95 protein-coding genes, 4 tRNA genes and 2 pseudogenes (2 of these 101 running past the window's edge) are annotated in these 115,343 nt (G+C 40.5%); 58 read left to right on the top strand and 43 right to left on the bottom strand.

The window, feature by feature from the left end:
- Positions 1-364, top strand: the 3' portion of a protein-coding gene (locus QK890_RS01550; protein WP_367627130.1) for a phosphatase PAP2 family protein. Its footprint begins 230 nt before the window's first position; only the last 364 of its 594 coding nucleotides appear in the window; the start codon falls outside the window, past its left edge; its stop codon occupies positions 362-364.
- Between the two features lie 82 nt (positions 365-446).
- Here the strand turns inward: QK890_RS01550 and QK890_RS01545 are convergent, their stop codons facing one another.
- The 6 genes from QK890_RS01545 to thiD form a co-directional block, all read right to left on the bottom strand.
- Positions 447-656, bottom strand: coding sequence for a winged helix-turn-helix domain-containing protein (locus tag QK890_RS01545; protein ID WP_005777689.1), 210 nt, complete (start codon positions 654-656; stop codon positions 447-449).
- A gap of 724 nt (positions 657-1,380) precedes the next feature.
- Positions 1,381-1,551, bottom strand: a complete 171-nt coding sequence (locus QK890_RS01540; RefSeq protein ID WP_005806034.1) for a hypothetical protein — start codon at positions 1,549-1,551, stop codon at positions 1,381-1,383.
- Between the two features lie 40 nt (positions 1,552-1,591).
- Positions 1,592-2,461, bottom strand: coding sequence for a succinate--CoA ligase subunit alpha (gene sucD, locus QK890_RS01535; RefSeq protein ID WP_367627129.1), 870 nt, complete (start codon positions 2,459-2,461; stop codon positions 1,592-1,594).
- Positions 2,458-3,606, bottom strand: coding sequence for an ADP-forming succinate--CoA ligase subunit beta (gene sucC / locus QK890_RS01530; protein ID WP_367627128.1), 1,149 nt, complete (start codon positions 3,604-3,606; stop codon positions 2,458-2,460). The genes sucD and sucC overlap by 4 nt, the downstream gene beginning before the upstream one ends.
- A gap of 255 nt (positions 3,607-3,861) precedes the next feature.
- Positions 3,862-4,749 carry an ACP S-malonyltransferase gene (gene fabD, locus QK890_RS01525; RefSeq protein WP_367627127.1) on the bottom strand — a complete coding sequence of 296 codons (888 nt, stop codon included), beginning with the start codon at positions 4,747-4,749 and terminating at the stop codon, positions 3,862-3,864.
- Between the two features lie 102 nt (positions 4,750-4,851).
- Positions 4,852-5,685: a bifunctional hydroxymethylpyrimidine kinase/phosphomethylpyrimidine kinase gene (gene thiD, locus QK890_RS01520; RefSeq protein ID WP_250719490.1), complete on the bottom strand. Its 834-nt coding sequence runs from the start codon at positions 5,683-5,685 to the stop codon at positions 4,852-4,854.
- Between the two features lie 342 nt (positions 5,686-6,027).
- Between thiD and QK890_RS01515 the strand changes: the two genes are divergently transcribed.
- The 4 genes from QK890_RS01515 to xylE all read left to right on the top strand — a co-directional run bounded on the left by QK890_RS01515 (position 6,028) and on the right by xylE (position 11,240).
- Positions 6,028-6,759, top strand: a complete 732-nt coding sequence (locus QK890_RS01515; RefSeq protein WP_005806044.1) for an NUDIX domain-containing protein — start codon at positions 6,028-6,030, stop codon at positions 6,757-6,759.
- Between the two features lie 50 nt (positions 6,760-6,809).
- A complete protein-coding gene (locus QK890_RS01510; RefSeq protein ID WP_367627126.1) occupies positions 6,810-8,315 on the top strand; it encodes a xylulokinase in 1,506 nt (501 codons plus the stop codon).
- Between the two features lie 92 nt (positions 8,316-8,407).
- The gene (gene xylA, locus QK890_RS01505; RefSeq protein WP_367627125.1) at positions 8,408-9,727 is read left to right on the top strand and encodes a xylose isomerase; all 1,320 of its coding nucleotides are present in this window, start codon (positions 8,408-8,410) and stop codon (positions 9,725-9,727) included.
- Positions 9,728-9,791: 64 nt separating this feature from the next.
- Positions 9,792-11,240, top strand: coding sequence for a D-xylose transporter XylE (xylE, locus tag QK890_RS01500; RefSeq protein ID WP_022012729.1), 1,449 nt, complete (start codon positions 9,792-9,794; stop codon positions 11,238-11,240).
- A 555-nt stretch (positions 11,241-11,795) separates the two neighbouring features.
- Here the strand turns inward: xylE and QK890_RS01495 are convergent.
- Entirely contained in the window at positions 11,796-13,004 is a 1,209-nt protein-coding gene (locus QK890_RS01495) for a nucleotide pyrophosphatase/phosphodiesterase family protein (RefSeq protein ID WP_005806053.1), read from the bottom strand.
- A 105-nt stretch (positions 13,005-13,109) separates the two neighbouring features.
- Between QK890_RS01495 and QK890_RS01490 the strand changes: the two genes are divergently transcribed.
- The 3 genes from QK890_RS01490 (at position 13,110) to QK890_RS01480 (ending at position 15,855) form a co-directional block, all read left to right on the top strand.
- Complete coding sequence (locus tag QK890_RS01490) at positions 13,110-14,651, top strand: carbon-nitrogen hydrolase family protein (protein ID WP_005777718.1); 1,542 nt, start codon at positions 13,110-13,112, stop codon at positions 14,649-14,651.
- A gap of 115 nt (positions 14,652-14,766) precedes the next feature.
- On the top strand, positions 14,767-15,399 hold the full coding sequence (locus QK890_RS01485) for a peroxiredoxin (protein WP_044300869.1): 633 nt from the start codon (positions 14,767-14,769) through the stop codon (positions 15,397-15,399).
- 210 nt (positions 15,400-15,609) lie between these two features.
- Complete coding sequence (locus QK890_RS01480; RefSeq protein WP_005777722.1) at positions 15,610-15,855, top strand: RNA-binding protein; 246 nt, start codon at positions 15,610-15,612, stop codon at positions 15,853-15,855.
- A 72-nt stretch (positions 15,856-15,927) separates the two neighbouring features.
- On the opposite strand, the gene QK890_RS01475 is transcribed toward QK890_RS01480, so the two are convergent.
- From QK890_RS01475 to QK890_RS01465, 3 genes are read right to left on the bottom strand one after another with little or no spacing between them, the layout of a single operon-like run.
- The gene (locus QK890_RS01475; RefSeq protein WP_005777723.1) at positions 15,928-17,319 is read right to left on the bottom strand and encodes a cytochrome-c peroxidase; all 1,392 of its coding nucleotides are present in this window, start codon (positions 17,317-17,319) and stop codon (positions 15,928-15,930) included.
- Between the two features lie 15 nt (positions 17,320-17,334).
- Positions 17,335-18,120 carry a cytochrome c biogenesis protein CcsA gene (gene ccsA / locus QK890_RS01470; protein ID WP_005806056.1) on the bottom strand — a complete coding sequence of 262 codons (786 nt, stop codon included), beginning with the start codon at positions 18,118-18,120 and terminating at the stop codon, positions 17,335-17,337.
- On the bottom strand, positions 18,117-18,992 hold the full coding sequence (locus QK890_RS01465) for a cytochrome c biogenesis protein ResB (protein ID WP_250721035.1): 876 nt from the start codon (positions 18,990-18,992) through the stop codon (positions 18,117-18,119). The genes ccsA and QK890_RS01465 overlap by 4 nt, the downstream gene beginning before the upstream one ends.
- A gap of 270 nt (positions 18,993-19,262) precedes the next feature.
- On the opposite strand from QK890_RS01465, the gene QK890_RS01460 reads away from it, so the two are divergent.
- Positions 19,263-20,528, top strand: a complete 1,266-nt coding sequence (locus tag QK890_RS01460) for a S41 family peptidase (RefSeq protein WP_186992616.1) — start codon at positions 19,263-19,265, stop codon at positions 20,526-20,528.
- Positions 20,529-20,594: 66 nt separating this feature from the next.
- Here QK890_RS01460 and QK890_RS01455 read toward each other — a convergent pair whose 3' ends face one another.
- Positions 20,595-21,644, bottom strand: coding sequence for a DUF2776 domain-containing protein (locus tag QK890_RS01455; protein ID WP_032530018.1), 1,050 nt, complete (start codon positions 21,642-21,644; stop codon positions 20,595-20,597).
- Positions 21,645-21,868: 224 nt separating this feature from the next.
- Here QK890_RS01455 and ileS point away from each other — a divergent pair, with 224 nt between their 5' ends.
- The 5 genes from ileS to QK890_RS01430 all read left to right on the top strand — a co-directional run bounded on the left by ileS (position 21,869) and on the right by QK890_RS01430 (position 27,855).
- A complete protein-coding gene (gene ileS, locus QK890_RS01450) occupies positions 21,869-25,294 on the top strand; it encodes an isoleucine--tRNA ligase (RefSeq protein WP_367627124.1) in 3,426 nt (1,141 codons plus the stop codon).
- A 35-nt stretch (positions 25,295-25,329) separates the two neighbouring features.
- Positions 25,330-25,710 carry a TraR/DksA C4-type zinc finger protein gene (locus QK890_RS01445; protein WP_005777736.1) on the top strand — a complete coding sequence of 127 codons (381 nt, stop codon included), beginning with the start codon at positions 25,330-25,332 and terminating at the stop codon, positions 25,708-25,710.
- Between the two features lie 114 nt (positions 25,711-25,824).
- The gene (locus QK890_RS01440; RefSeq protein ID WP_005777738.1) at positions 25,825-26,457 is read left to right on the top strand and encodes a lipoprotein signal peptidase; all 633 of its coding nucleotides are present in this window, start codon (positions 25,825-25,827) and stop codon (positions 26,455-26,457) included.
- Between the two features lie 10 nt (positions 26,458-26,467).
- Entirely contained in the window at positions 26,468-27,514 is a 1,047-nt protein-coding gene (locus tag QK890_RS01435; RefSeq protein ID WP_032539297.1) for a DUF4296 domain-containing protein, read from the top strand.
- Positions 27,515-27,522: 8 nt separating this feature from the next.
- On the top strand, positions 27,523-27,855 hold the full coding sequence (locus QK890_RS01430) for a hypothetical protein (RefSeq protein WP_005777742.1): 333 nt from the start codon (positions 27,523-27,525) through the stop codon (positions 27,853-27,855).
- Here the strand turns inward: QK890_RS01430 and QK890_RS01425 are convergent.
- Positions 27,809-28,570, bottom strand: coding sequence for an RNA methyltransferase (locus QK890_RS01425; RefSeq protein WP_005777744.1), 762 nt, complete (start codon positions 28,568-28,570; stop codon positions 27,809-27,811). The two genes, QK890_RS01430 and QK890_RS01425, sit on opposite strands and share 47 nt — an antisense overlap.
- 340 nt (positions 28,571-28,910) lie before the next feature.
- On the opposite strand from QK890_RS01425, the gene QK890_RS01420 reads away from it, so the two are divergent.
- Both QK890_RS01420 and QK890_RS01415 read left to right on the top strand, forming a co-directional pair.
- A complete protein-coding gene (locus tag QK890_RS01420) occupies positions 28,911-29,399 on the top strand; it encodes an energy transducer TonB (protein ID WP_227560225.1) in 489 nt (162 codons plus the stop codon).
- Positions 29,400-29,519: 120 nt separating this feature from the next.
- The gene (locus QK890_RS01415) at positions 29,520-31,832 is read left to right on the top strand and encodes a BamA/TamA family outer membrane protein (RefSeq protein WP_005777747.1); all 2,313 of its coding nucleotides are present in this window, start codon (positions 29,520-29,522) and stop codon (positions 31,830-31,832) included.
- An 82-nt stretch (positions 31,833-31,914) separates the two neighbouring features.
- Here the strand turns inward: QK890_RS01415 and QK890_RS01410 are convergent, their stop codons facing one another.
- The 3 genes from QK890_RS01410 to QK890_RS01400 all read right to left on the bottom strand — a co-directional run bounded on the left by QK890_RS01410 (position 31,915) and on the right by QK890_RS01400 (position 34,125).
- Positions 31,915-32,469, bottom strand: coding sequence for a DUF3332 domain-containing protein (locus tag QK890_RS01410; RefSeq protein ID WP_005806068.1), 555 nt, complete (start codon positions 32,467-32,469; stop codon positions 31,915-31,917).
- A 121-nt stretch (positions 32,470-32,590) separates the two neighbouring features.
- The gene (locus QK890_RS01405) at positions 32,591-33,028 is read right to left on the bottom strand and encodes a DoxX family protein (protein WP_005806070.1); all 438 of its coding nucleotides are present in this window, start codon (positions 33,026-33,028) and stop codon (positions 32,591-32,593) included.
- Between the two features lie 569 nt (positions 33,029-33,597).
- Positions 33,598-34,125: a hypothetical protein gene (locus QK890_RS01400; RefSeq protein WP_005806074.1), complete on the bottom strand. Its 528-nt coding sequence runs from the start codon at positions 34,123-34,125 to the stop codon at positions 33,598-33,600.
- 957 nt (positions 34,126-35,082) lie between these two features.
- On the opposite strand from QK890_RS01400, the gene QK890_RS01395 reads away from it, so the two are divergent.
- From QK890_RS01395 to QK890_RS01375, 5 genes are all read left to right on the top strand, one after another.
- Entirely contained in the window at positions 35,083-36,366 is a 1,284-nt protein-coding gene (locus QK890_RS01395) for a site-specific integrase (protein WP_137570022.1), read from the top strand.
- 277 nt (positions 36,367-36,643) lie between these two features.
- The gene (locus QK890_RS01390; protein WP_032539376.1) at positions 36,644-36,949 is read left to right on the top strand and encodes a DUF3853 family protein; all 306 of its coding nucleotides are present in this window, start codon (positions 36,644-36,646) and stop codon (positions 36,947-36,949) included.
- Between the two features lie 532 nt (positions 36,950-37,481).
- The gene (locus tag QK890_RS01385) at positions 37,482-37,964 is read left to right on the top strand and encodes a hypothetical protein (protein ID WP_367627123.1); all 483 of its coding nucleotides are present in this window, start codon (positions 37,482-37,484) and stop codon (positions 37,962-37,964) included.
- A gap of 101 nt (positions 37,965-38,065) precedes the next feature.
- Entirely contained in the window at positions 38,066-38,458 is a 393-nt protein-coding gene (locus QK890_RS01380) for a hypothetical protein (protein ID WP_032539295.1), read from the top strand.
- Between the two features lie 648 nt (positions 38,459-39,106).
- Positions 39,107-40,138 (top strand): DUF3871 family protein, encoded by a 1,032-nt coding sequence (locus QK890_RS01375; RefSeq protein ID WP_032539294.1) that lies wholly within the window; start codon positions 39,107-39,109, stop codon positions 40,136-40,138.
- 257 nt (positions 40,139-40,395) lie between these two features.
- Here QK890_RS01375 and QK890_RS01370 read toward each other — a convergent pair whose 3' ends face one another.
- Both QK890_RS01370 and QK890_RS01365 read right to left on the bottom strand, forming a co-directional pair.
- Positions 40,396-41,391: a phage/plasmid replication protein gene (locus tag QK890_RS01370; RefSeq protein WP_050550176.1), complete on the bottom strand. Its 996-nt coding sequence runs from the start codon at positions 41,389-41,391 to the stop codon at positions 40,396-40,398.
- A gap of 315 nt (positions 41,392-41,706) precedes the next feature.
- Positions 41,707-41,779: transfer RNA gene (locus tag QK890_RS01365), tRNA-Lys, on the bottom strand.
- Between the two features lie 519 nt (positions 41,780-42,298).
- On the opposite strand from QK890_RS01365, the gene QK890_RS01360 reads away from it, so the two are divergent.
- Complete coding sequence (locus tag QK890_RS01360; RefSeq protein WP_032539293.1) at positions 42,299-43,441, top strand: OprO/OprP family phosphate-selective porin; 1,143 nt, start codon at positions 42,299-42,301, stop codon at positions 43,439-43,441.
- Positions 43,442-43,563: 122 nt separating this feature from the next.
- Here QK890_RS01360 and QK890_RS01355 read toward each other — a convergent pair whose 3' ends face one another.
- From QK890_RS01355 to QK890_RS01325, 7 genes are all read right to left on the bottom strand, one after another.
- A complete protein-coding gene (locus QK890_RS01355; protein ID WP_032530007.1) occupies positions 43,564-44,775 on the bottom strand; it encodes an MFS transporter in 1,212 nt (403 codons plus the stop codon).
- Between the two features lie 261 nt (positions 44,776-45,036).
- Positions 45,037-45,109: transfer RNA gene (locus QK890_RS01350), tRNA-Lys, on the bottom strand.
- A gap of 89 nt (positions 45,110-45,198) precedes the next feature.
- Positions 45,199-46,002 carry an MBL fold metallo-hydrolase gene (locus QK890_RS01345; RefSeq protein WP_005777763.1) on the bottom strand — a complete coding sequence of 268 codons (804 nt, stop codon included), beginning with the start codon at positions 46,000-46,002 and terminating at the stop codon, positions 45,199-45,201.
- Positions 46,003-46,083: 81 nt separating this feature from the next.
- On the bottom strand, positions 46,084-47,472 hold the full coding sequence (locus QK890_RS01340; RefSeq protein WP_032539292.1) for an MFS transporter: 1,389 nt from the start codon (positions 47,470-47,472) through the stop codon (positions 46,084-46,086).
- 148 nt (positions 47,473-47,620) lie between these two features.
- The gene (uxaC, locus tag QK890_RS01335; protein WP_032539291.1) at positions 47,621-49,027 is read right to left on the bottom strand and encodes a glucuronate isomerase; all 1,407 of its coding nucleotides are present in this window, start codon (positions 49,025-49,027) and stop codon (positions 47,621-47,623) included.
- A gap of 363 nt (positions 49,028-49,390) precedes the next feature.
- Positions 49,391-49,927 carry an FHA domain-containing protein gene (locus QK890_RS01330; protein WP_032539290.1) on the bottom strand — a complete coding sequence of 179 codons (537 nt, stop codon included), beginning with the start codon at positions 49,925-49,927 and terminating at the stop codon, positions 49,391-49,393.
- A gap of 11 nt (positions 49,928-49,938) precedes the next feature.
- Positions 49,939-51,000 carry an SPOR domain-containing protein gene (locus QK890_RS01325; protein WP_032539289.1) on the bottom strand — a complete coding sequence of 354 codons (1,062 nt, stop codon included), beginning with the start codon at positions 50,998-51,000 and terminating at the stop codon, positions 49,939-49,941.
- A gap of 158 nt (positions 51,001-51,158) precedes the next feature.
- Here QK890_RS01325 and rfbC point away from each other — a divergent pair, with 158 nt between their 5' ends.
- From rfbC to QK890_RS01310, 3 genes are all read left to right on the top strand, one after another.
- Positions 51,159-51,707, top strand: coding sequence for a dTDP-4-dehydrorhamnose 3,5-epimerase (rfbC, locus tag QK890_RS01320; RefSeq protein WP_022011013.1), 549 nt, complete (start codon positions 51,159-51,161; stop codon positions 51,705-51,707).
- Positions 51,708-51,730: 23 nt separating this feature from the next.
- Entirely contained in the window at positions 51,731-53,044 is a 1,314-nt protein-coding gene (locus QK890_RS01315) for a UDP-glucose/GDP-mannose dehydrogenase family protein (protein ID WP_022011012.1), read from the top strand.
- 138 nt (positions 53,045-53,182) lie between these two features.
- Positions 53,183-53,986 (top strand): DUF4738 domain-containing protein, encoded by an 804-nt coding sequence (locus QK890_RS01310; protein ID WP_220575603.1) that lies wholly within the window; start codon positions 53,183-53,185, stop codon positions 53,984-53,986.
- Positions 53,987-54,056: 70 nt separating this feature from the next.
- Here QK890_RS01310 and QK890_RS01305 read toward each other — a convergent pair whose 3' ends face one another.
- Positions 54,057-55,313: a DEAD/DEAH box helicase gene (locus tag QK890_RS01305; RefSeq protein ID WP_032539288.1), complete on the bottom strand. Its 1,257-nt coding sequence runs from the start codon at positions 55,311-55,313 to the stop codon at positions 54,057-54,059.
- 80 nt (positions 55,314-55,393) lie between these two features.
- Positions 55,394-56,617, bottom strand: a complete 1,224-nt coding sequence (gene serB / locus QK890_RS01300) for a phosphoserine phosphatase SerB (RefSeq protein WP_005777787.1) — start codon at positions 56,615-56,617, stop codon at positions 55,394-55,396.
- 270 nt (positions 56,618-56,887) lie between these two features.
- On the opposite strand from serB, the gene QK890_RS01295 reads away from it, so the two are divergent.
- Positions 56,888-57,397, top strand: coding sequence for a thioredoxin family protein (locus tag QK890_RS01295; protein WP_005777789.1), 510 nt, complete (start codon positions 56,888-56,890; stop codon positions 57,395-57,397).
- A gap of 164 nt (positions 57,398-57,561) precedes the next feature.
- Here QK890_RS01295 and QK890_RS01290 read toward each other — a convergent pair whose 3' ends face one another.
- Genes QK890_RS01290 through lon form a run of 3 tightly spaced genes read right to left on the bottom strand, consistent with a single transcriptional unit; the run spans position 57,562 to position 62,259 of the window.
- On the bottom strand, positions 57,562-58,659 hold the full coding sequence (locus QK890_RS01290; protein WP_022011008.1) for an LptF/LptG family permease: 1,098 nt from the start codon (positions 58,657-58,659) through the stop codon (positions 57,562-57,564).
- Positions 58,660-58,663: 4 nt separating this feature from the next.
- Complete coding sequence (gene tgt / locus QK890_RS01285; protein WP_005806101.1) at positions 58,664-59,794, bottom strand: tRNA guanosine(34) transglycosylase Tgt; 1,131 nt, start codon at positions 59,792-59,794, stop codon at positions 58,664-58,666.
- A complete protein-coding gene (gene lon, locus QK890_RS01280) occupies positions 59,791-62,259 on the bottom strand; it encodes an endopeptidase La (protein WP_032530004.1) in 2,469 nt (822 codons plus the stop codon). The genes tgt and lon overlap by 4 nt, the downstream gene beginning before the upstream one ends.
- A 184-nt stretch (positions 62,260-62,443) precedes the next feature.
- Here lon and QK890_RS01275 point away from each other — a divergent pair, with 184 nt between their 5' ends.
- Complete coding sequence (locus QK890_RS01275) at positions 62,444-63,157, top strand: tRNA1(Val) (adenine(37)-N6)-methyltransferase (RefSeq protein WP_032539287.1); 714 nt, start codon at positions 62,444-62,446, stop codon at positions 63,155-63,157.
- A 102-nt stretch (positions 63,158-63,259) separates the two neighbouring features.
- On the opposite strand, the pseudogene QK890_RS01270 reads toward QK890_RS01275, so the two are convergent.
- From QK890_RS01270 to QK890_RS01250, 5 genes and pseudogenes are all read right to left on the bottom strand, one after another.
- Positions 63,260-63,526 (bottom strand): annotated as a pseudogene (locus QK890_RS01270) (DnaB-like helicase C-terminal domain-containing protein); the annotation flags it as partial.
- Between the two features lie 258 nt (positions 63,527-63,784).
- A complete protein-coding gene (locus QK890_RS01265; protein ID WP_032530019.1) occupies positions 63,785-64,015 on the bottom strand; it encodes a hypothetical protein in 231 nt (76 codons plus the stop codon).
- 328 nt (positions 64,016-64,343) lie between these two features.
- Positions 64,344-64,418 (bottom strand) — tRNA-Pro (locus tag QK890_RS01260).
- Between the two features lie 33 nt (positions 64,419-64,451).
- A tRNA-Pro gene (locus QK890_RS01255) sits at positions 64,452-64,526 on the bottom strand.
- Between the two features lie 210 nt (positions 64,527-64,736).
- A complete protein-coding gene (locus QK890_RS01250) occupies positions 64,737-64,955 on the bottom strand; it encodes a hypothetical protein (protein WP_005777804.1) in 219 nt (72 codons plus the stop codon).
- A gap of 184 nt (positions 64,956-65,139) precedes the next feature.
- On the opposite strand from QK890_RS01250, the pseudogene QK890_RS01245 reads away from it, so the two are divergent.
- From QK890_RS01245 to QK890_RS01235, 3 genes and pseudogenes are all read left to right on the top strand, one after another.
- Positions 65,140-66,080, top strand: a pseudogene (locus QK890_RS01245) (fimbrillin family protein).
- A gap of 8 nt (positions 66,081-66,088) precedes the next feature.
- Positions 66,089-66,430 (top strand): DUF1622 domain-containing protein, encoded by a 342-nt coding sequence (locus QK890_RS01240; protein WP_005777808.1) that lies wholly within the window; start codon positions 66,089-66,091, stop codon positions 66,428-66,430.
- 68 nt (positions 66,431-66,498) lie between these two features.
- A complete protein-coding gene (locus tag QK890_RS01235) occupies positions 66,499-66,672 on the top strand; it encodes a hypothetical protein (RefSeq protein WP_005777810.1) in 174 nt (57 codons plus the stop codon).
- Between the two features lie 6 nt (positions 66,673-66,678).
- On the opposite strand, the gene QK890_RS01230 is transcribed toward QK890_RS01235, so the two are convergent.
- Both QK890_RS01230 and QK890_RS01225 read right to left on the bottom strand, forming a co-directional pair.
- Positions 66,679-67,956: a PAS domain-containing sensor histidine kinase gene (locus QK890_RS01230; RefSeq protein ID WP_005777812.1), complete on the bottom strand. Its 1,278-nt coding sequence runs from the start codon at positions 67,954-67,956 to the stop codon at positions 66,679-66,681.
- Positions 67,953-69,317 carry a sigma-54 dependent transcriptional regulator gene (locus QK890_RS01225; RefSeq protein ID WP_005820276.1) on the bottom strand — a complete coding sequence of 455 codons (1,365 nt, stop codon included), beginning with the start codon at positions 69,315-69,317 and terminating at the stop codon, positions 67,953-67,955. The genes QK890_RS01230 and QK890_RS01225 overlap by 4 nt, the downstream gene beginning before the upstream one ends.
- 317 nt (positions 69,318-69,634) lie before the next feature.
- On the opposite strand from QK890_RS01225, the gene QK890_RS01220 reads away from it, so the two are divergent.
- The 10 genes from QK890_RS01220 (at position 69,635) to QK890_RS01175 (ending at position 89,999) form a co-directional block, all read left to right on the top strand.
- On the top strand, positions 69,635-71,107 hold the full coding sequence (locus QK890_RS01220) for a TolC family protein (protein ID WP_005777816.1): 1,473 nt from the start codon (positions 69,635-69,637) through the stop codon (positions 71,105-71,107).
- Positions 71,108-71,147: 40 nt separating this feature from the next.
- The gene (locus QK890_RS01215; RefSeq protein ID WP_005806207.1) at positions 71,148-72,398 is read left to right on the top strand and encodes an efflux RND transporter periplasmic adaptor subunit; all 1,251 of its coding nucleotides are present in this window, start codon (positions 71,148-71,150) and stop codon (positions 72,396-72,398) included.
- A 125-nt stretch (positions 72,399-72,523) separates the two neighbouring features.
- Positions 72,524-74,956: an ABC transporter permease gene (locus QK890_RS01210; protein ID WP_223129474.1), complete on the top strand. Its 2,433-nt coding sequence runs from the start codon at positions 72,524-72,526 to the stop codon at positions 74,954-74,956.
- Between the two features lie 148 nt (positions 74,957-75,104).
- Entirely contained in the window at positions 75,105-77,453 is a 2,349-nt protein-coding gene (locus QK890_RS01205; protein WP_367627122.1) for an ABC transporter permease, read from the top strand.
- Between the two features lie 12 nt (positions 77,454-77,465).
- The gene (locus QK890_RS01200) at positions 77,466-79,796 is read left to right on the top strand and encodes an ABC transporter permease (RefSeq protein WP_032539283.1); all 2,331 of its coding nucleotides are present in this window, start codon (positions 77,466-77,468) and stop codon (positions 79,794-79,796) included.
- A gap of 9 nt (positions 79,797-79,805) precedes the next feature.
- On the top strand, positions 79,806-82,196 hold the full coding sequence (locus tag QK890_RS01195; protein WP_032539282.1) for an ABC transporter permease: 2,391 nt from the start codon (positions 79,806-79,808) through the stop codon (positions 82,194-82,196).
- 165 nt (positions 82,197-82,361) lie between these two features.
- Positions 82,362-84,590: an ABC transporter permease gene (locus QK890_RS01190; protein WP_367627121.1), complete on the top strand. Its 2,229-nt coding sequence runs from the start codon at positions 82,362-82,364 to the stop codon at positions 84,588-84,590.
- 24 nt (positions 84,591-84,614) lie between these two features.
- The gene (locus QK890_RS01185; RefSeq protein ID WP_032539280.1) at positions 84,615-86,945 is read left to right on the top strand and encodes an ABC transporter permease; all 2,331 of its coding nucleotides are present in this window, start codon (positions 84,615-84,617) and stop codon (positions 86,943-86,945) included.
- A 25-nt stretch (positions 86,946-86,970) separates the two neighbouring features.
- Positions 86,971-87,645 carry an ABC transporter ATP-binding protein gene (locus QK890_RS01180; RefSeq protein WP_005777825.1) on the top strand — a complete coding sequence of 225 codons (675 nt, stop codon included), beginning with the start codon at positions 86,971-86,973 and terminating at the stop codon, positions 87,643-87,645.
- Positions 87,646-87,656: 11 nt separating this feature from the next.
- Positions 87,657-89,999 carry an ABC transporter permease gene (locus QK890_RS01175; RefSeq protein WP_032539279.1) on the top strand — a complete coding sequence of 781 codons (2,343 nt, stop codon included), beginning with the start codon at positions 87,657-87,659 and terminating at the stop codon, positions 89,997-89,999.
- A gap of 143 nt (positions 90,000-90,142) precedes the next feature.
- Here QK890_RS01175 and QK890_RS01170 read toward each other — a convergent pair whose 3' ends face one another.
- The gene (locus QK890_RS01170; RefSeq protein WP_005777827.1) at positions 90,143-91,327 is read right to left on the bottom strand and encodes an aminotransferase class I/II-fold pyridoxal phosphate-dependent enzyme; all 1,185 of its coding nucleotides are present in this window, start codon (positions 91,325-91,327) and stop codon (positions 90,143-90,145) included.
- A 220-nt stretch (positions 91,328-91,547) separates the two neighbouring features.
- Here QK890_RS01170 and QK890_RS01165 point away from each other — a divergent pair, with 220 nt between their 5' ends.
- From QK890_RS01165 to QK890_RS01155, 3 genes are all read left to right on the top strand, one after another.
- Positions 91,548-92,606 (top strand): diacylglycerol kinase family protein, encoded by a 1,059-nt coding sequence (locus QK890_RS01165; protein ID WP_005806223.1) that lies wholly within the window; start codon positions 91,548-91,550, stop codon positions 92,604-92,606.
- A gap of 83 nt (positions 92,607-92,689) precedes the next feature.
- Entirely contained in the window at positions 92,690-94,447 is a 1,758-nt protein-coding gene (aspS, locus tag QK890_RS01160) for an aspartate--tRNA ligase (protein WP_032539278.1), read from the top strand.
- Positions 94,448-94,831 (top strand): GtrA family protein, encoded by a 384-nt coding sequence (locus tag QK890_RS01155; protein WP_005777830.1) that lies wholly within the window; start codon positions 94,448-94,450, stop codon positions 94,829-94,831.
- 82 nt (positions 94,832-94,913) lie between these two features.
- On the opposite strand, the gene QK890_RS01150 is transcribed toward QK890_RS01155, so the two are convergent.
- The 3 genes from QK890_RS01150 to QK890_RS01140 form a co-directional block, all read right to left on the bottom strand.
- Positions 94,914-95,798, bottom strand: a complete 885-nt coding sequence (locus QK890_RS01150) for a carbon-nitrogen hydrolase (RefSeq protein ID WP_032537067.1) — start codon at positions 95,796-95,798, stop codon at positions 94,914-94,916.
- 12 nt (positions 95,799-95,810) lie between these two features.
- Complete coding sequence (locus QK890_RS01145; RefSeq protein WP_032539277.1) at positions 95,811-96,926, bottom strand: agmatine deiminase family protein; 1,116 nt, start codon at positions 96,924-96,926, stop codon at positions 95,811-95,813.
- A gap of 74 nt (positions 96,927-97,000) precedes the next feature.
- On the bottom strand, positions 97,001-97,531 hold the full coding sequence (locus QK890_RS01140; RefSeq protein ID WP_032539374.1) for a ferredoxin domain-containing protein: 531 nt from the start codon (positions 97,529-97,531) through the stop codon (positions 97,001-97,003).
- A 94-nt stretch (positions 97,532-97,625) separates the two neighbouring features.
- Between QK890_RS01140 and QK890_RS01135 the strand changes: the two genes are divergently transcribed.
- From QK890_RS01135 to QK890_RS01120, 4 genes are all read left to right on the top strand, one after another.
- Entirely contained in the window at positions 97,626-98,246 is a 621-nt protein-coding gene (locus QK890_RS01135) for an ATP-binding cassette domain-containing protein (protein ID WP_005777834.1), read from the top strand.
- 4 nt (positions 98,247-98,250) lie between these two features.
- On the top strand, positions 98,251-99,045 hold the full coding sequence (locus tag QK890_RS01130) for an ABC transporter permease (RefSeq protein WP_005777835.1): 795 nt from the start codon (positions 98,251-98,253) through the stop codon (positions 99,043-99,045).
- A gap of 6 nt (positions 99,046-99,051) precedes the next feature.
- On the top strand, positions 99,052-99,333 hold the full coding sequence (locus tag QK890_RS01125; protein WP_005777836.1) for a hypothetical protein: 282 nt from the start codon (positions 99,052-99,054) through the stop codon (positions 99,331-99,333).
- Between the two features lie 74 nt (positions 99,334-99,407).
- Positions 99,408-99,791, top strand: a complete 384-nt coding sequence (locus tag QK890_RS01120; protein WP_005777837.1) for a VOC family protein — start codon at positions 99,408-99,410, stop codon at positions 99,789-99,791.
- Here QK890_RS01120 and QK890_RS01115 read toward each other — a convergent pair.
- Positions 99,784-100,197, bottom strand: coding sequence for a DUF4891 domain-containing protein (locus QK890_RS01115; RefSeq protein ID WP_005806231.1), 414 nt, complete (start codon positions 100,195-100,197; stop codon positions 99,784-99,786). The two genes, QK890_RS01120 and QK890_RS01115, sit on opposite strands and share 8 nt — an antisense overlap.
- A 105-nt stretch (positions 100,198-100,302) precedes the next feature.
- On the opposite strand from QK890_RS01115, the gene QK890_RS01110 reads away from it, so the two are divergent.
- The 5 genes from QK890_RS01110 (at position 100,303) to QK890_RS01090 (ending at position 108,156) form a co-directional block, all read left to right on the top strand.
- Positions 100,303-101,397 carry a Nif3-like dinuclear metal center hexameric protein gene (locus tag QK890_RS01110; RefSeq protein ID WP_005777839.1) on the top strand — a complete coding sequence of 365 codons (1,095 nt, stop codon included), beginning with the start codon at positions 100,303-100,305 and terminating at the stop codon, positions 101,395-101,397.
- A gap of 5 nt (positions 101,398-101,402) precedes the next feature.
- The gene (locus QK890_RS01105) at positions 101,403-102,227 is read left to right on the top strand and encodes a zinc ribbon domain-containing protein (RefSeq protein ID WP_005777840.1); all 825 of its coding nucleotides are present in this window, start codon (positions 101,403-101,405) and stop codon (positions 102,225-102,227) included.
- A 237-nt stretch (positions 102,228-102,464) separates the two neighbouring features.
- Positions 102,465-103,871: an efflux transporter outer membrane subunit gene (locus tag QK890_RS01100; RefSeq protein ID WP_005806235.1), complete on the top strand. Its 1,407-nt coding sequence runs from the start codon at positions 102,465-102,467 to the stop codon at positions 103,869-103,871.
- Between the two features lie 18 nt (positions 103,872-103,889).
- Entirely contained in the window at positions 103,890-105,029 is a 1,140-nt protein-coding gene (locus QK890_RS01095) for an efflux RND transporter periplasmic adaptor subunit (protein WP_005820339.1), read from the top strand.
- Positions 105,030-105,033: 4 nt separating this feature from the next.
- A complete protein-coding gene (locus QK890_RS01090; protein WP_005777843.1) occupies positions 105,034-108,156 on the top strand; it encodes an efflux RND transporter permease subunit in 3,123 nt (1,040 codons plus the stop codon).
- Between the two features lie 345 nt (positions 108,157-108,501).
- Here the strand turns inward: QK890_RS01090 and QK890_RS01085 are convergent, their stop codons facing one another.
- Entirely contained in the window at positions 108,502-108,951 is a 450-nt protein-coding gene (locus QK890_RS01085) for a type I restriction enzyme HsdR N-terminal domain-containing protein (RefSeq protein WP_005777844.1), read from the bottom strand.
- A gap of 64 nt (positions 108,952-109,015) precedes the next feature.
- Here QK890_RS01085 and QK890_RS01080 point away from each other — a divergent pair, with 64 nt between their 5' ends.
- The 5 genes from QK890_RS01080 to QK890_RS01060 all read left to right on the top strand — a co-directional run bounded on the left by QK890_RS01080 (position 109,016) and on the right by QK890_RS01060 (position 114,212).
- Positions 109,016-109,792, top strand: coding sequence for an AMP nucleosidase (locus QK890_RS01080; RefSeq protein WP_005777845.1), 777 nt, complete (start codon positions 109,016-109,018; stop codon positions 109,790-109,792).
- 18 nt (positions 109,793-109,810) lie between these two features.
- Positions 109,811-110,830, top strand: coding sequence for a DNA polymerase III subunit delta (gene holA, locus QK890_RS01075; protein ID WP_005777846.1), 1,020 nt, complete (start codon positions 109,811-109,813; stop codon positions 110,828-110,830).
- A 1,181-nt stretch (positions 110,831-112,011) separates the two neighbouring features.
- Complete coding sequence (locus QK890_RS01070; RefSeq protein WP_005806250.1) at positions 112,012-112,467, top strand: helix-turn-helix transcriptional regulator; 456 nt, start codon at positions 112,012-112,014, stop codon at positions 112,465-112,467.
- Between the two features lie 69 nt (positions 112,468-112,536).
- A complete protein-coding gene (locus tag QK890_RS01065; RefSeq protein WP_005806253.1) occupies positions 112,537-113,313 on the top strand; it encodes a dihydroorotate dehydrogenase electron transfer subunit in 777 nt (258 codons plus the stop codon).
- Positions 113,301-114,212 (top strand): dihydroorotate dehydrogenase, encoded by a 912-nt coding sequence (locus QK890_RS01060; RefSeq protein ID WP_032539276.1) that lies wholly within the window; start codon positions 113,301-113,303, stop codon positions 114,210-114,212. Before QK890_RS01065 ends, QK890_RS01060 begins: the two co-directional genes overlap by 13 nt.
- A gap of 216 nt (positions 114,213-114,428) precedes the next feature.
- On the opposite strand, the gene trmD is transcribed toward QK890_RS01060, so the two are convergent.
- The gene (gene trmD / locus QK890_RS01055) at positions 114,429-115,106 is read right to left on the bottom strand and encodes a tRNA (guanosine(37)-N1)-methyltransferase TrmD (RefSeq protein WP_005777857.1); all 678 of its coding nucleotides are present in this window, start codon (positions 115,104-115,106) and stop codon (positions 114,429-114,431) included.
- Positions 115,107-115,182: 76 nt separating this feature from the next.
- Here trmD and ligA point away from each other — a divergent pair, with 76 nt between their 5' ends.
- Positions 115,183-115,343 carry the 5' end (the start) of an NAD-dependent DNA ligase LigA gene (gene ligA / locus QK890_RS01050; protein ID WP_005777859.1) on the top strand. The gene runs 1,837 nt beyond the window's last position, so 161 of the gene's 1,998 nt are visible here — the first part of the coding sequence; it begins with the start codon at positions 115,183-115,185; the stop codon falls past the right edge of the window.

Genomic DNA, 115,343 nt, shown 5'->3' with positions numbered 1-115,343 from the left:
CGTTTCAACTGCATTTGCGTATGTCTTGATGGGAGCAGTAGTCATCTCCATGAAATCATTGGCGGGTGTTCTCCGTCCAGACGGTTCGGATTTTCTTTCCTTCCCTTCAGGCCATACGGCTACTGCTTTTACGGCTGCTACTCTTTTATATAAAGAATATGGCTTCAAGACTCCTTTAGCCACCATTGCCACTTTCCTGCCGGCTGTTGTTACCGGCTTCACACGACAATTAAACAATCGTCATTGGCTAAGTGACGTATTGGCCGGTGTTACCATTGGCATCATGATGGTAGAGTTAGCTTATTTTCTGACAAATTTAATTTTTAGGAAGGAGAGTGACACGCATACTTGTCCTAAATCGTAAGAAATATAATAGGGATTATCCGGTGACGAATAATCCCTATTATATTTCTTAGACTCTGACAGTCAATTCTCTTAAAGTAAAATCAGAAAGCATCATGACTGACATATAGCAGATAGTTGTGTCTCTGAATAAAAATATTATTTTCTCTGGCTAACCAACCTACTGCAAGTGCAACATCTTCAGCGCTGAGGTTAATTTTCCGACTAAGTTCCTGAATAGATATTTTTCCCCTCATTTCATTCAGGGTGCGCCATACTTTGCCGGCGTTTTCTCCAATTGTTTCTAATTCCATTTTACATTATTTGGTTATGTTCCTAATATACAGAAAAACATTCAAATACAGAATTTTTAAGTCATGTTTTTATTCTGGTTTTGCATTTTTTAGTGTAAATCTCAAGTACTCTTTACCGGATAATCCGGCTTTGGAACAAGAAGAGTAAAATAAACCATATTTGTGCAAATAATAAGGGGGATTAACTAAAAAAGGAGTCCGCGATAATCCCGGCCTCCTTTTTCAAACGTTTTTTTCAATCAAACTCTGTTTTATAATCCTTTATTCATGGAGCATTACATAGCCCCAAATCATAGAATCGGAATTACCGATTCTATCAAACAATCTTTTTACCCATTTCATAATCTCAAATTTTTATGTTATACCTTGAAAACATTACAAATGTAAGGGAGAAATATGACGATTGAATTGACGTAGGATAAAAAGGCTGTTTTAAACTGTTTGTTTTTGATGTATGTCAATGATTGCAGGATAATCCTGTTGCATCTTATCAAAGAATAACCCGACAAAGAGTAAATGTGAAAATAAATAGTTAAAAGATGGATGAAAACGGAACAAAGTAGATAAAATACCGTCTTATTATAAATGTTATACAACTGATAAAGTGAGGGAGCCGTACACCCTTTATGCGTAGCCATTCCCGAAGGTAGCCGGGAGTATTCTATTTCCTTTGAAAAAGCCCGTACAATTTTTGTACGGGCCTTTTATTATACAGAAAAGTGATTCAATCGTTATTATCTTCCTCGTCGTCGACCAAATTATTAAGTTCCACTTCCAGATCAACCAACTCTTGCTCCCATATCTTCAGTATCTCTCTGGGGGTATCTTTGGGAGCTTTCTTAATTCTTTCCTGAGCAAGAGATACCTCATGCTCTAATTCCTTGCGCCTGCTCATATCGTTAAGTCTATAAGTTTGATGAATTAAAATGATTTGTTCAAAAACGACCCTTTAACAGGTCCGGTATTTCCGAAGGTTCGCCAGCGACCCTGATTCCTGCAATCTCCAATGCTGAAATTTTTTCGGCAGCAGAACCGGAACTTCCGGATATAATGGCTCCGGCATGTCCCATCTGTTTGCCCGGCGGGGCAGATTGCCCTGCAATAAATGCTACTACAGGTTTAGTTACATGTTCACGAATATATGCTGCGGCCAGTTCTTCAGCATTTCCTCCGATCTCACCAATCATAACAATAGCATCTGTTTGAGGGTCATTCTGTAACATTGCCAATAATTCGCGGAAATAAAGTCCGACAACAGGATCTCCTCCCATGCCGATAGCGGTGGATTGCCCCATACCTTCGGCTGTGAGATGTGACACGATTTCGTAAGTCAGTGTTCCGCTTCGGCTTATCACTCCTATATTGCCCGGACTGAATACCTGTCCGGGAAGAATACCTACCAGACTTTTCCCCGGAGAGATAAGCCCCGGACAGTTTGGTCCAATCAGTTTTGCCCCTTTCTGTTCAGCAAACCGATAGGCTTTTATCACGTCCAGTGTCGGAATTCCTTCTGTAATGCAAATAATCAATTGGATACCTGCGTCGGCAGCCTCCATAATAGCATCAGCAGCAAAACAGGCCGGTACAAAAATAATAGATGTATTGGCCTGTGTGCGACGGACAGCTTCATACATGGTATTGAATACCGGAAAGGTATCATCTACCATTGTGCCTCCTTTTCCGGGCGATGTGCCACCCACTACATTAGTTCCATATTCAGCCATCTTTTTTGCATGAAAGAGTCCGTCCCTGCCTGTAATTCCCTGTACCAGGAGTCGGGTGGATTTATCAATAAGTATGCTCATATCGATTCTTTTTTTGATGATTCTACAGCCATCCGAGTAGCTTCTTCCATTGTTTGTGCTACCTGAAAACGACTATTTTTACTCAATAATTCACGTCCCATACGTTCGTTCGTACCCGTTAGTCGTACAATAATAGGGATATCCGTATGTATCTGGTCAAATGCCTGCAATAGTCCGACAGCCACGTCATCACCTCGGGTGATGCCACCGAAAATGTTGATAAAGACAACCTTTACCTTTTTATCATCCAGCAATAATTTCATTGCTTCTATTACTTTGATAGGATTCGAGCTACCGCCAATATCAAGAAAATTTGCCGGATTACCTCCATAAAGTTTAATCATATCCATGGTTGCCATAGCTAAACCGGCTCCGTTAACCATACAGCCAATTTCGCCATCCATACGGACATAACTGAATCCCCTCTCTTTGGCAATAGCTTCAAGCTTTTCATCTTCTGTAGGTTCTGATAGTTTCTGCAAATCCGAATGACGGTAAAGTGCGTTATCATCAAACACCACTTTCGCATCAATTGCCAGTAATGTACCCGTAGGGGTAAGTACCAATGGATTAATCTCAGCCAGTGAGGCATCCTTTTCAATAAATGCTTTGTAAAGGTTTTGAATAATGGTTGTCATCCGATTGGCCTGCTCTGCTTGTTCGAATAGAGAGAAAGCAAATTTACGTGCCAGATAATCGGGAATCCCGACCAGAGGATCAATGTTGTAACGCATTATTTTTTCGGGATATTGACGAGCCACTTCCTCAATGTCCATGCCACCGGCTGCACTCATGATCAGTACAACAGAACGTGTATTACGATCTATCGTAAAACTGATATAATATTCTGCGGCGATATTGATGGCTTCACTAAGAAGGACTTTGGTTACGGGATATCCTTTAATGGTCATCCCCAAAATCGTTTGAGCATATTGATAGACATCTCTGTCGTTATCGGCAAGTTTTACCCCACCGGCTTTTCCACGGCCCCCGGTCAATACTTGTGCCTTAATTGCGACCCGGTTTACACCCATACGGTGGTAAGCGGCTACAGCGCCGTCTGCAGTATGGCACAAAGCATGTTTTTCGACAGGTATTCCGTAAGAGGAGAAAATCTCTTTTGCCTGATATTCGTGTACTTTCATTGGACAAATAGGTTTGTTTCTAATTATAACAAAAGCATAGGCAAAAAGGTTGCAAAGCACTCAGGACACGCCAGATATGTCCACCCATCGGATTCACATGTGCAAAATGGATATAAAGGCAACTGGATATCTCCTTAAAACCAGAAGAAAGATTGTAAAATCAAGATATCGGATATGTTATTTTAAAAAAGTAACACCGAAACCCTATAGAAAGAGTTTCGGTGTTGTATTTAGAAAAAGTCTTCAAAAAGACTTTTATGCAATTCCGTGAGCAGATACTGTAGAGTCGATCTTCTTGATCAGCCCTTGTAATACGGCGCCCGGCCCACATTCTGTGAAGTCGGTAGCACCGTCGGCAACCATATTCTTTACGGTTTGAGTCCAGCGTACAGAAGCTGTCAATTGAGCAACCAAATTCTTTTTGATTTCTTGCGGATCTGTATGAGGCAGAGCATCCACATTCTGGTAAACCGGACATTTCGGAGTGTGGACTTCGGTTGCGTTGATAGCAGCTTCCAGTTCTACTTTGGCAGGATCCATCAGAGGAGAGTGGAACGCTCCACCTACCTTCAGCGGAAGTGCACGTTTTGCTCCGGCTGCCTTCATCAGTTCGCAAGCTTTCTCGATTCCCGGTACAGATCCGGAAATTACAATCTGTCCCGGACAGTTGTAGTTAGCCGGTACACAAACTTCGCTTTCGGCGGCAACAGCCGCACAGATTTCTTCTACTTTCTCATCAGGCAGAGCGATAATGGCAGCCATTGTAGAAGGAGTAGCTTCACAAGCCTTCTGCATTGCCATGGCACGTGCATAAACCAGTTTCAAACCGTCCTCAAAAGAAAGAGCACCGGCAGCAACCAATGCAGAAAACTCACCCAAAGAGTGTCCGGCAGTCATTTCCGGTTTGAAATCTTCCCCCATGCAAAGCGCAGAGATAACAGAATGAAGGAATACAGCAGGTTGGGTAACCTTGGTCTGGCGGAGGTCTTCGTCAGTACCGTTGAACATAATATCTGTAATGCGATATCCCAGGATATCATTTGCTTTTTCAAACAATTCTTTTGCTAAAGCTGAAGTTTCATACAGGTCTTTGCCCATACCTACGAACTGGGCGCCTTGACCGGGGAATACAAATGCTTTCATATTTTTGTTTTTTAATTTAATTTGCGGGTGCAAAGTTATATATTTTTGCAATATGATAGCACAGAATTGACAAAATTGTGCAATAGAGAAGTGTTTTTCGGTTTATTCCTCTTCTTTATCTTCCCATATACTGGCTTTTTCCGGTCCCCAGAAATGACACAACGGGCCGTTGCCATGACCGACAATTATTTCTTTTCCGGCATCAATGGCCCTGCTGACATATGTTTTAGCTTTGCCTACTGCCTGATCCATTGGAAGTCCTGATGCCAGATAGGTGGCGATTGAAGAAGAGAGAGTACATCCAGTACCATGTAAATTCCGGCTTTCTATTTTTCTCTCCTTATATATATAGGTGTTTCCGCCCGCAAACAATACATCCTGCATTTCGTTTCCCTGCAAGTGTCCTCCTTTCACCAATACCGCAGTATGATACATCGTGGAGAGCGTCCGGGCCGCATCTATCATCTCTTCCACTGTGGTTATTTTCATTCCTGTCAGCACTTCCGTTTCATCCAGATTGGGAGTTATCAGGGTTGTTTGCGGGATAAGTTCTTCTTTAATCGACTGTATTGCATCGTCAGTCATTAATTTCCGCCCACTGGTAGACACCATAACGGGGTCATAAACCACCGGGCGGTGAGGGTATTTTCGTAAGCAATCCGCAATCACTTTTACGAGGAGCGGTTCACTTACCATACCTATTTTCAGAGTATCTGGACATAAGTCGTCCATTACCGCTTCAATCTGTCCCTGCACAATCCCAGCGGGAACCGTGTGTACAGCCTTCACTCCCCTTGTATCTTGTACGGTGACTGCGGTAATCACCGATGCCGCGTATGCGCCCAGAGCAGAAATCGTTTTAATATCTGCCTGTATACCCGCCCCTCCCGAACAATCGGAACCGGCAATAGAAAGAACAACCGGATAACGTTTCATCTTAGTTTTTTTTAATAATTCTACAACAAAGATAGGATAAAAACAAAGAAGATACAAAATGACACACCTTATAAAATACAATAAGTCCGCCGTAAAACCAATGGTCTGCCATCAATCGAAAGAGCTGATTATAAAGTATCCCCGTCTTTTTGTACTTTCTACAATTACTATCTTTCCTGGAAGGTAGAAATACATATTGTTGTCTATACAATAAGATGAATACTCCTTAGTGTAAAACATACGATATGTATATATATGAAAAACAATGCTTTATAGCATATAATTTAATTGCTTACCAGATGAAAATATCTCTATATTTGCAATGTTCAAAGACTAAATATTATGCATGACATACCGAAACAAACCCCATTGGCAAACAATCATATCTCAGTAGACTGTGTAGTGATTGGTTTTGACGGAGAGCAACTCAAAGTCCTGTTGATTAAGCGGGTAGGAGAGGAAAACGGAGAAGTTTACCATGATATGAAGCTTCCCGGGAGCCTGATCTACATGGATGAAGACCTGGACGAAGCAGCACAACGTGTTTTATTTGAACTGACAGGTATCCGGAGCGTCAACCTGATGCAATTTAAAGCATTTGGTTCTAAGAACCGGACGAGCAATCCTAAAGATGTGCGTTGGTTGGAACGGGCAATGCAATCGAAAGTAGAGCGCATTGTCACCATAGCGTATCTATCGATGGTAAAGATAGACCGGGCGTTGGACAAAAACCTGGATGAGTTCCAGGCCTGTTGGGTGGCACTGAAAGACATAAAGACGTTGGCTTTTGACCATAATCTGATTATCAGAGAAGCGCTGATTTATATCCGGCAATTTGTGGAGTTCAATCCTTCGATGCTGTTTGATCTGCTGCCGCGCAAGTTTACCGCTTCCCAACTTCGGATCTTGTTCGAACTGGTATACGACAAAGCAGTGGATGTACGCAACTTCCATAAAAAGATAGCCTTGATGGAGTACGTCGTACCATTGGAAGAAAAACAAACCGGAGTGGCCCACCGGGCAGCCCGCTATTATAAATTCGACAAAAAGATATATAATAAGGTAAGACGGTAAGTCTTATGGAGATTTTATTTTAAATCACAAATTAATTAATAAACAAGATCATGTTTTTATTAGGGTATGACATAGGCAGCTCGTCCGTCAAAGCGAGCTTAGTAGATGCCGGGACAGGCAAATGTGTCGCTTCCGCATTCTTTCCGAAAACGGAGGCAGGCATTATTGCCGTACGCTCCGGATGGGCAGAACAGGAACCGGAAGACTGGTGGGAGAATCTGAAACTCTCCACACAGTCCGTCCTTTCAGAATCGGGGATAGCTGCCGGAGACATCAAGGCCATCGGCATCTCTTATCAGATGCACGGCCTGGTATGTGTAGACAGACAGCAGCGCGTGCTGCGCCCGGCTATAATCTGGTGCGATTCGCGTGCGGTCCCCTATGGACAAAAGGCGTTCGAAACAATCGGAGAGGAGTTTTGCCTTGCGCACTTGCTCAATTCTCCCGGCAATTTTACCGCTTCTAAACTGGCATGGATAAAGGAAAACGAGCCGCACATTTACGCACAGATTGATAAAATTATGTTGCCGGGTGATTATATTGCCATGAAACTGAGCGGAGAAATCTGTACGACAGTCGAAGGGCTTTCCGAAGGTATGCTTTGGGATTTCCGGAATGACCGTACGGCAGATTTCCTAATGCAATATTATGGGTTCGATTCCTCTCTGATAGCCGACATCCGGCCAACTTTCGCCGAACAGGGACTATTAACCGGGAGTGCTGCCCGGGAACTTGGATTGCAGGAAGGTACACCGATCACTTACCGTGCTGGCGACCAACCTAACAACGCTCTTTCATTGAATGTATTTAATCCGGGTGAAATAGCTTCCACTGCCGGAACGTCGGGAGTCGTATACGGAGTAAACGGGGAAATCAGCTATGATCCGCAGTCGCGTGTCAACACCTTTGCGCATGTCAATCATACTGCCGCGAATCCACGTCTGGGTGTATTGCTTTGCATCAACGGAACAGGAATTCTCAATTCGTGGATAAAACGCAATGTCGCTCCGGAAGGCATTTCATATACAGAGATGAACCGCCTTGCTTCACAGGTTCCGGTTGGCAGTGCAGGCATCAGCATTCTGCCTTTTGGTAACGGGGCGGAACGCATGCTGAACAACCGGACGACCGGTTGCAGTTTTCACGGAATTGACTTCAACATGCATGACAAGGCGCATTTGATCCGTGCGGCACAGGAAGGCATCGTCTTTTCCTTTAAATATGGTATCGATATTATGGAAGGAATGGGTATCCCTGTCGAAAAGATCCATGCCGGACATGCCAATATGTTTCTCAGCTCCATTTTTCGTGAGACATTGGCCGGCACGACGGGAGCTACCATCGAACTTTATAACACAGATGGTGCTGTCGGCGCAGCCAAGGGTGCCGGGATGGGAGCGGGCATCTACAAAAATCATCAAGAGGCTTTCGCGTCACTCGACAAGCTGGAAGTCGTTGAACCCGATCCGGCCCGGCAACAGGAATATGCCGATGCATATGGACGTTGGAAACAATGCCTGGCCCGATCTATGCAGATGAATAAAGAAAACGAATAATCATAAGATAAAAAAATGAATCATCAAAGCTGTCTCCTGTGCCTTCTCCAAATGAAGAAGGAGTGGGCGAAGCTCCTAAAACTTTAAATAATATGGCAACAAAAGAGTACTTCCCGGGTATAGGGAAAATTAAGTTCGAAGGTAAAGATAGTAAGAACCCGATGGCATTTCGTTATTACGATGCCGAGAAAGTGATTAACGGCCGCAAGATGAAAGACTGGCTGAAGTTTGCAATGGCGTGGTGGCATACACTTTGTGCCGAGGGCGGTGACCAGTTTGGAGGCGGAACCAAACAATTTTCATGGAACGGTGACCCTGATCCCTTACAGGCAGCCAAGAACAAGATGGATGCAGGTTTTGAGTTTATGCAGAAGATGGGTATTGGATATTATTGTTTCCACGATGTAGACTTGGTTGCAGAAGCTGATACCATCGAGGCCTATGAAGTCAACCTGAAAGAGATGGTTGCCTACGCAAAGCAGAAGCAGGCCGAAACCGGTATCAAACTATTGTGGGGAACAGCCAATGTATTCAGCCATGCCCGTTACATGAACGGTGCGGCTACCAATCCCGATTTCGATGTTGTGGCCCGTGCTGCTGTTCAGATTAAGAATGCGATTGACGCCACTATAGAACTGGGGGGGACAAACTATGTCTTTTGGGGCGGACGCGAAGGATATATGTCGCTGCTGAATACCGACCAGAAACGAGAAAAAGAACATCTGGCACAAATGCTCACCATTGCCCGTGACTATGGCCGCGCACAAGGTTTCAAAGGCACCTTCCTGATTGAGCCGAAACCCATGGAGCCGACCAAGCACCAGTATGATGTCGACACCGAAACCGTCATCGGTTTCCTGAAAGCTCACGGGCTGGAACGCGACTTCAAAGTGAACATTGAAGTGAACCATGCCACCCTTGCGGGACATACATTTGAACACGAACTGGCAGTGGCTGTAGATAACGGTATGTTAGGATCTATCGATGCAAACCGCGGCGACTATCAGAATGGATGGGATACCGACCAGTTCCCGATTGATAACTTCGAACTGACACAAGCCATGATGCAGATTATCCGTAATGACGGATTGGGCAACGGCGGAACAAACTTCGACGCCAAGACCCGCCGGAACTCTACCGATCCGGAGGATATTTTCATTGCCCACATTGCCGGAATGGACGCGATGGCACGTGCTTTGGAAAGCGCAGCCAATCTGCTCAATGAATCTCCTTACCGGAAGATGCTGTCCGAACGCTATGCCTCGTTCGATACAGGTAAAGGGAAAGAGTTTGAAGAAGGTAAAATGTCTCTGGATGAACTTGTTGCTTATGCAAAATCCAATGGTGAGCCGAAACAAATCAGTGGTAAACAAGAGTTGTATGAAGCGCTCGTTAACATATACTCACTATAAGTCCGTACAATGCGGTTTGCAGACAGTTTCCGTCTGCAAACCGTAATTCAAAAAAGCTAATGCCATGAATCATACCAACGAAGGTAGCAAGCTCTACCTGTATTCCATCACATCGGTAGCCATCCTGGGCGGACTGTTGTTCGGCTATGACACCGCTGTGATTTCGGGAGCTGAGAAAGGGCTCGAAGCCTTCTTCCTCACAGCCACAGATTTTCAATACGACAAAGTGATGCACGGCATCACCTCTTCAAGTGCACTGATTGGTTGCGTACTGGGTGGTGCATTGTCCGGCATCTTTGCATCACGGTTGGGTCGCCGCAACTCGCTGCGACTGGCTGCCGTTCTCTTTTTCCTTTCGGCACTGGGGTCATATTACCCCGAGTTCCTGTTCTTTGAATATGGAAAAGCTGATATGAACCTGCTTATAGCCTTTAACCTTTACCGCATCGTAGGTGGTATCGGTGTGGGGCTGGCATCTGCCGTCTGTCCGATGTATATTGCCGAAATAGCACCATCCAATATCCGGGGTACACTGGTGTCCTGCAATCAGTTTGCCATTATTTTCGGCATGCTGGTAGTCTACTTTGTAAACTTCTTGATTTTGGGTGACCACCAAAATCCGATCATCCTGAAAGATGCCGCCGGTACACTTTCCGTCAGCAGCGAATCGGATATGTGGACCGTAACCGAAGGATGGCGATACATGTTTGGTTCCGAAGCTTTTCCGGCTGCCTTCTTCGGCATGCTGCTCTTCTTTGTACCCAAAACTCCCCGCTATCTGGTGATGATCGATCAGGATCAGAAAGCATATTCCATTCTAAAGAAAGTGAACGGAGCCGCCAAGGCACAAGAAATCTTGGCGGATATAAAGGCTACTTCGCAGGAAAAGGCAGAAAAGCTGTTCACTTATGGCGCAACAGTGATTGTCATCGGTATTCTGCTTTCCGTCTTCCAGCAGGCCATCGGCATCAATGCCGTGCTTTATTACGCACCTCGAATATTCGAAAATGCCGGCGCCGAAGGGGGAGGAATGATGCAAACCGTCATTATGGGGATTGTCAACATTATCTTCACACTGGTAGCCATCTTTACCGTTGACCGTTTCGGTCGTAAGCCCTTACTCATCATCGGGTCCATCGGTATGGCGGCCGGGGCATTCGCCGTTGCCTTGTGCGACAGCATGGGCGTTAAGGGGATACTTCCCGTGCTGTCGGTAATTGTATACGCAGCCTTTTTCATGATGTCGTGGGGACCTATTTGCTGGGTACTGATATCCGAAATCTTCCCCAACACCATCCGTGGCAAAGCCGTAGCCATTGCCGTAGCATTTCAATGGATATTCAATTACATTGTTTCGTCCACCTTCCCTGCCCTCTATGATTTCAGTCCGATGTTTGCTTACAGCCTTTATGGGGTCATTTGTGTGATTGCCGCACTGTTTGTATGGCGTTGGGTGCCCGAAACCAAAGGAAAGACATTGGAAGATATGAGTAAACTTTGGAAAAAACATTGATGGGAGAGGATTCTTGCCCCATTCCACTTTGAAAGCAGAATGGTCTGAATACTGACCGAATGTAGCATATACTTATCTATTGCTGACATGCACTTTTTATGAATCCGGCGAACCGGAAGCGTAATAACACGAAGCCTATAGTCCTACCCCTTTCAGAAGTAACGTGAGAGGGGTAGAACAATAGGCTTTCGGACAAATTACAGTAAGCAAAGAGAGAAAATGGTTACTGCATTTGCTCATTATGCCGTAACCATCCCGTCCGGATGATTACTACATTTGCCCCATATGGTATAATGATATTATAAAATGGTAAGAACGCAGACCTTTTTTCTCTATTTGAGCGCAAAAGATCAACAAGCGAAAAATAGAAAAAAGATCACTGTTTAGAGTCAACTTCGATCATAAAGATTAAAATAACGCAAGCCTGTTGTGCATATTGTAATAAATACGCGCAATAGGCTTGCATTCTTAAATAGACTGATTCAAATTCCGGGCGTTTTTTTTGTCCGCCTTGCCCGTTGGACAGAAATATGCTATTCTACACGCAGTAGATTATCAAAAAGACAGATCTTTCAGAATGTCTTTTATCCTTTCAAACTGTCCGTCCGTTTTCTCCGGAGTGATCTTCATCAAATACGCCAGTAACGGATAAATATCTACATTGACAAAACCTTTCGATTCATATCCTTCCTTAAAATCGGGACCGCAGGCACGAAACATTACTTGCATATCCGGACTTTGCGGAAAATAACCATGAGCACCTTTCAGCGCACGCGGCACGTCGGTAAATTGCCATCCCAATTCGGGAGCCACTACAATATCTCCAACACGGTCACTGCTTCCGTAATTCAGCTCAGCAGGAATCTCTTCTTTTTTCCAAACATGGATGTGGGCTACATTCTTTAAAGCATTGTATACCGAGTCACGATATTCCGGCTTGGTAAAGATAGAAGTCGGTGTCCGCCCGTCTACCGCTTCGCACCATTCCGGACGCAGATATTTATTCATATCTACCACCCGGTCGTCACTGATTTCCGTCATCCCATGATCGGCAGTAACAATCAGGTTGACATCTTTTCCGAAGGGGAGAGCAGCGATTCCCTGTCGCAACATTCCTATCAGACTATCCATACGATGTACGATAGCGGCAGCTTCCGCGCTGTGAGGACCATGATGATGCGTCACTCCATCCGGCTCCTCAAAGTAAAGCATAACAAAACGGGGACGTTCCGCTTCCGGCTTTCTCAGCAGAGCGATGGTCGAATCTACCCGTTGCTCAAAAGTAAGACGGGGCTTTTCTGCATATTCCCGGTAATAAGTGGGGTAGCAACCTTTAATGGCAATATCCGAACCTACCCAATAGATGTTTCCTGTTTTTACACCTTGCTTCTGGGCTGTTATCCAAATCGGTTCACCCAGATAATAGTCGGGATTGTTTCGTGTGGCAGGATCTCCCATGGAGTATTGCCGATGCCGTTTTACATCCCAGAAAGTGTTGTTGATAATACCGTTATGGTCAGGTACCAGCCCCGTAGCCAATGTATAATGGTTGGGGAAAGTAGATGCCGGATAGGAGGGGAGCATAGTTGCCTTAACCCCTTCGCGGGCCATCTGGTTCAGGTTAGGGGTATCATACATCTCCGGGTAATCCCAGCGGAAGGCATCCAACGAAACAATTACGGTGTAGTGCGGAGCCTTGTCCTGCGCTGCCAAAGTAAAAATAAAGAAAACATAGCAGCAGAAAGAAATAATAAATTTACGCATACTCTTGATAGTTGTTATGAAGTGCAAAGGTATAAAATTATATGAAAGCTGTCCGGTTATAAAGATAAAGCTTACCTTTGCAACGTTTTTTTAATACAAGTTACTATGGATTATCCTCATAAAATTAATAAGGTACAGATCCGTAACCTCCAGATTGAAGATTACGCTCAATTATCCCAATCGTTTACACGTGTATATTCGGACGGAAGTGATGTCTTCTGGACACACGGACAGATTGAGAAACTAATCAAGATTTTCCCCGAAGGGCAGATTGTAACCGTAGTCGACGAGAAGATCGTTGGCTGTGCACTCTCTATCATTGTAGATTATGATAAAGTGAAGAACGACCACACTTATGCCCAAGTCACAGGGAAGGAGACTTTCAATACCCACACAGCCCAAGGAAATATCCTATATGGCATCGAGGTCTTTATTCATCCCGAATATCGCGGATTACGGTTGGCACGGCGCATGTACGAATATCGCAAAGAACTTTGCGAAACGCTTAACCTGAAAGCGATCATGTTTGGCGGACGTATTCCGAATTACCATAAATATGCTGACAAGATGCGTCCCAAAGAGTATATTGACCGCGTACGCCAGCGGGAAATCTACGACCCGGTGCTCACTTTTCAACTTTCCAATGATTTCCACGTTCGGAAGGTGATGACCAATTATCTGCCGAATGATGAAGAATCCAAACATTATGCTTGCCTGTTGCAATGGGATAACATTTACTATCAGCCCCCTACACAGGAATACCTCGCTCCCAAAACGACGGTTCGCGTAGGATTGGTGCAATGGCAGATGCGCAGTTACAAAACTTTGGACGACCTTTTCGAACAAGTAGAATTTTTCGTTGATGCCGTATCCGACTATAAAAGCGACTTTGTGCTTTTCCCCGAATACTTTAATGCGCCACTGATGTCAAAGTACAATGATAAAGGCGAATCACAAGCTATCCGCGGACTGGCCCAATATACCGAGGAAATCCGTGACCGCTTTATCAATCTGGCAATCAGCTACAATATCAATATCATTACGGGCAGCATGCCGCTAATAAAAGAGGACGGACTGTTGTACAACGCCGGTTTCCTCTGCCGGCGTGACGGAACTTACGAAATGTATGAAAAGCTTCATGTCACTCCGGACGAGATAAAGAGCTGGGGACTGAGCGGGGGCAAACAGTTGAAAACATTCGAAACAGACTGTGCCAAGATCGGCATATTGATTTGTTATGATGTAGAGTTTCCCGAACTTTCCCGGCTGATGGCCGACCAGGGAATGCAGATTCTGTTTGTGCCGTTCCTCACCGATACTCAAAATGCTTATTCACGTGTACGGGTCTGTGCACAGGCACGTGCCATTGAGAACGAATGTTTTGTTGTAATAGCCGGCAGCGTAGGCAATCTTCCCCGTGTACATAACATGGACATTCAGTATGCCCAGTCTGGGGTATTTACACCTTGCGACTTTGCCTTCCCGACGGACGGAAAGCGCGCCGAAGCCACTCCAAATACGGAAATGATCCTGGTTTCGGACGTAGATCTCGATTTGCTGAACGAGTTGCATACTTATGGCAGTGTACGTAACCTGAAAGATCGCCGGAACGATGTATATGAAGTGAGATTTAAGAAGCCGCAATAGATTTTGTCTATTATCCGATAGATATTATAAATCGTTAAACTTTGGTAGCAAACAAAGATTCTGATAGCTTTGTTTCCGAAATGAATCGTTTAATAACTTCTAAAACAAGAAAATTATGAGATCATTAATTGGAAAACAAGCGCCGAAATTTGATGCCACGGCCGTAATCAATGGGCATGAAATCGTTCAGGACTTCTCGTTGGATCAGTATAAAGGGAAAAAGTATGTAGTATTCTTCTTCTATCCGATGGATTTTACTTTTGTATGCCCCACCGAACTGCACGCATTTCAGGAAAGGCTCGACGAGTTTGAAAAACGGAACGTAGCTGTGGTAGGTTGCTCGGTCGACTCTGAATATTCTCATTTCTCCTGGTTGCAGATGCCCAAGAGCGAGGGAGGTATCCAAGGCGTGAAGTATCCTATTGTGTCCGACTTTTCTAAATCAATCTCTGAAAGTTACGGAGTACTGGCCGGAAGCTATGCTCCCGATGAAAATGGCAATTGGGTATGCGAAGGGGCACCGGTGGCTTTCCGCGGTCTGTTCCTGATTGACAAAGAAGGTGTAGTGAGACATTGTGTCATCAACGACTTACCATTGGGACGTAACGTAGACGAAGTACTGCGTATGGTGGATGCCTTGCAACATTTTGAAGAGTATGGCGAGGTTTGTCCGGCCAATTGGTCGAAAGGTAAAGATGCCATGAAAGCAACCGAAGACGGAGTGGCCAGCTATCTGAGTAAACATTAATAGAGACACATCTGTAAGAAAAAAGGGCGTTTATTGAAAAATAAATGCCCTTTTATAGTTGATAATCCAAATATTATGGCGTTCTTTGCTGCCGAAAACAATTGATCGTTTTATTTTACTCTATTTTCTACTGAATCAGTCGAATCCGGATCTAATCTCAAACTTCTGTTGTTTCTAAATTTATTTATCAATTTTTATTTTTTTTATTTTATGAACATGTACATTGGAAACCTTAGCTATCGTGTTAAGGAAGCAGATTTGAGACAAGTAATGGAAGAGTACGGAACAGTTGATTCAGTAAAACTGATCACCGACCGCGAGACTCGCAAATCTAAAGGATTCGCATTCGTTGAAATGCCGAACGACGACGAAGCCAAAAATGTTATCGCTGAGTTGAACGGTGCTGAATACGAAGGCCGTCAGATGGTTGTTAAAGAAGCCCTGCCTCGTAACTAATCCATTCATAGCATAAAACTAAAAAGGATACTCTTTGCAGAGTATCCTTTTCTTGTTTTTATCCGGCAGACATTACAATGCCTTGCTCTGATTATCATTGGTCAGTGGTTTACCTTTATACTCTCCGGTCAGTGTTTCCAGGAAAGCTACTATTTTATTCAGTTCATCTTCCGGCAGATTCTTATCTACCTGATATTTGGCCATATAATCCACAGCCTCCTTCATTGTTTTCATGCTACCGTCATGAAAGTAAGGAGCTGTCAGGGCAATGTTTCTTAAACCGGGAACTTTGAAACGATGTTTATCACGATCATTTTGGGTCTGTTTGAAGCGTCCGTTATCTTCTTCTGTCAATTCAATGCCACGATCTGCAAAATAATCTCTCTTCACACCCATTAACTCGTAAGACTGACCACCCAAAGTTTCACCTACATGGCAAGTAGCGCAATCGTATTTCTTAAACAATTCGTATCCGGCAAGTTCCATATCGTTAATAGCAGTCTTTTCACCTTTCAGATAAAGGTCGAAACGAGAATTGGGAGTGAGCAATGTCTTTTCGAACTCTTCGATAGCGTCAGTGATATTCTTTTCCGAATATCCGTCGGGATATACAGCTAAAAAGGCTTTGGTAAAATTAGCGTCCTGTTCGAGTTTTGCAATGATTTCGTCAAAAGACTGGCAAGCCATCTCGACCGGATTCAACGGAGGACCGGCAGCCTGCTCGGCAAGTGTTCCGGCACGTCCGTCCCAGAACTGCACGAAATTGTAGGCAGCATTGTATACCGTCGGAGCATTCACACCTCCGAATTGTCCACCTACACCTTCTGAATATTGCTTGTTGTCTACCCCTCCCGTATTCAATCCATGGCATGATGCACATGAAACGGTGTTGTCGGCCGAAAGGCGAGTATCGTGATAAAGCATATCTCCCAAAATCACTTTACGCATATCTACCGGAATGGAATCAGCGATGGGACGCACCGGCTCGTTAGCGAATTCGGCTGAAGCCAGCCCGTTAGCATAATGTGCCAGACGGTGTTGTTTTGCCCACGCCATAGCCATTTCCTTTTTAGCATCTGTCACACTGGCTCCCCAGTGTACCATATAGTAGGCATGTTTAGGCATTGTTCCGTCCATGATCACTTTCTCTACTTTGGCCAAAGCCACTTTTCCTACAGGTTTACCGACTTTTAAGGCTTCAGCCATTTCGGTCATGTCAAAAGCGCGATAACCTTGTTCCACGTCCTTCTGAACCATTCCGCCGGCAACAGGCCAGTTTGCATAAAAAGGAAGATCCGGACTACCCGAATGGCATTGCAGGCAGCCACCGGAAGTAATGATCTCTTGCATCTGAGCGTCAGCGGCAAGCTCTTTTGACGGAGCCTGATTTACGACGCGGTAAGTGATAGCCAAAGCTCCGACCGTCACCAGTAATGCGATGATAAATTTTGTACTTTTCTTCATTGTGGATTCTTTTAGTTAATTATTACGATTATATAAATGTACACTTTGTTGAGCCGAGGGCAAATAATTTACTCCATACCAACACATCTGCAAAGCCAAAAAGGAGAAAATAAGTATGACATACAGCATCTTTTTACGAAACCTGCCTCGTAAGCGCAGGTGCATATATAATAGGTATCCCATCCAGGTAACCACTGCCCAGGTCTCTTTGGGATCCCAACTCCAATAATTTCCCCAGGCCTCCTTTGCCCATAAAGATCCAAGAAGCATGCCGATCGATAAAAAAGCCACACCAGAATAGACCAGATTATCCGCTGTCACCAAATATTCTTCTTTGTGGTGTACAAGCCCGCAAATAGCAATAATGAAAGCACATCCCAATACAGAGTAGGAGAACATATAAACTGTGACATGGGGAATAAACCAGACACTTTGCAAAGCCGGCATAAGTGATTGGTCATGTATCTCGGGCTTCAGCAAATTGATGATAACAAAAACAGTGGACAGCAGAGTAGAGAAAGAAAGTATCCATCGATATTTCCAGCGAATATACGTCAACAGCCCGGCAATCCCCATAAAAAAGGAATACCACAAACGGGTTTCACCCATAGTGCGAAGAGGAGGGCGTTGCAGAGATATCCATAGCCCGGCAATGAATATCCCCAGACAAGTAATTCCTGCTACAGTCAGTACAACAGCTATTTTACTTTGTCCCGATGAACGAAGTGCCGATATGGCACCCGTAAGCCAAAGGCAGATGGAGACGGTTGCAAACAGATAGAAGTTATCCCAGGTTATCATGATTTAGCTTTTTTAGGACCATTAATAAATAGCAGAACAGCTCCTGCTAACATCATTAAAATACCAGTCACCATTACATATTTCCAGGGTTGACGTACAATCTGAAGAATGCAATATCGGGTATTTCCCACATTACGTGTATCATATCCGGTCAGATAAATATCTTCTCCCAAACGGTAACTGTGAGGATGATTTACTTCAAGCGTAGTTCTCTGCTCTCCAATACGTACATCTGCCGCAAAACGCGAAGGCATCCCGTTCGGATAATACTCTGTATTGAAAGAGTAGAGTTCCAATTCATAATCCAGATAATAGGCTTTCCCATCCATACTATAGGCTTCGCGTCCCGGTTGTCCGGCATAAAGCGGGATCCGTAATGTCTGCACATCGCTGCTACCGAAGAATCCGGCAAATAAAGCGAGCCATAATCCCAAATGGTTCAGGAGAAAACGCTTCTTCGCCGGTACACGATGATAGAAAGCATGGATAACCACCATTGCCAGATTACTCAATAAAAGAAAAAGAATGGCAATGAATATCCAGGAAGTCATAAAGTTATAGCATCCCAATGAGGCTGGGACTCCTGATATGGATGCAGCTTCTGCTTCCGATAATTGGGGAAACAACCCGATAACCAAGCTGCCACCTACTAATAATAAGATTGATAAAATACTTGTCCGGGAAGACAGCAGAAAACGGGTTAACGGCAACTTATTCCCTTCTTTATAGAGACGCCATAATAAATAGACCCATATAACTGCTACAATCACATTCAGAGGGAATGCAAAAAAAGATAAGGGGAAATTGCCTGTCATAGTTTGCAATAATGCCGCTATTACAAAATATGCAGTTACTAATAGTTTTTTGTGCATAGTTGTGCCTTTATAGGGTGCAAAGTAAGTAAAAATATGCCAATAAACGTATAAAAGGGCTATTAATTTGTATTAAATACAAATTTGAAGTAGATTTAAATTAAAAAGGAACATTGCTATTTATAATATTAGTTGGGGATGACCGGGATACAAAATAAAAGAAAATATAAATTAGTACTTAGAATAAAGTAGCTTTCCAGGAGATTATCTATATTAGCATTCACAAAATAGCTTTAATCATTAAATGTCTAATCTTAAAAACGGCAAAACATGAAAACTCCATCTTTAATTCTGATGATAATCATTTTATGTAATCTCAGCATCCCAATAAATGCTCAAGTACTAACCTCCTGCCAGCAAAAAGAAGATTTTGATACCTTATATAGCTTATTATGTCAAGTACATCCGGATTTATTTATGTATCAAACACAAAAAGAATTTGAAGAAAAGCATGATTCAATATATCGCTTGTTAAATAAAGAACGAAACGTTTCTGATTTCTACTTTATAGTCTCTCCATTTGTTGCATCTGTAAAAGATGGTCATACTAATTTCGCAATTCCTGCTACTCCAGACAGAATAGACTATTTGAATCATGGAGGACTGACTCTGCCTTTACGCTTAAAAATAGTAGACGATAAGATAGTAGTTGATTTCCCCTTAATATCCTGTTCGATGCAGGAAAATGATGAAATAACATGTATGAATAATATAAATAGTCAAACTATATTAAGCCAATTGTATCTCTTACTGGGAGCTGAAAAAGGAAACGCTATTAAGGAAAATCAATTGACCCTTTATCTTTCTACTTTGCTATGGTATAAATATAATTGGGGTGACAAATATGATTTTACAATTAAAAGGGGAAATAAGATCTGGAAAGAATCATTGAATGGCATCGGACAAATAGATGCCCTCCCTGTTTTAAAAGCAAAACTTGGAAAAAGCCTGCCGCAATTTAGTTATACTCTAAGCCCCGATAGACAGACTGCTACTCTGCAAATAATGAACTTATATCAATTACCACAACTAAAACAATTTTGTGACTCTGTCTTTTCGGTGATTAACAGAGAACATGTACCCAATTTGGTTATAGATATCAGAAATAACAAAGGAGGGTCAAGTGCCGGAGTTGACATGCTTCTATCATACTTATCGCATGATGCTTATACATTATATACTAAAACTGATTTAAAAATCAGTTCATACTCAAAACTGTATAATAAGCAAAAACATCCGGAAACCTATGAAGAGATCAAAAATTTACCTGACGGATCTTTATTTGCTATTCAAGATTCTTCTGTAGCGGGAAACCGGGATAAAGCAGATATTTATAAAGGAACAGTTACAGTATTGGTAAATGAAACTACTTATTCCGGAGCGTCGACATTTGCATCTGCTATTAAAAAATCTCATGCAGGAAAAATTCTTGGTGAAACCGGCTGTCCAAATGTATATTTTGGCAATTATATGTCATTCACATTACCCAATTCCCGATTAGAATATTATGTCTCACTTAATAAATTCTATGAATAAATGAACTCTCTAAAAAGAAAGCGGAGTTCACAATTCCGCTTTCTTTTTAGTATTGTCCTATTGCATTTATTTTGAAGATGTTCCACTCTCAAGAATACTGACAATTGAAAAGAGGGTGAAGCAAATAGCCCCTAATCCGGCTAATACACGTGCAGGGATAAAATAATCATCGTGTGTCGTACCTAATTCGAAGGCGAAAGAGGCCAGAAACAGGCAAGCTAATGCTGTCAATACCGGAATCAGAGGGATGCGGTTGGCCAAAGCAAATTCTCGTCCCCAGATTTTTGCCAGTAGAATTACTTTACTGGAAATACTGTAACAAACAAGGCCAAGCCCAATCATAATATATCCGATAACCCCATTTGTACTGCTTGAATCGGCAAAAATAACAAACAGCCCCCAAAGGAGGGAAATAGTTCCCATCAATAATACGAGTTTCGGCCATTGTTTACGTTCTTTATCCGTATATACATTTCTTATTTGACGGGCAATAGTAGCGACCAAAGCAATCAGGCTTGTGCAAATACAAGCCAGACCTGCCATCACATGCCCTGCTACGAAATAAGCAGGATGTACATCGCTTTTAGCCAATAAAACAAAAGCCCATATCCAAGCAATCAACGAGACAATAATAGCTATTGTTTTTAATACAAGTTCTTGACCTTTAGTAAACGCTCCTTTAGGAATATCATTACCAATCATTTTTGAGTTGGCAGGAATCAGTGAAAAACGGGTAGAAGATGTTGCAGCAGTTGCTACACAAGTAGTTATCAGTCCTACTCCGGCAACCACATGCCCAGCCACAAAGGAAGAGGCAGAGGCAGATCCGGTAAACATACAAATTCCACCAATAATAGTAACGGCAGCAGCCAAATAACCGATAATAGGCAGTGCGTACAGAGAACCGCGCCCATAAGTATGTATAATTTGCCGGATAATAGTAGCGGCTGTTGCAAACAATGCAATACAAATCATACCTAATGAAAAGACTACAGGACCTGCCACCAATCGGTTAGGATCATCTCCATATGCACTGATAAACGCTCCGTAGCCGAAACAAAACAGAGCCATCGCCAAAGGAATTGCTCTGAACAATATACTAATACCGTAATTCATAACATATAGGGTTTTAAAATTTCCCTGATAAACAAGGCATATAGTTTTTTGTTTTGCTCCCCTTACTACTTTTTACACTCTTTTCACAAGGCGGTCCTTCCTGTCAGACTGAAATTAAAAAGGCTTTTCTTGTATGAAAACGAATGTTTTTGTACATTTGCACCCTTAAAATAGGGAGGGTATCCCGATCTTAAATTGTAAATAGTAAAATTGTAAATATAGCCATGAGCAAGAAATTTGCCGAATATTCGCAGTTCGACCTCTCGCAGGTGAATAAGGACGTATTGAAAAAATGGGACGAAAACCAGGTTTTCGCCAAGAGTATGACAGAACGTGAAGGCTGTCCTTCGTTTGTTTTCTTCGAAGGACCTCCATCAGCTAACGGTATGCCGGGTATTCACCATGTAATGGCTCGTTCTATAAAAGATATTTTCTGTCGTTACAAAACGATGAAAGGATATCAGGTGAAACGTAAGGCAGGTTGGGATACACACGGACTCCCTGTAGAATTAGGTGTAGAAAAGTCTTTAGGGATCACCAAAGAGGATATTGGAAAAACAATTTCTGTAGCAGAATACAATGCTCATTGCCGTCAGGATGTAATGAAATTCACAAAAGAGTGGGAAGACCTGACTCATCAAATGGGGTATTGGGTGGATATGAAGCACCCGTACATCACATATGACAACCGTTACATCGAAACACTGTGGTGGTTATTGAAACAATTGTATAAAAAAGGATTACTTTATAAAGGATATACTATCCAGCCATATTCTCCGGCAGCCGGAACAGGATTAAGTTCACATGAACTGAATCAGCCGGGATGCTATCGTGATGTGAAAGACACAACGGTAGTGGCACAATTTAAGATGAAGAACCCTAAACCCGAAATGACAGAGTGGGGTACTCCTTATTTTATAGCATGGACTACTACTCCATGGACACTACCTTCGAATACAGCACTTTGTGTAGGTCCTAAAATTGACTACGTTGCAGTTCAATCGTACAACGCATATACAGGACAGCCAATCACGGTAGTATTGGCAAAGGCATTGTTGAATACACATTTCAATCCGAAAGCAGCCGAACTGAAGCTGGAAGATTATAAACCAGGTGATAAGTTGGTTCCTTTCAAAGTAATTGCTGAATATAAAGGTACCGATTTGGTAGACATGGAATATGAACAATTAATTCCATGGGTAAATCCGGGAGAAGGTGCTTTCCGTGTAATACTGGGCGATTATGTAACAACAGAGGACGGTACGGGTATTGTACACATCGCTCCGACATTTGGTGCGGATGATGCTCAAGTGGCAAAAGCTGCCGGTGTGCCTCCATTACAGTTGGTTAATAAAAAAGGTGAACTTCGTCCGATGGTAGATCTGACCGGTAAATTCTATACTTTAGATGAGTTGGATGAAGATTTTGTAAAACAGCGCGTTAACGTAGATTTATACAAAGAGTATGCAGGTCGTTTCGTGAAGAATGCTTATGATCCGAATCTATCCGATCAGGATGAATCATTGGATGTAAGTATCTGTATGATGATGAAAGTTAATAATCAGGCTTTCAAAATAGAAAAGCATGTGCATAATTACCCGCACTGCTGGCGTACAGACAAACCGGTGCTTTATTATCCGCTGGATAGTTGGTTTATTCGTTCTACTGCGTGCAAAGAGCGCATGATAGAGTTAAATAAAACCATTAACTGGAAACCGGAATCTACCGGAACCGGACGTTTTGGCAAATGGCTGGAAAACCTGAATGATTGGAATCTGAGCCGTTCCCGTTACTGGGGTACTCCGTTGCCTATTTGGCGAACAGAAGACAACAGCGACGAGAAATGTATAGAGTCGGTTGAGGAGTTATATAATGAAATCGAAAAATCGGTTGCCGCAGGGTATATGCAATCGAACCCCTATAAAGATAAAGGTTTCATACCGGGTGAATATAATGAAGAAAATTATAATAAGATAGATCTCCATCGCCCATATGTAGACGATATTATCCTTGTTTCAAAAGATGGTAAGCCTATGAAACGCGAAACAGACCTGATTGACGTATGGTTTGATTCGGGTGCGATGCCTTATGCACAGATCCATTATCCATTTGAAAATAAAGAGTTATTGGATAGCCATCAGGTATATCCGGCAGATTTCATTGCAGAAGGTGTGGACCAGACACGTGGATGGTTCTTCACTCTACATGCCATTGCAACCATGGTATTTGACAGTGTTTCATACAAAGCAGTCATTTCAAACGGATTGGTATTAGACAAGAATGGCAATAAAATGTCTAAACGCTTAGGAAATGCAGTTGATCCGTTCTCTACCATCGAGAAATATGGGTCCGATCCCTTGCGTTGGTATATGATTACCAATTCTTCTCCATGGGATAACCTGAAGTTTGATGTAGAAGGCATCGAGGAAGTTCGTCGTAAATTCTTTGGTACTTTATACAACACCTATTCTTTCTTTGCTTTGTATGCTAATGTAGACGGGTTTGAATACAAAGAGGCTGATGTTCCGATGAGCGATCGTCCGGAAATTGACCGATGGATTCTCTCTGTACTGAACACATTAATAAAGGAAGTAGATACCTGTTATAACGAATATGAACCGACTAAAGCAGGACGTTTAATTTCTGATTTCGTAAACGATAATCTGTCTAACTGGTACGTCCGCCTGAACCGTAAGCGTTTCTGGGGTGGTGGATTCACTCAGGATAAACTATCTGCATATCAGACTTTGTATACATGCCTGGAAACGGTAGCCAAATTAATGGCACCTATCGCTCCTTTCTATGCAGACCGTCTGTATGGCGACCTAATCAGTGCAACAGGACGCGATAATGTAGTTTCTGTCCATCTGGCGAAATTCCCGGAATACAATGAAAAAATGGTAGATAAGGAACTGGAAGCACAAATGCAGATGGCACAAGACGTTACTTCCATGGTGTTGGCATTGCGTCGTAAAGTGAATATTAAAGTTCGTCAGCCGTTGCAGTGTATCATGATCCCTATAGTGGATGAAGCACAAAAAGCCCATATCGAGGCTGTAAAAGCACTTATCATGAGTGAAGTCAACGTAAAGGAGATTAAATTCGTTGATGGTACAGCCGGCGTTCTGGTGAAAAAGGTTAAATGTGACTTCAAGAAACTGGGACCAAAATTCGGAAAGCAAATGAAAGCTGTAGCAGCAGCTGTAGCAGAAATGTCACAGGAAGCTATTGCCGAACTCGAGAAGAACGGCCGTTATACCCTTAATTTAGATGGGGCAGAAGCTGTTATAGAAACTGCAGATGTAGAGATCTTCAGCGAGGACATTCCGGGATGGTTGGTTGCCAATGAAGGGAAATTGACTGTTGCGCTGGAAGTTACTGTAACGGAAGAACTTCGCCGTGAAGGAATTGCACGTGAATTGGTAAACCGCATTCAAAATATCCGTAAATCAAGTGGTTTCGAGATTACAGACAAAATAAAAATAACATTATCTAAAAATCCGCAGACAGATGATGCGGTAAATGAATATAATGGTTATATTTGTAACCAAGTTTTGGGTACATCCCTTACTTTGGCAGACGAAGTAAAAGGCGGCACAGAATTAAATTTCGACGACTTCTCTTTGTTTGTGAATGTAGTGAAAGAATAATTCTAATACTAATAACCTAATAAACAGTAAAAGTTATGGCAGAAAAGACAAGATATTCGGATGCGGAGTTAGAAGAATTCCGTGCCATCATTAATGAAAAACTGGAACTAGCACAACGTGACTATGAACAGTTAAAACTGAGCTTAATGGGGCTGGACGGAAATGACACAGATGACACGTCCCCCACATATAAAGTCTTGGAAGAAGGAGCAAATACATTGTCGAAAGAAGAGACTACACGTTTGGCTCAACGCCAACTGAAGTTTATTCAGGGTTTACAGGCTGCTCTTGTACGTATCGAGAATAAAACGTATGGTATTTGCCGTGAAACAGGAAAATTAATTCCGGCAGAACGTCTGCGTGCTGTGCCTCATGCTACACTGAGCATTGAAGCAAAGAACAGTGGAAAGAAATAAATAGTAGGCTACGAGCTACCTATTGCAAGAGACAAGTGTATACACGGCAATATCGTGTTTCTCTTTAGCTTGTAATTGGTAGCTCGTAACTTATATAACTGATAGCTTAACAAAATGAAGAAACTACTCACGAAAGGACAAATCGCTCTGCTCGTCATTTTTTCTGTGCTGATCATTGATCAAGTGATTAAAATCTGGATCAAGACTCATATGTATTGGCATGAGAGTATCCGTATTACAGATTGGTTTTATATTTATTTTACCGAAAATAATGGTATGGCGTTTGGAATGGAGATATTTGGAAAACTCTTTCTGACTACATTCCGAATCGTTGCAGTAGGCTTGATAGGGTGGTACTTATATAAAATAGTAAAAAGAGGATTAAAAACCGGATATATCATTTGTGTATCGTTAATCTTGACCGGTGCACTGGGTAACATTATTGACAGTGTTTTCTATGGAGTCTTTTTCAACGAAAGCACACATTCACAAATAGCCAGTTTTATGCCCGAAGGAGGTGGTTACTCCACTTGGTTCTATGGTAAAGTAGTTGATATGTTTTATTTCCCGATTATCGATACAAACTGGCCGGCATGGATGCCTTTTGTAGGTGGAGAGCATTTCATTTTCTTTAGTCCGATCTTCAATTTCGCAGATGCCGCCATTAGCTGCGGAATTATTGCCTTATTACTGTTCTATAGCAAATATCTGAATGATTCATACCATCATTCTGTGACCAAAAAGTAAAAAAGAGGTAATGAAAAAGTATTTCCGGTTTCAATTATGTTGTATCTGTCTTTTGGTACTGATAACATCTGCTTGTAAGGTGAAAAGACCTGATAGCGTTATATCAGAATCACAGATGGAAAATCTGCTATACGATTACCACATTGCCAAAGCGATGGGTGAGAACATGCCTGGTGGCGAGAATTACAAAAAAGCACTGTATGTAGAAGCTGTATTTAAGAAATATGGTACAACAGAAGAAGTTTTTGACTCGTCTATGGTATGGTATACACGCAACACAAAAATACTATCGGAAATCTATGAAAAGGTAAATAAAAGGCTGAAAGCCCAACAGGATGCCATCAACCACTTAATAGCATTGCGTGATAATAAGCCTAAGATGTCTGCTCCAGGCGACAGTATTGATGTCTGGGCATGGCAGCGGGTTGCCCAGTTAACGGGATCTCCATTGAATAATAGGTTCACGTTCACATTACCTTCTGATACAAATTTCAAGAAACGTGATGTATTGCTCTGGAAAATACAATATAACTTCCTGGATGGAATGCCGGACTCAACAATGGCTCCGGTAATGGCCATGCAGATTGTTTATAAGAACGACAGTGTGACTAATAGTTGCACGAAACATATATTTGAATCAGGAATTCAGGACATTCGTCTTCAATCAGATACGATGACTATCAAGGAAATAAAAGGATTCATTTTCTATCCGCAATCCCAAAAGTTAACAACACTTTTGGTTAGCGACATTTCGTTGACCCGTTATCATGTAAATGACTCATTAACACAAATGGGAAAAGACTCTTTAAATGCCGACTCAATAACAGAAAAAAATAAGGTAGATTCTATCCGGAAGAAAGCTCCCCAAGATACTATTCAAACGACGCCGGTACATCAACGGACTAATCCAAAGGATTTGAACCGCCCCAATAACGATGTCCGTCCCGTTAAACCGGAACAACGAGAGAAAGAGCAACAAATAGAAAAAGAAAAACAGCAATTAGAAAGACAGCAACGAACTAATCCAAGGAGACCATTGCGTCGTCAGAATAATTAGAAAATAAGATGAAACGTTTTGCTGCACATTATATATTTATTCCGGAAAGTGGATTTTTAAAACTGCATGCCATAGAAATGGAGGGAGAGTATGTCTATCGTATTTTTCCCTGTAGTGAAGAAATTGAATCTGTAGAATGGTTTCCCGGTGTCATTTTATTGATTCCGCAAGAAAGGATGGATATAAATAATACTTTGTTCAACTTAACCAATACCGATGAACAAAGTATTACTATTCCGGAAATTACCTCATGCATGAAATGGCAGGCTTATTTGTTATTTCCATTTGACTTTGCTACAATGCGGCCTGTCGCCGAAACTCAGCGCAGACAATTGCGGTAGCAATGGCTACATTCAATGATTCTGAGGTCTCGCGTTCCTGAGGATAATTTGGAATGTATAACTTACGGTTTACCAGCTTTTCCACTTCGGCTCCAATACCATTTCCTTCATTCCCCATTACTATTATTCCATTCTTTGACAAAGGCTGCTCATACATATTCTTTCCATCCAGAAAGGTACCATATACCGGTACATTTCCCAGTACATGAATCAACTCTGGCAATGCGATATAATGTACTTTTACTCTGGCAATGCCTCCCATGGTAGCTTGTATGGCTTTAGGATTAAAAACATCAACAGTATTGGGCGAACAGAAAATGTGTTCAATACCAAACCAGTCTGCAAGACGAATGATTGTCCCAAGATTACCGGGGTCTTGAATATCATCCAAAGCTAAACATAAAGAATTACGAATAACTTCTGTATCGATCTCGTACTTCGGTTGTTCAAACAATGCCAGTACTTGTTGAGGGCTCTTCAACAAACTGGCACGAGATAAATCCTCAGGACCGACTTCAATTACCTCCACAGCCTTAACTGCAGAATGTTCTCTAAGCCATTCCGAAGTGGCCGCCAGAAACTTGCAAGGGAAATGTCCCAGTAAATCACCTACCAATTTGGGACCTTCTGCCAGAAAGACTCTTTCTTCTTTCCTATTTTTTTTTAATTCCAGCGATCGGATATATTTAACTCTATTTTTACTTAATGTTCCCATCTAACTCTAATTTTACGGCAAAGCTATAAAGATATTCCCAATTAACTATTATATTTCTAATCCTTTTTATGTCTTTATTTTCTTACCATTAACAAACTTTATATTGATAAATATAAACTATCTACTTAAATTTAGTAGATTTGTAATACATCATTATATTGATATCCAGAACGAAGAAGGTATGCCCAGACACATAAAATACAATAAAGAAAGAAGAACAGTATCTTCTCTTAAAAAATAAATAAGCTCTGATTGGCTGCAGCAAATCCAGATATTAATCCTAATGTATAACCTTTAAAAACGAATTAAAATGTTGAACGAAAAAAGAACTCAAAAAATTATGAAGAGCAAATTTCTGATATTTCTGCCGGTAGTAGCCATGTTGCTATTGTTTAGCAATTGCGGGAGTAAAACAAGTAACGAGCAGGCTGTTACCGAAGTGAAAGACTCTGTAAGTGCCACACAATCCCTTAAAGAAGAAGTAGTACCGGACTCTGTAGCTATACTAAAAGACGTAGTGTATGATGTCGTTGATAGTGCTCCTACATTTCCGGATGGAATGAAGGCATGCTTACAGTTTATTGCAAAGAGCATCAAATATCCGGCCCAAGCTATTGAAAACAAGGAAGAAGGTCAGGTAGTAGTTCAGTTTATTGTTTCTAAGAATGGTAAACTGCTTAACCCGATTGTTGTAAAAAGCATATCTCCGCTACTTGATGCCGAAGCTATCAGAGTGGTAAACTCAATGCCCGATTGGATTCCAGGAAAACACAAAGGTGAAAATGTAAACTCACGATTTACACTTCCGGTCAGGTTTAGGCTTAAATGATGTAATCATCTATAAAAATGCCGGAAAAGTAGAAATGCTCTTCCGGCATTTTTATTTCCCAAAACAAAAAATATGGTTTATATTTGTAACCTATTTGGCGTAATCTATTAAAAACCGTATATGAAGAAAGGGGTTCTTTACACGATTCTTCTTTATTTTGTTTTGTCACTGGCTTCGTGTTCTGCCACTAAGTTTGTGCCGGAGGGTTCTTATTTGTTGGATGAAGTAAAAATACATACTGATAATAAAGACATAAAACCGTCGGACATGCGACTTTATGTGCGACAGAATCCTAACTCGAAATGGTTCAGTGCAGTCAAGACTCAACTGTATGTGTATAATTGGTCCGGAAGGGATTCTACGAAATGGCTCAATAAATTCTTGCGCAAGATAGGAGATGCTCCGGTTATCTATAATGAAGCCGATGCTATCCGTTCGCAAGAAGAAATTGCAAAAGCAGTGCAGAATCTCGGCTATATGGGAGCTACCGTAAAAAGAACCATAAAAACTAAAAAGAAAAAGCTAAAACTGTTTTATGAAATCAATTCAGGCAAACCTTATACTGTACGCACACTGAAGTATGATATTTCTGATAAGAAAATAGCCGAATATCTTCAAAATGATTCTACTAAATCAACGTTGAAAGAAGGAATGCTTTTCGATGTAAACACACTTGATGCGGAACGGCAACGTATTACAGACTACTTATTGTGTAACGGTTATTATAAATTTAATAAGGATTATATTACTTATACGGCAGATACTGCCCGCAATACTTATCAAGTAGATTTGACTTTACATCTGTTGCCCTATAAAGCTTATGTTGGTGATGTTCCTAAAGAACATCCTCAGTACAAGATCAACAAAATCAATTTTATTACTGATTATGATGTCTTGCAATCATCAGCTCTGAGCAGCATTGAAATTAATGACTCTTTGCATTATAACGGATTCCCGATCTATTATAAAGACCAACTGTATTTACGTCCTAAAGTGCTCGTAGATAACTTAAGATTCACCTCCGGAGATTTATATGATGAACGTAACGTACAAAAGACCTATACTTATTTTGGGAGGCTTTCAGCTCTCAAGTATACTAACATTCGTTTTTTTGAGACACAAAATGACGATAGTACCAGACTGAATTGCTATGTAATGCTAACCAAAAGCAAGCATAAATCCATTTCTTTTGAGTTGGAAGGTACTAATTCGGCAGGTGATTTGGGAGCTGCCGCGTCCGTTTCTTTTCAACATAGAAATTTATTTCGCGGCTCAGAAACTTTCATGGTAAAATTCCGAGGAGCTTATGAGGCCATATCCGGATTACAGCCGGGATATAAAAACCATAATTATACTGAATACGGAGTTGAAACAAGCATCAATTTCCCCAGTTTCTTATTTCCCTTTCTTACTTCTGACTTTAAACGGCGGATAAGAGCAACGACAGAGTTCGGACTACAATACAATTATCAATTACGCCCCGAGTTCTCCCGCACCATTGCTTCGGCTTCATGGAGCTACAAATGGATGCAAAAACAAAAGATTCAGCACCGCATCGATTTATTGGATATCAGTTACCTCTACCTTCCCTGGATTTCTCCTCAATTCCAGGAAGACTATATTGATAAGGACAAAGACAACTACATCCTCAGATATAATTATGAAAATCGTCTTATTGTACGTATGGGATATACTTATAACTATAATAGTGCAGGAGGAACCCTTGTCAATAATACGATAACTTCCAATTCTTATTCCATACGGGCAGGCTTCGAATCTGCAGGCAACATTCTTTACGGAGTCTCTAAAATGATTAATATGAGAAAGAATAAAGATGGGGAATATGCTATTTTAGGGATACCTTATGCACAATATTTGAAAGGTGACTTTGATTTTGCCAAGAATATTATAATCGATCATCGCAATTCCCTTGCGTTTCATGCGGGGATAGGAGTTGCCGTACCTTATGGAAATGCAAAGGTAGTTCCTTTTGAGAAACGTTATTTCTCAGGAGGAGCCAACAGCGTAAGAGGATGGTCTGTACGTAATTTAGGACCGGGCTCTTTTGCCGGCGATGGAAATTTCATGAATCAGTCCGGAGATATCAAATTGGATGCAAGCATCGAATACCGGACCCGTCTGTTTTGGAAGTTCCGCGGAGCGGCATTTATCGATGCAGGTAACATATGGACTATCCGTGAATATGAAAACCAGCCGGGAGGAGCTTTTGAATTCGACAAGTTCTATAAGCAAATCGCAGTGGCTTATGGATTAGGGCTCAGACTGGACCTTGACTTTTTTGTACTTCGTTTTGACGGAGGTATGAAAGCTGTAAATCCTAAATATGAGAAAACAAAAGAACGTTATCCTATTATTCATCCTAAATTTAGCCGTGATTTCGCATTTCATTTTGCTGTAGGCTATCCATTCTGATTCTATTAAGGATAGAGATAAAAAAAAGATGAAACTGACTCTCAGAGCGGTTTCATCTTTATATTTATAGTTATTTCGATAATCAGCGTGCTGCAAAAAGCAGTCCGCCCATTGTAGCCTGACGTGCAGCCATCATACCTTGTGCATCAAGAGTTACGTTCATCTTTTCTCCATTCGGTAAATTCATTTCAGCAGTACCGTCATTGTTCATTTTCAACAATTCCGTGCTGACTCCGTCAGCAACAACATTCCAAGTGTTTGCTTCTTTGTTATAAATCAACTCCATAGCTGAATCTTCACCTTCTTTAGTGATGGAATAACCATTCTCAAGGGTCTTTACCAGATAATCTCCGTTCTCACCCTTTACTTTCTTCACATCACCTACATTAGCCATAGGATTGGTGCCACTCCAGAATTCGATTGAGTTAATTACCAATGCATCTGCCAGATAAGCGACACCATATACCGGAACGATATTTAAAGCAAGGAAAACAAGTTCATTTACAAATTTTGTACCAATGGACTGATTCCATGACGAAATGCGATTGAACAATCCGAATGATCCTACACATGAACTAAACAGGATAGTACCACTGAGAAAAATGGCAGCAACCAAAGTTAATCTGTTCTTTTTCATACTAATTTTTTTATTTGTTATTAGGTTAATATTATGGATCATTTATATAAAAACGATCCTGTTATAATCTGCAAATATACTCTTTTTAGCTAAAGAGAACAAATTTAGGTTACTTTTCTGCTTACATTTTCCTTTTGTTTCGGAGTTGCCGGCCTATCATATAATCGACAGAATATTTCCCCGGTCCGCTTATATACATCAAAATAAAAACAATCAAATATACTAATGCCAATTCTTTCATTGCAAATGCATCATTTGCATGAATAACAAAGAATGCAATACCCATAGTAAAGATCATTGGAATCATGGCCAACCTGTAAAGAAAACCTATAATAAAGGCCATCGAACATACTAACTCTGCAAAGATGGCCAACCCCAAGGAGAGGGGAGAACCTAATCCCAACGGATCAGGAAAGGATGTGGAAAGTTCCTGAAAATTACTCCATTTTTGTATGCCATGATTCATTAACAATAATCCAAACGAGATTCTTAGAATCAGCAGGAATGCGGATGCTCCCATACTGTCTGGTTTAAGAGGAAATAAAAATTTGTAAATCATAAGTTTATATTTTTAGATTTTATAATATAAACAACTATCCGTTTTGTATTGTTTACTTGATACAGATCAAATAATAGCCAGATCCCCCCAAAAAGCAATATCAAAATACAACTCATGAATTATCATTTTTGTTATATCGGCGAATGACAACTAAAATGAAAGGAATGTGATCATGAAAAAAATAGGGAAGTTTCTGAGAAGCTGTCTGGAGGAGATTGGCAGAAATACTCTTAAAGAATATGGCTACTCTGATGACAAATAAATCTCTTACTGATGTTATTATTGGAGAAATGTATCGTATTCTCAAGAACAATGCATTTATTTTCATCCGAATATGCAAAAAAAATGTAATACGAACATCTTTTCAAAATCCAACCTGTTATATAGTCAATAAAATAAAGGGATTATGGAATATATAATTATTTATATAGCTTTTTTGCTTATCACGTGGGCATTTATAATGAAAAGTATACATGATGCACCGGAAATGGAGGATACAGAGAGTAATCCTCTATAGAAATAAAGGAGGATTGATACTCTGAATAGTATAAAATCCTCCTTTATTATTCTTATTTATTATTATTTTCCGAAGAAGGAGCAATGTAATCTTCTTTAATGAATTCGTCATACACCTTTTTCGGATGATCAAACGGAGCTACTCCAGTGCGATTTTCATTAAAATTCTCACGTCTGAATTTCTTCAGTTTAAGATTATCCTCAGCATATTCCCGGAGTTTTTTCTTTTCATGCCCATACAATGAACTATCCAAAACTTCCGAATCCAATAAACTCTCTTTAGGAGTTATAGACGGCAATAAGTTTTGTTCTAATAACCCACGATAAGCACCGTTGTATTCACACCACACACAATCTCCCAATATAAACAGCCGATAAGTGTATCTGGACCATGCTGTTTTAATAGTAACCTCACGAGAGTAGATCTCCACAGTTGCCTCCGAATCGAATGCACGATCACGGATTACGACTAATTTCCTACCTGAAATATCTTCCTTAATAAGGGTCGTCCATCTTTCGGAATTTAGAATTTCCCCGATTATTTCAGGTAACTTTTCCTTAATTTCAAATTGTATTCTCATATCATTCGCCTGTGGGCCAGGACTTATTAATTGCCCCCAATTATAATCTATTTCCTAAAGATAGTAAGTTTCAAGGTTAAAAACAAAATAAAATCCATTTTTTTCCAGTCTTTTTGCTATAATTATCTATCTATTTACTATCAAATACATAAAAACGGAGTAATCGGAAATTTTTGTTGGCATTCATCTTTATGTAAAAAGGGACAGTCCGATTGCAGCCCATAAAAATGATTAAAGTACACCTAAGGAAATATAATCAGAACTTAACCACAGGAGCGGTATACATTTCTTTTTATTGGTTGTAAAGACCCAATTATAAAATAACAAATCACTTTACTATAAAGTGCTGAAACATAGAAAATAAACTTTTCAGACCGATAGTTAAAGTCCATCTTACGGGCTAAGATCTACATCTTAGCTCGCAAGATACACATCTTGGCCCGCAAGATCTGTATCTTAGCTGCCAAGATAAACTTGAATTATAGGAAGCAACCATTTTCCCAAGGATCAAAAGATACTCCTCCACCTGAACCTTTAGGTTTCATTATTGATGGACTATCCTTACTTATCAGGAAAAACATCAATACGAAGAAGGTTGTGTGACAAAGGCATCGCTAAGATGCAGAAATATAAAGAGAGGAGCACCAACAAAAATTTCCGATTAATTCAATATCTTGTTGAAGAACAGAAGCAAAATAAAAATAAACACATAAAAAATCCACTACATTTTTATATGCAGTGGATTTATAACGAATTGTACACCCTCAGGGAGTAGAACTGATATTTAAACTAATAATATTAAATACTTAACAATACTCAATATCAGTACATTATATTATATATCCATATATTACATATTCACGAAATCTTAATAAATAGCATCAAAAAGAGGGGTAAAAACAACTTTTACCCCTCTTTTTTGTTGCTCCATTGTTTAATTTAAAATTTAATAGAAACATGAACATCAGAAAGAATCTACGGGTTTTCATCAAATCCCGTAACAAGCAGATTATTTGTCGTGTGAAGTGGGTAAAAGGAGAAATAGACTTTTACATTGGTTACTACGGCGACGAGACTAAATGGGATAAAGCAAACCAATTACCGCTAAGGAATACGACCCATACGGTAGGGAAGCATAAAGCGATTGCATCAGAAATAAGCCGTGCCATTGGAGGCTACAAAAATGCGATAGAGGATGTTTTCAAATATTATGAGGGTGTCCAGCATATACCGACAAAGGAGGAAGTCAAACTAATGATTAATGAAAGGCTTGGAAAAGTCAAGGTATCAGTAGAAAACAAAAACTTCTTTACGGTATGGGACGAATACATAGAAGTTCAAAAGAAGCAAAAGAACTGGGTGCCGAATGTGACAAAGAAATTCATCTCCTTAAAAAACATCTTGCGAAGTTTTTCTCCTGACCTCTCATTTCAGAACCTTACAGAAAACAAACTGCTGGCTCTCCGAGATTGGTTTGTTGAATATCGTACGGAAGATAAAAACGGAAAATTACAACATAAATACCGCAATACGACTATTAATAAGTACTTTGAATTTTTAGGTTGGTTTCTGCGGTGGGCTGCCGAGAATGGAATGCTAATTCATCGGGAAGTCCTGAAATTCAATACTTGTCTCAAAGAGATTCCGACTCCCGTTTCCTTTTTGAATATAGAAGAATTAATGCAGTTTTATAATTACCAATATCCTAAAAAAGACGGAATATTGGAACTATCAAGAGATATGTTCTGTTTTATGGCATTTACATCCATTCGATACAGCGATTTAAAATCCCTTTGCTGGAGTGACATACATGGAAAGATTATGGAAATCGTTACGGAAAAGACTGATGAACGACTGCAAATCGAATTGAATGATTACGCTTTGGAAATCTTGAAGAAATATAAAAAGATGAAGCAGAAAGGAAATCATGTGTTCCCACCGCTGTCAAATCAGAAATTGAACAGTCATTTGAAAGAAGCTGCATTATTAGCTCAACTAACAAAAACGTGGGTTGATGAATACTACATAGGAAATGACCGCATAAGGGAAGAATACAAATTTTATCAAATAATCTCCTCTCATGACGGGCGCCGAACCTTTATATGTTGTTCGCTTGCGTTTGGAATCCCTCATACAGTCGTAATGAAATGGACGGGGCATCGTGATTATGCCTCAATGAAACCATACATTGAGATTTCGGACAAGACGAAGGCTGCATATATGGGAAAATGGAATTTCTAATAGATTGATAGTCTGTTATCTTATATAAATATTAGGCAGGAATATAATCTGATGAAGTGAATATTCCTGCCTATTCTTTGTTTTTCAATAATATCTATTTTATCTTTACACCCGAAAATAGATAAGGTATTATGACCGTGTAAAATCAGGGCTTTTTTATAGAGCCATGTTCGCATCATAGGTCTATCAAGACAGATTTTACAGAAGGACTGCACCATACTCTTCTACAGTTGTAAATATGGTGCGAGATGAACGTAAATTTATTAAATGTTTAATCATGGACATTAACAAGCCCGTGGGGGCGCTTACGGTTCAAGAACTTCTTGATATCTTACAACCAGTTATTTCCAATCAGAATCCCATTCACCCTGAAAAAACGGAGAATGTAAAACATCTTGTTTACGGATTGAAAGGACTTGCAGAGCTACTTCATTGCTCCATAGCAACCGCCAACCGAATAAAGCAGGAAGGTTGCCTTGACAAGGCTATATCGCAGGTCGGACGGAAAATAGTTATTGATGCTGACCTCGCTTTGAAACTGATGAAAAGTAGTCGGAAAGCATATCTCCGAGCCAAGAGGTAAGATAGTCAAAATGGGAAGATGAAGCCGTTTCTCGGTTTTTGGGAAGCGGCTTTATACTTTTATCCCCCACGTAAAAAAGTGCCTATAAGCGTCTGAAATGCGGTTTGTTGACATTTTTTTTCTATCTAAGAAACATCTCTCCTCAATACATGTGTGCTGTATATGCAAAAAACAAAGGCTTTTTTCTTGGCTGATTAGTTTTAATAAAGTAATTTTGCATTGCATTTCGTTTACGAGGTGCAGACATATTATAATAAAAGAGCGTTTAAGATATTATCTTGTACTGGAATCTCGACAATTCTTTTACCCAAGATAATAAGCAAGAACGCTCACGCTGATGTTATATATCTGCTCTGCTTGGAGCAGTCTATATATCGTTTGGCGTGGGCTATTGTTTATTATTGGGTAAGGGCAGTCGAGAGCCTCAGTACAGTAATATTCAATGTTCCCACGCCTCTTTATTTTTAACAGCTTACAAGGGAGCAGGTAAGCATCAATCTGAAACAAAATGAAAATATTAAGATTAATCGGTATGCTTCTTGTTTCTGTAACAGTGAGCATAAACTCTCTAACGTGCAACGCCCAAAACTACAAAGGTTCTATTGAAGGCGGTAGGACTTTCCATACTGACGATATAGGAATGTTCAGCACTACTGATATTTATACAACGCATGGGGTTCAGCTTGGCTCTCGTTTTTATATCGGTGCAGGTGTAGGTGTACGTTTAGGCGATGATTATACTTCCATACCGCTATATGGTAGCGTGAGATACACCTTCCTCAAAAAGAAAATCTCTCCGTTTATTGATGCGAAAGTAGGCTATAGTCTGCTTGACGCAGCAGGATTCTATGCAAATCCGGGAGCTGGTGTGAATTGGAATTTTTATAAGACGTTATCTGTGTTTCTGAAAGTTGGGTATACTTATAATTCCAAAGCATACGGAGAGGCTTGGAACAAAGACGGTGATGATGTTTATCCGCATGGCGTCTCTGCTTCTATAGGGTTTAGTTTCTAATCAAAAAAGCGTGCGGCTTTATGTCGTGTTCCTCATGCCTTATTATTTTATAACGCTCTGAGAAGGAACATAGGAGCAGAAATAACAATCTATTAGTTAAAATGAAAACATTAAGATTTATCGGAATGGCTATTGTAGCCGTAATTATGTGTGTGAACTTCGCAGCTTGTAGCGATGATGATGAAGAAGAAGCAAACGCTACAATCGAGGGTACTTGGAAATATACTTCAAGCTCTGATGAAGATTTGCGTTCAGGTTCTTTCACTTTCAAAAGTAATGGTAGTTTAGTTTGGGATGACGGAGAAGAAACTTCATCTAATTGTTCTTATACCTTAAATGGTAGCAACCTGAAAATCATACTGAATCAGGATGATTATATTGAAGGTACGATAGCTATTTCTAAAAATCAGGCTACTTATAAATATACTTGGCATGATTACGCAGGGGAATGGGATGACGATACTGAATATATCATGACTTTAGTAAAGCAATAGAAAATAAAAGAAGCCGTGAGAAAGTCGTAATGGAATGCTCTGTTACGACTTTTTATTTTAGAGTAAGATTTTAAATTCATTCTACGAATTATCCTGAATGAATAAGGGGTAAAATATTACCCCCCCTCATTAACAGACAGCCCATCTTGAAATGCGATTTTCTTATACCTATAAGCATAAGAAGCCTATCCTTTAATATCCCCCCGCACTATTCGCTTTTAAAATTTTAATCCTCACCCTTCCTAAAATTAATCTTGGCAAGACGATTCAAATTAACAGGCTTTTAACAAAAATTCCATTATGGTTTCTGCATATATCATTCATTTTCCTTCAATACCACAACACTATTTATCAGGCTATTTTCTGTGAAATAACACAAGATAGAAAAAGACTAACGATAGCTGAAAAGCCCCGATACTTCAAGCATTGGTTATTAACCTGATTTTAAGAGAATGAAGCGATGAAAAAGCACTACTTTACTTTTTCATCGCTATACCTGATGAATTAATTCTCCCAATCCGTTCCAATATACTCCCAAGTCCACTTTATAACCCTGTCTATATTCAGATAGGAACAATATACGGACGAGATACCGTTTAGCATACTTTCTATCCGTAAACCAATCAATAACCATTAATATTTATCAACATGGAAGCAGTAACCATTTTGCCGAATACGGCACAGCAAGAACCGAGAAAGACCTTAGGGCTAAACAGCTACGCAGACGATGCAGAAATCCTCTTAGACGAGCCGAAAACCGTCAAGAAGACAAATCACTTTATCGAAGCGAACACCTCGGAAATCGACCTGAAATCTCTTAAATCGGAATGTATCATTCCCGTCTTTGCGAAGGACAACGAACTCACAATTTCACACCCTGCATTCATTGAAACCGCCTATGATGCAGCCACTTCCTTCTTCAATGGAGAACGCATAGAGACGCCAGCTATTCGGGTTTCTCATGTGGTGAAAGGAAGAATACCCGAAGCGATACACAAGCCCGCAAATCAACTCTTAGAAAGCGACAAGACCATTTATTATGAACGGTGTGCATTCGCCATTGATGTTCCTACAATATTCGAGACAGTAGGTGGCAACAAACTGAATCTCTCCATTGTAGGGGTGCGTGCGTACAATCGTGAAAACCTGTACAGTAGAAAGACATTGGAACGGTTCAGCGTAGCTATCGGCTTTGTGAATCAAGTGTGCTGCAATATGTGCGTGTTCACTGACGGCTACCGTTCTCAAATAGAGGTCAGCAGTACAAAAGACTTGTACCGTGCTTTATTGGAATTGTTTAACCAGTACAACCCTGCAAAGCATCTGCATCTGATGCAGTCTCTTGGTAATACAGTGATGACCGAACACCACTTTGCTACCTTGTTGGGAAGAATGCGGCTGTATCAGTGCTTGCCACAAGGCTATCAAAAACGACTACCAAGAATGCTGCTGACCGATACGCAGATAAACTCCGTAGCAAGAGCATACATTAGTGACGAGAATTTCGGTAGCTTCGGTAGCGAACTGGATATGTGGCGGTTCTACAACCTTCTGACTGGAGCTAACAAGTCAAGCTATATCGACAGCTTCTTAGACAGAAGTCTGAACGCTACTGAAATAGCGGTAGGAATAAGCAGCGCATTACATGGTGATGAACGATATAAGTGGTTCATTGATTGATGAACTCGATTGGGAGGAAAGAGAGGGCATCCGTTGTGATGTCCTTTCTTTTAATCCTAATACTGATATGAAGTTCTGTTATGCAATCAGGCTGTTACTTGAACAAATTAGACAGGATTGAAGATGTATGTAAATAAAGAAAAGAAAGGATGATATGACATGAAAATTCACATCATATCACCCTTCCAAACAGATAGAGAACTAAGTAATTGAAGTCCTCTGAAATAAAGGAAACTTTCGCTTACTATAGAAGTTCTTTAAAAACCGTACATTTTCCTCATCAGTTCAAATGCTGCATCCAGTTCTTCAATATGACCGCTTTTCTGAATGAAGGATTGGTCGACACTGTTAGCCTCACTAATCACAGACCGTAGATAGTCAACCTGTCTAGAACTAATCCGTCCAGTCTTCTGTTGTTCGCTTATCATCTTCTCCAAGGGAACACATCCTTGCACCTTCAAGATGTATGCAACCAAAAAAACACGGGCGTCCTTTTTGCCTTTTACAACTCGCAGGTCTAACTGCACATCATTGACCTTCTCTATTTTCTTGTACCGTCCATAGAGCATCTTTACAAGATTGGTAAAGAAAGTCTCATTCAGCAACATATCAACTAAAACGGTTTCAGTTCCAAAGCGTCGTTTCCAGTCCTGCTTCCCATAGGAAAACCTTAATTCGATACGCAGTATATTTCCATTGAAACCACAATCGAAAAATTCTCTTTTACGCTTCATCTCTTTAAGCTTGTCATATACATGCAAGAGAGTTTTAGACTGTCTGTAATAAAGAGAATCAGGTTCTTCCAGCCTATCATGCCTACTCAAACTCCCAAGTCGATTAAGATACTCCTTAGGGTTTTGAGATACGATAGCATTGTAGGCAACGTCAATCCGCATCACACGAGCCAACCTTAAAGGTAAACACAACTTTTGCGAAAGAAAATCAATCGCTTGACGTGTTTCCTCCATGCTAAGACCTTGAACGTTGTTTCCTTTCAAATACTTGCATAGACTACCCATGATAACAATCTTTTCAGGATAGACAGTGATGCGGAGGTTTTCAACTGTTCCACAAATTTTCATATCATCAGAACCATAAGGAAGCGTTTTCAGACTTCCTGTGTCTAAATGTTGCGGAACACTTCTTTGAAAAGAAACATCGCTTTGCTGCTGATACAGCACCATAATTACGGTATCATACGACACCATGTTCAGAACAGATTTATTCAATCCGTTTTCAATAATTTTTTCCATAAAATGGAGGTTTGAAATTAATCGAAAATTTCCTTCACAGAATCCGTGAAAGTTTACTGAACATCTGCCATACACGCATACGCTTTACGTAGCATGGCTACTTCTGAAGAATCTAAGAAAGAGAAAATAAACCCTCACTAATAAGGCGTGAATCCTCTCTCATTGAAGCTTGCAAGCGTTTTCAAGGTATCCAAACCATATCCATAGCGGTAAGGGTTTGGCTTACTCTTAAACAAGAAATCCTCTCATCAACCCCTATTAGAGGGGTAAATAGAGGGGTAATTCTTATAACTTACTGGTTTTCAATACCATTTGTACACCCTCAGGGACTCGAACCCTGGACCCATTGATTAAGAGTCAATTGCTCTACCAGCTGAGCTAAGAGTGCATGTTATCAAGCGTTCTTGATTTCGGGTGCAAAGGTAAACCTTTATTTTTAAACTGCAAATGTTTGAAGGAATTTTTTCGTCTAAAGAATGTCTTTTATTCTGTCTAATGAAACACTTGTATCTTTTTAAGTATTCATTCATAAATAATCATACATGATAAATTGTCTCATTTACAATAATCTATATTAGACCAAGAAGCGTCGAATTAAGATTTAGTAAAGAAAAAACATATTCCGGTCAAAGATTAAGTTTTAAAAAAGTTTTTTTAATCGCACATTAAAGCATTTTATATAGTACGATTTACGTAAACTATTATAATTCAACAGATAAATGTATAATACCTCTTATAATATATAATTTATAAAATTATCTGTATCTATTTAATTAGATTTATATTACAATCTTCTAATGAAAAAAAATCAATATATCAATAAATTATAAATATTCATTTCATCTATATTTCTTTTAATGTATTTTTGTATCCGAAATAAATAGCAAGGCTAAAAATCTAATAACAAATGAACTTATATCTAAAACACACTTTTTCCTACTTGTTGGGCATATCTTACGCTTTATTATCTTCGGCACAGCCCAACTCGGACAAACTACAATGTAAAGTGACAGGACGAATGCTTCTGGATGGAGGCGTATATCTTAAAAATGATAACCATTTTGGTAATGGAGTGGAATTTGGTGATCTTCGCATAAGCGCAAAAGTTGCTTATCAAAACTGGAATATGAAAGTTGAAATAGGCTATACGGGCAATAAAGCAGCAATCAAGGATGCTTACGCAATGTATACACAAAAAAAGCACACTATACAGGTTGGACAATTTTATGAACCCTTCAGCTTAGAAATGCTGTGTAGTACTTTCGACCTTCGCTTTAATCAATCTCCCGGAGTCGTTCTTGCCTTGACAAACAGTCGGCGAATGGGAGTCGCATATAGCTATAGAAGTAAACGTTACTATTTGTCGGGAGGGGCATTTACCGACAATGATGTCAATAATCTGAAAAATGTTTCACAAGGCTATGCGTTGGATGGCAGGATAGTATATCGACCGGTATTTGAAAATGAGAAGCTTATCCATATAGGGTTTGCAACAATCTATCGTACTCCTGACGGTTCATTGAATGAAGAAGACAAAAACGTATTTTCTTATAAATCTCCTGGAGTGAGCACGATTGACAACCGAAACATTGTTGCAGCCACTGTCGACCATGCGACACATCAGATAAAGTTTGGCACCGAATTATTGGTTTATTATCACCGTTTTTGTCTGCAAAGTGAATATATACGCACACATGTGAAGCGGGATGATGCATTTGAAAATTATGTAGCACAAGGTGGTTATCTTCAATGCTCTTGGCTTTTAGCCGGTCAGACTTATTTATATGACGAATCAGTCGCATGTCCCGGCCGGCCGAAAGGAAAAAGCCTGGAGCTCTGTTCCCGATTTAATTATCTAACACTTAATGACGGAAAAGCTGCTATCTGGGGAGGAGAACAAAAAGATATCTCCGTTGGACTTAATTATTACATTAATAAATACATCGGAGTAAAATTAAACTATAGCTATATGATACCCGGAGCTAATATAAAAGAGATAAGCAACCAAAACTTCAGCGTAGTTCAGGGAAGATTCCAATTCATTTTCTAATCAATAGTCTTTAATATATTCAGGTTATACTATATTTCATAAGATGCTCACTGTTTATCTCTTCACAACCCAAGAGATAAACAGTGAGCATAAACGGATGACTTATAATAAATAAATTCGTTCTACCTGCCTTTTCTTTCCAAATCCCTAACGGCTGGAATACACATCATCAAAACGGCGGTAAGCACAATTGCTATTCCGCAATAAATGAAAATATTGGCTATCCCCAGATTATCAGCAACAAATCCCGTAATAAACAACCCTATAATAGAGGGGAGTAAGCTCACGCTATCAAAAAGTGAAAATACCCGTCCTAAATATGCCGGTTCAAATTGAGTTTGAAGCAATGAAGTAAAAGGTCCGGAAAAGAACGGAACAACTATGCCCTGTGCTACTGTTAGTATGGCAAAATAGATAAAGCCTTCAGCCGGAAGCACTCCACAGAATGCCAACGCCAGACCGAGTAAAAAGTAAGAGGTGGCAATCAGCAGAATTTTCCGTATCTTAGGATTCCAAACACCCAGCAATGCACCACCGGCCAGCATGCCTGCACCGAAAAGGGCCTCTATCAAACTCACCTGATATGCCGTTCCCGAGAAATTCTTCAAGGTCATCAATGGCATCAAAGCTACCATAGGCATAACAAAAAATGTAACAAGAACTTCTGTTACCATAACCCAACTGACTCCTTTGTTGCGCATGATGACATTAAACCCATCTCGCATATCATAAAGCACATTCTTAGCAGAAGCATTTTCTTTTTTAGGATTAGGAATATACACAAAAAGTAAAGCTGTACAAGCTATTATGGCTCCAAATACATCCAAAAGCATAACAAGGCTCATGTCGAAGGCAAGCAGTAATATAGCCCCGAGAGCCGGTCCACCGATGTTACATACTGACTGAATCGCCTGATTGATACCTGCAATGCGCATAAGCTCTTTCTCGGGTGCCAGCAATGGCACAGACGATTTCATGGCAGGCGTATGAAATGCACCACCAACAGAGCGCAACATAAGCAAAAAATATATATGCCATAGCTCAACTGTATCAAGATAAAACAACAATGCAATTATACCGGAACAAAGGGCGACGAAGCTATCTGCTCCAATCATAGTCCACTTACGATTCCAACGATCGACAAATACACCGGCAAAAGGACCTAATACCGCCTGTGGCAATAGGGCAGCAATTGTTGCAAATGACAATACTTCTGCAGAACCAGTTTTAAGACTAATCCACAAAACAATAGAGAACTGGGCAATAGAACTACTTAGTATAGAGAATAGCTGCCCGGTCCATATAATAATAAACTTTTTCTTCCAATTATTCATATTAAAGTTGAAATAAGATAAAGAATGAGATCATTCCTCTGTTGCATTTATACAGGAGGAAAAGAAGAATGAGATATACCATTACGAGAAAAGGCATATCAAAATAAGGTGAAACCGTAGCTAAGCCAGTTCCAAATAATCGACAAGTATGTCAAACAGATAAGTTGTTTTCATCAATTTTATTCTTTGCGGCGACAAAGATAAGATAATATTTCAAAATGTCACAAAAACAAAAAGGAGATTATAAATAATCTCCTTTTGTACACCCTCAGGGACTCGAACCCTGGACCCATTGATTAAGAGTCAATTGCTCTACCAGCTGAGCTAAGAGTGCTTGTTTCTCGTTTGCGGTTGCAAAAGTAGGGCTTTTATTTCATATTGCAAAACAAATAGGGATCTTTTTTTATTCTTTTTTTCTCACACTTACTCAAATTCATAGAGCTCTGATGGCGTATTTCTCTTTAAAGCAAGCAGTTGCACATCCTTCCCAACAATGACGCCTTTATTCTTTAATTTCCATTCAACCGTTTTATAAGCCAGTTCCGGATGATTATTATCTTTGCTCAGATGACAAAGCCAGATATAACGAAGATGTTCCGTGATATTCTCAGCAAGAAAGTCGGCAGTATCTACATTACTCATATGGCCTGTACTACTTGAAATACGTTCTTTCAGATATGTAGGATAAGGTCCCATACGAAGCATTTCTTCATCATAATTAGCTTCAAGAATCAAATAATGGGCTTTACAGATATATCGGGCAGCAGTCGGAGTAATCTCTCCCAAATCTGTTAGAAAAGAAAAGACTTTACCATCAACTTCTATACAATAACCCACATTGTCTGTTCCGTCATGTGGAACTTCAAAAGATTCAATGCGGAAGTCTTCCAATTGCATAGGCTCTTCTTTCTCCAGATAGCGTACAGAAGCATGCAATTTTTCTGTCATACAATAACTTTTATTAATCCCCGCATGTATACGTGCTGTGGTATATACCGGAATATTCAACTTCTCACCTAAATGCCCCACAGCTTTGATATGATCAGCATGATCATGCGTTATAAACACTGCGCGTATCGAATCCATCGTCACATTTATATCTCTCAACGTTTTTTTTATGGTACGAATTCCGATACCTGCATCAATGAGTATGCCGTATTTTTCGGTACCCAGATAATAACAGTTTCCGCTACTGCCACTTGCCAGGCTTATAAATCTAATCTTCATTATTATTCTCTTCTTTTAAATGCAAATTGCCGTCAACTTTTATGGCAAAGTGACGGCAAATATACATAAAAAAGGAAACAATCAGGTGTTAGCTTTCTTCTTTTTATCGATGAAATCGGTGATTTTTGCAAAAATAAGCAATGCAATTGCTGCAATCAAACCGATTGCTGCAAAGTAATACCAGATGTAATGAGCATTTACACTGGCGGCTTCCCAAGCTTCTCTGGATTCAAACAGGGCAGGATCCGGACAATACTTGGTCAGCAGCACCCCTGCGAGCCCAAAGCCAAAAATAGAAGACAAAAAAGAGTGAAGATGGCTAAAACCTAAGTACATGCCTTCTTCACCTTTAGGAGCTTGTAAAGAGAAATATTCCAGATAACGCGGAGAAATAAAGCATTCTGCCAAGCCTTGTACCACGATGCCGGCAATCATCATCAACGTAATATTACTCATTCCCGAGATAACTTCATTGCCCAAGAGATTACCACATGCCATCAACAGCGCTGATATCGGAATCAGAAACATACCAATATTCATCGAAGTGATAGCACTTCGTCTGGCCATCCAGCGAGTCACAAAGCTCACACAACAAACAACGACAAAAGGATTTACATTGGCAATCCACCCCGGTTTTGCAGTTTCACCAGCCATGCGAATAACATACTTAGGCATTGTAGCATAAAGCTGATGTTGTACCATCCAGAATCCCGTAATAATAAGGATTAAGATCAGCAAACGCCAATTAGTGACAATACGCAAGAAACCTTGTCCGATCTCACGCATACTCTTTCCTTCTCCTACGGTATGAGTCGATTTATACAAAAAGAAAACAGCCAACAAAGCGATGAGAGTCATGACTCCTGAGAAATAGTTAATATAGATATAAGCTTGGTCACCAATAACATTCCGTAGAGGATCGATAACCGTTTTACCGGTAAAGGCACCGATATTAACCATCATATAAAAAATAGAATATCCGCGTGCCCGAGTCGCTTCAGTTGTTTCCTTGGCAACAGAAGCTGAAATAACCGATTTAATAAATGCGCCGCCTATCATAATTATAAATAGAACCGGGACTATCAACCAACGGGAGGCACTATCCGTCAGTCCATCGAAATGAGTGCTTTCTCCATAAGTCACTAATCCGCCGCTTTCAAGTAACGTGGGTAATACTCCCAGGCCCAAGTATCCGGCTGTCAATAATGAAAAAGCAACAAGCATTGATTTGCGAAAACCGATTTTATCGGCATATGCTCCGGTAAAAATAGGAAGCAAGTATAATCCACCGGAAAAAAGGCCGGAAATCATACTTGCTTCAAAATCATTAAAACCTAAAATTGTAGATAGATAAATAGTGAGAACGATAAACACGGCATAGTAAGCCATGCGTTCAAACAGTTCGACTGTGTTGCTGACATAAAAGGCTCTTGTGAACCCTTTAGCAGCAGGCTGAGGGGAATTGTTCATTTATGTTTTTCTTTTTTTAATTGATAATCGAACGCAAAGATAAGATTTTTTGCCAATCCGACCAGCCACTCATGAAATAAAAGCCGGAAAAAGGCTTGGAGAACCAGTTTCCGACTTAATTTATTATAACAGTTAAATAAACAGGTAATTAAAACTGAAAAAAGTTTTTAGCATTAAAATAGCTGATATCTTTAACCATCTGACAGACACGGTCCATCTCAGATGCCGGTATTTCACCGCTTTCCACATCACGCCCCAATAGATTACACAATGTACGGCGGAAGTACTCATGACGAGGGTAGGAGAGGAAAGAACGAGAATCCGTCAGCATTCCTACAAAGCGACTCAACAATCCAAGTAAAGAAAGGGCGTTCAATTGTTTTTCCATTCCATCCTTCTGATCAAGAAACCACCACCCCGATCCAAACTGAATTTTTCCGGGGATACTGCCATCCTGAAAATTACCTATCATAGTAGCAATCATTTCATTTGCACAAGGATTCAGATTATATAGAATTGTTTTGGCCAGTCTACCTTTTGAATTCAGACGGTCCAGAAATTTACTCATTGCTTTAGCGGTCATAAACTCACCAATGGAATCAAACCCAGTATCAGGTCCCAGCAATTTAAACATCCGACTGTTGTTATTGCGAATTGCACCATAGTGAAATTGTTGTGTCCATCCCTTCTCCCAATCCATTTCACCCAGTATAATCAACATAGCCGATTTAAATTTCAGAACCTCCTCTTTTGTTAGTTCAGATCCACCATAAATTTTATTGAAAATAGCTTTAATCTCGCTATCCGTATACTCTTCAGCATAAAATTCTTCGATTCCATGATCAGACAGCTTACATCCCTGATCGGCAAAGTAATCGTGGCGTTTACGCAAGGCTGTTATCATATCGTCAAAATCAGAGATATCGACCTCACTTATTTCCGATAGTTTTTCAACATAAGCACGAAAGTCTGATGGTATTTCTACAGCCATCACTTTATCCGGCCGCCAAGTGGGTAACATCTTTATTTCAAATCCACTTTCACGTGTTTTAATGTGATACTCCAATGAATCGATAGGATCATCGGTCGTACAAACGACTTCCACATGATAGCGACGCATCATTCCACGGGCAGAATATTCTGGAGAAGCCAGTTTATCGTTACATTCATCATAAATTTCACGTGCTGTTTTGGGGTTCAATATTTTATCAATACCAAATGCTGTTTTCAATTCCAAATGAGTCCAGTGATATAAAGGATTACGTAAGGTATATGGAACTGTTTCCGCCCATTTCTCAAATTTTTCCCAATCTGATGTGTCTTTTCCTGTACAAAAACGCTCCTCCACACCATTTGAGCGCATGGCACGCCATTTATAATGATCACCACCGAGCCAGATTTCGGTTATAGATTTAAACTGGTAATCGTCCGCTACCATCTGGGGAACTAAATGACAGTGATAATCAATAATCGGCATCTTAGATGCATGTTCGTGATATAATTCCTGAGCCGTTTCTGTTTGCAGCAGGAAGTTCTTACCCATAAATTTTTTCATTTCTTTGTGTTTTTATTGTACAGAATAGTTATTTGTATTAAAGCCAAGGTATATTGTTGATTATAAATACAATATATTCTATTTATATTTCGATTTTATTTATCGTTATCGAACACAAAATTAAAAAAATTACTTAGAGATGCAAAGACAAACCAGATATTTATGAATTTAAACTTTAAAATAATATGGGAAAAACACTTTTTTAAAGGGAGGGGTAAGATATTAACTTCATAAAGGATAGAAAGTTAATATCTTGTTTGCAAGAAGTTAACTTCCTGCCTTTACGATATTAACTTCCTAAAAATATTGTTTTTCAGATCATTAGCATGAAAAGTATATCACTGTTCATACTCTATTGAGAATTCAGATTTCCTCTCTTTTTCTTGCAGAACGGAGAATAATAGTAGTAGCTCCAATAGTAATGATAGCTCCGTCTTCAATACGAATACGGTCTTTATCACCCAAAATTTCGTTCATAAGAAAAGTACCTGTCAGACTCGGGGCATCACGTAAAGTATAAACTAATTCCCCCTGCTTGTTACGTTTTACATTGATAATGCAGTGACGTCTGTCCATACTCATATCGCCGGTTTCAATCGGAGTATTGATATTTGTACCGATACATCGACGCCCAATGATGTTATCACCTTCCTGCAGGGGTAGGACTTGTTTGAAACCAAATACGTTCTCAATCACGACGATACAGCCATATCCTTCTTTATATACCTCCTCGTCCAACTTCTCTTCCTTACGGGAAGCTTTTATTTTGCTCTTTCCCAGTCGGATACTAAACTGTTTACCACAATGTTCACATACAAAAACCAATGATTGGCCTTCGCTATATTTGGTTTCATCAAAAGAAAGGTAATTTTCACACTTAGGGCAAAGAATTCTTTTCATTATAAAAATATTTATTTAGCCAGCATCCAGGCATTCTTATAAGCCTCGTTCTCTCTTAATTTCAACAATTGACGGTTAGCGTCTTCACGATTGGCACATGACATTATGCTAACACGAATTTTGCCGTCACCTGTCAATACACTGGCACCTGCATAACCTTTAGTTTTCAATTCGGCAGCCATTAACTCAGCATCCTTGGTATTAGCTACACTGGCTATGATTATATGATATGGAAAAGAAGCTTCTGTAACCTTTGCATCAGCTGTTTTCATTGGCTTTTCCGGATGGGCAACTTTTACTTCTTTTACTGCAACCGGTTTTGTTACAGACGCTTTATAGACAGTCGTCGTTTTCTTCTTTGTAGTTACCGGTTTAGCTTGTGGAGTAGCAACGTTTGCTTTCAGCATAACCGGAGTCATTGCTACCGATTGTTTTTCTATCTTCTCAAACAAATCAGTAGGAAGCAATCGAGCATAATTACCCTTTTCTACATATGTATTTTGGACAGGAGTAGACATTAGAAAAAACAATGTAACCGCAGCAATCATTGCTACTGCATTTCTTAAAAATGCCCAGTTTACGCTGATTTCACGATTTTTCTTTTCTTTAGGAATGAGCGGAAGAATTTTCTCTCTTTCCGGACGTCGTAAAGACGTTAACTCTTTTATCTCAAACGAATCGAGTCCGTAAAGATAAGGAGTAGTAATTTTATTGTCGTATGGAATAAACTCGTAAGTGTTATGAATAGTATAACGGATTTCTCCAATATTAGGTAAATCAGTTTTTCCTTCTTCATGGAGAACGGCAATAAGCTCTGCCACTTCTCTTTCCACCATTTTTGTGGCATCCGAGAAATTGGTATCATACACAGCCATATATGATTGCACTAATACTCCGTCATTCAACCTCAATTGGGGATTGAAACCGATAACACGGGTAGGAGGGAGAAATATATTTTCTTCAGCCACTCTCATAGCAGGAGCGTAGTGAGCGATAAATCCACCAAATCCGGGAATAATTACACAATCATTCTCCAATAATAATACTTCAATATGCTGTGCCAATTCAATCATGTGTGCAAAATTAACAGATTAATTCAAGATATGCCATAAAACTGCACATTTTATTATTAACAAATGCTAAACTCAACCTTCCTTTCTTATCTATCTATACCTGTCATATTAGAAAAAATGCCTACTTTTGCGCTACTTAATAATATCATTAGAAACGAATGAATTATATACAAACAGAAATAGATGGTGTGTGGATCATTGAACCGAAGATTTTTTCTGATCCGCGCGGATATTTCATGGAAGCATTTAAGCAGCAAGAGTTTGATGCTACTATCGGGCAGATAAATTTTATACAGGATAATGAATCCAAATCTTCATTCGGCACGTTGCGCGGACTCCATTATCAGAAAGGAGACTATTGCCAAGCTAAACTGGTACGCGTCATTAAAGGCGAAGTTTTGGATGTAGCTGTTGATTTAAGAAAATCGTCTCCCACGTTCGGAAAACATATCAGCGTATTGCTAAGTGATGACAATAAGCGCCAGCTTTTTATTCCTCGTGGTTTTGCTCATGGATTTCTGGTGAAAAGCGAAGAGGCCGTTTTTACTTATAAAGTAGATAATATATATGCTCCTCAGGCGGAAGCCTCCATAATATACAATGATCCGGCATTAGGCATCGACTGGCCTATTGCCGATTCACAACTCGTCATGTCGGAAAAAGACCGGCAGGCAGGAAATTTCCGAGCAGCAGAGTATTTTGAATAGAAACCCTCAATAATCAAAAGAATATGAAAATTGCAATTGTCGGAACCGGATACGTAGGTTTGGTCACAGGAACCTGTTTTGCAGAAATAGGTGTGGATGTCACTTGTGTTGACACGAACAACGAAAAAATAGAAGCACTTAAAAAAGGTATTATTCCCATTTATGAAAATGGGTTGGAAGAAATGGTTATCCGTAATACCAGAGCTGGAAGACTGAAGTTTACAACTTCATTGGAAAGCTGCCTGGATGATGTAGAAGTGGTGTTTTCCGCTGTTGGAACCCCTCCCGATGAAGACGGAAGTGCCGACTTGAGTTACGTACTTGCAGTAGCACGCACTATCGGACAGAACATGAAAAAATATAAACTGGTAGTTACCAAGAGTACCGTACCCGTAGGTACAGCCTGTAAAGTTCGTACTGCCATTCAGGAAGAACTGGACAAACGGGGAGCCAAAATAGAATTTGATGTGGCTTCGAATCCTGAATTCCTGAAAGAAGGTAATGCTGTTAATGATTTTATGAGTCCTGACCGTGTTGTCATTGGCGTCGAGTCGGAACGTGCAGAGAAACTAATGACCAAGCTTTACAAACCGTTTATGCTAAATAACTTTCGTGTGATATTCATGGACATTCCTTCTGCTGAGATGACTAAATATGCTGCCAACTCAATGTTAGCTACCCGGATCAGTTTCATGAACGACATTGCGAACTTGTGTGAATTGGTAGGGGCCGATGTCAATATGGTACGCAGTGGTATCGGTTCAGATACCCGTATCGGACGTAAATTCCTCTATCCGGGCATCGGTTATGGCGGATCATGTTTTCCAAAAGATGTAAAGGCTTTGATTAAAACGGCTGAACAGAATGGATATCAAATGCGGGTATTACGGGCTGTAGAGGATGTGAATGAAGCTCAAAAAAGCCTGTTATTCGATAAGTTAGTAAAACAGTTCAATGGAAACCTGAAAGGCAAAACCATTGCATTATGGGGACTGGCATTCAAACCCGAAACAGATGACATGCGTGAAGCACCTGCGCTGGTATTAATTGATAAGTTGCTTAAAGCAGGATGTCACGTACGTGCTTATGATCCGGCAGCAGCAGATGAGTGTAAAAGGCGGATCGGCGACTCCATATATTATGCACGCGACATGTACGATGCCGTTTTGGATGCCGATGCGCTGATGCTGGTTACCGAATGGAAAGAATTCCGTCTGCCTTCATGGGCTGTTGTGAGAAAGACAATGTCACAACAGGTAGTCATGGACGGTCGTAACATTTATGATAAAAAAGAAATGGAGGAACAAGGCTTTATTTACCACTGCATCGGTAAATAATATCCAATATCCATATCCTCAAAAAAGTAATAACGGAGCTGAAAAGTCAGGAGTTTTTTTGTAATCCCCGACTTACTTTTCAGCTCCTTTTTATATCTTTATCGATATAAATGAGTAATTTTGCACAAAATTAAACAGATGATAAAGTACATTGCAACATTGTTACTGATGGTCTTATTCGTAGCATGCAATAATGGCAAAGGACAACAGCCCTCTAAAGACAATGAAGACCCCAAAGCTAAAGAAATCCTCCAAGGCATTTGGCTTGATGATGAAACAGAAACTCCCCTGATGCGCATAATCGGAGATACTATATATTATGCCGACACTCAGAGCACTCCGGTTTACTTCAAGGTTTTAAAAGATACTCTTTATACATATGGCAAAGATATAACCCGATACCAGATTGACAAACAGAGTGAATACTCTTTTTGGTTTCATTCTCTGGCTGACAACATTGTCAAGTTGCATAAATCAGAAGATCCGAATGATACATTGGTCTTCTCTCGCAAATCTGCAGAAGTTATCCCAACTTATACGGAAGTTACTAAAAAAGATAGTGTAGTAATATACGATGGTGTCCGTTACAGAGCCTACGTATACATTAATCCGTCACAAATGAAAGTAGTGAAAACAACATATTCAGACGATGGTATCAGTATGGACAACATTTACTATGATAACGTGATGCATATATGTGTGTATGAAGGCAAAAAGAGTCTATATGCCAAAGATATCACCAAACAAATGTTTGTTGATGTGATTCCTGCGGACTTTTTGCAACAAGCCATTTTGTCCGATATGAATTTTACAGGAATTGATCGCACAGGTTATCATTACCAAGCCTTAGTTTGCATTCCGGAAAGTCCGGTATGCAATCTTGTGAATTTGACCATTAGCTTTAATGGACAATTGAATATAGCAGCTGCTAAATACAAATAAGCATCTGATTGTAAAAGATATCAAAGAGACATATTTTAGAAAAAAAGGGTAGGGGGCAGAAAGCGTACGCTTATTTTCTGCCCGATCTGGGTGATGCAGAGCGTCCCCCATTACTGTTTCTTCTACCTCCATTCCGAAAGTTTCTTCCTCCTCTTCCGCCACTATTATTCGAACGAGGGTTATATTGAGGTGCTTCTCCTAATTCTGAAGGTACAGGAATCTTATAAATTTCCTTCTCAAGAAAGTTCTCGATATTTTTAAAGTTTGTCTGTTCTTTTTCATTAACAAACGTAAGAGCGACTCCATCATTATTTGCACGCGCAGTACGTCCAATGCGGTGTACATAATCCTCACTGTCATGCGGTACGTCGAAATTGATGACTAAACGGATATCATCAATATCAATACCTCTGGATACGATGTCCGTAGCAACCAGAATATTAATACGTCCCGATTTGAACTCATGCATAATAAACTCACGTTGTGCCTGCTCAAGATCCGAATGCATCTCTCCGACATTCAATTTCATCATTTTCAAGGCTTTTGCAACCTCCTTTACCTTTAATTTGGAAGATGCAAAGATGATCACTCTTTCAGGAACTTCCTCCGCAAAGAGACTTCGTACAATGCCTAATTTCTGATTCTCGTAACAAACATAGGCAGCCTGAACGATTTTTTCAGCCGGTTTTGATACTGCCAGTTTGACCTCCGCCGGATTATTAAGAATAGTATTGGCCAATTGCTGTATCTTGGAGGGCATGGTAGCAGAAAACATAATGGTCTGACGTTCCTTAGGCAAGTATTTTACAATCTGCATTATATCTTCATAAAAGCCCATATCAAGCATGCGATCCGCTTCATCCAGAATAAAATAAGAAACTTGGGATAAATCAACGTAACCCAAACTCAGATGTGCAATCAAGCGTCCCGGTGTAGCTATAACCACATCAGCCCCGAGCATCAAGCCTTTCTTCTGTTGTTCGAAAAGTATCCCGTCATTTCCACCATAGACAGCTACACTTGAAACAGGCATAAAATAAGAAAATCCTTCCATTTGCTGGTCTATTTGCTGAGCCAGTTCACGAGTAGGGGACATGATCACACAGTTAATAGCATCCTCCGGGTGTCCGCCTTCGGACAATCTATTCAATATAGGCAACAAAAAGGCAGCCGTCTTTCCGGTTCCCGTTTGCGCTACTGCTATTAAATCTCTACCTTCAAGTATTACAGGAATCGCTTGTTCTTGTATGGGAGTACATTCCTCAAAACGCATAGCGTCGAGTGCTTCAAGTACATTGTCATTTAATTGTAATTCGGAAAACTTCATCGTTTCTTTTTATTTGCTCGCAAAGATAGAAAATTCACTACGTAGTACAAATTTTTCGGGTTCTTTTATTATTCCCACTCTTACATATTCAGATATGAGTCTTTAAAGCCCAGAAAATAGAGTACCCCATCAAGCCCAATTGTATTAATAGACTGCTTGGCATTGGCTACTACTTTAGGCTTTGCATGAAAGGCTATGCCAAGACCTGCAATCCCCAACATTGGCAAATCATTGGCTCCGTCACCCACAGCAATGGTTTGAGCAATATCCACTTTTTCTACCTGAGCAATCAGCCGGAGCAATTCCGCCTTGCGCTTTCCATCCACTACATCTCCCAGATAACGGCCTGTCAGTTTGCCATCGACTATTTCAAGTTCATTAGCATATACATAATCAACACCATATTTTTTCTGCAAGTATTGTCCGAAATAGGTAAAGCCTCCCGAAAGAATAGCAATTTTATAACCATATTTCTTCAGTACATACATCAGACGATCGACTCCTTCGGTAATTGGTAAACTCTCGGCAATCTCTTGCATAACAGACTCGTCCAGCCCCTTCAACAATGCAACCCGTTCGCGAAAGCTTTCCGTAAAGTCAATCTCCCCGCGCATGGCACGTTCGGTGATTGCTTTTACTTCGGCCCCTACACCTGCACGCATAGCCAACTCGTCAATCACTTCGGTTTCTATTAAGGTAGAATCCATATCAAAACAGATTAGACGACGCATACGACGATACATATTGTCGAGCTGGAAAGAGAAGTCCATTTCAAGTTCACTGGCCAACTTCATCAATTGTCCCTGCATAGCTTCTTTATCCCGGGGGGTACCACGAACTGAAAACTCAATGCAAGCACGAGTGTGCATTTTCCTTTCGTCCAATGGAATACGTCCGGTCAGACGTTTGATGGCATCAATATTCATGTCCTGTTCAGCTAAGATACGGGTTACCGCTGCAATCTGACGAGCAGTGAGCTTACGTCCCAACAAAGTAAGAATATAACGGTTCTTACCCTGCAGATTTACCCAGCTTTCGTATTCTTCCGCAGAAATTGGATAGAAACGAATAGTCACTCCCAAAGAAGATGCTTTGAAAAGTAACTCTTTCATCATAAATCCCGAAAGTTGCTCCTCAGTCATACAAAGAATACCCAACGAAAGAGTATTATGAATGTCTGCCTGACCAATATCCAAAATAGTAGCATCGTATTTTGCCAATATTTCTGTTACGGAAGCTGTGAGTCCCGGACGATCTTCACCGGTGATACGGATCAGAATTAGTTCTGTTTTTGATGGTTGCATAGCGGATTGTTCATTAAGTATCCTGCAAAAGTAGGAGAAAATTCCCAGTATTTATGCTAAATAACATAAAAAACTGCACCTAAAAAGTGAGAAATTTACTTGTTTATTTGGAAGTTGAAATAATATTTACTTACCTTTGCACCCGGTTTCTGAATTAAAGGCCTTGACAGTCAACAGATTCCTCTCTGTTGTGCCTAAAAAGACGATGTTTCGGGGAGAGACCACTGTTTAGAGGACAGTCCCGGATAGTATTAACTAAAACCGAATTACATGAGGCATGTAAAATGGATTTTTGTTGTATTACTAATTAGTTCCTTGACTTCTTTCGTAGAAAAAGACAAACCCACCGGAGGTTTGAACGTGGGTGACGTAGCCCCTGATTTCAGAATCGAAACTACGTCAGATGTACAGCACAATCTTGATTTAACCGATTTGAAAGGTAAATATGTGCTGCTTAGTTTCTGGGCAAGTTATGATGCGCAGTCCCGGATGCAAAACGCAAGTTTAAGCAATGCGCTTCGATCAACTTCTCAAGATGTGGAAATGGTTTCCGTTTCGTTTGACGAGTACCAGTCGGTATTTAAAGAAACCATTCGTAAGGACCAAATAGTTACGCCCACCTGTTTCGTGGAAACTAAAGGCGAAAGCTCCGGCTTGTTTAAGAAATACCGTTTGAACCGGGGTTTCACTAACTATTTATTGGATGGAAATGGTGTGATTATAGCCAAAAACATCTCTGCTGCAGAACTTTCTGCTTATGCAAACAAAATCAAAGGTTGATTTTAAGGCGTAAGAAGAGAGTGGGGGTTCCCTACAGGACTTCGGTCTTGGGAACGAGACAAAAGAGGAAATGAATACAACAAAAAATTCCGCCCGCACTTGTGATTTCACAGGAGCAGGCGGAAATTCTTATTTTTAGACCTTTCATATTCAGATGCACTCCATTATTTGGGAGCCTTTCTATATAAGTAAAATGCAATCAGTGCATATAGTAAGTTAGGAATCCACATTGCGATCACCGGAGGCATATTTCCATTCACTGCGAAAGTGGATGCTACGGTCTGGAACAGGATGTATGAGAAACTCAAACCAAGCCCGATTCCCAAATGTAACCCCATTCCCCCTTTTGTTTTTCTTGAAGAAAGAGATACTCCGATTACAGTCAGGATAAACGATGCAAATGACATGGCGATCCGCTTATGATACTCGATCTCGAACTCTTTGATATTAGCGATGCCTCTTTGGCGCTGTTTATCAATATAAGCGCTTAATTGCGGACTGGTCAGCATTTCCTGTTGATTACGCATGATCATAAAATCGGCAGGTTCCATCGGTATGATGGAGTCCAGTTTATCCCCACGGATAATTGTCTCCTTCAATCCGTCCAGATTACGAATCATATAATCCTTGATCGTCCATTTATTAACAGCTGTAGTGTCATAAGTTATACTGCGGGCGGTCAAATGAGACACCAGCTTCTTATCTACAAACTTATCCAGCGAAAAGCGGTTTCCCGTTTTGTTATAATCCTGATAATTATCAATATAAGCAATCACGCCTGTGTCGATCTCCAACTGTATGTTATGTACATAAGTAGTCTTTTTTTTCTTTACGTATTTATCTTCAAAATCCAAACGCGTCACACTTCCCTTCGGGATAACATACGATCCTAATATAAAGGTAGAGATCGCAATGATACCGGCCGATATCATATAAGGACGTAGCATGCGTTTAAAACTCATACCGGTAGAGAACATCGCAATAATCTCAGAGTTCTCGGCCAACTTTGAAGTAAAGAATATGACAGCAATAAATACGAACAACGGACTGAACAGATTTGCGAAATAAGGAATGAAGTTCATGTAGTAATCGAAGATGATAGCCGACCACGGTGCACTTCGCTCCATAAACTTATCCATTTTCTCGTTAAAGTCAAATACTACTGCAATAGAAATAATCAATGCAATAGCAAACACGTATGTCCCCAAGAATTTCTTGATGATATACAAGTCCAGGCGTTTAATAAACCGATTGCTTCTCATAAGTTTATAGTCTTGTTGACACTCTTTTCACCATCATAGGTTTCCAGGTTGAAAAGTCCCCTGCAATAATGTGCTTGCGTGCTTCTCCCACCAACCACAAATAAAACGCCAGATTATGGATAGATGCTATCTGCATGGCCAACAGTTCCTGAGCATGAAACAAATGGCGCAGATATGCTTTACTGTACAACGTGTCCACATACGAAGCACCATCAGCCTCAATAGGAGAGAAGTCTGCTTCCCATTTTTTATTACGCATATTCATGATACCATCTTTCGTAAACAACATTCCATTTCGCCCGTTACGGGTAGGCATTACACAGTCGAACATGTCAACTCCACGTTCAATGCCCTCAAGAATATTAACCGGCGTGCCCACACCCATCAGATAACGAGGTTTGTCCTTCGGAAGTATTTCATTCACTAACTCTATCATCTCGTACATCTTGTCTACAGGCTCGCCTACAGCGAGTCCGCCTATGGCATTGCCATCTGCACCTTTAGAAGCTATATACTCTGCGGATTGTTTACGTAAATCAGGATATACGCATCCTTGCACAATTGGAAACAAAGACTGATTGTAGCCATATTTAGGTTCCGTCTCGTTGAACCGTTGAATACAACGGTCAAGCCAGCGATGCGTCAATCCCAATGACTTTTTGGCATATTCATAATCCGAATCTCCCGGCGGACACTCATCAAATGCCATCATAATGTCGGCACCGATAATACGTTCGATGTCCATTACTTTTTCGGGAGTGAAGATATGCTTACTTCCATCGATATGTGAACGGAATTCAGCTCCTTCTTCACGCAATTTACGAATTCCGGATAAAGAAAACACCTGAAAACCACCGCTATCGGTCAGCATCGGACGATCAAATCCATTGAACTTATGCAACCCACCGGCCTTCTCGAGCACCTCCAGTCCCGGACGCAAATAAAGGTGATACGTATTTCCCAGAATAATCTGAGCTTGAATATCCTCTTTCAATTCAGTCTGATGTACTCCTTTCACACTGCCGATTGTACCTACCGGCATAAATATAGGGGTTTGTATTTGCCCGTGGGCTGTCGTGATCAGACCGGCACGGGCATTACTTTTTGCGTCTGTATATTGTAGTTCGAATGTCATTCCTGGCTGGCTTTCTTTACGGATAAATCAATGGCATCGGCAACCTTCTCCTGGGTCAACGCAATAGCAAAAACTTCTTTTACATCATTCACATAATGGAAAGTCAGTCCTTTCAGATATATATCCTGTATTTCGTCAATATTCTTTTTATTTTCGGCACTCATGATGATCTCTTTGATACCGGCACGTTTAGCAGCCAGAATCTTCTCTTTAATACCACCCACCGGAAGCACCTTACCACGTAAGGTAATCTCGCCGGTCATAGCCAGGTTAGCCTTTACTTTACGCTGTGTCAAAGCAGAAGCCAATGAAGTAGCCATTGTGATACCTGCCGAAGGACCGTCTTTGGGAATAGCTCCTTCGGGAACATGGACATGAATATTCCAGTTATCAAAGATTTCTTCATTCAGATTCAGAAGTGAAGCGTGTGCTTTGATATATTCAAGTGCCAACATTGCAGACTCTTTCATTACTTCACCCAAATTTCCGGTTAAAGTAAGACGACCGCCTTTGCCACGGCTCAAGCTGGTTTCGACAAACAAGATCTCACCTCCTACAGCTGTCCATGCCAAACCTGTTACCACACCGGCATAATCGTTGCCCTGATATTTATCACGTGTATATTCCGGAGCCCCCAGGAAGTCGTACAAATCAGCCGGTTTAATTTCGGTTTTGGAAAAGAAACCATCCGTAGCATATTGACGGGCGGACTTACGAAGGATCTTACCGATCTTCTTTTCCAGTTCGCGCACACCGCTTTCACGTGTATATGATTCGATAATAGCCTCCAAGGTGTCTTTGGGAATCTTGATATCGGTTTTCTTCATACCGTTTGCTTCCAATTCTTTCGGCACTAAATGTTTCCGTGCGATCTCCACTTTTTCCTCGGTGATATAACCACTTACTTCGATTAACTCCATACGGTCGAGCAATGGTCCCGGAATAGTATTTAAATTGTTTGCCGTAGCGATAAACATCACTTTAGACAAGTCATAATCCACATCCAGAAAATTATCATGGAAAGCCGTATTCTGCTCCGGATCAAGCACTTCAAGCAAAGCAGAAGAAGGATCTCCCTGACGATCGGCACTTACTTTATCAATCTCGTCCAAAATAAACACCGGATTAGAAGATCCGGCTTTTATCAAGTTTTTGATGATACGTCCCGGCATTGCACCGATATAAGTTTTACGATGTCCGCGGATTTCCGCTTCATCGTGCACACCTCCCAATGACATACGGATATATTTCCGTTTCAATGCAGCGGCAATGGATTTACCCAATGACGTCTTACCGACTCCCGGAGGACCATATAAACAGATAATAGGAGACTTCATGTCACCTTTCAACTTCAGTACCGCCAAATGTTCCAGAATACGCTCTTTCACCTTTTCCAGACCGTAATGATCTTTATTAAGAGTCTTTTCCGCATTCTTCAGATTCAGATTGTCAGTGGTATATACTCCCCACGGAAGATTAAGCATCGTCTGCAGATAATTTAACTGCACACTGTAATCAGGTGATTGAGGATGAGTACGTTCCAGTTTAGCCAATTCTTTCAGAAAAGTCTCATGCACCTCGGAACTCCACTTCATGTGTTCCGCTTTCTGACGCATTTCCTCTATTTCCTGTTCCTGGCCTCCACCACCCAATTCATCCTGAATGGTTTTTATCTGCTGTTGCAGAAAATATTCACGCTGTTGCTGGTCAATATCTTCACGAGCACGCATCTGGATAGATGCTTTAATTTCGGCCAGTTGTACCTCGCGGTTCAAAATTTCAAGTAACCGATAGGTACGTTCGCGCAAAGAATCGATGCGTAACAATTCTATTTTCTCGTCCTTCTTTAATGGAAGATTTGTGCAGATAAAATCTACTAGGAACATGTGATTCGTCAGGTTCTTGATGGCAAACGCCGATTCCTGATGTAAAGAGTCCGATGACTTAATATATCGTATTGTTAGGTCTTTGCAGGTTTCTACCAATGCCTGGAACTCCTTATCGTCTTTCGAAGGTATCTCTTCGTCGATAATGTTCACTTCTCCTTTCAGGTATGGATGTGTTTCTGTAATGTTCTTCAACTCCAGGCGTTTCATCCCTTGGATAATGACTGTTGTCGTCTGGTCAGGCATTTCAAGCACACGTACAATCTTACCTATCGTTCCGATTGGATGCAAATCTTCGAATGCCGGTTCGTCTGTTTCTGCCATTTTCTGGCAAACTACTGCAATATAGGATTTTTTCTTATCAGCTTCCCTCACCAATCTCAAAGATGATTTTCTACCTACAGAAACAGGCATAAATACTCCGGGAAACAATACCATATTACGGAGGGGGAGAACCGGAAGAGTTTCACCAACCTTAATATCAAACACTTGATCTTCATTTCCGTCAAAATCGGCAATCAATGAAAATGCGTTATCATTCTGGTCATCCATCTCTCTTAAATATCTTTCTTTCTTCATTTCGTATAAATTAGTTTATGTCATATCAGCGAGCATAAAACGTTCGCAAAGTTAATCGATTCTTCATTAAGAATAAAACATCTGTTCGATAAAAACACAAAAACAATGCCAAATAATAATACGGACGGAATGTCATATCACAATATTTACCTATTTTTGGCGAACTTAATTATTTATTAGCTAAATGAGCCAACCTTATTTTCAGTTTAAACAGTTTACCGTTTGGCACGATAAATGTGCCATGAAGGTAGGTACAGACGGCGTCCTGCTCGGGGCATGGACTCCCGTAAAATCCTCAGTCCGCATTCTCGACATTGGTACCGGCACAGGACTGGTGGCACTTATGTTAGCCCAGCGCAGTACAGCTTCCATTACAGCTCTTGAGATTGATGAAGCCGCTGCTGCCCAAGCAACAGAAAACATAAACCGCTCGCCCTGGAAAAATAGAATAGAGGTAATCCAACAAGATTTTAAACATTATAGCAGTAAAAATGGTATTTCTAAATTTGATACAATAGTTTCCAATCCTCCTTACTTTAACGCTTCATTAAAGTGTTCTGACGAACAACGTAATAAAGCCCGTCACAACGACAGCCTGACATATGAAGAATTATTAGCAGGTGTATCCGGACTACTTTCGCAAGAGGGAACATTCACTATAGTGATACCAATGGATGTCGGTGAGCAAATTAAAACACTTGCTCATAAATATGAGCTATATCCTTCACGTCAACTCTTTATCATAACCAAGCCCGGCGGAACGCCCAAACGAACGCTAATTTCATTTAGATTCACCAAACAGACATGCGAAACAGAAGAATTACTGACTGAAACCTCCCGTCATCAATATAGTGAAAAGTATATAGAACTCACCCGGGATTTTTATCTGAAAATGTGAAAAAACTAACACAAGTTCCATCTATAAAGCCGTGCAAGCGTTCTGTCACAGGTGGTATTCTTGGTATTATACGATGTGCATCAACAATTACATAACCAATTCACCTTTAAACCGCAAGAAACCATCAACAAGAGCACCATTACGGAGTTTGGCAATAATTATCTCAGGCATACCGCAAAGATCGTTTCCTTTATAATCTTGAAATATCTCATAATATTCCAGGCGATGAATGAATATCACCATATCAGAATCATCGCATAAAGTATCACTATCCCGCAAATCGGTCAATTGAGAACGCTTAACTTCAAATCTTTTTCTACTTTCAATAGCCCGATTCATTTGAGAGATAACAATTAAAGGTATATATAAGATGGTTGGCTATTCTACAAATTATTCCCTTCTTGTATCCCATTTTAGAAGAGAAAGAAAGCATTTAAGTTTATCAGTGTAAATTGCTGCATGTACGATATGCTAATTTTCAATGGGAGCTTCTCATCTTTCTGTTTCACAGGTCGGCATAAGTACAATTATATGGATAACATTTTAAAATTTGCGTTTTTTGCAGTATTTTCATTCTTGAAGAATCATAAATCCTGTGGTTCTTCTTCAAATTTGGCGGTAAATTCTTTATTTCTTTATTTTCAAGTTGATAATTGTCCTTTTTGCTTGCTTTAATAAGAAAGACCAGACACCGGCTGAATAAGATAACTCAAGTTTCGGAAGTGAATTTGCGCCGTCCGGACCGGTATCTTCACTCTTATACCTTTCTTCAATTAACATTGTTAACGCCTTTTGGAGGTTGTCAGGTTCTTGTGCGCAAATAATAAGTCTTTTGCATTTAAAGAACTTGTTATTCACATCCAAAGAACAAGCTTTAACTCTGTGTTAAAACAAAGCTTTTGAGGATAGAAATCTTACTTTTTAAAGATATTGATTTTCAGATGGTTTATTCTAAAATTCGCTTCTTCACCTCATGGATGGACTCTTCGGGAGAAAACCGGGATACTTGCTTTTTTGTCAACTATAAACGAGGGCTTACGCTTCCGAAAACGGAATTAGATTCCATGAGTAAAAGAAAACTTACCACCAAATTTGAAGAAGAACTTAAATCCTTTTAATATCCATCTGATAAATAAAAAACACTGATAGTTAAGTTGCAAACTTAATTACCAGTGTTTTTTTATTGTCGGGGTAGCGGGATTCGAACCCACGACCCCCTGCTCCCAAAGCAGGTGCGCTAACCGGACTGCGCTACACCCCGAAAACTTTTAATGAAGAACTCCCTTTGACTTCGTCGGGGTAGCGGGATTCGAACCCACGACCCCCTGCTCCCAAAGCAGGTGCGCTAACCGGACTGCGCTACACCCCGTTCTTATAGGGAAGTTCCTTTCAAAAGCGGTGCAAAGATAGGGACTATTTTTAAATATGCAATAGTGAAAGAAGCATTTTTTCATATTTATTTTTTAACATCCTATCAGTCACGCATTTGGATATATAAGAAAAATAGAAGCTATTAACCTAAAAAGTCCCGATTCCGCCAGAATCAGGACTTTTATGCTAAACACACGACAGAGACAAGTTATTCAAGATCCTCTTTGATCACTTCATCTATTTCCTTGATCTTCTTTTCTCTTATCTTTTTGCTTTGGGCAGGTTTCTTTTTGGTATCATCATACACATTGTCTGCACGATCCACCATCTCTTCACTCCAGTCATCATACATGTTCGATGCCGGCTGACCGGTCAGGGTGGTATTTTCTTCTGCGATAGGTACATCCCTATTAATTACTTTAGCCATATGTTCTACGTTTTATTGTTATGCTATAATGACAATAAAACATAGAAAAAGTTCTCTCTGTTAATGAAGTTTGATACTATTAGATAGATTTTAAACGGTACTTTCCGGCAATATTTCCGAAAGCTGTGAACTAAATCCCGTTTCAAACGTATAATACAGAAACATCACTATAAAAACAAATATCATGAGACTTAGAATTCCTAAACCTATGTATTTCATTGCTTTTGCCGGTATGGCTTTGTTTATGGGCAGTTGTGCCAAAAATACCACCATTATTTATGGCAACGGAGAAGATAATCTTCCCGAAACTCCACAAAAGGAGACGACACTCGTCACTTTCAATGCTTCTGTCGAAAGCCGAAACCTGACCCGTGCCATGTCTCCTATGAAAAAAGGAATCAAGAGCACTTTGTACGCCTATCAAAAGGCACAGAGTACCACCAGTCAGGAAACTCTGTTTGCCGAAGGATTGTACATCACTTCCTCTCCGGGGGTATTATCCGGAAAAGACGGGTATAAAATGTATCTTGCGAACGGCATCTATAATTTTTACGCCGTATCCGACAACTTCTCAACCATACCACCTTCTTTTACCGGACAAGAGTCAGAACCTTTATTCAATGGCATCGATTATCTTTGGTGGGGTAGTACCGACCAGGATGTAAGCAGTGCACAGATCAATATTCCCATTGTATTCCAGCATGCCTGTACACAAGTTGTCGTTGAAGTCTCTGCCGGAGATGGTATTCAATTAAGCAGGCTACTATCACTCCGCCGGTTCCAGGAGCGAGCATGACACTCTCCACCGGAGTTATTCCTCCCGCAACATCATATGACAAACCCGATAAAATGGGCATTAATGGATTTCTGGCGCAATATATCATGCTTCCACTGCAGACCAATGATCCGATGACACTTACGCTTGAAGTGGAAACAGATGGAAACAACAATTCGAAAACTTATAGCGTTCAGTTCCCTGTCCCAAGCGGAGAGTTGAAAGCCGGAGATTCTTACTTATTCAGTGCGGTGATCAATGGCAGTTCCGTTTCTATTCCTTCCGTCAGCGTAAAGGATTGGACGGAAGTAGACGAGACAGGTAACCCGCTTTATCCATCACAAAAATAACAACTTTTATGCTTACACAATTTTTAAGTCTACTGGCTACTATTATCAGTGTCATCAGCTTGCTGATTGTCACTTATGGGGCGCTGATTGCTATCCTCTCTTTTATCCTCAATGAACTGAAGAGGATAACCGGCACCTATACCCCAACTAATATACGGAAGCTGAGAGCCGTATTCGGAACCTATTTATTATTGGGGTTAGAATTTCTGATTGCTTCGGACATCCTGAAAACTGTATTGGAGCCTACAATGAACGAACTGATTATTTTAGGCGGTATCGTTGTCGTAAGAACCATATTATCGGTATTCCTGAACAAAGAAATCAAAGAATTAGAAACAGAAAATAACTAAAATGTAATGAACCATCCATCTGTGGGGGTGTTTACATTATTATTAACTAAATAAAGGAGATCGGACTTATGAATACTGAAAAAGAGAAAACTTCATCGGAAGAACAGAAGAAGGCTGAAAAGGTACTTAAAGACAAAGTACCCGTACAGCAAACCGGAACTTACAGCGAAGCCACCAAAAAAGAAGTGCGCGATGCAGTAAAAGAACTCAATCCGGACATGAGCGGATTGGATAGGGGTTAACAGCCCCTATCTTCCCGGAAACATCAGTGTAAAACAGCTGCCTTTACTTATCTCTGAGGAAACAGTGATAGTGCCCCCATGCAGATTCATAATCTGTTTACACAAACTGAGTCCGATACCGGACCCCGAAGGTTTCGTCGTAAAAAACGGAACGAATATTTTATCCATCACTTCCGGAAGAATGCCCTCACCGTTATCACGGACCGTCAAACTGCAGACTTTTCCGGGTATTTGTTCCAATTCCACTTCAATCTGCGGAGCAGTACTTTGTCCACAGGCTTCTTTCGCGTTTTTAATCAGATTAATCAATACCTGTTCTATCTGTGCACGATCGATGTAGAGAGTAGCACCTCTATGTGTAGCCGCAAAATGGATAAACGCATCCGGAAATAGTTTCCTCAGATCAGAAAAAAGTTCGTCTACCATCACCAACGCACAGACAGGAGTAGGGATACGGGTCAGCCGACGATAGTTTTCCACAAACCCGAGCAGTCCCTTGCTTCTCCGATGAATGGTCTGCATAGCCTGCAACATGACACCGTATTCTTTCTCGCTAAGCCGTTCGGGTATTCCACGTTCACTCAATGTTTCGGACAGAGAAATAATAGGAGTAATAGAGTTCATAATCTCATGAGTCAATACCCGTATCAATTTTTGCCAGGCCTCCATCTCGTTACGTTCCAATACCGAATGGATATTTTTCAGACTGACCAGTAACCTTTCCTTGTTTTGTGCAGCAAACAGGGTGCAGGACACAGCCATTTCGACAGAAGTTCCTTGCTGCCGGATGCGTACTACTTGCGTCTCGTTCCAAGAAGTGGTAAGCCATTCCTGAGGCAATTGGGTTTCTTGCCCGACTAAAGCCACAGCCGCATGATTCATCCATTCTACCCGGCCTGAACGATCGGTCACCATCACAGCCGTATCTACCTTACTTAACAGATTCTCATAATATTGATGCTTTACTTCTTCCTCAAGCAGTCTGCCTCGGAACAATTTCAGCGTTTGCGAGAGTTCATCCGCCAGTTCAACCATCATCCTGCTTTTAAACGGCGGCTGAAAACTTTGCGTCATATCATTGAAGCGGATGCTATCCGTCAGTCGCCGCATCATGCCTGCCAATCTCATCTGAATGGAATAGAGGTGCACTCCTGTGGCAATCAGCAAAAGTGTCACAATCAAAGTGCTAAACCACAATTCGTAATGGAAGAGCAGATATCCTCCGATGGAGAGTATTACCAACAAAAGGATGTGTAGCACTACACTGATAGAATAGCGTTTCATAAGCCGAGTTTTTCGAGTTTACGATAAAGAGCAAAACGGGTGATTCCCAGATATTCGGCCGCCCGGGTGATATTGCCTTCGCTCAGGCGCATGGCTTTATCTACGGCTTGCCGTTCCAACTGTTCCAGATTGAGTACTTCCTCTTCTTTTTTCTGCCGTACAGAAGAGTGGAAAAGGAAATTCTCCGGCTTCAGCAGAGAGCCGTCGCCCAGAATCACAGCACGCTCTATGGTGTGTTGCAACTCGCGCACATTGCCGGGCCAGTTATATTTCAACAATTTATTCTTCGCCTCACGCGTCAGCCCATGCATATCCTTTTTATACTTGCGGGCATAACGTTCCAGAAAGAACTCGGCCAGCAAGATGACGTCATTACCACGTTCACGCAGGGGAGGAATATGGATTTCTATCGTATTGATGCGGTAAAGTAAGTCCTGACGGAAGTTTCCTTCATCCACCATTGCCCGGATATCCGCATTGGTTGCACATACCAGACGTACATCGATAGGCACCGACTGAGTGGAACCCAACCGACTGATTTGCCTCTTCTCAATCGCAGTCAGTAACTTCGATTGCATTGGAAGTGAAAGATTACCTATTTCATCCAGAAACAAAGTTCCGCCCGTAGCCACTTCCATCCGCCCGGCTTTCGCTTTCCGGGCATCGGTGAAAGCACCCTTCTCATAACCAAACAATTCACTTTCAAACAATTGTTCGGGGATACTACCCAGATCAATTGTCACAAAGGGCTTTCCGTAACGAGGAGAACAACGATAGAGCAAACGGGCAATCACATCCTTTCCGGTACCATTCTCGCCCAAGATCAGGATATTCGCATCCGTTTCACTCAATTTATTAATGGTAGCAAACACTTCTTGCATGGCTGCCGACTCACCGATGATCTCGTTCTCTGATCCTCCCTGTCCGCTCAATACTTCCACCTGTTCCTTCAGCATATTCACTTCGTGACGTGACTGTCGGAGTTTCATGCCCGAAGACAAGGTTGCCAGAAGTTTCTCTTTCTCCCATGGCTTGGGAATAAAATCTGTTGCACCTGCCTTGATGGCCCGTACAGCTTTGTCCGTATCGGCATATGCCGTCATAAAAATCACGATTGCCTGCGGGTCAATCTTCAGAATCTGTTGCAGGCTCTCAAATCCTTCCTGCCCACTGATGGCGTCACGGCTAAAATTCATATCGAGCAGGATGATGTCCGGGCCGAAAGTAGTCATAAAATATTCAATGCGATCGGGGGTAGTAGCCACTTTAATCTTTTCGGTATAAGGTTCGAGCAAAAGATTGAGGGCAAACAATACATCTTCATTATCATCTACAATTAATATCTTTCCAAGCTGTTCCATATTATATTACGAGCTAATTTATGTTCCTTTAAAAGATGAGATATACCAGTTGTACAGCTCGTCATATCCCGGTTATACATCTCGTACATCTTATCTCACTATGCAATGATGCCAATGTAAGCCGGATACAATTGCTTACCTTTAGGCTGAGGGCAAAGATACAGATTATATTCATGCGTTGTGTGTGCTAATTCGCACTATTTTTGTGCGTATATGCACATGAAGACAAAGAAGCGCGCACATATAAAATGCTATTAAAAAGCAACTTACATTCATGGCATACCTTTTGAATGATTTATATAAAAAGTAAATACACAATGAATCTGAAAACGATATTTATTATTGCCGGATGCAGTTGCATCTCATTGGTCGCCGCACAGGAACACACGATGGAGCTCTCTTTGGACGAAACTGTGAAGCTTGCCAAGCTTCAGTCGCCGGACGCACAAACGGCACGCCATAGCTTCCGTTCGGCTTACTGGAATTACAAATATTATAAAGCAAACTATTTGCCTGCTTTGAGCCTGACTTCGGACCCCAATTTAAACCGGGCCATCAACAAAGTGACACTGGGAGACGGAACCGTAAAGTTCGTAGAACAGAATATGCTCAGCACAGACCTCACCCTAAGCCTGACTCAGAATATTCCCTGGACCGGAGGTTCACTTTTCATAGAGACGGCAGCGCAACGCATGGATCTCTTCAGTGATCATACAACGGCTTGGCAGACTTCACCTATTAATATAGGTTACCGCCAGTCGCTCTTCGGATACAACAGTTTGAAATGGGACCGCCGCATTGAACCGGTACGTTACCGGGAAGCAAAAAAATCGTATGTAGAAACACTCGAATTGGTAGCTGCACGGGCTACACAGAAGTTCTTTAACCTTGCCACCGCACAAAGCAATTACGAAACCGCCACCATCAATTATGCCAACGCAGACACACTCTATCAATATGCCCAGGGGCGCTATAACATCGGTACCATTACCGAAAACGAAATGTTGCAACTGGAGCTGAACAAACTAACCGAAGAAACCAACCGAATGAATGCCCGTATTGAGATGGACAACTGCATGCAGGAGCTACGCTCGTATCTGGGCATTCAAAGTGATGAAGAACTAAAAGTGAAAGTCAATGACCATGTGCCGGACTTCAGTGTAGAATTGCACGAAGCGTTGTTGCTGGCCAACGAGAACAGCCCGGAGATACAGAACATGATGCGCCGGAAACTGGAAAGTGAAAGCAATGTGTCGTATGCCCGAGCCAATGCCGGACTGAAAGCGGATATTTATCTGCGTTTCGGATTGACACAGACAGCCGATAAACTGGGGAGTGCATACAAACGACCTTTAGACCAGCAATACGTCAGTTTGGGCATTGCGCTTCCCATTCTTGACTGGGGACGCGGCAAAGGCAAGGTGCGTGTGGCACGTTCCAATCGCGACCTTGTATACACACAGGTGGAACAGGACAAAACCGACTTCGAACTAAATGTGCGCAAACTGGTGAAACAATTCAACCTTCAGGCGCAGCGGGTACGGATAGCCGCACGTACCGACGAAACTGCCCAACGGCGTAGCGACGTGGCACGCAAGCTCTATCTGCTCGGTAAGTCGACCATTCTCGACCTGAATGCTTCCATCACAGAGAAAGACCAGGCACGCCGTAATTATATAACAGCCCTTTATAACTACTGGAGTTTGTATTACACCTTACGCAGCCTCACTCTCTTCGACTTTGAAGGAAAGGCACCACTCACCGAGAATTATGATCTGTTGATAGACTGATCCGAAACAAAAATCGTTAATCGAAAAAAATAAAAATAATATGGATATTAAAATTGAAAAGAAACCCTGGTACATCCGCTATAAATTCTACATAGCCGGAGGCATTGCATTCGCCGCTTTCCTTGTTTACGTCATTACTTTGTCGGTCGGTCCGCGCAAGCTCCGCATCGAATCGGAAAACATACAGATAGCCGAGGTCAAAGACGGTAAGTTTATGGAATATGTAGATGTGGAAGGACTGATCCAGCCAATTCTCACTATCAAAGTGAATACCCGCGAAGCCGGCAGCGTAGAGCGTATCATCGCTGAGGAAGGAAGCCTGCTCCAAAAGGGAGATACGATCCTTACCCTTTCTAATCCGGATTTGTTGCGCAGCATCGAGGACCAACGGGACGATTGGGAGAAGCAGCGCATCACTTACCAGGAAAAAGAGATCGAAATGGAACAGAAAAGCCTGAACCTAAAACAACAAACGTTGGAAACCAATTATGAACTGGCGCGGCTCAAAAAGAGCTTTGCGCTGGATAAAGAAGAATTTCGTATGGGCATCAAGAGCAAGGCACAACTTGAAGTATCGGAAGACGAATATAACTATAAGGTAAAAAATGCCGAACTGCAACGTGAAAGTCTGCGCCACGACTCGGCTGTGACCATCATCCGTAAAGATCTGATACGTACAGATATGGAACGCGAACGCAAGAAATATGAGCGAACCACAGAGCGTCTGGGCAATCTGGTAGTGAAGGCACCCCTCGGCGGACAACTCAGTTTCGTCAAAGTGACACCGGGACAGCAGGTAAGTTCAGGTGAAAGCATTGCTGAAATCAAGGTACTCGATCAGTACAAGATTCACACTTCATTAAGCGAGTATTATATTGACCGCATCACCACCGGACTACCTGCTACCGTCAACTATCAGGGCAAGAGGTATCCGCTTCGCATTACTAAAGTCGTACCCGAAGTGAAAGACCGCATGTTCGATGTCGATCTGGTTTTCACCGGTGAAATGCCCGATAATGTACGTGTGGGCAAGAGTTTCCGTGTACAGATCGAACTGGGACAACCAGAACAGGCCATTGTCATCCCACGCGGTAATTTCTATCAGGCTACCGGAGGACAATGGATCTACAAAACCAATGCATCAAAAACAAAGGCAGTACGTACGCCCATCACCATCGGACGCCAAAATCCTCAGCAATATGAAATCACCGGAGGATTAGAGCCCGGAGATTATGTCGTTACGACAGGATATGATACCTTTGGGGAGGCGGAAGAATTAATACTGAAGTAATATAAAAAATGGATCAAACTCACCACAGAGTAGCATAGAGATGGTTTTCTTTTAACATCCTATAAACAAGAGATTAAAACTCTGTGGTGCTCTGTGGTGAAATCAAACTCAAAACCATTACAAACATGAAAACTATAAAGCTGGCCTGGAAAGCCCTGGCACGTTTCAGAACATATACATTTATCAATATACTGGGCCTCGCCTTGAGTCTGGCTTGTGTACTTATCATCCTACGGTATATCCATCAAGAGGTTACTGTAAACCATTTCTGCAAAGACCTTGAAAACACCTATCTGCTATATTGCGAGTACGAAGATGGAACGCGGACAATAAGCAGCAATGAAGATAGAAATAACGACCCCAACTTTATCGATCCGTTGAAAGATCCGTCTGTTCTGAAAAGTACCCGGTGGATTAATTTTTCGGAAGACAGGATTACAGTCGGGAAACAGATATATAATGTGAAAACCGTGGTGACAGACAGTGCGTTTCTGCAAATACTGCCATATCCGTCTGTATCCGGTATCTCCTCTCTGAAATCTCCGAATGATGCCATCATCACCCGGCGATTGGCTGAAAGACTGTTCAAAGGAGATAATCCGATTGGGAAAACAATGACTTACAGCACAGGAGACATCATCACGATTACGGGAGTAATAGGGGAGCCGCCTACGAAAAGCTTTTTAGATTTCGACCTGATTGTATCCGAACAATTGCAACATTCATGGTCGCGTTCAAGCTATAGCCTGATACAACTGATGCCCGGAACGGACTTTAAGAAGCTGAACGTCAAGAACGACAAGTTTATGAAGTTAAGGTGCTATATGGACACACCGACTCGCCTGCAATTTTTTCCATTAAAAGATTTCTATTTCGACAAGACCATTCGTATCTATGATAACGGCAAGAGTAATTTCCAGAGAGGCAACTATAATAATATCTTAGTACTTGCTGTTGTCACCATTGCTTTGTTGATAATCGGTTTGTTCAATTTCATCAATATCTATACGGTAATGATGCTCAAGCGTGCCAGAGAGTTTGGAGTTAAAAAGGTATATGGTGCCGGTACAAAGGATGTATTCGCACAGATTTTCACTGAAAACTTTATCCTGACAGGCATGGCTCTATGTATATCCTGGTGTATCATCGAAATAACCGGTGGTATGATGGAACATGTGCTCCGGATACCGCAAATCTCCAATACGGAATTTAGTGCCATACTTTCTGTCGGAGTACTGATTCTGTTGCCATTATTGACTTCTATTTATCCATTCATCAGATACAATTACGTTTCGCCTTCCGTATCTATCCGTTCGGTGAATGCAGGAGGACATTCCATCGTATCCCGTGTGCTATTTTTATTCGTTCAGTACCTCATCACCTTTGTGCTTATTATTGTTTCTCTCTTTTTCACAAAGCAAGTGCGTTTCATGTTGGCTGCCGATTTGAACTATACTACCAAGGACATCATTCAGTGTCAGTTATATGCCGAACGTTCTTCATATGATCTAAATATGTCGAACGAAGAGTGGGAGAGACGGAAACAAAGAGAAAAAAGTAATCTGGCTTACATCAAAGAAGAGATGGACCATTCTCCGCTCTTTATCCGTTGGGAGTATGGAGAGAACCCGAATCAATTGGACGGTAATTATAATAATGTGCGGAATGTGCAGCGGGATGAGTTCAAGCAAGTTATTTATAGCAGTCTAAGCAACAAATATATTGAACTATTCGACTTTCAGCTAAAAGAGGGGCGCCTGTGGAATGACTCTGTTGATCAATGGAGTGATTATAAAATGATCATTAATGAATCGGCCAAATCACTCTTAGAAATAGATAATATAGAAACGGCCCTGATTCAACCCGAAAGAAGATTGTGGTGGTCTTCTTCAAAATCCGAAGAAATGGAGAAGAACCCTCCATATCAGATTATCGGAGTGATCAAAGACTTCAAGATCGGTCACTTATCAAAAACCACTCCTCCGCTCTTCATTGTTTACGAAGATCCGCGGGGCAGTTATAGAGATCGACTGATGGCACAAATCATTCCCGGAAAAAAGCAAGAAGCCATTGCCTTCCTGAAAAAACTGCACGATGAAATACTGGGCGAAGGTGAGTTTGAATACAGCTTTTTAGAAGACGAGATAGCGACCATGTATCAAGAAGATAAGCGAACTGCCGAGATATACTCCTTGTTCAGTGTCATTGCCATTCTTATATCTTGCCTGGGATTATTCGGATTATCTATGTTCGACATCCGTCAGCGATATCGCGAAATTGCACTACGTAAAGTGAACGGAGCCACCCTGAAGGAGATCTATCCGCTCCTGTTAAAGAAATACTCGATTATTCTGGGAGTGGCATTTGTCATCTCAGCACCTCTGTCCTGGTATATCATCTCAAAATATCTGGAAGGATTTGCCAACAAAGCTCCTATATCCTGGTGGCTGTTTGCTGTTGCTGCCATAGTGACTTCCTTCATTTCGCTGGCCACTCTGATATGGCAAATACGAAAAGCTGCCAATATCAATCCGGCCAAAGTGTTGAAAGGAGAGTAGTAAATTTGTATTTTTGTGCGCATGCGCACTATGATCGTGCAAATTCACACGGTGTATCTATACACCATAAGCATATAAACAATAGTGTCTCAACGAGTTGCTTCTTTGGCATACTTCTTGAAACACTATTTGTATAAACAAGAACCAAATGATACGACACTATTTTAAAATCGCATTCCGAAATCTGCAGAAATATAAAACTCAGAGTATCATCAGTGTTATCGGATTGGCTGTAGGAATTACCTGCTTCACGCTTGCTACCTTATGGATACGCTATGAAATGACATACGATACTTTTCATAGAAAGGCCGACAATATCTATATGGTTAGAGCACAGCTCAAATCGGCAACCGGTGTACTAAGCAATTCACTGCCATATCCTGCCATGGAATATCTGAAAAAGAATTTACCCGAGATAGAAGACATCTGCGGAATCTCTCCCATAAGACGGAAACTTCAGTTCAATGACAGGAGTGAGAATCTGCTGACTGTCGAAGTAGACTCTGCCTTTATCAACATGTTCGATATACGTCTCCTAAAAGGAAATGTCAACTTTCTTAAAGAAAGAGGAAAAGAAATAGCCATCACCGAATCGCTGGCTAAAAGTTGGTTCGGAGAAGAAGACTCTTTAGGAAAAGAGGTTGAGTTGGGAGGGCGTCTTTGCCGGATATGTGCAGTCGTCAGCGATTGGTCACAACACTCCAATCTGGCATACAGTATCTTGCTACCCATCCGCCATTACCCCGACTGGTTAAGTGAAACGGAACAAATATTTATTCGCATACGTTCCAATACGGACATCGAGAGCTTTCAAAAAAGAGTATCTGCTATCAACCTCTTTAAACAAGAAAAAGAGAGCAGTTTGGGCCAATTGGCCATAACGCCGATTACCTCACTCCGCTATTCAGATTACTTAAATAGAGACGAAATCGTTATTTCGTTTAATTATATCCGTTATTTTGCCATAGCAGGGGCTCTGGTCATCCTATGCTCGCTATTCAATTACCTGACTCTCTTTATCAGTCGTCTTCGCATGCGTGGCCGTGAAATGGGACTTCGCAAAGTTTGTGGTGCTACAGACCATTCACTGTTCGCACTATTCTCCATCGAATACCTGTTAGTATTGATTGCCGGATCTGCAACAGGAATGGTCCTTATAGAGTTATGTTTATCACGATTTATAGAACTGGCACAAATATCAGAAACAACATCACTATATTCAGAAGCAATGATATACATCATTGCGGTAATTATCCTGTCATTTATCATTTCACAAATCCCTCTGTATTACCTCAGAAAACGGACTTTACAAAATAATATTCAAAACAAAAAAGAGACCGCCCAACGGGGGATATTTCGCAAATCCGGATTGGTCATGCAGTTAATTATCAGCTTAGGCTTCATTTTCTGCACAGCTGTCATGATGAAACAACTTTATTATCTGAAAAACACAGATCTGGGTATGGAACGACACAACTTAGCCAACGTTGCCATCTGGATGAAGGGAGGTGATATCAATGAATGGAATACTAAAATTGCCGGTTTGCCCATGGTTACGGAAACTTTGCCGCCACACTATTTCCCGATCATTCCCACAGGGCCAATGATGTATACAGAGATCAACGGATGGGATGGACAGAACAAAACAAATGATGAAACATATTCGGTCGGTATCATGCCTTCGGGCGAAGATTTCTTCAAATACTACGGATTGCATTTGTCGGAAGGAGAATGGTTATCTGATAAGAGTATTACAAATGATGTTATCATCAATGAAACCGCCGCATTAAAATTCGGGTGGAAAAGTGCCGTCGGAAAGAAATTCTACTCAGAATACGACGGACAGAAAACATTCTATCATGTGATAGGAGTTGTGAAAGACTTTAGCCATCTTCCCCCTACGGTTGCTCCGCAACCTATCGCCTTTGTCCGTGCCGAAGAGCAGCAATATTTGTGGGGACGTGCCAGTATCCTATTCAAGTTTAAAGAAGGAAGCTGGAAAGCTTGTCTGGACACAATTCAAAAAATGCAGAACGAAGATTTCCCGTCTTCTTTCATGAGACTGTATAACGAAGAAGAGGAATACAACAAATATCTGCGCTCCGAAGATGCACTTATGACCTTATTGGGAATTGTTTCTTTGGTCTGTATCATTATCTCCATTTTTGGCATTTTCTCTCAAGTGACTTTGTCATGCGAACAACGACGTAAAGAAATAGCTATCCGCAAAGTGAACGGAGCTACCATAAAGAACATCTTGCAGATGTTCTTTAAAGAGTATTTCATTCTTTTGTTTATAGCCGCCATCATTGCGTTTCCAATCAGCCACATCATCATGCAAACATGGATTGAAAGTTACATCCGGCAAACGACTATTCCGGCCTGGATGTACGTCGCCATCTTTACAGGCATAGCGGGAGTTATTGTCATCAGTATTTTCTCAAGAGTATGGAGTGCTGCCCGGCAAAACCCGGCAGAGGTAGTAAAAACAGAATAAAAGAGGAAAAGTATGATACGACACTATTTTAAGATTGCTTTCAGAAACTTATTGAAATATAAGGCCCAAAGTATAATTAGTATAATCGGACTGGCTATGGGATTCACCTGTTTCGCTCTTACCGTTTTATGGATTCGCTATGAAATGACATACGACACTTTTCACGAGGGAGCCGACCGAATCCATCTAATATACAAGAAATCCATACTGGATGCTACAGGATTTGATAAAACGGTGCCATATCCGGTTTCAACTTCTTTAAAAAGAATGCTCCCTGAAATAGAGGATGCATGTGCTTTTGAATTTTATAAATCGGATATAACTGTCAATGACGGTGCCACACAACAGCTATACCGGATCAATGCTGACTCTTGTTTCATGAATATGTTTCGGATACGGGTTCTTGAGGGAAACCTTGACTTTTTAGAATCAGCCAATAAGATAGCCTTGACGGACAAAGCTGCCAACCGTCTTTTTGGAACAGAAAACCCTATCGGTAAAGAAATCAAAGTCTATGGAGACCCCAAAACAGTTTGTGCCATTGTCAACAGTTGGAGCGAACATACCAATTTACCATTCTCCATATTAGGAGGCGGAATACGGCAATGGCAGGACGTCTGGTACAATAATGGATTCTATGTTTTTATTAAACTTCATCAAGGAGTAGATGCCAAGGCACTAAGTAATAAACTGCAGCAAACAGAAATAAAGACAAATAAAAACGAGGGGGCTATCAAGGAGTTATTAATGATGCCTGTCAGTAAATGCCATTACACGATATTGGCAGACAATAATGCCATTCAGTTCAACTATATTATTCTCTTCGCTGTGATTGGAGGTTTGGTGATCCTTTGTTCGTTGATCAACTATCTGTCACTGTTTATCAGCCGCCTATGGATGCGGGCCAAGGAGCTTGCATTACGCAAAGTTTGCGGTTCGTCCAATCGGAACCTGTTTGCTTTACTGACCATCGAGTTCCTGGTTATCCTGATTTCGGCCGGATTGATAGGCATGGCATTAATAGAATTAGTATTGTCGGAGTTTAAGGAGCTTTCGGGAGTGACAGACGGAAATATATATTGGGAATCATCTCTGTATTTTATGATTATTATTGGATGTTCTCTTTGCCTCTTCATGCCCGTCACTCTCTATTTCAACCGACAGACCCTGCACACCAACATACAGAAGAGTAACACAAACAGACATCGATATTTCATTCGTAAGGCAAGTATCCTGTTTCAGTTATCAATCAGTATAGGATTCATTTTCTGTATCTGCATTATAATGAAACAACTCTATTTCCTAAGTACTACAGATATCGGCATAGAACGTAAAAACATTGCTACCTTAAGCTTGTATCCGCAAGACAATCTACCTCCCGCAGCAGATAAAATAGAGCAGATGCCTTCTGTTACTCAAATACTGAAAGGACATTTCTCTTTGCTCCCGAGAACAGTGTCTATGTCTATGGCTTTCAAGGACTGGGATGGCAAACAACCTTCGGACCCCGATATGAACATGGAAGTACTGATGGAAAGTGAGGAATTGGCCCAATTCTATGGCATCCGGCTTTTAAAAGGGAAAATGCTGAAAGAAGGAGAGAGTGACGCAAGCACTATTGTTATCAACGAAACGGCTGCAAAAACTTTGGGCTGGAACGATCCGATTGGCAAGAAATTAATCAGGCCTAACGGAACAGCCACCACTGTCATCGGTTTGGTCAAAGACTTCCACACTACTTCGCCCACTGTTCCTGTAAAACCAATAGCATTCATAGCCAAAGGGTTTTCCGGTTTCTATCTTGGCAAAGGAGATATTCTGATAAAATACAGGGAAGGGGAGTGGCCTAAACTGAAACAGGCTGTTGAAGATCTTTGCCGAAAAGAATATCCGGACACAAAAATCGTATTATCCAACATGGAAGATGTTTATAACGATTATTTAAAATCTGAACATGCACTCTTGAAATTATTAAGCTGTGTAGCAATAGTTTGCATTTTGATCGCAATTTTTGGAATATTTTCGTTAATAACACTGGCTTGCGAACAACGTCGCAAAGAGATAGCTATTCGAAAGGTGAACGGAGCAACACTTAAAAATATACTCTCTATTTTTGCAAAAGAGTACCTCATATTGATACAGCTCTCTTCTCTTCTGGCATTTCCACTCGGTTATGTCATCATGAAGTCATGGTTACAGAGCTATGTGGAACAAACCTATATAAATGCTTGGATTTACATCGTTATCTTGGCAGGAACTACTATTGTCATAAGCCTTTGTATTGGTTGGAGAGTGTGGAAAGCCGCCCGACAAAATCCGGCGGAAGTAGTAAAAACAGAATAAAAAAATAGCATGATACGATCTTATTTAAAAATAGCATGTAGGAATCTTCTGAAGTATAAAGTTCAGAACATACTCAGCATTATTGGACTCTCCATCGGTTTTATAGCCTTTTTGTTAGGTGGCTACTGGTACTACTGGGAGCACCATTTTGACAGTTTTCATCCACAAAGTGAACATACTTATGCCTTGACGACTACCGGAATATTTAAAACAGCCGATGGGTTGGAAGGAGAACTGAACCAAATACACCAGCTGGCAGAGAAAGAGATAATAGCATTCCCTGAAATAGCTAAGGTATGCCATGTCAGCGATGTGAAATATGAAGCAGATGGTAAAGAAAGAAGTTGGATAGGAATGGCAGTAGACTCCACTTTTTTTGATATCTTCCAATGCCGGATGATCGAAGGAAATTATCATAAAACGCCTTATAACGCAAACTTTGTAATTCTGACCCGGAAAATGGCAAAACATCTTTATGGAGACAGCAGCTGTATAGGGAAAGAAGTGAAAATTAATAAAGAAATATCTTACACCGTTGCGGGAGTAATGGAGAATTATCCGCAGAACAGTGATTTTAAGTTTGAGTATCTCATTCTGAATACCCCCCAAGCCAATATTGTGAAGCGTAGCACCACTTATGTATTATTACACTCCAGTGCCAATGCATCACATCTGAATAAGAAAATAACATCTTTCCGGATTAAAGAGGCAGACACTCAAAGGGATACTTATTCCGAATGGCATTTCCACTTACGTTCATTGCCCGAGGTTCATGTCTACTGTTCTCCGGAACTCAAGGGAAGATTTCAACATATCGGCATTTTGGCAACAGCAGGTTTACTGGCTTTTGTCAGTGCGTTAATGAATCTGCTCGTATTGTTCATCGGACAACAGCAACGAAAAGCACGGTATAATTCAACTTTTTCAACTCTCGGAGCTTCTACCCTGAGCTTGGTAGGTAAAAACCTGCTTGAGCTCATTATACCTTTATTCATCGCTTTTTTGATATCAATGGGAGTTTGTGAGTTCTTATTTCCATATTATAAAGATTATACCAGCTTGGTGGCAGAGAGTAACAGTTATTATTTTGGCACGATTCAAAGCATCACCAGACAGGAAATATTTGGAACAGCTCTTTGGATCTATCCGTTATGTTGTGTTGTTTTCCTTGTCATAAGTCTGCTTCCCATCATCGGATTGCTGAAACGAAGCAGTCATGGGACTTCAACGTCCTTACGAAACGGATTAATCATCGGACAAATATTTATTGGTGCTTTATTTCTTTTCACTTCATGTATGTTCTACAGTCAATATAGCTTCATGACACACACAGATAAAGGGCTCGTTACAGACCATATATGGCAAATCGATTTAGGATATGATGCGACTTATAATAAAGACTGCAGTCCTTTTATAGCAGCATTAAAAGAAAGCTCTGCTATCGAAGGAGTGACAGCTTTAACACAGCCGATCCTTGTTTTCAGAGGGGAATGGTATTGTACTTTCATTACCAATTTCCCTATTGAAGGACGGAATTCTGATGAATCTGAGGAGGATAACTGCGTCATCGTACAAAAGAATTTTCTCCCATTCTTTGGGATGAAGATGAAAGAAGGAGAATGGATACAAAATCAAGGAACGGAAGATATCGTTGTCAATGAAACCGGGGCACGCCAACTTAATATCCCTTCCTTAACAGGTCGTCCTATTATCAATAATACAGGAACCGATGCAAAGTCTTATAGAATCAGTGGTATTTTACGCGACTATTACTATTGTCCGATGCAATATCCTCTGTCGAAGACCTTCTTTATGTATCAAAGCAATGCCGATGCTGCGAAAGCTTACAACGGTTTCCGGTACTTCTATATAAAGGTACGTCCGGGAAAAGAAAAGCAAGCATTGGAACATGTCCGGCAGATTTATCCGGAATATAGCAAAGGAGAGATTACTGAAGATGCACAGATCATTCAGCTCTCTACATTGATGGAATTGTTCAACCGGCCGGAAAAGATGATGTTCCGTATTTTCCTGTTATTGGCTATCCTTTGCATTCTCATTTCTTCATTCGGAGTATACTTTCTGGTTTCGCTCTCTACTGAGCAACGCAAGAAAGAAATAGCCATTCGGAAAGTAAACGGTGCACGATTCTCTGATATTTTGTGCCTGTTTTTTAAAGAGTATTTATGGCTGACTTTAACCGGTAATGCGATTGCTCTTCCGTTAGGATATATCTTTATCCGCCGCTGGCTGGAAACCTACGCATACCACACGGGCTTCCACGGATGGCTGTTTATATGTGTGTTTCTTTTTACCGGTATTATTGTTATCCTTTCCGTTATAAAACAAGTAATAATAGCAGCTAAAATAAATCCGGCGGAATGTATGAAAAGTGAATAAGCCGTCAGAGTGCGTATTCGCACCGGAATCGTGCAATATCACACACTGTTTTTGAATGAGCAATAGATGTAATATACATGAATACAGTACTATACAAGTTTGGCACATTTATTGAATCTATAATAACAATAATAAAGACATAAAAACAAATAATACAAACGAATTATGATATTACATTATATAAAAGCTACATTCAGGCAATTGATAAAACACAAAACGCAGACTAGCATTTCTATATTGGGAATCACTTGCGGATTGCTTTGCTTCAGTGTTTGCAATTATTATAATCGTATTTTCAGTACTGGCAATAAAGATTTAGCGACTTATGAACGTCAGGCTGAAATATGGATAGAGGGAAATGCATACCAAGTAAATATTCCAATACAAGACTTTGAAAAAAAAATCGGAAAAGAGAACTTTGAAGCAGTTGCTTTTTATTTCAACGCTAATGCCAAGATTACTTTGGATGAAACCATTTATTATAAGATAAGCAAAACTGAATGCAATGCCGATTATTTCAAAGTATTTCCTGCCAAGTGTGTGAACGGGTCATTACAACAGTTTGGAATATCATATAATGAGGCAGTAGTAACTACTGATTTTGTAAGAGAATTCTGTGGTAATAAATCTCCGTTGGGAAAGAGCATACTAACTGAAAATGGAAGAAACTATACGATTATTGCCGTCATAGAGCCTTATCCGGCAGGAATGAACAACTACCACAATCAGTATGATGTTTTTCTCCCGTTAGCAGAAAACGCTTCATTTGGAGCACACAAAATCTTATTAAAACATGCAGAAGATGCCGAACGGCTCTCTCAATATCTACAAAAGTTGGAACTTTTTCCAAAATTCCCGGAATGGGTACCTCAAATAGTATTAGAAAGCAAAATGGAGCACAAGTCCGGTGCCGAATTATGGATTGCAATTCTTGGGATATTGGTTTTATTGGTAGGTATGATCAACTATTTCTCGTTCAGCATAGGAACATTTGCCAATCGCTGCAAAGAAATCAGTCTACGTAGTACATTAGGAGCTACTTATTCAGGACAATTCATGCTACTTTTCCTTGAACAAGCTGTCGTTATCCTGATTAGTGGAATAATCACCTTAGCTGTCACCGAAAGTTTCCTACCCTGGTTTATAAGTACGTTTTCGTATGAGATGCAAAAAGAATTGTATATTGATACCTATCGGCTCTGGAAATACGAATGCCAATACTTGATTGGGATACTGTCAATCAGTGCCTTAGTCTCTCTTCTTTCATCATGGTATGTTACGCGTAAAACTGCGGCGCAAGGTTTAAAGGGGGGAACTGCTACCGGTCAGCGTCACATCATAAGAAACTCTTTATTGGGTTTCCAACTTTTCTTCTCCCTTTTATTCGTCATTGGAACAGTCAGTATTTGGATGCAGATGCAGGAGTATAACCGAATAGCCAATCCGTACTTGAGTGCTAAAGAAAAGAAAGAAATCATGGTATTGGATATTAGAGGATATAACCGTATCGAAGAGAATCGGCAGGAACTTATAAGTTTTCTCCGTTCACGCCACTGGAACGAAAAAATGGCATATAGTAACAGAGATTATGCTCAGGATTATGGGTTCACAGAACTTATTTACGTTTCAGACGAATATTTTGAATTGATGAATATAGATTGTAAACATCAGGCAGGGGAACCATTTTGTTATGTAAACGAACAGCTATATCAGACTTTACAGACAGATTCTACTCCGGAAATCTATCGTTATCAAAACAAAATATATCCAGTGAAAGGTTTGGTACATATAGGTTGTGACTCACCAAGCGCAAAGCTACTCGCTATTCTGCCCATTTCTGCAATGAACAATGAAATTGGAAAAATTTATATCCAATTAGCCTCCAATGTTTCTCACAAAGATATAGAAGCAGAGATGGCCGGGGAGATAAATCAATATTTGCCGCAAAACGAACCTTTTGAGTTCATCAGCTTATATAAAGAACAAATCGGTCTGAGGACTATCTCACTTATATGGCTATTCATTGTTTGCTCCTCTATTTGCCTACTGATTACGATGTTAGGAATTTATGGTGCAATCAGTATTGACACCGTACGCAGACAAAAAGAGGTGGCTATCCGTAAAATAAATGGTGCACGCCTGTTGAATATTTATTGGTTATTTGGGAAAACCTACCTGATTTTATTCTTAATATCTTCTATTTTAGGGAGTTTGAGCAGTTTGTTTATCATGATTACAGGTAGCCAACATAAAATCATTCTATTTGATTACGCTAACCCATGGCTTTGGATATATTCTCTTTTGCTCTTAATAATAATTATAGCAGGTACTGTTAGCTGGCAAATATACCATATTGCACGAACTAACCCGGCAGAAGTTATTAAAAACGAATAAAAACAAATTACACTATATACCATTATGATACTACATCATTTAAAAATAGCCATTCGCAGTCTCTTGAAGTACAAGACTCACTGCTTGATCTCAGCCATTTGCCTTTCGGTAGGTATGACCTGTTTCTGTATTGTACATTTCTACATTAATGAAATAGATGGCGCCACTCGTCGTCTGCCCAATTTTGAACAGAGAATCGGACTCCGGATCATGAACCCCAACAATAAGGAAGACAGGGCATGGGGATGGTTTCTCACCCCTTCCCAAATCAAAACATTAACAGATCATCCTATACCCGGAATCAAACAGCTCAGCTGCCGATCCTTTGAAAGTCAAGCTGAAGTCGTCTTTATCAATCAAGAACAGGAGGAAAAGCCCTATATTGTATCTTATATAAGTACAGACCCCAACTTCTTCCCGCATTATCAAGCGTCATTCTTATACGGGAATACACTTCCTGTTGAACCTGACGAGGTTGTGTTATCCGAAAGTTGTGCCCGCAAAGTTTATGGAGAAAAGAATCCGGTCGGTACTCTGCTGAAAATAGTACAATTCAAAGAAGAAGAAAAGAAAAAAGACATTTATTACAAAGTCGTTAACGTAGTAAAAGAGTTGCCGAAAGTACTCCGTGTACAAGCCGATATCTATTTCTCTTATCGCAGAGACGATGCCCAGCAAAATGGATTTATTATGGAAGGAGTGTTAGACACTCCTGACGGACTTGATAAAGCAAATGAAAGCTTAAAAGGAGTCCCTTTTCTGCATCGTGGAGAAATGACATATCTTGTTGCCTCCAAAGAAGCCGATTCATATCAAGAGCCACAACGCCTCATTGCTATGGCATTCATCACTTTCTTATCTTCCTTAATTTTGTTATCAGGCATGATTAACTTTTTAAAGTTTATCATACAATCTTTCTATAACCGAAACCGTGAACTGGCATTGCGCAAAAGTATGGGAGCAACTGCCCGAAGTTTGTTCGGACTATTGTTTACGGAAGTTTTCTGGATGCTTACCTTCTCTTTACTTCTTTCGTTGGTATTGTCTGAATGTGTAAGTGGTCTTCTTGTATATTACATTCCGCCAAAAGAAATGATTCCAATAGATATACAAACGTTATACTCTATCCAATTCCAAGTATATTTAGGTTTACTCATAATTTGTGCAATCATTATTCTCTTTCCAGTCAGACGACTTCAAAGATCCGGACTTGCAAGCAATATTATGGGGAAAAGTCATAAACATATTTTCCGCAATATCATGATGTGCATACAACTATGTGTGTGTATTTTCTTCTTGGGAACAGCCATTGCCGTTCATTTATTCAATAAGGAGGATAACCGTCTATACCTTCCTTTATCCGACCAAGAAACAGGCCGTACTTTCTGTCTTCAAATGAATAGCGTTACACTCTATAAAAACAAAGATGCTATCCTCTCACAAATAAAGATGTTACCCGGAGTGGAAGAAACAAGCGCAGCTTTGATGACCGGCTCATTCAACTCTTTCTTGACCAGCAGCTATGAGTCTGCGGATCATCGTACACTTACCATCAATGTCCGGCAAGGTGATCCCAGCTATTTCCAGTTCTTCCGGATTCCATTTCAAGGGGAAACTGTTGATGCCGATGCAAGTAAAGTGGTCTATATCAGCGAAGCCTTCCGGCAACAACTGGACAAAGATTCTATCAGCGGAAACGTGAAATTAGGAGAGGAGAGCTACCGGATTTTAGGAACCTATAAAGCCTGCTACGGAGAAAATCTTTCCGAATATAACCAATACCACATATCCGTATTTTTCCCCACCAAAGAAATATCAGTCATATACATTCGTTTTCGAAATGACATTGCCTTTTCTAAAGCGAAAGCACAAATAGAGAAGGTATGCCGTAACTATGTACCAGAATCACTGGCATTAGACATAGAGCCCTTGAACGTAAGAAAAAGTACGACTCAGGGAATTAGGGACATGATGGGTGATATTTCACTGTTACTTGCTATCATTAGTATATTGCTTGTGGTGTTAAGTGTGTATTCTGCGATCTCCATGGATACCGTTAGTCGGCAAAAAGAAGTAGCCATTCGTAAAATTAACGGTGCTACACCTAAAGTGATCGCTTTCATGTTTGGAAGAGTCTACATCATCCAATTCATACTGGCCTATATGATCACTTATCCATTGTTACGGCTACTGATCATTGATATGACCAAAAGTTCTCCAATCAGCAGTGTCAGCGGATTTGCCTGGGGCATTTACCTGTTCATTGTAATAGGTTTGCTTATCTTTGTAACAACGGCATACAAAATATACAGAGTGATGCACCTCAACCCGGCCGATATCATTAAAAATGAATAATATAAACCAATAAAAAATTACCATTATGATTAAAACAGTAAACTTACAGAAAATTTTCAAAACCGAAGAAGTAGAAACCTGGGCGTTAAACAATGTCAGTGTAGAAGTGAAAGAAGGCGAGTTTGTAGCCATTATGGGACCATCCGGTTGCGGAAAATCCACTTTGCTCAATATTTTAGGTCTGCTTGATAATCCTACAGGAGGCGAATATTACCTGAATGGGAAAGAAGTATCCAAGTATACGGAATCGCAACGTACCAATCTCCGCAAAGGAGTTATCGGTTTCGTATTCCAGAGTTTCAATCTGATCGACGAGCTGAATGTATACGAGAATATTGAACTGCCATTACTTTACATGGGTATTCCCGCTTCTGAACGTAAACAACGGGTGGAAAAAGCAATGGAACGCATGGCCATCACTCACCGCAGCAAACATTTCCCCCAACAACTCTCAGGAGGTCAGCAACAACGTGTTGCCATAGCACGTGCAGTCGTTGCTAATCCGAAGTTGATTCTTGCCGATGAACCTACCGGTAACCTTGACTCCAAGAATGGTAAAGAAGTGATGGGACTGCTGAATGAACTTAATAAAGAAGGAACTACCATCGTCATGGTGACACACTCCCAACATGATGCAGGATTTGCTGACCGAGTGATTAATCTGTTTGATGGTCAGGTAGTAACAGAAGTAAGTATTTAACTTTAAACAGAATGCAATATCCGGTTATACTGAAACTTATTTTAAGGAGTTGGTGGCGAAATAAACTATTCGCCTCCATCTCCTTATTGAGCTTAGCGATTGGCATTACATGCACTATCTTGCTGATATCATTCGTTACTTATGAGTACACTATAGAATCTTCCAATCCAAGAAAAGAAGATATTTTCCGGCTAACACAAAATGTTCCGGTTATGCAAAAGCAAAAACAAGGGACCTTTGTTTATGGAGGCAGTGTTCCAGACATTGTATCCCAATTCCCGGAAATTGAAAGCTATCTGCGAATGAATGAACTTCAAACGTCAGGTATTCGGGTCGGAAATGAAAAATTCGACAAACAAACAATAGTTAAAGCAGATAGTTCACTACTTCATTTTTTCCCTTTTGAAACAGTATATGGTAATTTGCCTGAAGTATTATCTCACCCCGGTCAAGTAGCCATCAGCGAGAAATTAGCTCGTCTTTATTTTGGAAATGAGAATTATGAAAATCGTACGATTACACTGGAATTGCCCGATACCATTTATACGGTACAAGTAACTGCGGTATTCAGACATTATCCACAAGCCATGTTACAAGCTGATATCCTTACCTCGTTGTCAGATCCCGAGCAGGGAAGCTCTTGTATGATTCTCCTGAAAAAAGAAGTCCAGTCAGCCTCATTTCGTCAACGATTTGAAGAAACAGGACTGCCTACTTTGATGGGAAAAGGAAATTATCAGTTGTTAGGTCTGCAAGATTCTTATTTCAATACAGACCTCTCTGATACTTCCCAAACTATGGAACATAGAGAAATTACATTACTCAGCATAGGGCTGTTATCTGCTTTGTTAATATTATCCATAGCCTGTTTTAATTATGTCAATCTTAGTTTTTCACGATTGCTGAAACAGGTTAGAATGCTCCATGTAGAAACATTAATGGGAGCTACCCGTCAATATATACACAAGCAACTATTTGCCGATACTTTTCTGACTGTCATGCTTGCGTTCTTGCTGTCTGTACTGTTGATAAATGATCTTTTACCGGCATTCAACTCTCTTGTAGCAGCGCATTTAACATTCGGTTTCATATTTTCGGGAAAGGTATTGCCATTATTAGCTTTGTTTATTATAATCTTATCTGTCATTCCCGCACTTTACATGAGCAGGAAGATGTATTCTCTGTCAGAAAGTAATTACCGCCTGTTCTTTATTGGTAAAAAAAAGAGGCGCATAGTCTCTATACTGATTATACTCCAGTTCATAATATCTATTGCCTTAATGACAACTTTCTTAATTATACGTTCACAATTAAATATGATAGAGAATGAAGGAAAGCGTTATGAAAATATAATTGAACTTGGAGATGGACAGCAACTATCATTACTCCCAATATATAATGATTTAAAAAGTCTACCTGGAATAAAAAGTGCGATTACTACCCGCAGGAACATTTTTGAACCCTGGAGCATGGCAGTACCTGTGAACCAGGAAGGAGAGGAAGAAACACTGGTCATGGTTAATTTGTACAATGAAAGCCCGAAGTTTCAGGAACTATATGACATGACTTTACTTCATCCGGAACGTACTAAAGAACTAATAGCCCAAACCGCTATACCGGTTATTGTCAATGAATCCTTCCAACATCATTTTGTACCCGCAGGAGAAGACCCCATTAGTCAGCCACTGAACAAATACAACAAGAATAATACTCAGCAAGGAGCTATTATTGTAGGAGTAATCAAAGACTTTAAACTGACCTCTTTTAATCAACCGGTAGCCCCATTGCAAATGATCTTGCAAGAAGTCCCCGAGAACCAATGTTATTATATATCTTTAAAGATCGATCCGGACCAACGAGTTGAAACCTTACAAAAGATACGACAACTATGGGAAACACATTTCCCTAATCGTTCTTTTACCGGTACAGATTTGTACATGAAATACTTGTCATTCAATCAAGAAGTAACTAATTTCTCTCAATTATTATTGGTATACTCAATCATAAGCTTATTCTTGACAGCTTTTGGTCTGTTCGGCATAGCATGGTACGCATCCGAACAACGCACTCGGGAGATAGGAATTCGTAAAGTGAACGGTGCTTCCACCTGGCAAATCGTTTGGTTACTTAATCGTCCATTCTTGTGTTATATCTTAATCGCATTTATCATCGCAACTCCCATTGTATATACACTAATGTTGCACTGGATAGAGCAATTCGCTTATAGAGCCCCCATTGGATTGAAAGTTTTTATTCTTCCTCTATTGATAACTTTAGTCATGACAATATGCACTGTTAGTTTTAACAGTTGGCGGGTTGCAAAGTCCAATCCAATAGATGCAATTAAAGAATAGATAATGTCATGGGATACCCCTGATAAGGATAAGGATAAGGATATTGATAACGTAAACTATAAATGGAAACAAAGGAGCCTTAAATGAAAAAGGGATTATGTCAAACAACATAATCCCTTTCGTATATTTATTCCTTATCTTATTTATAAAAGATCAAGTGCCTTGAAACATTTCACCAACTTACCGATAGCAAAGTCAATCTGTTCTTTGGAATGTGTAGCCATTAATGAGAAACGAATCAACGTATCGTTCGGAGAACATGCGGGAGGAACTACCGGATTTACAAATACGCCCTCGTCAAATAACATTTTGGTTACCATAAATGTCTTCTCCATATCACGTACATATAGCGGAATAATAGGAGTGGAGGTGTGCCCGATTTCGAAACCAAGCTCACGGAAACACTTTAAAGAGTAATTGGTAATGTCCCATAAGTGTTCGATACGTTCTGGCTCGTTTTTCATAATCTGGAGTGCGGCACGAGCAGCGGCAGTGGCAGCAGGCGTATTACTTGCACTGAAGATATACGAACGGGAATTATGACGCAAATAATTAATAATGGATTCATCAGCAGCTATAAAACCACCGATAGCAGCCAATGACTTACTGAATGTACCCATGATAAGATCCACTTCTTTAGTCAGCCCGAAATGATCACAAGTACCACGTCCGTTATTGCCCAGAACTCCCAAGCCGTGTGCTTCGTCTACCATGATATTGGCATCATATTTCTTAGACAAACGAACGATCTCAGGCAAATTGGCTATATCACCTTCCATACTGAATACTCCATCTACTACAATCAGTTTCACTGCATCCGGACGACACTTCTGCAACTCCTTCTCAAGAGATTCCATGTCGTTGTGCTTAAACTTAAGGATGGTAGAAAAAGAGAGGCGACGTCCTTCAACAATAGAAGCGTGGTCAAGTTCGTCACAGATCACATAATCTTCACGACCTGTCACACACGAAACTACACCCAAATTTACCTGAAATCCTGTGGAATAAATGATAGCATCTTCTTTGCCAACAAATTCGGCCAGTTCTTTCTCCAATTGAAGATGAAGGTCAAGTGTACCGTTCAGAAAACGCGATCCGGCACAACCCGTACCATATTTGCGGGTAGCTTCAACAGCAGCCTCAATTACTTTCGGATGATTAGTCAGGCCTAAGTATGAGTTCGAGCCAAACATTAACACCTTTCTGCCACTCATTATCACCTCTGTGTTCTGTTCACTTTCGATACAACGAAAGTATGGATATACGCCTTTAGCCTTTATCTGCTGAGGGAGGTCGTATTTAGCTAACTTCTCTTGTAATAATCCCATGAATAGTTATTTATATAATTCGCTTATTGACTACCTTAATTTATAATAGTCTAAATCCTTTTTCCTTAACAAGTGTTTAAAACAGGGGGCAAAGATAACAAAATATGTTTTTAGCTGTTCTTTTTCTATGAAAAAATATACTCTTTATAGTTTTAGAAAGCTGGGAAAGGGCAAAAATTAAGATATTTATATTACTTTTGTCGACCACAACATATAAATGATGGAACCAACTTGCATGATCGAAAACAAGAAAAAAATAATATTCATCGTTAATCCAATTTCGGGTACACAAAGTAAGGAACTTGTTCTGAGTCTACTGGATGAGAAGATAGATAAGGATAAGTATACTTGGGAAATTGTGTATACCGAAAGAGCCGGACATGCAATCGAAATAGCAGCAGATGCGGCAGATAGCCACACAGATATAGTAGTGGCTGTAGGAGGCGATGGAACAATCAATGAGATTGCCCGTTCGCTGGTACATACCAATACGGCATTGGGCATCATTCCTTGCGGCTCCGGAAACGGATTGGCACGACATCTTCAAATTTCGATGGATCCGCGTAAAGCACTTGAGATTTTGAATGACGGATTAGTTGATATTATAGATTATGGAAAAATAAATGGTACAGACTTTTTCTGCACCTGCGGAGTAGGATTTGATGCTTTTGTCAGTCTGAAATTTGCCAATGCGGGTAAACGCGGACTCTTGACTTATCTGGAGAAAACTCTGCAAGAAAGCCTGAAGTATCAACCAGAAACCTATGAACTGGAAACAGAAGACGGTACTTCCAGATACAAAGCCTTCCTGATAGCTTGCGGCAATGCTTCACAATATGGAAATAATGCTTATATAGCTCCACAAGCTACGTTGACAGACGGTTTGTTAGACGTAACCATTCTTGAACCATTTACCGTGCTGGATGTTCCGGCACTGGCTTTCCAACTCTTCAATAAAACAATTGACCAGAACAGCCGAATTAAAACCTTCCGTTGCAAGAAATTGTGCATCCACCGCAGTTCACCGGGAGTAGTCCATTTTGACGGTGATCCGATGCAGGCTGATGAAGATATCAAGATAGAGCTGATTCAGAAAGGATTACGAGTCGTTGTACCTACCGATAAAAAAAAAGATAATTCCAACGTACTGCAAAAAGCACAAGAATATGTGAATGGTATCAAGCTGATGAATGAAGCCATCGTAGAAGACATAGCACATAAAAACAAAGTTATTTTGAAAAAAAATAAGCAGCTGATACAAAAGCTTACTAAAAAATAGCCCTTTAGAAATAGTACAGAATCCGAATTAATATGTACTTTTGCAGACTACTTTAACAAAAATATAAAAATAATATATTAAATATGTTCAGAACGCACACGTGCGGAGAATTAAGAATCTCCGATGTTAATAAACAAGTCAAGCTGTCGGGATGGGTACAGCGCAGCCGTAAAATGGGAGGTATGACTTTTGTTGACCTTCGTGATCGCTACGGTATCACTCAATTAGTATTTAATGAAGAAATAGACGCTGAGCTTTGCGAACGTGCCAACAAGCTGGGGCGTGAATTCGTTATTCAGATTGTCGGAACCGTCAACGAACGCTTTAGTAAGAACGGAAATATTCCGACCGGTGATATTGAAATTATTGTTTCGGAACTGAATATCTTGAACTCAGCCATTACTCCTCCTTTTACCATTGAAGATAACACAGATGGTGGTGACGATATCCGCATGAAATACCGTTATCTGGACTTACGTCGTAACGCTGTCCGTTCAAATCTGGAGTTACGTCATAAAATGACAATCGAAGTGCGTAGTTATCTTGATAAACTGGGCTTTCTGGAAGTAGAAACTCCGGTATTGATCGGTTCAACACCGGAAGGAGCCCGTGATTTTGTTGTACCTTCCCGCATGAATCCGGGACAATTCTACGCATTGCCACAATCTCCACAGACCTTGAAACAATTGTTGATGGTTTCCGGTTTCGATCGTTATTTCCAGATTGCCAAATGTTTCCGTGATGAAGACCTGCGTGCCGACCGACAGCCGGAGTTCACTCAAATAGACTGTGAAATGAGCTTCGTAGAACAAGAAGATGTAATCGTTACATTTGAAGGAATGGCTAAACACCTGTTTAAGGTTATTCGTAATATTGAACTGACAGAACCATTCCCGCGCATGCCTTGGAGTGAAGCAATGAAACTGTATGGTAGCGACAAACCGGATATTCGTTTCGGTATGGAATTCGTTGAATTAATGGATATCCTGAAAGGACACGGTTTCTCTGTATTTGATAATGCTACATATATTGGTGGTATTTGTGCCGAAGGTGCAGCCAGCTATACTCGTAAACAACTGGATGCCTTGACTGAATTTGTGAAAAAACCGCAAATTGGTGCAAAAGGCATGGTATACGCCCGTATTGAAGCCGACGGTACTGTAAAATCAAGTGTAGATAAATTCTATACGCAAGAAGTATTACAACAATTGAAAGAAGCTTTTGGAGCTAAACCAGGCGATTTAATTCTGATTTTATCGGGAGATGATGCCATGAAAACTCGTAAGCAACTCTGTGAACTGCGTCTGGAAATGGGTAATCAATTGGGATTACGTGATAAAAACACATTCGCGTGCTTATGGGTAGTAGACTTTCCTCTATTCGAATGGAGTGAAGAAGAAGGTCGTCTAATGGCTATGCACCATCCGTTTACTTCTCCCAAACCGGAAGATATCCATCTGTTGGATACAGATCCTGCAGCTGTACGCGCCAACGCTTACGATATGGTAATCAATGGTGTAGAAGTAGGAGGAGGATCAATCCGTATCCACGACAGCCAGTTACAGAATAAAATGTTCGAACTACTCGGATTTACTCCGGAACGTGCACAAGAACAATTTGGTTTCTTGATGAATGCCTTCAAATTCGGTGCGCCTCCTCACGGTGGTTTGGCTTACGGATTGGACCGTTGGGTATCTCTTTTTGCCGGACTCGACTCAATCCGCGATTGCATTGCATTCCCGAAAAATAATTCAGGCCGTGATGTTATGTTGGATGCTCCTGCAGCACTTGATCCGTCACAACTGGAAGAACTGAATCTGATTGTAGATATTAAGGAGTAAGTGAAAGAGTCAGTACGCATTTTTCGATTTGCCGTAATTGGTACGCTCAATGCATTAATCACAGCCTTTGTTATTTGGCTGATGATGGATGAATTGTCATACGATTACATTCCGGCTAACATTACAGCGTACATAGTAGCCCAGATACATAATTTTATCTGGAGCAAATATTGGATCTTTCCGATTGAAAATAAAAAGAATAATATCTGGAAGCAGATATTATTCTTTTGTTCAGCTTTCGGATTGGCATATAGCGCCCAGTTCCTCTTTTTAGTTACTTTGGTAGAATGTGGGGATGTAAATGAGTATCTGGCACAATTCCTGGGATTGTTTATCTACGGAACAGTAAACTTCATCGTCAATAAGAAACTTACATTTAGATAAAAACTATTTTAAAATATTCAATAAAAAGTCCCGCAGATTATAGACTCTGCGGGACTTTTTATATTTACAGAAACGTAAGACTTCAATCGATAAAACGTTTCGTCAGGTTACCATATTCATCTATACGTCGGTCACGAAGGAAAGGCCACCAGCGACGTACATTTTCCGAGCGTTCAAGATCTACTTCAACAACTATATTTTCGGGACGTTCATTTCCTGCCTGCGCCAGATATTCACCTTGAGGACCAACAACAAAACTATTCCCCCAAAACAGAATACCATTGGTCTGCCCTGACGGATCGGCTTCGTGGCCTACACGATTTACAGAAATCACCGGAAGTCCATTGGCCACCGCATGTGCGCGCTGAGAAATAATCCAAGCATTGAGCTGACGGGCTTTTTCATCATCCGTATCTGAACTTTCCCAACCGATGGCAGTAGGATAAATCAAAATTTCAGCTCCTTTCAATGCCATCAGACGGGCAGCTTCGGGATACCATTGATCCCAGCAAATCAATATTCCCAATTTACCCAAAGAAGTCTGTATCGGTTCAAAACCAATATCTCCCGGAGTAAAATAAAACTTTTCGTAATAGGCCGGATCATCAGGTATATGCATTTTACGATATTTACCGGCAATGCTTCCATCCCGATCGAAAACAACGGCTGTATTATGATATAATCCCGGAGCACGTTTCTCAAATAAAGAAGTAACAAGCACTATCCGGTTAGTTGCCGCCAGTTCGGAATAGAATCCTGTAGAAGGTCCCGGAATCGGTTCCGCCAATTCAAATAGATCAGTATTTTCAGTTTGGCAAAAATACAATGAATTATGAAGTTCCTGAAGAACGACGAGTTGTGCGCCATGAGCGGCACAAGCTTCAATGCTTTTAGCCAGATTCATCAGATTCATCCTAATATCTGACGTATTGGCCTGTTGAATGATTCCTACTTTTATTTTTCTCATACTCAAATTTTATTATTTAATGACTCCCATCGGATATTGCATTGTTACGCAATGTAATGACCCGTGTTGTTTAATGAGTGCACGACAATCAATGCCCACCACTTCATATGCCGGGAAAGCTTCACGAAGCACTGTTCTTGCCAGTTCATCATTTTCCGGCTGATTATAAGTGGGATAGAGCACAGAATCGTTCAAAATCAGAAAATTAGCATACGTTGCAGGCAGTCTTTCTCCAGATACTTCTATTTTATCCGCCATAGGTAATGCCATTAAACGATAAGGATCACCAGATGCCGTACGGAATGTTTTCAACTGTTCTTCCATTTTATAAAGCTCCTCATAATGTTCATCTTTGGGATCGGAACACTTCACATATGCAATTGTATCCGGAGAACAAAACCTGGCTAATGTGTCTATATGACTATCCGTATCATCTCCGGCCAGATAACCATGATCCAACCACAACACCCGTTGCAAATGAAATACTCTGCGGAGGTGTTCCTCTATGTCAACCCGATTCATCGGTGCATTACGATGCGGAGACAATAAACATTCGGAAGTAGTTAGCAATGTCCCCATACCATCACTTTCAATAGAACCACCTTCAAGCACAAAGTCCAGACAATCTTTATATTGCCCTTTCAGAACTCCAGCCTCTACAGCCTTACGGGTTATCTGATTATCTAAACCGGCTTCGAACTTTTCTCCCCAACCATTGAAAGTAAAGTCCAGCAAACATGCTCCATTCGTATTCATCAGAGTGATGGCCCCATGATCACGTGCCCAAGTGTCATTCGTTTCGCACTCCAGAAAACGTACATTGTTCATATTCACTACTCCGGCTATCTGATTCTTTACCACCTCCGGACAGGGAGTAACAATAAGCAAAAGCTCACGCTTGGCAATTTCACGAGCTATGTTGATAAAACATTCCTGAACCTCAGAAAGCATATATGCCCAGTCTGTTTCAGCATGCGGCCATGTTAATTGCACACCACTTTGCAAAAACCATTCCGCAGGCAGAAAAGGAGCCAACATCTCTACCTGATCATCGACAGTTAAACCAAAGTTCAGTTGCAAATCTTTCTCTGAACCTCCTGAAGTAGGAAGACCGACTATTATTCCCATTATATTTTAGTTTTTTGAAGAATAGGATACGGATAACAAGTGGATACATCTTTGAATGCCACTTGCTATCTATGTTATTTATTAGATTTACGATCAAAAAATGGATTCTTGGAAGAAGCACTAACCGGAATAGCCATTACTTGGCGACACCCCTTCAACCAGTCGAGACGTTGGGCAGCCAATCCGGCCGAAAACATTACACGGGTGTCTACCCGCAGATCAGCAGCTGTAGCACATGCCGAACCAATAGCAATACCCACATCAATACTATTCAATGCACAAGGCACACCTTCGGCACGCCCCGCACAAGTAGCATAACCGCAATACCCACAATTCAGTCCCTGTGCTTGCTCCCGTGTACCTATTAACAGAATACATTCAGCCTGGAGAATATTATCTGCATCCCGCAAGAAAAATTTCATTCCCATCTCTTCGAACATAACTTTCAATGTGTCCGAAAGTAACTGTATTTCTTTACCGGTGACAACTGCAGTTTCTATGATATCAATTCCTTTCCCTTTAGGGGCGGTACGGGCAGCAGTCATCATCTGCCGTGCCACATTCAATATATGCTCGTGGCGACTATCTCGTTCGTTCAGTATCATATCTTGTCCATTAATTAGTGATACAAAGATAAAAGAAATCCCGCACATATTATGAATTTTCACTAACTTTGCAAGATAGATTTAAAGATACACAATGTTACAAATAGACAATGCATGCATTGCTTTCGGGGAGGATATACTTTTTTCTGAGTTTTGCATGCAGCTTAAAAAAGGCGAAACAGCTTGTATAACAGGAGAATCCGGACGTGGAAAGACTTCTCTGCTCAACGCAATCATGGGATTCGTTCCTTTACGGAAAGGCCGAATCAAAGTAGGGGATATTTTACTTGAACCTGCCACCATTGATATTATACGCCGACATATAGCTTGGATTCCACAAGAGTTAGCGCTTCCCTCCGAATGGGTAAAAGAAATGATAGCACTACCTTTTGCACTAAAAGCCAACCGACATATCTCTTTTTCTGAGGAAAAACTCTTCACTTATTTTGATGAATTAGGTCTGGACAAGGACTTATACCAGAAGCGGGTAGGAGAAATATCCGGTGGACAACGCCAACGCATTATGATAGCAGCGGCAGCTATGCTGGAAAAGCCTTTGATTATTGTAGACGAACCGACATCTGCATTGGATTCCGGTTCTACAGATAAAGTTTTAGCTTTTCTACGTAACCAGACAACAAAAGGAACAGCTATACTTGCCGTTTCACATGACCGGGCATTCGCCTACGGATGTAACCAGCTAATCACATTATAGTTATATGGGAACTATCGATATATCTTATTTCAACCTACTCGTAGGACTACTACTATTGGCAATCCCGCTTTTCTACCTGTGGAAATTCAAGACCGGATTACTGAAAGCCACCCTGATAGGGACGGGGCGCATGATTATACAGCTCTTCCTGATAGGCATGTACCTCAAATACCTGTTCCTGTGGAACAATCCATGGATTAATTTTCTTTGGGTTATCATCATGATTTTTGTAGCCGGACAAACCGCCTTAATGCGCACCGGGCTAAAACGTGAAGTACTTTTGATCCCTATATCCGTTGGATTTCTGTGTAGTGTTGTTCTGGTTGGCATGTATTTCATAGGCATTGTATTGCAACTGGACAACGTCTTCAGCGCTCAATATTTTATCCCTATCTTCGGGATCTTAATGGGAAATATGTTATCAAGCAATGTCATTGCATTGAATACATATTACAGCGGATTGAAACGGGAGCAACAATTGTACTGTTATCTGCTCGGCAATGGCGCCACCCGCCAGGAAGCACAGGCACCATTTATACGGCAAGCTATTATAAAATCCTTCAGTCCACTGATTGCCAACATCTCAGTAATGGGATTAGTAGCACTCCCAGGTACTATGATCGGACAGATTCTGGGAGGAAGCAGCCCGAATGTCGCCATCAAATACCAAATGATGATTATGGTCATTACTTTTACGGCTTCCATGCTATCACTAATGATCACCATCTCACTGGCCTCCCGTAAATCATTCGATGAATATGGCCGTATGTTACAAATAACCAAAGAATCCCTTAAATAAGTAACCATGACACTAACCGACTCCGTTTTACAATTAATAAGCGAAATACATATTCCGGGATTCTTCATTACCACAGATTTTCTGCAAACTGGAGAATTTCTCCCCCAAGGAATAGATTTTTTTTTAAAAGAAAAGCATGCGAAGATAATTCAAGGTGCCAACGGAAGAAAATTCATTTATCAACAATCCGGCTGGCGCATAGCATTCACATTCTATCCAACCGATCGGGTAGTCGATGAAAAATATGCAATGAAAAACAAAATGATAAAGAAACGATATGATTATTGATGTAAATCAAATCATTACTATCAATATTTGCCTATATTTGCGAACATTAATAATTAAACAATACTACAAAGAATATGCACATCAGTCACATTGCTATCTGGAGTACCCATTTAGAAGAGCTAAAAAATTTCTATATTACTTATTTCAACGGAACAAGCCATGAAAAGTATATCAATCCTAAAAAGGGATTTGAATCTTATTTTGTCAGTTTTGACCAAGGATTCGCTTCCCTGGAAATTATGCAACGACAAGACATTACTACCCCGGCATTAAAAGATAGCCTCGGATTGGCCCATTTCTCCTTTTCTGCCGGTAGTAAAGAAGCTGTATTGAAACTCACCGAACGTCTACGCAAGGATGGCTTTACGATCGCAAGTGAGCCACGGACTACAGGAGACGGCTATTTCGAAAGTGCAATCCTGGATCCTGAAGGAAATATTGTAGAAATCACTATTTGACACGCTTAGCAAGTGCAGGTATGTAGCGAAGTTGCACATATTGCTCGCCAGGATTAATATACCGATTGTCCATCAGTATCTTCTTAACTTTGAAATCTTTCAGCCGGTAACGGATATATCGTTGTGCATTTGCAGGCTGTACTTCCACAAAGGACTGAAGGGCAATCGTCCCATCAGTCCGAATAATAACTTTAGCCTTGGCCGTACGAAAAGAAAGAGCATCGTCCTTTTTCATTTCTTTCATATGGTATTTATCGATCCAGAAAATAGCCGTTGCCTTGGAAAGGCTATCTACTGTTTCTTGCAATCCATTTTCCTCTTCAGTAGCAGATATAGGAGTTTCTTTATGCTGTTGACATGAAATAATGAAAAAGAGAGAAAAAAATAATAATAGAATTGCCTTCATCGGTTTGTGCTTTTATAAATTTGGAGGTAAATATATTAAAAAATCAATAAAAGCAAGGTAAAGTATTGGCTTTTTCTTATCTTTGCAACAAATTTTCTACTGATAATGAAAATTAAAGAAATTGTAAGCGCCCTTGAACGGTTCGCGCCTCTGCCATTGCAAGACGGATTTGATAATGCCGGCCTGCAAATCGGACTGACAGATGCGGAAACAACAGGGGCTTTGTTGTGTCTTGACGTTACCGAAGCTGTGCTTGACGAAGCTATCGCGTCCGGCTGTAATCTTGTTATATCCCATCATCCCCTTATTTTTAAAGGTTATAAATCGATTACCGGTAAAGATTATGTTGAACGTTGCATCTTAAAAGCAATCAAAAACGACATCGTCATTTATTCGGCCCATACCAATCTTGACAATGCTCCGGGGGGAGTGAACTATAAAATAGCTGAGAAAATAGGATTAAAAGATGTACGCATACTTGAACCCAAAGAGAACTGCCTGATAAAGTTAGTCACATTCGTCCCGACCGCACAAGCCGAAGAGGTCCGTAATGCTTTATTCACTGCCGGATGTGGATATATAGGCGACTATGACTCATGCAGCTACAACACAGAAGGCGAGGGAACTTTCCGTGCACAGGAAGGAAGTAAACCTTTTTGTGGAAATATAGGAGAACTTCATCATGAAGCGGAAGTACGGATTGAAACCATCCTGCCGGAATATAAGAAAAGAGAGGTTATCCGTACGTTACTATTGACACATCCCTATGAAGAACCGGCATACGACTTATATCCTCTTTACAATAGTTGGGCACAGGTCGGAGCAGGAATCATCGGAGAGCTGGAAGAAGCTGAATCGGAGCTTGAATTCCTGAAGCGTATAAAGAAGACATTTGAAGTAGGGTGTTTGAAACATAACAAACTAACAGGCCGCCTGATTCAGAAAGTTGCCCTCTGTGGAGGGGCAGGAGCTTTCCTTATTCCACAAGCTATAGGTAGCGGAGCTGATGTTTTTATCACAGGTGAAATTAAATATCATGACTACTTTGGTCGTGAAACAGACATTTTACTTGCAGAAATAGGACATTACGAAAGCGAACAATACACAAAAGAAATTTTTTATTCCATAATACGGGATTTATTTCCTAATTTTGCACTCCAATTTAGTAAGGTTAACACGAATCCCATTAAATATTTATAAGTAAAATGGCAAGAGAAGCTAAAAATGAACCGAAAGAGTTGACAGTGGAACAAAAGTTGAAAGCTTTGTTTCAGCTGCAAACAACATTATCTAAAATTGACGAAATTAAAACGTTAAGAGGTGAACTTCCATTGGAAGTGCAAGACCTTGAGGACGAAATTGCCGGTCTGAGTACACGTATCGATAAGATCAAGGCGGAAGTAGACGAACTCAAATCAGCTATCGCCGGTAAGAGAGTGGAAATTGAAGCAGCCAAAGCTTCGGTTGAGAAATATAAATCACAGCAAGACAATGTTCGTAACAACCGCGAATATGACTTCCTGACAAAAGAAATCGAATTCCAGTCCCTGGAAATAGAGCTTTGCGAAAAAAGAATCAAAGAATTCACTGCAGAAGAGCAGGAAAAATCTGAAGAAATAGAGAAAAATACCAAAGCACTGGAGGAACGCCAGAAAGACCTTGACCAGAAAAAGAATGAGCTGGACGAGATCATCGAGGAAACTAAACAAGAGGAAGAAAAATTGAGAGATAAAGCTAAAGATCTTGAAACAAAAATAGAGCCGCGCTTACTCCAGTCTTTCAAACGTATCCGCAAGAATTCACGTAACGGATTGGGTATTGTTTACGTACAGCGTGATGCATGCGGTGGTTGTTTTAATAAAATTCCGCCTCAGAGACAGTTGGATATCCGTTCACGTAAGAAAATTATCGTTTGCGAATATTGCGGACGCATCATGATCGACCCGGAACTGGCAGGTGTGGAGATAGAGCACAAAGTAGAAGAAGCACCCGTTACAACCAAAAGAGCTATCAGAAGAAAAGCTGAATAAAGCCTTGCATTGATATTCTGATGGTCCGATTTTAAAAGTTCGGAATTCATTATATTTAAAACCCGTAATTTTACTATAGCCCGATTGTTAGCATAGTAAAGTTACGGGTTTATTCATTAATATCCGTTTCTCACAGAAGAAAGTATATTCCCTTTAAGCATAGTGATTCTCTTATAGGCAGGATAAACAAATATTTCTTTTCGTTGTTATGTTTTCATTTCTAAATAACCTAAACTTATGAAACTACGAATAGGAAATATCATGTTCTTGCTGTTTCTTTCGTCCGTAGCCTTTCCACAGGCTACGAACCGCTATCTGGACAAACCTTTGCCACAAGAATGGGAAGAAGATGCACAAATTTTTCAGCAAGTATTGCCGGTGGATGACCAATGGTGGAAAGCTTTTCAGGATCCGGTTCTCGATTCTCTTATTTCTGTTGCGGTCAAACAAAACTACTCGATACTGACCGCTATTGACCGTATCAATATGGCAAAAGCCAACCTAAGGATGGAGCGTGGAAACTTTTTTCCAACGATCGGACTGAATGCCGGATGGACTCGTCAACAAAGTAGTGGCAATACCAGTGAATTGCCTCAATCCACTCAGCATTATTACGATGCCTCGCTGAATATGAGTTGGGAATTAGACCTCTTCGGAAGCATCCGTAACCGTGTAAAAGCTCAGAAAGAAAACTTTGCTGCCAGCAAAGAAGAGTACACCGGTACAATGGTATCACTCTGCGCCCAAGTAGCTTCAGCATATATCAACCTGCGGGAGCTGCAACAAGAATTGGCAGTAATACAAAAGAACTGCGCATCGCAGGAAGCCGTGTTGAAAATCACAGAAGTGAGATACAATACCGGACTCGTTTCTAAATTGGACGTAGCACAAGCTAAATCTGTGTTTTTCAGCACAAAAGCCTCTATCCCCCAAATTGAATCGGGTATCAATCAATACATTACTACCCTTGCTATACTATTAGGCACTTATCCTCAGGAGATACGTCCCACATTAGAGTCTCCAGGAATATTGCCTGACTATATGGAACCAATTGGAGTAGGACTTCCGGCCGACTTACTGCTTCGTCGTCCGGACATCCGTAGTGCAGAACGAAGTGTGAATGCTCAAGCGGCTTTAGTGGGGGCATCCAAATCGGACTGGCTGCCTCAGATTTTTCTAAAAGGTTCGCTTGGTTATACTGCTAAGGACCTGAAAGATCTGACCCATCATAAGAGCATGACCTATGAAATAGCACCGGCACTAAGCTGGACACTTTTTAAAGGGACTCAATTGGTAAATGCCACCAAACTGGCTAAAGCACAATTAGACGAAGCTATCAACCAGTTTAATCAGACTGTATTGACTGCCGTACAAGAGACAGACAATGCCATGAATGCTTACCGGAACTCCATCAAGCAAATAGTAGCTCTACGCGAAGTGCGTAATCAAGGACAAGAAACCTTGACACTCTCACTGGAACTCTATAAACAAGGATTAACCCCATTCCAGAATGTACTGGATGCACAACGCTCGCTACTCAGTTATGAGAACCAACTGGTCCAAGCAAGAGGATATTCCTTGCTCCAGCTGATAGCCATGTACCAAGCCCTGGGAGGCGGATGGTCCGGAAACCTAAATGATTAACTATAAAGACCTATCATAATGAAAAAACTAATGTATATTTTTCTCATCTTTCCTTTGGTAATGACCGGATGTAAAGGAAAAAAAGAAGCCGGAAGAGGAGAGATGCCTACTCCGGAAATCAGTGTGGCATATCCACTCGTACAAAACATTACCCTGACAAAAGATTATCCGGGATATCTGACTACCGAACAAACCGTAAATCTGGTAGCCCGGGTCAACGGCACCCTGCAATCCGCCTCATTCACACCGGGGACTCGTGTAAAGCAGGGGCAACTCCTGTTCGTTATCGAACCTACTATCTACAAAGATAATGTAACACAGGCTGAAGCGCAATTGAAAACTGCGCTTGCACAACTGGAATATGCCCGCAATAACTATACCCGAATGAAAGAAGCTTTGAAAAGTGATGCAGTCAGTCGTATACAGGTTTTACAGGCAGAATCAAACGTTGCCGAAGCCACCGCTGCTGTTAGCAATGCTGAAGCCACCCTGAATACTGCACGTACCAATCTGGGATACTGCTACATCCGTGCTCCTTTCAATGGAACAATCAGCCGCTCACTTTACGATGTAGGAAGCTATATCAGCGGAGCCGGACAACCTGTCACTTTGGCCACGATCTATAAAGACGACCGAATGTATACCTACTTTAATGTAGCAGACAACCAATGGCTATCCATGCTACTTTCACAAACCGGTAAGGAGAAAGAACTTCCCAAAAATGTTATCGTACGCTTGGGAGAAAACGGTACACAAAACTATCCGGCTACACTGGATTACTTATCGCCCAATGTAGACCTGGGTACAGGAACACTTAACGTACGCGCCAACCTCGATAATCCGAAAGGGGTTCTGAAAAGCGGACTATACGTCAGCATTACATTGCCATATGCCGAAGCGAAGCAAGCATTGCTCGTACCAGAAGCCTCTATTGGAACAGACCAGTTAGGAAAATACCTATATATTGTAAATGATTCGAATGTTGTGCGCTATCGCCACATCGAGCCGGGACAGCTGGTTAACGATACGTTACGTCAAATTAAAAGCGGGCTTTCGGCTAAAGAGCAATACGTCACAACGGCATTAATGAAAGTGCGTGACGGCATGAAAATCAAGCCAATATCAGTCAATCACGAGTCACAAACCTCTAATCATTAAGTACATGTTTTCAAAGTTCTTTATCAATCGGCCTATATTTGCCACGGTACTGGCATTGATTATCGTGGTGGCGGGATTGGTAACATTAAATATATTGCCTGTCGCACAGTTTCCGGAGATTACTCCACCTACAGTACAGGTGTCTGCTTTCTATCCGGGAGCAAATGCTGAAACTGTAGCTCAAACTGTCGGCATCCCCATTGAACAGCAAGTGAACGGAGTAGACGGTATGCTTTACATGAGTTCCACCGCATCCAGTTCGGGTGCCTATTCACTGACTATAACCTTTGCCGTAGGCACAGATATCGACATGGCTACCGTACAGGTACAGAACCGGGTAAGTGTAGCGCAATCTTCACTGCCGGAACCAGTTGTAGTCCAGGGAGTAACTGTACAGAAACAATCATCCAACATCGTGATGTTTCTCACAATGCAGGCAAAAGACTCTGTATACGACGGACTATATCTTACGAATTATGCACAACTAAATCTGGTAGATCAACTAACACGAGTACCGGGTGTAGGAGCTGTCAATGTAATGGGGGCAGGAAACTACAGTATGCGTGTCTGGCTCGATCCGGAAGCAATGCGTATCCGTAATCTCTCTCCTGCGCAAGTTTATCAAGCTATCCAGTCACAAAACATTGAAGTCAGTGCCGGCTATATCGGACAACCTATTGGAAAAAATAATAATAACGCCTACCAGTATACGTTGAATGTACAGGGACGGCTGACATCTCCCGAAGAGTTCGGTAACATCATTATCCGAACCGGAGAAGGAGGGAAAATGCTCCGACTGAAAGATATAGCACGCATCGACCTTGGCAGTTCCTCGTACAATGTTGTCTCTAAACTAAAAGGACATCCCACTGCTGCCATTGCTATTTATCAACAACCGGGTTCAAACTCGCTTGATGTTTCCAAAGGAGTCAAAGCTAAGATGCAGGAGCTTGCACAAAACTTCCCGGCAGGCGTCAGCTATAATGTGACATTGGATACAACCGATGTCATCAATGCATCTATCGATGAAGTATTGGTAACTTTCCTGGAAACCACCTTACTGGTAGTACTTGTTATTTTCCTGTTCCTGCAAAACTGGCGGGCTGTTATCATCCCATGTATCACCATCCCTGTATCACTGATTGGTACTTTGGCAGTAATGGCTGCTCTTGGATTCTCAATCAATACTTTAACTCTGTTTGGATTAATACTTGCCGTAGCGATAGTGGTAGACGATGCAATAGTAGTGGTAGAAAATGCTTCCCGATTATTGGAAACGGGACAGTATTCTCCTAAAGATGCCGTCACCAAAGCAATGGGAGAGATCACCGGCCCAATTGTCGGGGTTGTACTGGTATTGCTTGCTGTTTTCATACCAACTACATTGATCAGTGGCATCTCCGGACAGCTTTACAAACAATTTGCCTTGACCATTGCCGCTTCTACCGTATTGAGTGGCATTAACTCGTTGACACTGACCCCTGCATTATGTGCCTTGTTTTTGGAACATAACAAGCCATCCAATTTTTTCATATACAAAGGATTCAACAAAGTATATGACAAGACACAGAATCTCTATGACCGCATTGTAAAAGGATTACTCATTCGTCCGGGACTTGCACTGATCTCTTATGGGATCATTACAGCGATAGCTGTCATTCTGTTCATGAAATGGCCTTCAACTTTCGTGCCCGATGAAGATGACGGGTATTTTATCGCTGTCATCCAATTGCCACCGGCATCGAGCCTCGAACGCACACAAGCTGTCGGACAAAAAGTGAACCGAATTTTAGACAGTTATCCGGAAGTAAAAGACTACATTGGTATCAGTGGCTTTTCTATTATGGGAGGTGGCGAACAATCAAATACAGGTACCTATTTCGTTGTACTGAAAAACTGGGATGAACGGAAAGGAAAAGAACACACTGCTGCAGCTGTAGTAGAGCGTTTCAATGAAATGGCTTATGGCATTCAGGAAGCGCAGATATTTGCGATGGTGCCTCCGGCCATTCCCGGCTTAGGAGCCTCGGGAGGTTTACAGTTACAACTGGAAGATCGTAACAATCTGGGACCGACAGAAATGCAGAGAGCTATCGAAACTTTGATGGCTACCTATCACACACAACCGGCCCTCGCATCCATATCCAGTATGTACCAGGCCAATGTGCCACAATACTTCCTGAATATTGACCGTGATAAAGTCCAATTTATGGGTATCCAGTTGGACAATGTATTCTCTACGCTAAGTTATTACATGGGGGCAGCCTATGTCAACGACTTTGTTCAGTTCGGACGCATCTATCAGGTAAAAATAGAAGCCGGGGAACAGGCTCAGAAAGTGATCGATGATGTATTGAAGCTCAGTGTCCCCAACGCCGCGGGAAATATGGTACCATTTTCTTCTTTTACAAAAGTTGAAGAACGTCTGGGTATGGACCAGATAAGCCGCTACAATATGTATTCAACAGCTTCCATAACCTGCAATGTAGCCTCAGGAAGTAGTTCAGGTGAGGGAATACAACAGATGGAGAATCTCATAAAAGAGCAACTGGGCAATGAATTCGGTTACGAATGGACTTCGGTAGCTTACCAAGAAACGCAGGCAGGAAACACAACGACCATTGTATTCATTATGGCACTATTGGTAGCATTTCTGGTATTGGCAGCCCAATACGAAAGCTGGACAAGCCCGTTATCAGCTATCATGGGACTACCAATGGCTCTGTTGGGCGCCATGATAGGCTGCTTCGTCATGGGTACCCCAGTGAGCATCTACACTCAGATTGGAATTATTTTGCTGATTGCCCTTTCAGCTAAAAATGGAATTCTGATTGTAGAATTCGCACGCGATTTCCGTGCCGAAGGCAACTCCATACGTGACGCTGCCTATGAAGCCGGACACGTTCGTTTACGCCCAATCCTTATGACTTCTTTCGCCTTTGTGTTAGGAGTAATGCCATTGCTGTTCGCTACCGGAGCCGGGGCACAAAGCCGCATTGCTCTTGGGGCAGCTGTTGTCTTTGGTATGGCACTGAATACATTGCTGGCAACCGTATATATCCCCAATTTTTATGAATTGATGCAGAAATTCCAAGAAAACGTCTTGGATCGGAAGAAAAAGAAATAGTTCTCTATATCACTATCTCTATTGTAAAAAACGTCCTTTTCATTTCACAGTCTATTGTCACCGAGCTGAATCTCGGATGACAATAGACTTTTTCTTATACTTATCACAAAAACAATTAAGTGCTTTCATGCTTATTCCATAAAAATAGGAATATGTTGAGTTATTAGGTAATAGTTCTGATTATAAACAAATTATGAAGACAACAATCTGTCATTACGAAGTTAACTTTAACAGTGTGTTAAAGTTAACTTCGTAATGATAAACAATTAGCTTTTTACATTTACGATATTAACTTCCTAAAGATAAATCAATAAGGGTCCGAATTCACTGTTAACATTGTTAATTTTACAAGATAGCATAATCCGGAATATCAGCCAGAAATGAATAACTTTGAGTATCATAATTCATCCGGCAGCAATAGTGTTGCATACCATTACTGACAACCAGATAATCAACCTTCAAAACCATATTATAACGAGTAATCTGATCAAAAACAGCTTGTGTGATCTCAATGTGGGGAGCTTTGTATTCAACAATCATTCTGGCAGTAAGATCACGCTTATAAAGCACTGTGTCACATCGTTTCTTGGTTCCATTCAAGTTCAACAGCACCTCATTGGCCATCAGAGACGACGGATATCCTTTATAGACAATAAGAAAGTGTACAAAGTGCTGACGGACCCATTCCTCGGGGGTCAACGCGACATAACGACGGCGAATCACATCGAAAATAACATTTTTTCCATTTCGAGTGGCGATTTTAGTGTCAAATACTGGTAGGTTTAACGATAACATTTACTATTTTTGTAAGTTAAATAATGGCTTCCTGTTATTGGAAGCACAAATTTAATGGAATCTTATGAAAACAAAGCAAGAAATCGTAGCTAATTGGCTGCCCCGTTACACCAAACGTAATCTGGAAGACTTTGGAGAGTATATCCTGTTGACTAACTTCAACAAGTATGTAGAAATATTTGCGGAAAAATTTAATGTTCCTATCCTTGGCAGAGATGCCAATATGATATCTGCCAGCGCAGAAGGGATTACAATCATCAACTTCGGCATGGGAAGTCCCAATGCAGCCATTATCATGGATCTGTTAAGCGCCATTTCTCCCAAAGCTTGTCTGTTTCTGGGCAAATGTGGAGGAATTGATAAAAAGAACAAAATAGGTGATCTGATCCTGCCAATTGCCGCTATCCGGGGAGAAGGTACCTCAAACGACTATTTTCCACCCGAAGTTCCATCGTTACCGGCATTTATGTTACAACGTGCCGTATCATCGGCCATCCGCGACTATGCACGCGATTACTGGACAGGAACCGTCTACACAACCAACCGCCGTATATGGGAACATGATGACGCCTTTAAAGAATACCTGAAGAAAACTCGTGCAATGGCAGTCGACATGGAAACAGCAACCTTATTCAGTTGTGGCTTTGCCAATCATATTCCGACCGGTGCTTTGCTGCTTGTATCCGACCAGCCTATGATTCCGGAAGGAGTGAAAACCGATAAAAGCGATAATATAGTTACTAAAAACTATGTAGAGGAACATGTAGAGATAGGTATTGCTTCATTACGAATGATTATTGACGAAAAGAAAACTGTAAAACACTTGAAATTCGACTGGTAACGCCACACCAACATTTATATGGCAAAACAAGAACTGACTTGCGACGATATCCTCAAAGAATTGAGGGCCAAACAATATCGCCCCATCTATTATTTGATGGGAGAAGAATCTTATTATATCGACTTGATAGCCGATTATATCACCGACAATGTATTGACGGATACAGAAAAAGAGTTTAACCTTACTGTGGTTTATGGCGCGGATGTGGATGTAGCAACCGTAATTAATGCCGCTAAACGTTATCCGATGATGTCCGAACATCAGGTTGTAATAGTAAAAGAAGCACAAGCTATACGCAATATAGAAGAGTTATCTTATTATCTGCAAAAGCCATTAAATTCAACTATCTTAGTCATTTGTCATAAGCATGGCACTTTGGATCGTAGAAAAAAATTAGCTGCAGAAGTTGAAAAAGCAGGTGTCCTATTCGAATCTAAAAAGATAAAAGAAGCGCAACTACCTGCATTTATCAGTTCGTACATGAAACGTAAAGGCATAGATATGGAACCCAAAGCCACTGCGATGTTGGCCGATTTTGTAGGGACTGATCTCAGCCGTCTAACAGGCGAACTGGAAAAGCTAATTATTACATTACCCAGTGGTCAAAAACGTGTCACACCTGAACAGATAGAGAAAAACATAGGAATTAGCAAAGACTATAATAACTTTGAATTGCGTAGTGCACTGGTTGAGAAAGATATACTCAAAGCTAATAAAATAATAAAATACTTTGAGGAAAATCCTAAAACAAACCCGATACAGATGACACTTTCTTTACTATTTAATTTCTACTCAAATCTTATGTTAGCGTACTATGCACCGGATAAATCAGAGCAAGGAGTAGCCACAATGTTAGGACTAAAAACCCCATGGCAAGCTCGCGATTATCTGGCAGCAATGCGAAAATACAGTGGAGTAAAAACAATGCAAATTGTAGGAGAAATACGATATGCAGATGCTAAATCGAAAGGTGTGGGCAATGGTTCAATTAGTGATGGAGACATCCTCCGCGAGTTGGTCTTCAAGATTCTTCATTAAAAACAATCCACTTTAAATCTACTCCCTATATGCATATATTTTGCCGGTATAAAATATGTGTATGGGGAGTAAATATATCCTCATAATCCGAAATATACTTTCCTATAATTATCCACTTTATTCTTCACATCAATTTTACACTCTTTTCCCTGTCTCTACCATACATATAAAACTTAAATATAGTATTCTGTTTCTTCTAAAAGAAAACAGATTTTGCATGGGGCGAATAAGTATACTCCCAATAGAACAATATAAAAATCAACAAAAAGAAGATAACATATCCCATATAATAAAATTGTGATTATACTGATTCCTATCAATCATCTATATGGGTGTGATATGGTGCTAATGCTTCATCATAATGCTATTTCTCTATGTATAGATTCATTTTTCTAGAATATAAAAAAAAATATATATCAAAAAACAAGCATATTCTTCTATATATCAAATAATTAGGTAATATTTGACTTCCTCAGAATCGAATAATTTCATTTGGATAACCAACCATACGGAAATAACGCAAAAATTTGGCATTATAGCCTAAATGTAAGGTATGATGACACGCTATTCTTTATATCTATATCCAATAGGCATAAAGACAAAAGCAACTCCCATGCTATTTGTTGCATATATAACGATACAATATGACAATTGTGAATAAGGACTATAGCCCTTATATGGATTTACAAAAGTAATAATATCATTTTTGTATAGCAAATAAATATAGCACAAATGTAAATAGACGACATTACATATGTGTATTTACATTTGTAGATGTAATAGGGGAGTAGTTAACATTTCCTTTTTTACATGCTAATGACAGAATAATCAATAAGAAAAAAAATATATATCAATCAAATATTCAACTAATGCATGAAAATATGGACACATTTGTAATAAACAAGCAACACAAGATAAAATGCATAGATACATATTGCAATAAATCAATATATTATAATATCTATATAAAGTAATACTTTATATATTGTTACGACTGTATAGGCAATACAAACAGAATTAAAGAGGAAGTCCTATCTTGCGTTTACAATAGTAAAATATGAATTATGTATTTGTAATTTGCTTTTGTGATTTTTATTTTTTACTTTTGTGCATTAGTAAATGTGTCATTTACTTTTGTGAATTAATATATAAGTCATACATTTGTAAAACCTTCAAAGGATATGGAAATAAAAGATAGGATTAAAATGATCATGGAAAAAGAGAATATGGCTTCCGGTGCTTTCGCTGAAAGCATAGGTATCCAACAATCCACTCTCTCGCACATTTTGAATGGCCGCAACAATCCCAGTTTAGATGTTATCATGAAAGTACATCAAAAATATAATTATGTAAATTTGGAATGGTTATTATATGGGCACGGCAATATGTCGGAAGAAACCATTCAACCGACTTCCGATTTTCAGCCTTCTTTATTTGCTGAGAATGCTATAATTCCGTCCAATGAGACGATGGCTCCGGAAAATCGCAGAGAAATAGCGTTAGAAAGCCCCGAAACATCCCATAAAGAGATTGTAAAACAGGAAATTAGATATATAGAAAAGCCTTCCAGAAAAATCACTGAAATAAGAATTTTCTTCGATGATAATACATACGAGACATTCAGAGGAGAAAAATAAGACAGATAAATCACTGTTTGCACAATTTCCCGTATCTTTGCAACACGAATACGAATTTACTCACAATACATGAAAAAATTTATTTTAGATCTGACAGTAACTGAGAATCTCAGATTGCATTCTAATTATGTTCTGCTGAAATTGACATCTCAGTCCGTCCTCCCGGATATGCTACCGGGACAGTTTGCGGAAATTCGGGTGGATGGTTCACCTACCACCTTCCTGCGCCGCCCTATCTCTATTAACTATGTAGACAGACAACGTAACGAAGTATGGTTTCTGATTCAACTCATCGGTGATGGAACAAAACGCCTTGCACAAGCCGCTCAAGGAGATATAATAAATGTAGTACTCCCGCTTGGAAGCAGTTTCACAATGCCTAAAACACCTTCTGACAAGTTACTATTAGTAGGTGGAGGTGTAGGGACAGCTCCTATGCTTTATTTAGGCGAGCAGCTGTTCAAAAGCGGTAGCAAACCAACATTCCTTTTAGGAGCACGTAGCGACAAAGATCTGCTCCAACTGGAAGAGTTTACCGCTTACGGAGAGGTTTACACCACAACAGAAGATGGCAGTTATGGCGAAAAAGGATATGTCACTCAACATTCTATATTAAATAAAATAAACTTCGAACAGATATATACATGCGGTCCCAAGCCCATGATGATGGCAGTAGCCAAATATGCCAAAGCTAATCATATCAATTGTGAAGTATCATTGGAAAATACAATGGCATGTGGCATAGGTGCATGTCTTTGTTGTGTTGAGAATACTACAGAAGGGCATTTGTGCGTTTGTAAAGAAGGTCCGGTTTTTAATATAAATAAACTATTATGGCAGATTTAAGTGTAAATATTGGTAAACTACAAATGAAGAACCCCGTAATGACAGCATCGGGTACATTTGGATATGGTGAAGAGTTTGCAGATTTTATTGATATAACGCGAATAGGCGGTATCATTGTGAAGGGTACTACTCTTCACAAGCGTGAAGGTAACCCATATCCGCGCATGGCTGAAACTCCTTCCGGAATGTTAAACGCTGTAGGACTGCAAAATAAGGGTGTGAAATATTTTTCTGATCACATATATCCCCGTATTAAGGACATTCAAACCCATATGATTGTGAATGTTTCCGGATCGGCTATTGAAGACTATGTAAAAACGGCAGAGATTATTAATGAACTTGACAAAATTCCTGCTATCGAACTAAACATCTCATGTCCTAATGTAAAACAAGGAGGTATGGCTTTTGGAGTAACAACTAAAGGAGTATCAGAAGTTGTTCAGGCAGTTCGTTCTGCTTACAAAAAGACACTTATCGTTAAGCTTTCCCCCAATGTTACCGATATAGCCGAAATGGCACGGGCAGCTGAAGCTAATGGTGCCGATAGTGTATCATTAATTAATACATTACTGGGAATGGCTATTGATGCTGAACGCAGACGTCCCATACTTTCAACCGTAACCGGAGGTATGTCGGGAGCAGCTGTAAAACCAATAGCATTACGGATGGTATGGCAGGTTGCTAAAGCGGTAAATATTCCAATCATAGGATTAGGAGGTATCATGAACTGGAAAGATGCCGTCGAGTTCATGCTTGCAGGGGCTTCAGCTGTACAGATTGGTACAGCAAATTTCATAGATCCGGCTATCACCATCAAAGTAATGGATGGTATAAATGATTACCTGGAAAGACATGGATGCAAGTCCGTTTCTGAAATTATAGGTGCACTTGAGGTATAGTAACAAACAGATAATAGCCCTTCGTCACAATTAGCCATAAAAAAGTTATTCAAACATGGATATTCCTTTCTCTGTTAATCCCGGAATAAGTTAGACAAATTCTGGTATTAAATAGAGAAGTTCCATGAAAACAAATTCCATTATTAATAGTATAGTTTCATAAAAAAAGAATGTCTTGTCTTTTAGCAAGACATTCTTTTTTACATACAATAAGAATTAGTCTTCCAATAAATCGGGGCGAAGTCTTTTGGTGCGCTCCAACGATTGTTGAAGTTCCCACTCTTTAATTTTGGCTTCATGCCCTGAAAGCAAAATTTCAGGCACCTTCCAACCATTATACTCTGCCGGACGGGTATAAACAGGAGCTGCCAACAAATTATCCTGAAAAGAATCAGAAAGAGCAGACTGTTCATCAGAAATTACTCCCGGAATAATCCGCACTATAGCATCCGCCATCACGGCAGCAGCCAATTCACCACCAGTCAGAACATAATCTCCAATACTAATTTCTTTCGTTATCAGATGCTCCCGGATACGATAATCAATACCTTTAAAATGCCCGCATAAGATAATAAGATTACCAGATAATGATAAACTGTTGGCCATCCTCTGATCAAACTGCTCGCCATCCGGAGTAGTAAATATCACTTCATCATAATCGCGTTCTGCTTTCAAAGCATTAATGCATCGTTCAATAGGTTCTATCTTCATCACCATACCGGCAAATCCACCAAAAGGATAGTCATCTACCCGACGATACTTATCTTCTGTATAATCACGCAAATTATGAATATAAATCTCAGCAAGCCCTTTGTCTTGAGCCCGTTTCATAATAGAACAATTGAAGAAACCCTCAATCATTTCGGGCAATACTGTTATAATATCGATACGCATAATCTTTAATTTTTCGCAAAAGTACAAATATTCGAAGAGAAACCCGTATTTTTGCCTAAAACAATCCAAAGAATATATGACTGTAAAAGAAAAAATAGATCAGCTTCGAATCCAACTCCACCAACATAATTACAACTATTATGTGCTGAATGCTCCGGAAATCTCCGACAAAGAATTTGATGACTTAATGAGAGAACTCCAGACTTTGGAACAGGAACATCCAGAATATAAAGATGA

This window comes from Bacteroides sp. NGMCC 1.200775, assembly GCF_040798045.1.
Classification (GTDB): Bacteria; Bacteroidota; Bacteroidia; order Bacteroidales; family Bacteroidaceae; genus Bacteroides; species Bacteroides hominis.
The sequence above is the reverse complement of the archived record's forward strand: the minus strand, read 5'-3'. Positions and strand labels throughout refer to the sequence as shown.

Coding starts and splice junctions, on each gene's coding strand:
- QK890_RS01545 (WP_005777689.1), bottom strand. CDS start 656: ATGGAATTAGAAACAATTGGAGAAAACGCCGGCAAAGTATGGCGCACC.
- QK890_RS01540 (WP_005806034.1), bottom strand. CDS start 1,551: ATGAGCAGGCGCAAGGAATTAGAGCATGAGGTATCTCTTGCTCAGGAA.
- sucD (WP_367627129.1), bottom strand. CDS start 2,461: ATGAGCATACTTATTGATAAATCCACCCGACTCCTGGTACAGGGAATT.
- sucC (WP_367627128.1), bottom strand. CDS start 3,606: ATGAAAGTACACGAATATCAGGCAAAAGAGATTTTCTCCTCTTACGGA.
- fabD (WP_367627127.1), bottom strand. CDS start 4,749: ATGAAAGCATTTGTATTCCCCGGTCAAGGCGCCCAGTTCGTAGGTATG.
- thiD (WP_250719490.1), bottom strand. CDS start 5,685: ATGAAACGTTATCCGGTTGTTCTTTCTATTGCCGGTTCCGATTGTTCG.
- QK890_RS01515 (WP_005806044.1), top strand. CDS start 6,028: ATGCATGACATACCGAAACAAACCCCATTGGCAAACAATCATATCTCA.
- QK890_RS01510 (WP_367627126.1), top strand. CDS start 6,810: ATGTTTTTATTAGGGTATGACATAGGCAGCTCGTCCGTCAAAGCGAGC.
- xylA (WP_367627125.1), top strand. CDS start 8,408: ATGGCAACAAAAGAGTACTTCCCGGGTATAGGGAAAATTAAGTTCGAA.
- xylE (WP_022012729.1), top strand. CDS start 9,792: ATGAATCATACCAACGAAGGTAGCAAGCTCTACCTGTATTCCATCACA.
- QK890_RS01495 (WP_005806053.1), bottom strand. CDS start 13,004: ATGCGTAAATTTATTATTTCTTTCTGCTGCTATGTTTTCTTTATTTTT.
- QK890_RS01490 (WP_005777718.1), top strand. CDS start 13,110: ATGGATTATCCTCATAAAATTAATAAGGTACAGATCCGTAACCTCCAG.
- QK890_RS01485 (WP_044300869.1), top strand. CDS start 14,767: ATGAGATCATTAATTGGAAAACAAGCGCCGAAATTTGATGCCACGGCC.
- QK890_RS01480 (WP_005777722.1), top strand. CDS start 15,610: ATGAACATGTACATTGGAAACCTTAGCTATCGTGTTAAGGAAGCAGAT.
- QK890_RS01475 (WP_005777723.1), bottom strand. CDS start 17,319: ATGAAGAAAAGTACAAAATTTATCATCGCATTACTGGTGACGGTCGGA.
- ccsA (WP_005806056.1), bottom strand. CDS start 18,120: ATGATAACCTGGGATAACTTCTATCTGTTTGCAACCGTCTCCATCTGC.
- QK890_RS01465 (WP_250721035.1), bottom strand. CDS start 18,992: ATGCACAAAAAACTATTAGTAACTGCATATTTTGTAATAGCGGCATTA.
- QK890_RS01460 (WP_186992616.1), top strand. CDS start 19,263: ATGAAAACTCCATCTTTAATTCTGATGATAATCATTTTATGTAATCTC.
- QK890_RS01455 (WP_032530018.1), bottom strand. CDS start 21,644: ATGAATTACGGTATTAGTATATTGTTCAGAGCAATTCCTTTGGCGATG.
- ileS (WP_367627124.1), top strand. CDS start 21,869: ATGAGCAAGAAATTTGCCGAATATTCGCAGTTCGACCTCTCGCAGGTG.
- QK890_RS01445 (WP_005777736.1), top strand. CDS start 25,330: ATGGCAGAAAAGACAAGATATTCGGATGCGGAGTTAGAAGAATTCCGT.
- QK890_RS01440 (WP_005777738.1), top strand. CDS start 25,825: ATGAAGAAACTACTCACGAAAGGACAAATCGCTCTGCTCGTCATTTTT.
- QK890_RS01435 (WP_032539297.1), top strand. CDS start 26,468: ATGAAAAAGTATTTCCGGTTTCAATTATGTTGTATCTGTCTTTTGGTA.
- QK890_RS01430 (WP_005777742.1), top strand. CDS start 27,523: ATGAAACGTTTTGCTGCACATTATATATTTATTCCGGAAAGTGGATTT.
- QK890_RS01425 (WP_005777744.1), bottom strand. CDS start 28,570: ATGGGAACATTAAGTAAAAATAGAGTTAAATATATCCGATCGCTGGAA.
- QK890_RS01420 (WP_227560225.1), top strand. CDS start 28,911: ATGAAGAGCAAATTTCTGATATTTCTGCCGGTAGTAGCCATGTTGCTA.
- QK890_RS01415 (WP_005777747.1), top strand. CDS start 29,520: ATGAAGAAAGGGGTTCTTTACACGATTCTTCTTTATTTTGTTTTGTCA.
- QK890_RS01410 (WP_005806068.1), bottom strand. CDS start 32,469: ATGAAAAAGAACAGATTAACTTTGGTTGCTGCCATTTTTCTCAGTGGT.
- QK890_RS01405 (WP_005806070.1), bottom strand. CDS start 33,028: ATGATTTACAAATTTTTATTTCCTCTTAAACCAGACAGTATGGGAGCA.
- QK890_RS01400 (WP_005806074.1), bottom strand. CDS start 34,125: ATGAGAATACAATTTGAAATTAAGGAAAAGTTACCTGAAATAATCGGG.
- QK890_RS01395 (WP_137570022.1), top strand. CDS start 35,083: ATGAACATCAGAAAGAATCTACGGGTTTTCATCAAATCCCGTAACAAG.
- QK890_RS01390 (WP_032539376.1), top strand. CDS start 36,644: ATGGACATTAACAAGCCCGTGGGGGCGCTTACGGTTCAAGAACTTCTT.
- QK890_RS01385 (WP_367627123.1), top strand. CDS start 37,482: ATGCTTCTTGTTTCTGTAACAGTGAGCATAAACTCTCTAACGTGCAAC.
- QK890_RS01380 (WP_032539295.1), top strand. CDS start 38,066: ATGAAAACATTAAGATTTATCGGAATGGCTATTGTAGCCGTAATTATG.
- QK890_RS01375 (WP_032539294.1), top strand. CDS start 39,107: ATGGAAGCAGTAACCATTTTGCCGAATACGGCACAGCAAGAACCGAGA.
- QK890_RS01370 (WP_050550176.1), bottom strand. CDS start 41,391: ATGGAAAAAATTATTGAAAACGGATTGAATAAATCTGTTCTGAACATG.
- QK890_RS01360 (WP_032539293.1), top strand. CDS start 42,299: ATGAACTTATATCTAAAACACACTTTTTCCTACTTGTTGGGCATATCT.
- QK890_RS01355 (WP_032530007.1), bottom strand. CDS start 44,775: ATGAATAATTGGAAGAAAAAGTTTATTATTATATGGACCGGGCAGCTA.
- QK890_RS01345 (WP_005777763.1), bottom strand. CDS start 46,002: ATGAAGATTAGATTTATAAGCCTGGCAAGTGGCAGTAGCGGAAACTGT.
- QK890_RS01340 (WP_032539292.1), bottom strand. CDS start 47,472: ATGAACAATTCCCCTCAGCCTGCTGCTAAAGGGTTCACAAGAGCCTTT.
- uxaC (WP_032539291.1), bottom strand. CDS start 49,027: ATGAAAAAATTTATGGGTAAGAACTTCCTGCTGCAAACAGAAACGGCT.
- QK890_RS01330 (WP_032539290.1), bottom strand. CDS start 49,927: ATGAAAAGAATTCTTTGCCCTAAGTGTGAAAATTACCTTTCTTTTGAT.
- QK890_RS01325 (WP_032539289.1), bottom strand. CDS start 51,000: ATGATTGAATTGGCACAGCATATTGAAGTATTATTATTGGAGAATGAT.
- rfbC (WP_022011013.1), top strand. CDS start 51,159: ATGAATTATATACAAACAGAAATAGATGGTGTGTGGATCATTGAACCG.
- QK890_RS01315 (WP_022011012.1), top strand. CDS start 51,731: ATGAAAATTGCAATTGTCGGAACCGGATACGTAGGTTTGGTCACAGGA.
- QK890_RS01310 (WP_220575603.1), top strand. CDS start 53,183: ATGATAAAGTACATTGCAACATTGTTACTGATGGTCTTATTCGTAGCA.
- QK890_RS01305 (WP_032539288.1), bottom strand. CDS start 55,313: ATGAAGTTTTCCGAATTACAATTAAATGACAATGTACTTGAAGCACTC.
- serB (WP_005777787.1), bottom strand. CDS start 56,617: ATGCAACCATCAAAAACAGAACTAATTCTGATCCGTATCACCGGTGAA.
- QK890_RS01295 (WP_005777789.1), top strand. CDS start 56,888: ATGAGGCATGTAAAATGGATTTTTGTTGTATTACTAATTAGTTCCTTG.
- QK890_RS01290 (WP_022011008.1), bottom strand. CDS start 58,659: ATGAGAAGCAATCGGTTTATTAAACGCCTGGACTTGTATATCATCAAG.
- tgt (WP_005806101.1), bottom strand. CDS start 59,794: ATGACATTCGAACTACAATATACAGACGCAAAAAGTAATGCCCGTGCC.
- lon (WP_032530004.1), bottom strand. CDS start 62,259: ATGAAGAAAGAAAGATATTTAAGAGAGATGGATGACCAGAATGATAAC.
- QK890_RS01275 (WP_032539287.1), top strand. CDS start 62,444: ATGAGCCAACCTTATTTTCAGTTTAAACAGTTTACCGTTTGGCACGAT.
- QK890_RS01250 (WP_005777804.1), bottom strand. CDS start 64,955: ATGGCTAAAGTAATTAATAGGGATGTACCTATCGCAGAAGAAAATACC.
- QK890_RS01240 (WP_005777808.1), top strand. CDS start 66,089: ATGCTTACACAATTTTTAAGTCTACTGGCTACTATTATCAGTGTCATC.
- QK890_RS01235 (WP_005777810.1), top strand. CDS start 66,499: ATGAATACTGAAAAAGAGAAAACTTCATCGGAAGAACAGAAGAAGGCT.
- QK890_RS01230 (WP_005777812.1), bottom strand. CDS start 67,956: ATGAAACGCTATTCTATCAGTGTAGTGCTACACATCCTTTTGTTGGTA.
- QK890_RS01225 (WP_005820276.1), bottom strand. CDS start 69,317: ATGGAACAGCTTGGAAAGATATTAATTGTAGATGATAATGAAGATGTA.
- QK890_RS01220 (WP_005777816.1), top strand. CDS start 69,635: ATGAATCTGAAAACGATATTTATTATTGCCGGATGCAGTTGCATCTCA.
- QK890_RS01215 (WP_005806207.1), top strand. CDS start 71,148: ATGGATATTAAAATTGAAAAGAAACCCTGGTACATCCGCTATAAATTC.
- QK890_RS01210 (WP_223129474.1), top strand. CDS start 72,524: ATGAAAACTATAAAGCTGGCCTGGAAAGCCCTGGCACGTTTCAGAACA.
- QK890_RS01205 (WP_367627122.1), top strand. CDS start 75,105: ATGATACGACACTATTTTAAAATCGCATTCCGAAATCTGCAGAAATAT.
- QK890_RS01200 (WP_032539283.1), top strand. CDS start 77,466: ATGATACGACACTATTTTAAGATTGCTTTCAGAAACTTATTGAAATAT.
- QK890_RS01195 (WP_032539282.1), top strand. CDS start 79,806: ATGATACGATCTTATTTAAAAATAGCATGTAGGAATCTTCTGAAGTAT.
- QK890_RS01190 (WP_367627121.1), top strand. CDS start 82,362: ATGATATTACATTATATAAAAGCTACATTCAGGCAATTGATAAAACAC.
- QK890_RS01185 (WP_032539280.1), top strand. CDS start 84,615: ATGATACTACATCATTTAAAAATAGCCATTCGCAGTCTCTTGAAGTAC.
- QK890_RS01180 (WP_005777825.1), top strand. CDS start 86,971: ATGATTAAAACAGTAAACTTACAGAAAATTTTCAAAACCGAAGAAGTA.
- QK890_RS01175 (WP_032539279.1), top strand. CDS start 87,657: ATGCAATATCCGGTTATACTGAAACTTATTTTAAGGAGTTGGTGGCGA.
- QK890_RS01170 (WP_005777827.1), bottom strand. CDS start 91,327: ATGGGATTATTACAAGAGAAGTTAGCTAAATACGACCTCCCTCAGCAG.
- QK890_RS01165 (WP_005806223.1), top strand. CDS start 91,548: ATGGAACCAACTTGCATGATCGAAAACAAGAAAAAAATAATATTCATC.
- aspS (WP_032539278.1), top strand. CDS start 92,690: ATGTTCAGAACGCACACGTGCGGAGAATTAAGAATCTCCGATGTTAAT.
- QK890_RS01150 (WP_032537067.1), bottom strand. CDS start 95,798: ATGAGAAAAATAAAAGTAGGAATCATTCAACAGGCCAATACGTCAGAT.
- QK890_RS01145 (WP_032539277.1), bottom strand. CDS start 96,926: ATGGGAATAATAGTCGGTCTTCCTACTTCAGGAGGTTCAGAGAAAGAT.
- QK890_RS01140 (WP_032539374.1), bottom strand. CDS start 97,531: ATGATACTGAACGAACGAGATAGTCGCCACGAGCATATATTGAATGTG.
- QK890_RS01135 (WP_005777834.1), top strand. CDS start 97,626: ATGTTACAAATAGACAATGCATGCATTGCTTTCGGGGAGGATATACTT.
- QK890_RS01130 (WP_005777835.1), top strand. CDS start 98,251: ATGGGAACTATCGATATATCTTATTTCAACCTACTCGTAGGACTACTA.
- QK890_RS01125 (WP_005777836.1), top strand. CDS start 99,052: ATGACACTAACCGACTCCGTTTTACAATTAATAAGCGAAATACATATT.
- QK890_RS01120 (WP_005777837.1), top strand. CDS start 99,408: ATGCACATCAGTCACATTGCTATCTGGAGTACCCATTTAGAAGAGCTA.
- QK890_RS01115 (WP_005806231.1), bottom strand. CDS start 100,197: ATGAAGGCAATTCTATTATTATTTTTTTCTCTCTTTTTCATTATTTCA.
- QK890_RS01110 (WP_005777839.1), top strand. CDS start 100,303: ATGAAAATTAAAGAAATTGTAAGCGCCCTTGAACGGTTCGCGCCTCTG.
- QK890_RS01105 (WP_005777840.1), top strand. CDS start 101,403: ATGGCAAGAGAAGCTAAAAATGAACCGAAAGAGTTGACAGTGGAACAA.
- QK890_RS01100 (WP_005806235.1), top strand. CDS start 102,465: ATGAAACTACGAATAGGAAATATCATGTTCTTGCTGTTTCTTTCGTCC.
- QK890_RS01095 (WP_005820339.1), top strand. CDS start 103,890: ATGAAAAAACTAATGTATATTTTTCTCATCTTTCCTTTGGTAATGACC.
- QK890_RS01090 (WP_005777843.1), top strand. CDS start 105,034: ATGTTTTCAAAGTTCTTTATCAATCGGCCTATATTTGCCACGGTACTG.
- QK890_RS01085 (WP_005777844.1), bottom strand. CDS start 108,951: ATGTTATCGTTAAACCTACCAGTATTTGACACTAAAATCGCCACTCGA.
- QK890_RS01080 (WP_005777845.1), top strand. CDS start 109,016: ATGAAAACAAAGCAAGAAATCGTAGCTAATTGGCTGCCCCGTTACACC.
- holA (WP_005777846.1), top strand. CDS start 109,811: ATGGCAAAACAAGAACTGACTTGCGACGATATCCTCAAAGAATTGAGG.
- QK890_RS01070 (WP_005806250.1), top strand. CDS start 112,012: ATGGAAATAAAAGATAGGATTAAAATGATCATGGAAAAAGAGAATATG.
- QK890_RS01065 (WP_005806253.1), top strand. CDS start 112,537: ATGAAAAAATTTATTTTAGATCTGACAGTAACTGAGAATCTCAGATTG.
- QK890_RS01060 (WP_032539276.1), top strand. CDS start 113,301: ATGGCAGATTTAAGTGTAAATATTGGTAAACTACAAATGAAGAACCCC.
- trmD (WP_005777857.1), bottom strand. CDS start 115,106: ATGCGTATCGATATTATAACAGTATTGCCCGAAATGATTGAGGGTTTC.